The organism is Leptobacterium meishanense, from assembly GCF_037645805.1.
GTDB lineage: Bacteria > Bacteroidota > Bacteroidia > Flavobacteriales > Flavobacteriaceae > Leptobacterium_A > Leptobacterium_A meishanense.
In genome coordinates this window covers 1-115,343 of the sequence record NZ_JBBEXE010000005.1, presented here as the reverse complement: position 1 = coordinate 115,343, position 115,343 = coordinate 1, and the positions used below count along the sequence as shown (strand labels likewise).

The following is a 115,343-nucleotide window of genomic DNA, read 5'->3' as shown; positions in this document are numbered from 1 at the left end:
CACAAGAACTAAAAGATAAATATATATTTTGTGTAGGTGAAAAGACAAAATTGAAGTTAATTGAAAAAGGTTTAAAAATTATAGAAAACGCACAAAATTCGTTCGATTTAGCTCAAAAAATAATAAAAAAACATAAAAATAGGCCATTTTCATTTTTTTGTGGAAATTTAAAAAGGGAAGAATTACCACAAGTTTTAAAACAGAACAAAATAGCTTATAACGAAATAGAAGTATATAAAACCATACTGTCTCCAAAAAAAGTAAAAGGAGTTTTTGACGGGGTACTTTTTTTCAGCCCTTCTGGGGTAGAAAGTTATATGCAGGATAATGAAATAGGCATATCAATAGCTTTTTGTATCGGGGAAACCACGGCAAGTGAATTAAAAAAGTATACAAACAATATTGTCATTGCCAATACCCCTTCTATAGAAAATGTGATAGTACAAGCGATAAAACACTTTAGCTGACATGATAAAAAACGATTTATTTTTAAGAGCTCTCAAAGGTGAAACCGTAGAACGCCCTCCCGTTTGGATGATGCGACAAGCAGGGCGCTATTTACCGGAATTTAGAGCGATAAGAGAGAAATATGACTTCTTCACCCGTTGCCGGACACCTGAACTGGCTTCAGAAATTACCGTGCAACCCATCCGGATTGTAAAGCCAGATGCTGCCATCCTCTTTTCAGATATCTTAGTCATTCCACAGGCAATGAACATAGAGGTAGAAATGAAAGAAGGTGTAGGTCCTTGGTTGCCCAGTCCTGTACGTACCGAAAAAGATGTTGAACAGGTAATAGTCCCTGATATTGAAGAAACATTGGGCTATGTAATGGATGCTATAAAGCTCACTAAGGAAATGCTCAATGATGAGGTTCCTCTAATTGGTTTTGCAGGTTCTCCATGGACTATTTTATGTTATGCAGTACAGGGGCAAGGTTCAAAAAACTTTGATCTAGCAAAAGGATTTTGCTTTTCACAACCCGAAGTTGCTCACAGACTGCTCCAAAAAATTACCGATACTACCATTCTATACTTAAAAGAAAAAGTAAAAGCGGGTGTCAATGTTGTTCAACTATTCGATTCATGGGGAGGAATGCTTTCACCAAACGATTACCAAGAATTTTCGTGGAAATATAACAACCAGATTGTAGAAGCTCTAGCTGATGAAACAGAAGTCATTGTTTTCGGAAAAGGATGTTGGTTCGCATTGCAAGAGATGGCACATAGCAAAGCTGCTGCATTAGGGGTCGATTGGACATGCTCTCCGCGGAATGCCCGTTATTTAACGGGAGGGAATATTACCCTACAAGGCAATTTTGACCCTTCAAGATTATTATCGCCTATTCCAATGATAAAAAAAATGGTCCATGAAATGATTGACGAATTTGGGAAAGACAAATACATTGTAAATCTCGGTCATGGTATTTTGCCTAACATTCCGGTAGACCATGCCAAAGCATTTGTAGAAGCAGTGAAAGAATATAGAAGTTAGATAGTAGTATTGAGTATTGAGATTGTTTAAGTTCAACCCCCTTCTCATATCTCAACACTAACATCTCAATACTAATTATATGAAACAAAAATTCTATCAATACATACAAAACCTGCAAGGCCAAATCACATCAAAACTTGCTGAAATTGATGGAAAAGCACAATTTCAGCAAGACCTGTGGGAACGTCCTGAAGGTGGAGGCGGGAGAACACGAGTGATTGAGAATGGCAATGTCTTTGAAAAAGGAGGCGTTAATATTTCTGCTGTTTATGGAGCCTTGCCTAAAGCCATGCAAACCTATTTTAATGTTGGAGAAGTGGACTTTTATGCTTGTGGATTGAGTTTGGTCATTCATCCTAAAAACCCTTTTGTACCTACCGTGCATGCCAACTGGCGATATTTTGAGATGTATGATAAAGACGGCAATATCATTGATCAATGGTTTGGAGGCGGGCAAGATTTAACCCCTTATTACCTGTTTGAAGAAGACGCCAAACACTTTCATCAGGTATGCAAAACAGCTTGCGACAAACATGATCCGGATTTCTATCCGGAATACAAAAAAAAGTGTGACGATTATTTTTTCAATCATCATAGAGGGGAAGCCCGGGGCATCGGCGGGTTGTTTTTTGATTATTGTCGAGCAACGGATTCCATGAATATAGGGGATTGGTATAATTTTGTTACAGAAGTAGGAGATAGTTTTTTAGAAGCCTATGTGCCCATTGTGGAAAAAAGAAAAGCTACCGATTATAATGTACACCATCGCGATTGGCAAGAAATACGAAGGGGGCGCTACGTGGAATTCAATTTAATCCATGACAAAGGCACCTTGTTCGGGCTTAAAACCAACGGCCGTATAGAAAGTATTTTAATGAGCTTGCCCCCACACGTGCAATGGCGGTATGATTATCATCCTGAAAAAGGAAGTGAAGAAGAGAAATTATTGAAAGTATTAAAAGAACCTGTTGATTGGATTGGGGAGTTTGAAATTTACGGACTTTAATAATCAAAAAATCCGAAAACAAAAAACTAATCACTAACGACTAATAACTAAGAAATGTACCCACTAAAAAGAAACCGAAGACTCCGAACCAGTGAAGCAATCCGTTCCCTTGTTCGCGAAACAGTGATTACTCCCGATGATTTTATAGTTCCGCTATTTGTGGTAGAAGGCAAAAGTATAAAAGAAGAAATTCCTTCCATGCCCAATTACTTTCGATATAGCCTTGACAACTTGGAAAAAGAAGTGAAAGAATTGTGGAAACTGGGATTAAAATCTGTTTTATTATTCGTAAAAGTACCCGACAACCTCAAGGACAATAAAGGAACTGAGGCTTTGAACCCTAATGGGTTGATGCAGCGCGCCATCAAAACAGTTAAGAATGTCGTTCCGGAAATGTTGGTAATGACTGACGTTGCACTTGATCCCTATTCCTCTTATGGCCACGATGGCATTGTAGAAAACGGACAAGTTCTAAACGATGAAACCGTTTCCGTTTTAGCAGAAATGAGCGTATTACATGCACAAGCTGGAGCCAATTTTGTGGCGCCAAGCGATATGATGGATGGCCGTGTGTTAGAAATTAGGGAAGCATTGGAAGACGTAGGACACATAAATACTGGAATTATGAGTTATAGTGCCAAATATGCTTCTGCTTTTTACGGTCCATTCCGGGATGCGTTAGACTCTGCCCCTGGGTTCGGGGATAAGAAAACCTATCAAATGGATCCGGCCAACCGTATAGAAGCGCTTCGGGAAACTGAAATGGATATTGATGAAGGGGCTGATATTGTGATGGTAAAACCCGGGCTGTGCTATCTCGATATTGTCTGTGATATTAAAAATGAATTTGATGTGCCTGTTGCCGTATATCAAGTAAGCGGGGAATATGCTATGCTAAAAGCAGCGGCTGAAAAAGGGTGGTTAGATCATGATGCCGTTATGATGGAACAAGTAACCGCCATCAAAAGAGCCGGTGCCGATATCATTGCAAGTTATTTTGCCAAAGATGTTGTAAGATTATTACGATAAATTCAGTAAATTGGCAATCCTGTAAACAAAGATATTATGGAGATTGCCCATATAAAAACACCACTTGGTGTTGCTAAAATAGAGGGAGATGAAAATGGAGTTTCTGCCATTTCTATTTTAGATGCTGAAGAAAAAGTCTCAGATGTAATTCCTGAAGTTCTCGAGGATGCCGTATATCAGTTTCAAGAATATTTTGAAGGAAAAAGGACTTCATTTAGCCTTAAATTAAACCCTGAAGGGACTTCTTTCCAAAAAAGTGTTTGGGAAGAGCTGCTAAACATTCCCTATGGAAAAACAATGAGTTACCTAGACCTGTCTAAAAAACTAGGCGATGTAAAAGCCATTCGTGCAGTAGCCGCAGCCAATGGAAAAAACCCATTATGGATTGTTGTTCCCTGCCATAGGGTTATTGGTAGTGATGGCTCCCTGACCGGATATGCCGGAGGGATATGGCGAAAAAAATGGTTGCTAGAACACGAAAACCCCCCGGCACAGCAAAGTTTATTTTAAATAGTATAATTAGTACCTTTAAGATTAATTAGAAATTTTTTCTACTATGAAAATCATTAAAAGATTATTGAAATGGTTTCTGATAGGTTTCGTGCTTCTCATAATAGCACTCTATATCTTCGATTATGATTATCTTATTACAGCTGTTCGCACCATTTACGCCAAGGGCCATAATACAGCGTACCTTCATGATTATCAAGCTTTCAATAACAGGGTGATAGAAAAAAGCGATAATCCGGAACCATGGGCAGTACATAAAGAGTATAATAAGGTTGCTCCAACCGAAGCCTTAACACAATTGCACAAAGAATACGGCACAGTAGCATTCCTTATTATAAAAAATGACAGCATTTGGGACGAATCCTATTATGATAATTATGATGAGAATTCCAAGAGCAATTCTTTTTCCATGGCAAAGAGCATTATTTCTGCCATGTTGGGAAGTGCTATTATGAATGGCGATATCAAAAATATTGACCAGCCTGTAGGGGATTTCTTTGAAGAGTTTAAAGAGGGCTTGGCAGCCAAGCTGACGGTGGGCGATTTAGCCTCCATGGCTTCCGGATTAAATTGGGACGAAGCCTATTATAGTCCGTTTTCCATCACTACCAAAGCCTATTTTTATGACGACTTAAGAACAATGATGCGGGAGTTGGATATTATAGAAGAGCCTGGCAAAAAATTTAAGTACCTGAGCGGAAATACAGAATTGTTAGGGATGGTGATTGAAAAGGCTACGGGAACTACACTCTCCGAGTACCTCCATGAAAAATTCTGGAATCCTATGGGAGCAGAAAATGATGCTTTTTGGCAATTAGACACCGAAGAAGGCTTTGAAAAAGCCTATTGCTGCGTTGCCAGTAATGCCCGTGATTTTGCCCGGTTTGGAAAACTATACAAACAATATGGAAAATGGAATGGAAAGCAATTGTTAGATTCTAGCTATGTGGCCATGTCCATAAAACCAAGGTTCCCGGACAGTCCCCAATATGGCTATAGTTGGTGGTTGAGCAATCATTTAGGAAAACAAATTTATTATATGCGGGGACATTTGGGACAATATGTCATCGTAATTCCTGAAGATGACCTTATCATTGTTCGTTTGGGACACCGGACGGCTCCAAAAGATCTTAATGACCCTCATACTGCTGATTTTTATGGATATATTAACGAAACATATAAAATGTTTAACTAAACTTTGAAGAAGGCAAGCAATAATGTTACAAAAAATCGCACTCGAAAACATTCTGTTTCTTGATATAGAAACCGTTCCCGAAGAAAAAGACTATGAAGCTCTCGAAACCATAAAAAAAGAACTTTGGGAGCAAAAATCCCAATACCAGCGAAAAGAAGAGATTACTGCCGAAGACTTTTATGAACGTGCCGGCATTTGGGCCGAGTTCGGAAAAATTATCTGTATCTCCGTAGGTTATTTTGTTCTTAAAGGCATTACCCGAAACTTTAGGGTAACCTCTTTTCACGGTAAAGAAACAACCATCCTAAAAGATTTTAAATCGCTATTGGACACCCATTTCAACAGGCCGTCACATATTCTTTGTGCGCATAATGGAAAAGAGTTCGACTTTCCGTACATTGCTCGCAGGATGATCATCCATCAAATAGACATTCCTGAAAAACTGAATTTATTTGGTAAAAAACCTTGGGAAGTGCCACACTTAGACACTATGGAACTATGGAAATTTGGTGACTATAAACATTACACCTCATTAAAACTGCTGACCAATATTTTGGGTATTCCTTCCCCAAAAGAAGACATTGATGGCAGCCAGGTACGGGATGTGTATTATGAAGATGGGGATGTTGACCGTATTATCAAATATTGTGAACGCGATACCGTTGCAGTAGCACAAATATTTCTCCGTATGCGAAATGATGCTATACTCTCTAATGATGAAATATTACATGTCTAGCATCATAAAATCATTACTACCTTTGCACTTTAAATAGATTTATGTTAGAGAGACAGACATTAGACTACGAAAAAGCAATCCTCATTGGTGTCATCAATCAAGAGCAGGACAAGGCAAAATCCAAAGAGTATTTAGATGAATTGGAATTTTTAACGTACACGGCCGGGGGTGAAGTATTAAAAAGATTCACCCAGAAAATGGATGTGCCCAACCCTAAGACCTTTATTGGCACCGGAAAAATGCAGGAAGTAGAAGCATATGTAAAAGAACACGAAATTGATACCGTGATTTTTGATGATGAACTGACCCCGGCACAGCAAAAAAACATTGAAAAACTGCTTCGGTGCAAAGTGATGGACCGTACCAGCCTTATCCTCGATATTTTTGCACAACGCGCCCAAACCAGTTATGCCCGCACACAGGTAGAACTGGCACAATATCAATATTTACTCCCCCGTTTAGCAGGACTATGGACACACTTGGAACGGCAACGTGGAGGTATTGGAATGCGTGGACCCGGAGAAACCGAAATTGAAACCGACCGCCGTATTGTAAGGGACCGTATCGCACTCCTTAAAAAAAAGCTGGAAACGATTGACAGGCAAATGGCCACCCAACGGGGCAATCGTGGGGCATTGGTTCGGGTGGCGTTGGTAGGATATACCAATGTAGGAAAATCAACGCTCATGAATGTCATTAGCAAAAGTGATGTCTTTGCAGAAAACAAACTTTTTGCAACGTTGGACACCACCGTTAGGAAAGTGGTCATTGGCAATCTGCCATTTCTGTTGAGCGACACGGTTGGGTTTATACGAAAACTGCCCACCCAACTGGTGGAATCTTTTAAAAGCACGTTGGATGAGGTACGGGAAGCCGACCTATTGCTCCACGTAGTGGATATTTCCCATCCGAATTTTGAAGAACATATAGCATCGGTCAACCAGATTTTGGCAGAAATAAAGAGTGTTGAAAAGCCTACGATTATGGTCTTTAATAAGATTGACAACTATAGGTATGAGACCATTGCAGAAGATGATTTGGTAACAGAAAAAACAAAAGCCCATTTTACCCTGGAAGACTGGAAACAGACCTGGATGGGAAAAATAGGGGATAATGCCTTGTTTATTTCTGCCCTGAACAAAGAGAACCTCGAAGAGTTCCGGAAACGGGTCTATGAAGAAGTCCGGAAAATACATGTTACTCGTTTTCCGTATAATAAATTTCTCTACCCGGAGTACGTTGAAGGAATGGAGTAATTGATTAGGAATAGAAAGTTCATTTCGACAAAACAAATTGAATTTCTTTTTATTCCAAAACCTCAAATGTTCTTAGCATTTTCTTTTTTAAACTATTTGGCACTTCAGAAACAAAAGCATAATTGCCCGGCTCAAGGTTCACCTGAAAATAGCCGGTATTCCCTGCTGGCATGTCATTTACGCCCCCTAAAAAAGTAACTCCTTCCGGAGCAGGTGTTATAAGTCCTTTTGGGTCTGCCCAATTCATCCAGTTTTCAAGTGCCTCAAGATTAGCAGTATCATCAAGCCTGACCAAGTTTACGTCATGCCCTACAAAATTCTCATGCACAATTTGGTCTTTGAACTGAACGGCAAAAACCTGCATGCCTTTTTCTATGGGAGCATCATAAACAATCCCTTCAGTACTTGAGATGCTTATGTTTATTGTAGCTTCAGGGGGTAAATTACCACTATCTCCATTGGTTACAATGATGGGCTTTACCATTCCCATGGTGGAATGAAAAGTACCATCAGCCATTTTCACATAACATTCCATAATGTAATAGCCCGGTTCTAGTTTAACAGTTGTCAAACTGGAATTTTTAGGGGAAACCAATCCGGAACCGCCTAAAAAAACAACTTCAAAAAACCAAGAAGGAAGTTTGTTGAATTCTGCGAACCCTTCCTCGGTCTTTCCTTCATTTATTAAATCCATCCCATTTTGAAAAGGGGGTGCAATTTCTTTTTCGGCATTTTCAATGGTTTTCCCTTCCGGATATTTGTCGAGTAAAAAGAAATGGGTTTCTGTAGAATTGTTTATGTATTTAAAAGTGTTCCAGCCAGAAGGTATGGTATCTGCAGTTTGAAAATCCATAACTTCTGTTATAATTTCTATTGTACTGTCTTTTTTATTGGGGTTACAACTTTGTAATACTATAAATGCCATTGAAAGGGTTAAAAGAGCAAGAGAGTCAAACCCTTTTGAGAATTTGTTTATTATCTTCATAATAGTGGTGGTTGGTTAGGAAATTAATAATAAAATATGATAGGGGACATTGTTGCCCCGAAATCACATATAAATATACATAAAAATGTTTTTAGTATACTGATAATAAGGGAATTATAGGGGAATTTAAAAAATATAATTAACCCCCAATCCAAAAGATTCACGGGCTTGAAGCCGTGCAATAGCATTATCATCATAGATAGCCTGAAAAGCGATGTTTGCAGAAAGGAATTTATTAATGCTCATAACCACATTGAGCTGGTAATCCATATCTACATTTTTTGGTTCTTCCAAATAATCGGTATAGAGATTCAGGATATGTTCAAAGGTGACATTTTCTACAAGAGTGAATTTGTAATAAACAGAAAGGGATGTTCCAAATTCTACACGGGTACTTTTCCCTTCGTCCACACCAAAATAGGCACCATCGGGAAGCCCTAAAGTGAATTTCTTATCCACAAAAATTAAACGGGTAGTAGCAGGTGCAATATTTATTTTTAGGTTTTTGCTTTTTTTCCATAAAACACCCGGACCAAACTGAAGGTATGCCGGAGATAGGAAGTTGGTTTCTTCAATGCGGATTTCTTCTTCGGTTATAGGGTCTTTTTCAAACCGATATCCTTTTGCAAATTGGGTTTTAAAATTTAAAAATGCGGAATAGTACCAGTTCTTGGAGGCTTTTTTGCCCAAAACGGAGTTGTATTCAATACGGTCATCCGTCTTTTTTACAAAATCACTTCCTTCGGTCTTCGTAAGTCCATAGGCAGCGGTTATTTTGTTGTCCCAGCTCCAATTGCCTTTGGAATAATCGAATTCATAATTTCCTAAAATAGTCCCGGAAAAACTGTTTTCCCCACCGGCTACCCAATTGGAAAAGGCTGCTTGGTTGAATAAAAAAGATAGTTTTCCTTCGGTACACCAGCCTTCTTTTATACTGTCTTTTTGTTTTGTTTCTTGTGCATTTCCGATATTCAAAAAAATAAAAAAAGTGGCCGACAATAAGGTCAAGTTGTTTTTCATTTTCTAAAAATGTTGGTTATTGGTTGGTTTTTAATCGAAAGGTACAAAATACTATTATTTTTTCTTAATGAGTGGCACCGATGAGCAGGCTTCACCATATAAGATGCTTTTTGCAACAGGTTGCAATTTTTCAATCAGCATAATATAGGCATTCTGTGGGACAGGTTTTTTGGAGCAACCTTTTATGATTATAGGAAGGTTTTCGTATGGTGAGACATCTAATTTTTCAATAATTTCTTTGTAAAGAATTGTTTCGAGAAGGGCTAGATCACCTGTAATGTTTTTTTTAGCATAGGGGGTTAAATAGGTGGCTAAAAGCATGTAAGCCCAGGCGGGGACAATAGCCTCTGTAGAACAGGTAAGGGCTATATAACTATTTTTATACTGCTCCCAGTTATGTTCTTTGGCATGTTGCCTGAATTCTTTTTCTTTGAGTATAAGCCCTTCATATAACCAGTCTTTAATGTCAAATAGTACTCGTTTCCCTTCAGGATAGTACTCCTCAAGGTCAAAAGTAATCAGTTTGCTTTGCGCTACCCTGTTTTTGATTTCTTCTGCCATATGGTTATAACAATCCTAATTCCAATTTTGCTTCTTCACTCATTAAATCTTGGCTCCATGGGGGATCAAAGGTTATTTCCACCTCAGCACTTTTTACCTCGTTAATGGTTTTTACTTTTTCCTCTACTTCTACAGGAAGTGTTTCGGCTACAGGACAATTGGGCGTGGTCAACGTCATCAATATTTTAACATCATAATCTTCATTAACAAAAACGTCATAAATAAGCCCCAGTTCATAAATGTCCACAGGAATTTCGGGGTCGTAGATAGTTTTTAAAATCCGTACTATTTTTTCGCCCAGTTCTTGTGTATTTATTGTTATATCACTCATGTTTTTATCTGTGTCTGGTATGCTATAGCATACATTTTTAATTGTTTAATCATACTTACTAATCCGTTAGCGCGGGTAGGTGAAAGGTGCTCTTTTAATCCTATTTCATCAATGAAGGTTGTATCAGCCTCTATGATATCTTGAGGTTTTTGATTAGAAAACGCCCGGATTAAGATGGCAATGATGCCTTTGGTAATAATAGCATCACTATCTGCCGTAAAAACCAGTTTATCATCTTTTAATTCGGCATGTACCCAAACTTTACTTTGGCAGCCTTTGATGAGGTTATCATCTGTTTTATATTTTTCTTCAATTAACGGCAGTGACTTTCCGAGTTCTATCATGTATTCATAGCGTTGCATCCAATCATCGAACATGGAAAATTCATCTACTATTTCATTCTGTATGTCTTGTATCGTGGCCATATTAACTTAACATCATTTTAGCTTTTTTAACGGCAGCAGCCAGTGCATCTATCTCTTCTTTGGTATTGTAAAAGGAAAAGCTGGCCCTTACGGTCCCGGGGATTTTATAATAATCCATGATAGGTTGTGCGCAATGGTGCCCGGTACGAACGGCAATTCCAAGTTTATCTACAATAGTCCCTATATCGTATGGATGGATGCCTTCTATATTGAAAGAAATAACAGAAGTTTTGTTATGGCCGGTGCCATATATTTTTAAACCTTCTATTTCAAGTAATTTTTTAGTAGCATATTCCAATAGCCCATGCTCGTAAGCAGCAATGGTGTCAATCCCAATGCTGTTCATATAATCAATGGCTACACCAAAAGCAATACCCCCACAAATATTTGGGGTCCCTGCTTCAAATTTATGGGGCAATCCGGCATAGGTAGTTTTTTCAAAGGTAACTTCGGCAATCATTTCCCCTCCCCCTTGGTATGGGGGTAACTTGTGGAGCCATGCTTCTTTGCCATAAAGGATTCCTACTCCTGTTGGTCCACACATTTTGTGTGCAGAAGCCACATAAAAATCAACATTCAATGCTTGTACATCGGGTTTTATATGTGGGCATGCCTGTGCGCCATCTATTAACACGGCAGCACCAATAGCATGTGCTTTTTTAATAATTTCTTCAATAGGGTTTATTGTACCTAATGCATTGGAGACATGGTTACAAAAAACCAGTTTGGTTTTTTCGGAGAGGAGTTTGTCATATTCATCCATCACCAACTCGCCCACTTCATTCATAGGAATGACTTTCAAAATAGCTCCAGTGCGTTCGCATAACATTTGCCAAGGAACAATGTTGGAATGGTGTTCTAATGCAGAAACAATGATTTCATCACCTTTATTTATAAAGGAGGTAAATCCGGTGGCTACGAGATTGATTCCATGGGTGGTACCGGAGGTAAAAATGATTTCGTGTGGTTTTGCTGCATTGAAATGCTGTTGGATTTTCCCCCGTGCATTTTCATAGGCATCGGTAGCTTCCTGAGAGAGGGTATGTACACCTCTATGGATGTTTGCGTTGTAATTGCTATAATAATCTACAATGGTATCAATAACTATTTGAGGGGTCTGGGAGGTAGCAGCATTATCCAAATAAACCAACGGGTATCCGTTTACCTCTCTGTTGAGGATAGGGAAGTCTTTCCTTGTTTTCTGGACATTAAATGTTTTATCTTTTGCTGCTGCTGGCATGCTTTATAAATTGAATCCGATATTCACATTCAGTTTCATAGCGATGAGCTTGTTGATACGGCTTTTTACCTCAGGGATTTTTACACTTTGCAGGACATTGTTGGCAAAGGCATACATAAGCAATGCTCGGGCTTCTTTTTCAGGGATTCCACGGGAACGCATATAAAACAATGCATCGTCGTCCAATTGTCCTATGGTACATCCGTGTGAGCATTTTACATCATCTGCAAAAATTTCTAATTGGGGCTTGGTATTAATGGATGCTTTATCATCTATTAAAATGTTATTGTTTTGTTGGAAAGCATTGGTTTTTTGTGCTTCTTTTTCTACGATAATTTTTCCATTGAAAACGCCTGTACTTCTGTCTGCATAAATTCCTTTATAATCCTGATGGCTCTCACAGTTAGGATGTGCATGGTGAACCAATGTATGATGGTCTGTATGTTGTTTATCTCCTATGATTGTTATTCCTTTAAGCGTGGATGCTACCCGTTCATCTTTATGATAAAAGTTAAGATTATTACGAGTAAGACCCCCTCCAAAAGAGAATGTATGGACACTTGTATGGCTATCTCTTTGTTGAGAAATATAGGTGTTGTCTATTAGTGATGCGTTCAGGGTGTCATTTTGTATTTTGTAATAATCTACAATAGCTTTTTTGTTGGTAAATAGCTCTGTTACTGAGTTGGTAAGTGCCGGATTGTCATTTAAGCTTTGATGTCTTTCTATAATTTGTACATATGCATTTTCTCCCACAACAATAAGGTTGCGTGGTTGTAGCATTAGTGCGGCTTCATTTCCGGTAGCAAAATGGACAATCTGTATGGGCTTGTTCACCATTTTGTTTTTCGGGATGTTTATATAGGCACCTTCTCTGCTAAAAGCAGTATTGAGTGATGTTAGGCTTTCATCTTTATTGGCTGCTTTGTTAAAATAGTTATCTATGATGAGTTTGTATTTTGGTTTGTTTAATGCCGAACTCATAATACATACATCTATTCCTTCATGGGTTGTGTCTGAGAGATAAGAACTATAAACCCCGTCAATAAACACAATTTTATAGGAATCAATATCATGGATAAAATATTTTTTTACCTCTTTAAAATCGAGGGCAGTTTCCTTTTTCGGGAAGACACTGTAATCATTTTTTAGCAAGGAGTTTAAAGAAGTATATTTCCATGCTTCTTCTTTTTTAGAAGGAAATCCCTTTTGTTCGAATGTTTTGATAGCTTCAGAGCGAATATCATGAATCTCTGAATCAATATCTATGGTTTCTTCAAAAGCAATGAATGATGATATTAGTTTTTCTTTTAGATCCATTTATAATTAAACTTTAAGCAGTTTGAACTTCCTGTTTAATCCAATCATATCCCTTTTCTTCTAGTTCTAAGGCAAGTTCTTTTGTTCCGGACTTTACAATTTTACCATTATGGAGTACATGTACATAGTCTGGTACAATATACTCAAGCAGTCTTTGATAGTGCGTAATTACAATCACGGCATTGTCCTTGCTTCTTAATTTATTAACCCCATTTGCTACAACACGAAGTGCATCGATATCCAATCCCGAATCTGTCTCGTCTAAAATGGCCAATTTTGGTTCCAGCATGGCCAATTGAAATATTTCGTTACGTTTTTTCTCCCCTCCGGAAAACCCTTCATTAAGTGATCTGGACAAAAACTTTCTGTCTATTTCAAGCAATTCGGCTTTTTCCCGAATCTTTTTGAGCATTTCATTGGCCGGCATTTCTTCCTGTCCCCGTCCTTTTCGGGTTTCATTAATAGCAGTTTTTATAAAGTTTGTAACGGTTACCCCAGGAATTTCCACAGGATATTGAAAAGACAAGAAAATCCCTTTATGTGCCCGTTCTTCAGCACTTAATTCACTTATATCTTCTCCTTCTAAAAAGATTTTCCCCTCGGAGACTTCATATTCTTCTTTTCCGGCTATGACAGATGATAAAGTACTTTTCCCTGATCCGTTAGGTCCCATAATGGCATGTACTTCTCCTGCTTTAACTTCAAGGTTTACGCCTTTCAATATCTCTTTATCTTCTATAGTTGCGTGTAAGTTTTTTATTTTTAGCATTATTAAATTTGAGATTTAAAATTTGAGATTCAAAATTGCTTTTTCAATGTGAGGATTCCCTATTTTACAAATTTATTCCCTTTATATTCTGATTTCTGTAAATATTTTATGAATCCGGATAATGATTTGCTCAGCTCCATATTCTTTTCTTTTAATTCATCTAGTAATTCTTTCGTTAAATATGCCCTATCATAAGCTCTGTAAAGTTGTGACCTAACCTCTGCACATGAACCTTTTGATATGCTTAAAAAATGGATAAATTCTTTATTTCCTCCCCTTTCAAAGCCTTCAGCTATATTATCCATTACAGATCCTGACGCTCTTTGAAGTTGATTTATCAAATCAAAATCATTTTTAAAACGGGATGTGTTAGCTACCACAAAAATTTCTTTTGCAAACACTCGTGCCTTTTTCCAAACTTCTAAATCTTCAAAAGATGTAATTGTAGCCATAATTTTAAACTTCAAATTTTAAATCACTACCCAACAGATCCTTCTAAGGATATTTCTAATAATTTTTGTGCTTCTACAGCAAATTCCATGGGAAGTTTATTTAACACTTCTTTGCTAAACCCATTAACAATTAAGGCAATGGCTTTCTCAGTATCAATTCCTCGTTGGTTGCAATAGAATATTTGGTCTTCGCCAATTTTACTGGTAGTTGCTTCGTGTTCTATTTGAGCAGTTTTATTTTTAGCCTCAATGTACGGGAAGGTATGTGCTCCACAATTGTTTCCCATTAACAAAGAATCACACTGAGAAAAATTTCGGGCATTATCAGCCCTAGAATTTACTTGTACCAATCCTCTATAACTGTTCTGTGATTTTCCAGCAGAAATCCCTTTGGAGATAATAGTACTCCGAGTGTTTTTACCTAAATGGATCATTTTGGTGCCGGTGTCTGCCTGTTGATAGTTGTTGGTAACAGCAATAGAATAAAATTCCCCTACCGAATTATCTCCTTTCAATATACAGGAAGGATATTTCCAGGTAATAGCACTTCCTGTTTCTACTTGGGTCCAGGAAATTTTAGCATTGGTTTCGCACAACCCTCGTTTGGTAACAAAATTATACACGCCTCCTTTCCCGTCTTTTCCTCCGGGATACCAATTCTGTACAGTTGAATATTTTATTTCTGCATTATCCAATGCAATAAGTTCAACAACTGCTGCGTGCAATTGATTTTCATCACGCTGAGGTGCTGTACATCCTTCTAAATAACTTACATAACTACCTTCATCAGCAATAACTAGAGTTCGTTCAAACTGACCTGTTCCTGCTTGGTTGATCCTGAAATAAGTAGAAAGTTCCATGGGACATCGAACCCCTTTTGGAATATAGCAAAAAGACCCGTCTGAGAATACAGCTGAATTTAATGCTGCATAAAAATTATCTTTTTGAGGCACTACAGTTCCCAAATACTTTTTTACCAGTTCAGGATGTTCTTGAATAGCTTCGGAAATAGAGCAGAAAATAATCCCTTTTTCTGCCAATGTTTTTTTAAATGTGGTGGCTACGGAAACCGAATCCATCACAATATCAACAGCCACTCCAGCTAGTTTTTTTTGCTCATCAATAGAAATCCCCAACTTATTGAATGTTTCCAATAATTCGGGGTCAACCTCATCTAGGCTTTCATATTTGTCTTTCTTTTTTGGGGCAGAATAATAGGATATGTTTTGAAAATCAGGTTTTTTATATTTTACATTGGCCCATTCAGGCTCTGTCATTTCTGACCAAACTCTAAAAGCTTCTAAACGCCATTTGGTCATCCATTCTGGCTCATTTTTCTTTTTGGAAATAGCACGAACAATTTCTTCGTTTAAACCATTTGGAAATGTATCGGATTCTATATCTGTATAAAATCCATATTCATACTCTTTGGTTTCAAGTTCTTTCTTTAATTCTTCTTCTGTGTATGCCATGTGTTTTTAATCTTAAAGTGAAAAACTCTCCCCGCAGCCACAGGTACGTTGTGCATTTGGATTATTAAATACAAATCCTTTCCCATTAAGCCCTCCTGAGTATTCTAAAGTGGTTCCTATTAGATATAAAAAACTCTTTTTGTCAACTATTATTTTTATAGAATTGTCTTCAAACATCTTATCTTCTTCATCTTTTGTTCTGTCAAATTTTAGCTCATAGGACAATCCTGAGCATCCCCCACTTTTGACACCTACACGAACGTAATCGGTTGCAACATCAAAACCTTCTTCGGCCATGAGTTGGGATACCTTCTGTTTTGCTGATTCTGAAACTCGGATCATTTTAAATAGATTGATTCTAAATAATGCACAAAAATAGCATAAATCAAGGGATAAATTACTATTTCTGATATTAATATAACAAATTGAATAATAAGTTTTATTTATATGCTGAAGAGAAAGAATTAAAATTTTAAATGATCTTCAAACCCTGTGAAGAATTCACATGGCAAAATTTTGCAGAAATGTTTTTATTGTTACTTAATTTTAATAATCACCAAGTCTTTCAACCCTTTATTTTCATTTATATGATTATTATTACTTGCCGTTTCACCTACAATTATTATGGAGCCTTCATCAGTTTCAACAGCATCAAAACCAAGATCTATTCCAGAACCACCAAATGATTTTTCCCAAAGAATAGTGCCATCATCATCAGTTTTTATAGCCCAAATATCATTCTCTCCAAAGTTTTCAGAGAGATCAGAGTTATTACTCCTCGAGTTACCAGTTATGATATAATTGCCATCTGATGTATTGATAATGCTTTCGGCATCTTCAAAGTCAGCACCTCCATAGTTTCTTTCCCAAAGGAGTTTGCCTGAATCACTAACTTTTACAACCCATACGTCAGAATCCCCTTTATTGTTAGTAATATCTCCGTTTGTGCTATTTGCTTTGCCAACTACGAGATAATTGTTATCTGTAGTTTTAGTAATACTTTGTGCAATATCTATTCCTGATCCACCAAAAGTCTGTTCCCAGACCAGATCACCTCTACTGCTTACTTTTATAATCCAAAAATCATAACTGCCATTACTATTGGAAATATCAAAATCTTGACTTTCAGAAGCACCTACCATTACAAAGCTACCATCGTTGGCTTGAACTACTCCAAAAGCCCTGTCATTATTTGTTCCTCCAAAAAAACGACGCCATTCTAAGTTACCATTGACATCAAGTTTGTTTGCCCAAAATTCACCTACTCCATGAGCTGTAAGGGATGATTTTCCTGAATTTCCGGCTCCATTAGATCCGGTTACATCTATAAATCCGGAAACAAAATAACCACCATCAGCAGTTTGTAGAATTCCATAGGCATGGTCATGACCTGCAAAACCAAAGCTTTTCTCCCATTCAATATCGCCTGAAGCATTTAATTTGATCACCCAATTGTCATGAAAACCTTCATTGTTAGAGGCATCCCCATCAGCACTCATACTATATCCGGTAACGGCATATCCGCCATCAATAGTTTGTATAATGTCTTGCCCTATATCATCTCCACTTCCTCCATAAGTTTTATTCCATTGTATATTGCCATCATTATCAAGTTTTAAAACCCAGAAATCATTTTCCTGTAATGTTTTATCTACAATATCACCATCAATACTGTTAGTATAACCAATAATAGCATATCCTCCATCAGAGGTTTTTATAATACCTTGTGCGGTATCTTCATTAGTGCCTCCAAATGTTTTTATCCACTCGATTTCTCCTAAGAAACTAGGATCAATTATTGTATTTTTATCATCATCTGAAGAGGAACAGCTGTAAATAAGGAAAGAGAGTAGCGCTGCATACACATTCTTTTTCATAATCAATTACTTTTCCTAATAATAAAAAAGCCATTATTGGCATCGCTTATAATTATATTTCCACTTTGGAAATATGGATATACACTCCATACACCATTAAAAGTTGTGCCATCATTGTCCGGAAATGTATCAAAAAACCCTGATTCGATAATAGTTCCGCTGTCAATTCCTGAAATATCAAGAATGCGTACTCCAGCAGTATAGTTTGAAAGGAAAAATTCATTTCCTTTTGTGTATCCGTTGTGGTCTATAGCTTTCGTAAGACCTGAGTAAGTAGTATGTAATACAGGGTTATCCATATCTTGTACATCAAAGATTAATGTCCGGGTGTTAAACCCGAAACCACTTTCATCAAGCTCATCACCAATAATGAGATACCGATGATCTTCGGTAAACCATGCTTGGTGTGTGTACCGTAGATTGGAATAGGCCATGGTTGAGATGCCAATTGGATTATTTTTATCAGTAACATTTACAATAACTGCTTGTGATTCGTTACTTCCCACATAGATTTCCTTTCCAACATGTTCAGTATCTGGACCATTATAAATGACTACCTGGGCATCATGTGAATAGCCCCCACCCCCATAACCTCCTTCCAAAATGGGATTTGTTGGGTTTTGAATATTGATAAATAGCGGGCCGCCTCTATAGGTGCTATTTCTATCAGCACCTACTATATAGGCATAGCCTGTGGCTTCATTAATGGCTATGTTATGTGCCGACCCGAATCCTGAAAAAGTAGTGTCGGCTGAAAAATTTTGTGGTGGATTTTCTACATTTCGAAGCCTTGTTAAATCAAAAACCTGCATGCCATGTTGCCCTACATTGTCCCCCACAATAAAAGCATGATTATTATAAACTTTGATATCTCGCCATGTGCTAGAAGAAGTAGCCGTAGGAAGCGTTCCTAAAAAAACAGGGTTAACGGGATCAGAGATATCTATAAAGGCAACACCATTGCTTAATCCTATAATGGCATATTCTTTATTGGTTGTAGTATCAGTCCATCCCCAAATATCATTACCGCCACTAGCATTTAGATCAGAGAGCGGTATCCGGGCCACTAAATCATACCCATTGCAAGGATAAATATCGGCAAATCCATTTTCACAGAGTATTAAACCGTTAGATGGATTGCCAATGGGGTCAGGATTTGTTACAGGGGTGATGCTGTCATCTCCTGAAGAACAGGCTGTTAAATTAATGATAAGTAGTAGAAATAATTTTTTTCTAAGTTTCATTAATAATTAGTTAGCAGTTTATTTAAAGATACTTAATTATAATGATTTTATATTTATGAAAAAACCTCTTAGTATAATTTAAGAGGTTTTTTTCATTTCATAATTACTTACGTTTCTATTCCACTATCATTTTAAGTGTTGCTTTAGCATTACCTGATGTAAGTGTTACTAGATAGATCCCTGTAGGGATTGCTGCGTTTAATACTATGGTATTAGTAGCCTCGTAATGCTTTTCAAATACTCGCTGACCCAACAAATTACTAACGACAAGATTTATTGGGGCATTATTATTTGATAATGAAATTGTTGTTCGACCATTGCTAGGGTTTGGATAGAGTGCTATACTCTCTTTAAAACTTTCATCTGTAGTGCTTAGTGGAGTGTCTATAAGACTATACCAAGCTATTGTATTATTATCTCGGCTAGCTGATAATATATCCAGATCACCATCACCTCCTACATCTGCTACATAGACACTAAAAGCACGAGTTGCAGTATTGGTAATTACCTGTTTTGTAAATACTTCACTACCATCGTTCTCATACACAGCAATCGTGTTATCAGTTGCGGAAGCCGATAATACATCCATATTGCCATCCCCATTTACATCTGCAGCATAAACGCTTCGGGCATCAGGTGCCGTATTAGAGACTATTCGTTTTGTAAAGACCTCACTACCATTATTATCGTACCAAGCAATTGTATTATCGAGAGAAGAAGCTGATAACACATCCATATCTCCATCACTATCCACATCTGCTGCATAAACACTTCTGACAGCACTTGCTGTGTTAGTAATGGTTCGTTTAGTGAATACCTCGCTACCATCATTCTCAAACCAAGCAACGGTATCATTTCCAGAAGATGCTGTCAATATATCTATATCTCCATCACCGTCCACGTCAACAGCATAGATGTCAAATGCCCCTGATTCATTAGTGCTGATGGCGTGTTTAGTAAACGTTTCACTACCATCATTCTCAAACCAAAAAAAATCATTATCGATATTTGCTCCTGATAATATATCCATATCTCCATCACCGTCCACATCTATTGCATAGATACTAATGGCCCCATTTCCGGCACCAGGAATTACATGCTCAGTAAAGGCAGGAGTAATATTGCCATCACTTTCATACCAAGCAAGCGTATCATCACTAAAAGATGTTAGTACTATATCCAGATTACCATCTCCATTTATATCTGCAGCAAAAATACCTCCGGGATTATTAGTGGAGGGAATGATACGTTTGGTATAGTTTTCACTACCATCATTATCATACCAAGTAAGAGTGTTAGCACTTGTGGAGATTATATCCATATCCCCATCATTATCCATGTCTGCAGCAAAAACATCTCGAGCATCAGTAGCGTCAGTAGCAACGATATTTGTGTTAACCCCAGTAACATTACCAATAAGAGTAGAAGCCGTTCGAAATGTAAAACTATGCGAATCTGCTATTCCTAATCCTGTCGTTATAGTGACTTGTATCACTTCTCCAGGTTTAAAATCAACTGTAGGGTCAAAGGTAATTACAGGAGTATCTCCTCCAGAGAAACTACCAGCAACTAACCCTGTTTGTTCCCCTCTTACCTGAATATTCGCTGATGTTACCTGTGCAGCAGCTATCGCCGCATCAAATGTCATTACAATATTAGAAGTTCTTACTACTCCGTTTGCTCCCGCTGTTGGGTTAGAAGAAACAAAGTTTGTCTGAGACATCGCCCCGATGCTTACAAAAAGCATCATTACAGCAGTAATGATCGATGCATAGAAATTTTTATTTTTTTGTTCTCGCTTTTGTGGTTGACGAGCTGAAAGTAGAATTTTTCCCATAATATATTTTTTATTTGTTTTAACACAAAAAAAAACCATTATCATAAATAAAAAAAAAATAAGGGATGTTTGTCTTTTAGGAGGGATGTTTGTAGGTGCTATTGCTTCCTTATACTTTTCGTTTTATTAAATACCCCAATAACTAGTGATGCTAGGCTGATTAAAAATTGCCTTGCCATTATTTTCATAATAAAAACCCTAACAATGAGATACATTTATGATCTGTAAAATAGTTATCATATTAAAGTTATCAATGCTTTCTTATTTTTGCTTCATGATAGAAGACAAAAACCCATCGCATACGTCACTCTCTGAACTAGGAGAGTTTGGACTTATTGAGCACTTAACTAAAAACTTTGAGATACAACAATCCTCCACTTTAAAAGGAGTAGGGGACGATGCTGCTGTTTTGGATTTTAAAAAGAAAAAAGTAGTGGTTTCTACAGACATGCTCGTAGAAGGAGTACATTTTGATTTGAGTTATATGCCTTTAAAACATCTGGGCTATAAAGCAATAATGGCAAATCTTTCCGATATCTATGCCATGAATGCAATAGCGACACAAGTAACGGTATCTATAGCTATTTCCAATCGTTTTCCGTTGGAAGCTATTGAAGAACTGTACGAAGGGATTGCATTGGCAGCAAGATTATATGAGGTAGATATAGTAGGGGGTGACACCACTTCTTCTGTGACAGGGTTGATTATTTCAATTACAGTGTTAGGGAAAGCTGATGAAAAAGATATTATTTACAGAAGTGGTGCAAAACCAAATGATTTACTGGTAGTGAGTGGTGATTTGGGAGGGGCTTATATGGGATTACAAGTATTGGAACGGGAAAAAGAAGTATTCAAGGTAAATCCGAACAATCAACCGGATTTAGCTCCTTATAGCTATATTATAGAGCGACAATTAAAACCAGAAGCCCGAAAGGATATAGGGAAGCTTTTAAAGGAGTTGGATGTAAAACCTACTTCTATGATTGATATTAGTGATGGCCTTTCTTCGGAAATTATCCATTTATGCAAGCAAAGTGCAGTAGGGTGCAATTTGTATGAAGATAAAATACCATTAGACCCACAAGTGATATCGACTTGTGAAGAATTTAATTTAGACAGTACAACTGTAGCACTAAACGGAGGTGAAGATTATGAATTGCTCTTTACCATTAACCAAGACGATTATCCAAAGATAAAGGGGAACCCTAACCTTTCAATAATTGGTCATATGGTACAAGAAAGCGAAGGAATGTATTTAATAACAAGAGCTGCTACCAAAATTCCGTTAAAAGCGCAGGGCTGGAATGCCTTATCCGATAATGATTAAGCCGCTGTATGGTGTGCGTGATGATGTCGTTTTTGATGCATTACAGCAAGTGTCTCATTTATTTCTCTGAGTTGAGGTGTTAAAAAAGCTAAATTGCCTTTTACATCATTAGTAACTTGCATTTTACAGCAAGAACATTCATATTCTTTGATGTGAGCAGTGACTTTTCGGGTGATAATAAAACAATGTCCGAAAATTAGGCAACGAAGCTTGCCTAATGAGAAAAGTGATTTGTTTGTAGAAGTCATGGTTAAGTAGGTTTTAATAATTTGGGACACTAAAGATAACTATTTTTTTGTAATTATCAAGAAGTCAGCAAGTTATTTATTTATAAAATTCTGTAGATGCTGTAAAACAGCATTTTTATTCTCTACATGACTCATGTGTCCATTAGGAAGAATTATACACTCTAAATTGATTTTTTGTGCTTTTTCATATAAATCATCGAACTTTAATATAGGGTCATTTTTGCTGAGAATCATAGCTTTTTTATAAGGAAAGTTTTTAAGGACCCATGTTCTGTCACGGCGTACCTTCATCCCTTCCAGTGCAGCAATAATTCCTTGTAAAGGAGTTTTTAAAGCCTCTTTTTTTATCAATTTTATGCCTTCAGGGAATAGTTTTCTGTTTTTAGAGTAAAAAAGGTTTGTGATAGACATATTTACAAAAGATGTATGGTTTTGCCTGACGGCTGCAATTGCACGGTCTCTATTTTGTTTTCGTTCTTCAGAATCCGGTTCAAAAGTAGAATTCATTAATAATAGACCGATTATATTTTCTGGGAATAATTCGGCAAATGCCAACGAAACATACCCTCCCATGGAATGCCCTATAAAAGTAGCGTGCGTTATCTCAAGATGGTTTAATACTGCATGAACAACTTCAGCCATCATTTCCATTGTATGGACATGTCCTAAACACCCGGTATTACCATGTCCAAGAAGATCTATACTAATAACCCGGTTTTGTTTGGAAAGTTTTGGAGTAAAAGCATTCCACATGGTATTGTTTTCCAAGAACCCGTGAAGTAAAACAACAGTGTCTCCACTTCCGGTATCAGCATAAAAAACAGGAATCTCTTTGTATTGTAAAAACATTTTCTGTTATCTTTCGCAAAGATATGATGAAACCCATGAACCACACGAAGGAAACATTTGTTACCGGCTTTGCCTTATTTTCGATGTTCTTTGGTGCCGGAAATTTAATTTTACCTCCTTTTTTGGGTTTTAATGCCGGTACTGATTGGTTTTTGGTGGCCTTAGGTTTTTTTATTTCTGCAGTTGGGCTACCGTTGTTGGGGATCTTGGCGCATGCCAGATTACAAGGCACTATGCGTGATTTTGCAAACAAAGTATCTCCTGCTTTTAGCATTATTTATTGTTTTTGTGTATATGCTATATCTGTTTCATTACCCGCCCCAAGAACGGCATCCGTAACCCATGAAATGGCAATACAACCTTTTTTTGGAACAAGTTCATGGCTAACAAGCAGTATCTATTTTGTTTTAGTGCTCATATTTGTTTTAAACCGATCAAAAATACTTGATATTCTCGGAAAAATATTGACGCCACTTATTATAGGGATTCTGGTGGCGATTATTGGGATTGGGATATTCTCACCGCATCCGGGGATGAACCCATCGATGTATAAAACCCCTATTGTAGACGGTTTGTTAGAAGGATATCAAACATTTGATGCCATTGGAGCAGTACTCGTTGGAGGGGTCATTATTATATCACTTAATTTAAAGGGATACACTTCATTTAATACTAAAAAACGACTCATTTCCCGTGCGGGGCTCATAGCAGGGGCCGGATTGTTTTTAATGTATGTAGGGCTTATTGCTACGGGTGCATTGTTCAATACCGAATTTAATGAATCAGTAACACGAACTGAATTGTTGTCCGGATTAAGCATCAAAACATTGGGAAATATTGGCAATACGTTTTTAAGTGTATTGGTTTCTTTGGCATGTTTTACCACAGCAGTGGGGATTGTAACGGGAACTGCGGACTTTATGAAAGGTCTTTTTCATAATTCACAAATAGCTTATGTAAGTACAGCTGTAATAGCAGCTGTTTTAGGAGTTGTTATGGGGCAGTTTGATGTACACTATATCATAGATATAGCTATTCCAGCATTAATGTTTATATACCCAATAACGATTGTACTTATTTTATTAAATATCTTGCCCCAACAATATGCGACACCTTTTGTGTTTAAAGTGGTTGTGATAATAACATTAATCTTTAGTGTGCCAGATTTTCTTTCTAGCTTGGGAATGGCGGAAACTATGCAGCCTATTAAAGCATACATCCCATTGGCAAGTTATAGCATAGGATGGTTGCTGCCGGCAATTGTTAGCTTTGCCTTAGCAAATATAATGGGCAAAAATTCATTAACCAGATAACTTTTTCAATAAGAATATAATTTTACCTTTGCAACAAAATTACCTGAGTGAGTAAAGGTAGTATTTCGCAAGTATTTCAACAGTCTTTGCAACAGCAAAAACTAGAGAATGCTATTGCCATCTCCCAAAATAAAATTCAATTAAAAGGATTGGTAGGCTCCTCCCTTTCTTTTGTAATTGCCAATGCTTTCAAAGCAGCAGACAGTCCTTTTTTGGCAGTATTCAATGATAAGGAAGAAGCGGCCTATTACCTGAACGATTTAGAACAGCTAGTGGATGAAAAACAGGTTTTTTTCTATCCGGGAAGCTACCGCAGGCCTTATCAAATAGAGGAAACAGATAATGCTAATGTGCTGCTGAGGGCAGAAGTACTTAACAGGATCAGTTCCCGAAAAAAGCCAGCACTAATCATTACATATCCCGATGCACTTTTTGAAAAAGTAGTGACGCGTAGGGAGCTAGAAAAAAACACGCTTAAAATTCAGGTAGGAGACACCATTTCTTTGGATTTTGTAAATGAGGTGTTATTTGAATATCATTTTAAAAGGGTTGATTTTGTAAGCGAACCGGGAGCGTTCTCAGTTAGAGGGGGTATTATAGATGTATTCTCTTTTTCAAATGACAAACCGTACAGAATTGAGTTTTTTGGAGACGAGATAGACAGTATCCGGACATTTGATATTGAAACACAACTTTCTGTTGAAAAATTGAAAAAAATAGCCATCATCCCAAACGTAGAGAATAAATTAACTAATGAATCAAGAGAAAGCTTTTTAAATTATATCAGTTCCAAAACAATAGTTTTTACAAAGAATATTGATCTTTTAGCAGGCCGGATAGATCATTTATATCAAAAAGCAGAAGGAGCATTTACCCATCTTTCTAAAGAAATTAAACATTCCATTCCGGAAGAGCTCTTCTGTTCTTCAACATTATTGAAAGAACAATTAAAGAATTTTACAACAGTTGAACTGAGTTCACAGCCATTTTTCAGTTCAAAAACGATTATTGAATTTGAAACAAACCCCCAGCCGGCGTTCAATAAACAATTTGACTTATTAATTAAAAACCTGAATGACAACCATCAATCAGGGATCACCAATTATATATGCTGTTCTACTGATGAACAGGCTCGCCGGTTCCATGCCATTTTTGAAGATATGGAAATACCGGTTTATTATAAGACAGTAGTCTTTCCGCTTTTTCAGGGATTTATCTCTAAGGATTTAAAAATAGCCTGTTATACAGACCATCAGATATTTGAACGCTATCATAAATTCCACCTTAAAAATGGGTATGCTAAAAAACAAGCAATTACATTAAAAGAGCTTACTAATTTACAAGTAGGGGATTATGTAACTCATATAGACCATGGAATTGGGAAGTTTGGTGGACTTCAAAAAATAGAAGTTGAAGGAAAGACACAAGAAGCTATCAAGCTTGTTTATGGTGATCGGGATATTTTATATGTGAGTATACACTCGCTTCATAAAATAACCAAGTATAACGTAAAAGACGGAAAACCACCTAAGATCTATAAGCTTGGCAGTAACGCATGGAAAGCTTTAAAGCAAAAAACCAAAAAACGCGTTAAGGAGATAGCTTTTAACCTCATAGAACTCTATGCAAAACGACGTGCAAAAAAAGGATTTCAGTATGCGCCAGATAGTTATATGCAATTAGAGCTAGAGGCTTCTTTTTTATATGAAGACACTCCTGATCAAAGCAAGGCCACTGCCGATGTAAAAGCAGATATGGAAAGCCCCCGTCCGATGGACCGATTAGTGTGTGGTGATGTAGGTTTTGGTAAAACAGAAGTAGCCATACGTGCTGCATTTAAAGCCATAGATAATGGAAAACAAGTAGCAGTTTTAGTTCCCACCACTATCTTGGCGTTTCAACATTACAAGACATTTAGTGACCGGTTAAAAGATTTCCCGGTTCAGGTAGCATATTTAAACCGATTCCGCACTGCGAAAGAGCGTAGAGAAACCCTTGAAGGATTGATGAATGGTCAGGTAGATATAATCATTGGCACACATCAATTGGTCAACCCCAATATAAGATTTAAAGATTTAGGATTGTTAATCGTTGATGAAGAACAAAAATTTGGCGTAGCTGTTAAAGACAAATTAAAAACGCTTAAAGAGGATGTAGATGTGCTTACGCTAACCGCTACGCCTATTCCGCGTACACTTCAATTTAGTTTAATGGCTGCCAGGGACCTTTCAGTAATTACCACTCCGCCGCCTAACCGTTATCCGATAGAAAGCCATGTCATTCAATTTAATGAAGCAGCTGTTCGCGATGCCATTTCTTATGAAATTCAACGAGGGGGGCAGGTGTTTTTCATTCATAACCGTATAGAAAACATCAAAGAAGTTGCCGGGATGATCCAGCGATTGGTGCCGGATGCTAAGATAGGAATAGGTCATGGGCAAATGGAAGGGAAAAAGTTAGAACAGCTTATGTTGGCTTTTATGAACGGAGACTTTGATGTATTGGTGTCTACAACTATTGTGGAAAGTGGGTTGGATGTGCCCAATGCCAACACCATTTTTATTAATAATGCAAATAACTTTGGACTTTCTGACCTTCACCAAATGCGAGGACGTGTAGGCCGGAGTAACAAGAAAGCCTTTTGTTATTTTATTACACCGCCTTATGTCGCCATGACGGAAGATGCACGCAAGCGGATACAGGCAATAGAGCAGTTTACCGAATTGGGGAGTGGATTTAACATTGCTATGAAAGATTTGGAAATACGTGGAGCAGGAGACCTTTTGGGAGGAGAGCAAAGTGGGTTCATCAATGATATAGGCTTTGATACGTACCAAAAGATATTGGCAGAAGCCATAGAAGAACTTAAAGAAAATGAATTTAAAGAGCTGTATCAGTCTGGGAAAGAAACAAAAGATTTTGTGAAAGAAATACAAATAGATACAGACTTTGAGTTGCTCTTCCCGGATGACTATGTCAATAATATATCAGAACGGTTGAATTTGTATAATGAATTAAGTAACCTGAAAAGCGAAGAGGATCTTTTAGCTTTTGAAAATCATTTAGAAGACCGCTTTGGCCCTTTACCTCAAGAAGCAAAAGGGTTGTTGAACAGTGTTCGGATGAAATGGCATGCCATGCACATAGGGCTCGAAAAAGTGGTGCTTAAAAAAGGAAAAATGATAGGATATTTTGTGGCCGACCAACAAAGTGCTTTTTACCAAAGTAATGCATTCAATAGTGTGCTTCAATATATACAACAACACTCGGGAGCTTGTAAAATGAAAGAAAAAGAAACCCGTAACGGATTGCGTTTGCTCTTAACGTTTGAACATATTGATACTATAGAAAAAGCATTAAATGCATTGCAATCAATTGTGGTCAATGAGATAGAGGCTATTTAATTTATAACCCCTTTAAATCTTTAATAACTTTAAAGGCCTTGTCCACTTGGTCATCACCCACCAAAATAGTAAACTCATACGTGGTAGAGATTACCTCATAGATATTAACACCTTCCCAGGATAGCCGTTGGAAAATGAAGTAATAAATTCCCGGGATGCTTACATTCTCTTTTGGCAACTTAACAGTAATAGATGAAGCATTCTCCACTTTTTCAAGCAGCGTTTCGTTCTTAAAAACATCTTCCACTTCGTTGGTAATGTTATTGCTAGCGATAATAGTAGTTTCATTGACCCCTCGGGACGAGGTATAAAAAGCATTTTTATTGTCGCCAATTTTGGTAATCAGTAAAGCCATGTTTTGCAACAACGAATCGGAAACTTTAAAGGTATAGGCGTTCAATGAAGAACGCACCGTAATTTCACCAATATCTTTTAAAACTTTTACAATTTTATGGGTGGCTCTAAATTCCAAATCATCCGAAAGGCGCTTTAGTGCCATTACAATGGCACCATTACGGATATCTTTTCCCAACTCCTCCTCAATCTCCGGTTTAATAATTCTGGAAAGAGAGGTAAGGTTAATAATCCCTTGTGCCAAGGCTGTTTGGAGGAATGGTTTTGATTTGATATAGGTTTCTACAACAGAAGAAATAGTTTTCATTTCATATAACGGTTATCGATACGCAAAAATAAACAAAATGTTATAAATACAACAATAAGTTTGTTTTTGCACAGAAGGTAAATATGAAAGAAATAGAATTAAGATGCTTTTTTAGATCTTATAAGTGAGGCTTTTAATAATGATAAAAAGCATCTTCCAAATGTTCTATCATAAAATTAGTCCCATTTTTCACAATAGCTATCACATCAAAACGGACTTCTACCTCCAAATCGTTTTCAATTACATAATGATCAATGGCCTTTACCAATAATTGGATTTTTTTCTTAGTGATAAAATCCTGCGGATTTCCAAAATCAGTAGTACTTCGGGCTTTTACCTCTATAACACTAAGAATGTTGTTTGTTTGAGCAATGAGATCTACTTCTGCTTTTTCAAAACGGTAATTCCGTTCAAGGATCCTGTATCCTTTTTTTAGTAAATAATCACAAGCTATTTGCTCTGCCTTTTTTCCAAACTCATGCTGCTGTGCCATAACTTATTGTTGAAAAGTTAAAGAACTGTATTGAGAAGTTGCCTCCAATTTCACATTGCGCCCCAGTAATAAAGTCCGGTTATCATCAAGGTGTCCTGCAGGAAAATCAAAAATAACAGGGAAGTCATACCCTGAAACAATGTCCAGAACAATTTCTGTAGCATTTTTTCCGAAAGAGATGGAATTGTCATGCATATCCGTCATACTCCCTATAATTAATCCGGCAAGCCCATCAAAATAGCCATTCCGTTTTAGGTTCATTAACATCCGGTCTATATGGTATAGATATTCATCAACATCCTCTATAAAAAGAACCTTTCCCCAAGTATCAATACTGGACTTAGATCCTAGTAAACTGTATAAAATAGATAAATTACCTCCAATCAATACCCCTTTGGCAATGCCTAACCGGTTATTTTTAGAAGCGGGAAGCATATAAGAAATAGAGTTGCCGGAAAGCGCATTTTTTAAAGAGGTTAATGATTCTTTGGTATTTCTTTTTAAATCTATCGGCATGGTACTATGCAAAGTTTCTATGCCCAAATTATGGATATGTGAATGCAAAACCGTAACATCAGAATACCCTATAATCCATTTTGGGTTTTCCGAGAATCCGGTAAAGTCAATTTCATCAATGATCTTTACCGTTCCATAACCACCCCGTGCGCACCAGATAGCATCAATATCCGGATCATCTAAAGCATCTTGAAAACTTGCTATTCGTTCAGCTTCTGTTCCTGCAAATTGATGATTTTTTATACCAATGTTTTTTCCGATACGAACATGATAACCCCAAACTTCCAATGAATCAATAGCAAGTTGAATTTCCTCTATCGAAATTTTTCGTGCTGTAGAAGTTATGTAAATAGTAGCTCCTTTTTTTAGAGGCAGTGGCCGTTTCATTTTTCTAAAATACTATTTTTAACAAAGGTCAGTCTTCTTTTTCGGTTATTTTTATATCTTGGGCAAGCTTTTTGACAGAAGCAATGACAGTTATAACATAAAATTAAAAAGTACATCATATGACAATTTTACGATTAAAAAAAACACAAAAAAGTATACTTTTTCTATTTACATTATTATTGGGGGTCGCCAATGTGTATGGCCAAACATCGCCTGATAAAACCTATGGAAAAATAACACCACATGATCATATTTTATGGGGCGACCACCTTCGGCCATATTCCAATAAATGGAAAGTATATATAGTTGATAAAGATGGAAATGAAACATTCCAACGAGTTTGGACTGATTATATGCAGGCTATCGAATTGAATGGAAAAACCTATATGAGCAGGACACAAGAACTGTACAGCCCTGAGATGGAATTGCAGGAAATATGGACCAATCTTTTTGAACGGGAAGCTATGCACCCGCTAAAAAGTGCCCAACTGCGAATGAATGGGAGTCATACCTATATTTCGTTCAACGAAAATGAAGTAGCTACATCCATAAAACAACCCAATGAAGAAGCAGTAAGCAAAACACATACATTTGACCAAGCGTTGTATGATTGGTCGCTATATGGAATTTTATTATCAGGAGCCCCTATGAAAAAAGGATGGACAGCCGCAGTGCCTGTATATACTCCTCAAAGCCCTGAAGAGACCTATTGGTTAGAAATGGAGGTAGTAGATAGAGAGAAGGTGACTACTGATAATGGGAAGCAAATGAATACTTGGAAGGTGCTTACCAATACCGGACTTATCTTTTGGCTTTCTGAGAAAGCACCATATGTTATTCAATTAGAATTGCAATTACAAAATGACAGCAAAATGGTGTGGAGGATGTACTAAAAATTAAAAAAACATCTTTCTAACTAAGATAAACCTAAAAGCTGCAAAATTCTGTATTTTTGTGGCTTTTAACATTCACGACAATGTCAAAACCTCCTGAAAGATATACCATTACTGCAGCATTGCCTTATACCAATGGGCCCATTCATATTGGCCATTTGGCAGGCGTATATGTGCCTGCTGATATTTATGCACGTTATTTACGGCTTACAGGAAACGATGTCGCTTTTATTTGTGGAAGCGATGAGCATGGTGTGGCCATTCCGATGCGGGCCAAAAAAGAAGGCGTATCGCCACAGGAGATCATTGATAAATACCATACGATTATCAAAAAATCCTTTGAAGATTTTGGAATTACGTTTGATAATTATTCACGCACATCAGCAACGATACATCACGAAACGGCTTCGGGGTTTTTTAAAAAATTATATGAGGATGGCAAGTTTTTAGAAGAAATTACAGAGCAACTGTATGATGAACAAGCACAGCAATTTTTAGCCGATCGTTTTGTGACAGGAACCTGCCCGAAATGTGGCCATGAGGAAGCCTATGGCGATCAGTGTGAAAACTGTGGGAGCTCCTTAAATGCTACGGATCTTATTAATCCGAAATCTGTTATTACAGGGAGTAAACCTATCTTAAAACAAACCAAACATTGGTTTTTACCATTAGATCAATACGAAGGATTTTTGAAAGAGTGGATCCTTGAAGGACATAAAAATGACTGGAAACCCAATGTATATGGACAGGTAAAAAGTTGGATTGATGATGGATTGAAACCTCGTGCAGTAACGCGCGATTTAGACTGGGGGATTCCTGTGCCCATAAATGGTGCTGAGGGTAAAGTACTCTATGTATGGTTTGATGCACCTATTGGATATATCTCATCTACCAAAGAATGGGCTGTCCGTGAAAAAAAACAATGGGAGCCTTACTGGAAAGATAAGAACACCAAGCTAGTGCACTTTATCGGGAAAGATAATATTGTATTTCATTGCATCATCTTTCCCGTAATGTTAAAAGCTGAAGGGAGCTATATTTTGCCCGAAAATGTCCCGGCAAATGAGTTTTTAAACCTGGAAGGGAATAAATTATCTACCTCTAAGAATTGGGCGGTATGGCTGCATGAATATTTGGAAGATTTCCCCGGAAAACAAGATGTATTACGTTATGTATTAACAGCCAATGCACCTGAAAGCAAAGACAATGATTTTACCTGGAAAGATTTTCAGGCACGAAATAATAATGAATTGGTCGCCATCTTTGGAAATTTTATCAATAGAGTAGTGGTGCTTACTGATAAATATTATGATGGCGTAACACCTATACCAAACACATTTTTAGAGACGGATTCAGAAACCCTTACTGAGTTAAGAACATATCCGGAAAAGATAGCTTCTTCTATAGAACGGTACCGGTTTAGAGAAGCAAGCCAGGAATTAATGAATTTAGCACGATTAGGCAATAAATATTTGGCTGATGAAGAGCCCTGGAAACTCATAAAAACTGATGAGGGACGTGTAAAAACTATTATGTATGTAGCATTGCAAATCGCAACAGCATTGGCTGTACTAAGTGAGCCTTTTTTGCCGTTTACTTCCCAAAAGCTAAAAAAAATACTCCGTCTTACACCTAGCGAGGTAGAGATGCCTTGGGAAAAGATCACATCAAAAGAAACTTTACTGCCCTCTGGCCATCAAATAGGCAAACCTGAATTGCTTTTTGAAAAGATAGAGGATACCGAAATTCAGAAACAATTGGATAAACTAGAAGCGACAAAAAAGAACAATGAAGCTGAAAGCAAAGCAATAGTCTCACAAAAAGAAACCATTACTTTTGAAGATTTTTCAAAATTAGATGTGCGCGTGGGGACTATTTTGGAAGCTGAAAAAATGCCCAAGGCGAAAAAATTATTAGTGTTAAAAGTGGATACAGGAATCGATATTCGGACTATTGTTTCCGGGATAGCAGAAAGCTTTACCCCTGAAGAGGTTGTCGGTAAAAAAGTAACCGTATTAATCAACTTAGCCCCAAGGGTGTTACGGGGGGTAGAAAGCCAAGGAATGATTCTCATGACAGAAAATGCCGACGGCAAATTGGTTTTTGTAAACCCAGATGATACAACTGTAAAAAATGGTATCCCGATAAGCTAACGTTTAAAAATTTCTTTGAACTGGTAAAACAAGCGCTCTATCAACCGGAGGTCTTCAGTGATAATTTCTGCAGCCCCCCGCATTTCTTGTTTAAAAGCAATTTCTTTGTTGTAGGAAGTTATAAGCTTCTCAGGCAATGAAACATCAATTAAATAAAACCCTTCTTTGTCCGGGACTAGAGAAATGTTCTTTACCATACCTTTTAAAGTTCCAAATTCAGCATCCGGATAATTTTCCAATTTGATGTTGACTGTTTGCCCTATTTTTATTTTTCCTGAATTTTGAGAAGGGGAACGTAATTTAGCGATATAAGCAGCATTGGTTTCCGGAATAATGGTAAAAACCAGGTCCCCCTGAGAAACTCGCTGATTTTCATTCCAGATATTGAGAAAGGACACAGTCCCATCAATATCCGAAGAAAGCACATAGCGCAATTCCCAATCTCTAACGGCTCGCTTTAATTGGTTAAAAGATTGAATAACATTTTTTAACAGGCTGATCTCTTCCTTTGTTTTATTGATAGTGGTACTTGTAGAAGTTTTGTTGGCATTGTTAATGGCATCTCTCAACTGAGAAATAGAGGCATCAATGTTAGCAAAATTTCGCTCAGCTTGCAGGTATGAGAGTTGTTTAGCCTCGTACTCTTGCATAGAAATTACTCCTTTTTCATGGAGCTCTTTGTGACGTTCTAAATCATTTTTCTGGAATTTTAGTTCAGATTCATTGATGCGGCGTTGTGCCTGCAAGGTCTGCAATCGGGTATTTAATTCTGATAATGATATCCTGTTGGCCAGTGCTTCATTAGAGAAGGGCTGTAACTGTTTGTTCAGCTGATATTGCAAATAACTGTTCTCAAAAAGTGCATAATCCGACTCTATTTCCCCTAAAAATAACACCGGAAGTTTTTCCAAAGGAAACTCAAAAGCATCATTATTGATAACGATAGTATCTATAATAGATTTTAGTAAAAACACACTAGTATAGTTGGCAGTATTTTCTATAATTGCTAAAGGCGTACCTTCTTTTACTTTTTGACCATCGGTAACTAGTAGTGTGTCTATTTTTCCTGTTGTTTTTGCATATTCTTTTTGTGGTGGCTCCTGCGTGGTAATCATCGCCTCAGAAGGAATGATGTCCGGATATTTGATAAACCAGGATATGGCCAATACGATAAATATAAAAATGAATATAATGGTATTTCCCCATCGGATCATCCAACTAGGGACTGCGTTTAATATCTCTTGGACTTCTTCGCTGCGGATTTCTATATCGCTATTTGTTCTTGGCATATTTAATTTCCTAATTCCAATTGGTTTTTAACTAGATGATAATACTGTCCTTTTTGTTTTATTAGCTCATGGTGGTTTCCTTGCTCTACAATTTTTCCTTGGTCCAATACAATGATCTGATGTGCATTTTTAACAGTACTCAATCTGTGTGCAATGATAACTGCTGTTTTATCCTTGAAAAAAGTATTCAGGTTTTCCATGATCACTTTTTCATTATTGGCATCCAGTGAAGAAGTGGCTTCATCAAAAAACAAAAACTTTGGGTTTTTATAAACAGCACGAGCAATGAGCAACCGTTGTTTTTGTCCGGTGCTCAATCCGGAACCTTCGTTGCCTATCTTGGTATTATAACCTAATGGAAGGCCATCTATATAACTTGAAATATTGGCAACTTCAATAGCATGGTTTAACTTTTCTTTATCTATATAATCAACCCCTACAGCAATGTTGTTGGCAATAGTATCATTAAAAATATAGCCTTCTTGCATAACAACACCACAATAGTCTCGCCATACCTTTTGTGAAATGTTGTTGAGGTTAAAATTATTGATGAGGATCTCACCGCTTTCCACTTCATAAAAACGGAGCAATAATTTCATTAAAGTAGTTTTTCCGCTACCACTTACCCCTACAATAGCAATAGTTTTGTTAGCAGGGATAACAAGGGATAGGTTTTTAATGACCGGCTCTATACCCCCTACATAACGGAAAGAGACCTTTTTAAGTTGGATAGTGGCATCTTCGGGGATGCTTTTTATGTGTTCCTCTTTGTCGTCTTCTTCATCATCCTTATCATGGATTTCACCCAGCCTATCTAAAGATATTTTAGCATCCTGCACATCGCGCATAAAATTGATAAGCTGTACAATAGGGGCGTTTAATTGCCCAACAATATAGGTAACGGCCAACATCATCCCCAAGGTAATATCACCATCAATAACCAACTTAGCAGAGAGAATAGTGATGAACATATTTTTTAGTTCATTAATAAAATTAGATCCTACACTTTGTGTCTGTTCCAATGCAAGGCTTTTAGTGGCTATTTTGAACAACCGGGCTTGCAGGAACTCCCAGCCCCAACGCATGCGGCGCTCTGCATTGTGAAGTTTGATTTCCTGCATGCCGTTTATGAGCTCAATTACCTTACTTTGCTCATCACTTATTTGGGAAAATCGTTTATAATCTAGCTCTTTCCGTTTCTTAAAAAAGAACAATACCCAAATAAAGTACAAGAGGCTTCCAATGATAAAAACCCCAAATATTTGTAAGCTATAGTATGCAAGTACAATACTAAAAATGATAAGGTTGATAAAAGAGAACAAAATATTTAACGAGGACGTGGTCAAGATACGTTCCACACGCTTATGGTCGTTGATTCGCTGTAGTAGGTCACCGGTCATGCGTACATCAAAAAAAGAAATAGGAAGCTTCATCAGTTTGATAAAAAAGTCGGAAACCAATGAAATATTTATCCTTGAACTAAGATGCAGCAATATCCAGCTTCTAATAATGTCCAAAGACGCCTTTCCTATGAATAAAAAAAGTTGGGCAAAAAGAATAAGGTATATAAAGTTGAGATCCTGATTCTTAATCCCTACATCTACCACACTCTGTGTTAGAAAAGGAAGGATTAATTGCAACAAGCTCCCTGCTAAGAGGCCAATGGCCAACTGAACAACAAATTTTTTGTATTTATATAAATATTTTAAAATAAACCCAAACCCAAAAGGTTGGTCTTCTTCGAATTCTTCTTTATAAAAAAGAGGGGTGGGCTCAATTAAGAGTGCAATGCCCTCTTCAGTCTCCTCATGGGCATTATTCCCTATCCAATGGCTTATAAATTCGTTTTTACGATATGTGATAAGCCCATGTGCAGGGTCTGAAATATAAACTACATTTTTTTTAATCTTGTAGAGTACTACATAATGGTTTTTATTCCAGTGGACAATACAAGGAAGGGGTGCTTCTTTGAGTTTACTGTATGACAGTTTTACTCCCAGAGACCGAAGTCCTATTTTTTCTACAGCTTCGCTAAGGCCTAGCAGGCTACTCCCTTGCCGGGTGGTTTCGCTAAGCAGCCGTAGCTGTTGTGTATTAATAATTTTGCCATAATGCTTGGCAATGATCTTAATACAGGTAGGCCCACAGTCCTTAGATTCGGTTTGTCTGTAAAAAGGAAATTGTTTCAAAAATATAGTTGTTTTAAGCTTTATGATAAGAAGTTGCCCTCAAACCTATTCTTAGGATAACTTCTTTCAGTTAAAAATAAGGCTACATCAAGGGCAACTAGGGTCATTAGGGTTGTACTTCCCATCATTTTCTATATAGGAAAGAGAAGAAACCTTTCCGCCATAAATAAGCTTTTGTTCAGTATTGCTAAGCACTTGAACTTTTTTAAGGTTTAATAAATTTTTCATCATTAAAAAGTTTTAAAAATTATAACTACCGTGAACATTTTGAGACACTCAGGAGTATGTCTGAAAAAGGCATGTAAAGACCACCGCTCCATAAGAAAAATTGCGGGCTGTTGGGGGTAGGTATTCACCGGCTAGCTTTTAAACCAACTATAATGAATAATAACACCACAAAAGTATTAAAATACTATTAAAATATAAGAATTTTCGGATATTTTTAAATATATTGTTTATTTAGATAAAAGATGTTGATTATATAGTTATATATATTTCATATTTTTACATGTTCAAAAACCAAAATAATTATAACCCATGAAAAAAACTACTTCTTCAAAATTAACGAAACAACTCTCTGCCTACGGAGCTATGACCGTCGCCTTGGCAGGGATAACCGATGCTAATGGGCAAATAGTATATACGGATATTCCTGATGTCTCCAGAGGTACTGGGGGGTCACTTCTTATAGATATGAACCCTGCAGATACTGATGGGAGTGAATTTGAAATAGAAAATACAGGATTCCCTGGAACAAGTGAGAGGGTACGGATAAATATTTTAAAAGCTGGGGACGGTTTTGCAGCTGTTGGAGCCGATTACCCTACAGCATTTAGTGGTGCTTCTGTAATCTCTAGCGGATTAAGTTGGAGAGACACACAGCCCTTTGATTTATCTTATAGTGTTGGAATTGGAAATTTTGGTGGAGCAGGTGATAAATATTTGGGTGTCAGATTTAATATAGGAGGGTCTTTTCATTATGGTTGGATTCGGGCCAATGTAGTGAGCTTATCTGATTGGACGATTAAGGATTTTGCTTATAATGCTACTCCTGGGGCATCCATTAATGCCGGTCAGACCACTTTAGGAGTTGATACCAATTTAGCTACCAATGTACGTATAGCCTCTTTAAACAAGACGATCTCATTGCACAATTTACCGGGGAGCACTTCGTATCAACTCTATTCTATGACGGGGCAATCTTTGCTAGAAGGCAGTATAGAAGGCAGTACGTATGCTATAGAAGGCAGTAACCTTGCTTCGGGCATCTATATTCTTCAATTAACAGATTTAGATACCAATGCTACTTTACGCAAAAAGGTAGCGTTGTAGCACAACATGATTGCTAAAAAATATTTTAAATACCTATAAGAACAAACACCCTGAAATAATAATGGGTGTTTTTTTTATATTTGTCAATTAAACCAAAATAATTATAACCCATGAAAAAAACTACTTCTTCAAAATTGACGAAACAACTCTCTGCCTACGGAGCTATGACCGCTGCTCTGGCAGGGATTACCGATGCTAATGGACAAATAGTTTATAAAGATTTTTTTAGTGTTACTGGAGGGAAGAGCGATAATTTTTTAATTGATTTAAATACTGATGGCATAAATGATTTTCGATTGGATCATAATGGAAAATTCTATAGTTCAGCAGCTATGTACTTAAAGCCTTTAAATGCTAACAATGAAGTTTTAGGAGATTCTCAAGCAAGAGCATATGCACTTTCTGCAGGAAATCCTATTAGTTCTGCGGTGACATCATGGAAATATTCTGGTGCCCCATCCCGTGCTATTGCGGGAATTACAGAACCACTATTAACATATTCATCATTTAGAGGAAATTTTAATAATGTAGATGCCTATATAGGTGTCCGTTTTGATATTTCCGGGAGTATTCATTATGGATGGATACGAGTAATTATAGATGATGATATGCAGCCGGATTCATTTAGTACAAGCTGGACAGTTGTAGAAGGGGCTTATAATACTACCCCCGGGGCTGCCATTAATGCTGGCCAGCAGACGTTGGGCATAGAAGATAATTTAAGCAACACGATACGTATTGCGTCCTTAAACAAAACAATCTCATTGCACAATTTACCGGGGAGCACTTCGTATCAACTCTATTCTATGACGGGGCAATCTTTGCTAGAAGGCAGTATAGAAGGCAGTACGTATGCTATAGAAGCGGGGGGGTTAGCCTCGGGAGTGTACATACTACAATTAAACGACTTAGACACCAATGCCACCTTGCGGAAGAAAGTGGTGTTGTAAACTATAATCGATGCCTTATACTCGGTTTCGGTACAAAGAAGGGTCTATACATTGCTGCATAGCAGTAGTATCTAGATCCTTTCCTATAAATTGTGCTATCTTGCTCAGTACTTTAGAAGGATTGGAAAGTACTTCTTTGTAATCTACATAGAGCAACTCTACACTGGGTTCTTTTTCTTTCCATATATTTACCATGCTTAGCAGTTTGGTATATGATTCCAATAAGCGCATGGGCAATGCTTCCGGGTCTTTCCCTACCATTTTTTGCTGGGATTTAATGATCTCGTGAAGGTCACGCTTCATAAAGATTACTTTGTATCGGTATTGTGGGTCTATGTGCTGTAGCAGGGGAGCTACAATCTTTACCGCCTTGTCTTTTCCCAAGTGCAGCCAGCTATTGTCTTTATGTATACGCATTACCGGGTTGTATTCGTAATAGCCTTTCGGGTTAGATTCGTCAGCCTTTCGGTTTTCGTCGGTTAAGATATCCAATCCTCCGGCATCTAACATCTGCATCATTAAAGAAGTCCCAGACCTTGGCAGACCTGATACCACCACAATTTGCTCCTTTCGGTAGGCAAAAGTTGTTTTGTCCCGTAATTCGGCAGGCATGGCTATTTTTTCTTCAAGGTTTTCTAGGGCCTTTTCAGTCCGTGCATCTTTTCGTGGGCGTAGTTTGGCCACCATCTCATAGGCTTTTTTGGCATTCTCAAGGTCGCCCATTTTCGTAAGGGCCTCCCCTAAAATAGCATGTGCTTCGGGAAAATACTTAATCAGCTCAATACTGGTGAGGGCATGCTCAGCAGCTTCTTCATAATGACCTAAACGCACTAACGCTGTAGCAAGCAATTGGTGTACACGGGCATTGTCTATTTCAAAGTCCAATGCCCTTTGAAATGCTTCTTTAGCATCTTTAAAATCACCCGTTTGCAAATATATTTTCCCTACTTGGGTCCATACCTGGGCCCCCGGCTTGTTCTCTTTCGCTTTTTCCAATAATTTTAGCGCAGCATTTACACGGCCTTTCCCTAACAAAATCCTTGATTCTGAGAAATACGTTCTTTTTTCAAACTCTGGGTTCAAGCTTCTCAGTTTGTTTAAATAGGCTTCAGCTTCGTCGTATTCCTCGGTGTCCAGCGCAATAGAAAGTAGTTCCATATAGTAAGGGATAGTATCTATAGGTTCCGGTTCTTTGATGAGCTCTAAAAGAATGGGTTTTGCTTTGTCGTACTCTTTTTTGCCGCTATATACCCTTGCTAAGTTGAACTTAAGGTCACATTTGGTTTTTAAAATGGCAGTTTCTATTTTTTCATCAGGGCGTTCAATATAACCAAGTTCTATGAGTTGTTCCATAGCTTCCTGGTCGGATAGTTGATCAGTGTCATGAAGACTGTCATGCTGGCCAAAATCACCTGCTACTTTTTCCCAACTATCTATGTATGTTGGCTTTTTAGGGTCTTTAAAAAGATCAAGTGCTACATTTCCGTCCATATCTTTACCTACGGGTAAACCAAACATATGTAGAATGGTTGGGCCTATATCAATCAAACTTAAACCGTATACCTTTTCTTTTTGTTTTATTTCAGGCCCACTGGCCACAAAAATGCCAAAATTCCGATGTTCCAATGAAGGTGCTGCGGGGTATTTAGGCATTTTGAGGATACGTCTGTGCCCTGATTCATAGCCATGGTCAGACATAATGATGACAGTAGTATCATCATCGATCAGGTCAAGCATGCGGTCAAGCATCATATCTTGAAAACGGTATGCATTAGAAACAACATCTTTATAGATCTCAAAGTATTTTTCAGGGATTGCTTTTAGTCTTGGGGGATGAAATTTCATAAAAGTATGGCAAAAATGGTCAATAGCATTGTAATAAACTCCCATAAAATCCCATTCAGTAGTACGCATCAGGTTGGTGGCAGCACAGTGTACAGAAACGTTTTCTGAAAGTACTTTAGCAAAAGACACTAAGTGCCGGTCTTCGTTTTGGTTTATTTGGCTTGCCTTAGGGATAAAAGGTAAAATGTGTGCATCTGTCACTTCAAATGGCGACATCCGGAGGTCTTTGAGCACTTCAGTTAATGATTCAGGATATACAGCCCCTTTTATGACAGCATCCTCTTTTTTAGTGTCCCCGTCATTTACAATAGTATGGAATTTATCAGAAACAACCACACCGTTGATAGGTTCTGCCGGATGACTGGGCCACCAGCCTACCAAATTTGATTTATAACCTTTGTGGTGCAGAATATTCCAAATAGCTTTTGCTTTTCGTGAGTGAACAGTTACAGGCCGGATACCTTTCATGTTAGGCAAGAGCTCTATAAACCCTAAAACACCATGTTTTTCAGGGGTTTTTCCGGTAGCCACAGAAGACCATAGCATAGGTGAATAAGGAGGGTTCATAGTGCCCATATTACCATATACACCTCTTTCAATTACTCTTTTAAGCGCAGGCATTTGGCCTTTTGCCATAAGAGGGCCTATTATTTTCCAATCGGCACCATCCCATCCTAGCAGCAATACTTTTGGTTTTTTCTTCATGATTTTTTATTTCGATGTTGGTCACGGACTTTACGCCATTCGCGGAGGCCAATATCACCATAGGCCAATAAGCCTAATGCACCATTTACCGGAATTTTGAAGGGTTTTTTTTGAGAATTGTCGGCTTTCTGAGACTTCATAGTTATGAAAATAAAGGGCTCAAAAATATTGATAATTATTTTAAAATTTGTACAGAATCAAAGAAGACTTTAAAAATTAATGGTTTGGCTTATTATTTGAAAGGGTATTATATATTCGGATTATAGATGCTATATTTATAAACTGTAAATAATAATGGAAATGACTAGAAACTTATGTAACCTTTTATGTATGTTCATTTTTGTGTCAACTGTTTATGGGCAGGTGGAGGAAACACAAAAAAAAATAATAGAAGAATTGAGCAATGAAATATTTGCAGATCCCGGAACAGAATATTTGGATTCACCACCAAATGCGATTCTTTTGTATAAGAAATTGAAGATGAATGTAAATCATCAAGATATAATTTATATGCTAGACTATAATAATCCTATTGTAAACATGTATGGGTTTGTGTTGGCATTAAATACTTTTGATAACTACAAAACTGTTTTAAAAGCAGTTAAAAGTTACCGCAAAAGAAACTATATGCCAATATTACCCGTATTGGAAGGAGATGTTGTATTGGAACAGAAATTGCCAGATTACATGCTGACATATTTATCCCGGAAAAATGATCTACCCTCTTCAAAAAAGGAAAAACTAAAAGGTAAACTACAAGAATGGGCAGAGCATTATACGTATTAAATAAAATGATCTCTTTATGAAGCTGTTAAAAAAAACCACACTCGTAAATGCGCTATTAACAATAGTGCTATATCTTCTATTAGAATATTTTTTATACACAAACACCAAAGTGTTTTTACCGATGATTTCTCGTATTGCTGGATTGGTATTATTGTTTTTTTCAATCACCATAGCCTATTTCATTTTGAATGAAAAAATAAAGTATTTGACTGTTATATCCGGGATTTTGATAATCATGGGGGCTTATGCTTTGTTATCGATCTTCTTTGATGAGGGTGGGTTTACAATGGAAGTTTTATATCCTATATCTTTTATAGCATTGTTGTCTGTAGTCTTTTTTCTGAAAACCCCTGGTCAAAAAAAAATATGGGGTTTATTGGTGATATTTGTATTGAATATTATGCTTTTAGCGAATTGTATAGATGTATTTTATGATAAAGGGTTGCAAATAAATATTAATTTTTAGTTTATGGCTGTATGTTAAAGAAGCATAAAATTGTTGTTTTGTTTAATTTTATATGGGTTCCATTAATGTTATTATTAGAGCCAATTATAGTTTCTAATATGGGACCTTTGTCTTCTTCGGAGGCAATGCAAAGAATAAGTTATTATGTTGTTTTGCTTGTTTTCGGCATACCTGTTGTTTTGTATAGTTTGAGCAGTCAAAATAAAATAAAAAAAACTGCTCCTTCTTTCTCAAATGGTATGAGCATAGGAATGGTACTTTTGTTTGCTATTCCGGGCTTTATAGGATTTTCCAAGCTAAACCTAATTGCCGTATCATATTTAATGTTATTAATATTTTATGGGATTTTCATTTTTACAACAAGGGAGAATGTAATAAAGCATGTTGTCTCGACTGTATTTTTTGGCCTTGCAGGTTTTTCTTTAGTACTTATAATGCTCATATATAATCTAAAATCTTTTATCTGAATGAGAAGAATGAATGCGATAACTTTTTTTCTGCTTGTTTCTTATTGTATAATGGCGCAGCCATACCAACGTGAGAAGAAATTGATTTGGGAGGAAAACTTTGAAAACAATTCAAATGATTGGGATATAGGCGAACATGAAAAAATAGCTAACGGAAAATATTATTTAGAATATTTCCATGAAGATGATTCATACTTGCTTGGAACTAGGTTTAATATTAATCACACTTCTTTTGACCCTAATGAAGATTTTGAAATAGTAATTGAGTATAGAATGTTAAAAACAACGGATAAAACCATGTTGGCCTTAGGGTTAGAATATATAGAATATTATGATGGTTCATGGTCCCCAATGTATGATAAAATTATGTTTGATTATTCAGGCAATGTGAAGGCAAAGACCAGACATGTATATGATCCGGTTCATTTAGGAAAGCCTGAGAAATATTATATTGATGGGATTAATAAAATGGTATTGCATTACCAAAAAGGTAAAATTTTCATTTTTGTCAATCAAAAGTTATTTCGAATATTAGATAATGTGAAAGCATTAGACAGTGATTATGATAATTGGAATATACTATTCGAAGTGCAGAATGCTCGAGTATCTATCAACAATGTTAAAATATATGGTTGGTAAAACAATTATAAAGCCGTCTATACTTTCTGTTTAGTATGGACGGCTTTTCATGATAGGAATTATTTCCCGAGCATTAAAATACCTAAGCAATTGATTTCAGTAACGGATCTTTTAACACCTTCTTTATCTTCATAGCTTCTGGATTGTAATTTTCCTTCAATGGCCACTTCTTTTCCTTTAGAAAGGTATTTTTCAATAATCGAAGCAGTTTTACCCCAAGCAATTATACTATGCCATTGTGTATCCTTTACTATTTCGCCTTGTGCATTTTTATACGATTCATTAGTGGCAATAGAAAACTTGGCTAATTTTTTCCCACTGTCCAAGTTGATTATTTCAGGATCGTTTCCAAGGTTTCCAATCAGTTGTACGCTGTTTCTTAATGTGTTCATAATGAATAGATTTTAAAAGTTAATACTATTTTTTGAAGTGATTCCATTTTTGAATCGACAGGACAAAAGTGCGGTGTTCAACAAAAAGTATTCGGTAAAAAAATAGTTGCTTTTGCTTAAGATCGATTGTAGTTGATTACAAATAGTTAAAAATGTTTTATTTCGTACATTTGTAGAAGTCTTGACTTATAAATGATATAGTAAAATGACAAGAAAATGCTTAGAATGTGGCGAAAAAGTAATAGGAAGATCTGACAAAAAATTTTGTTCAGATTATTGTAGGAACACATATAACAATAGTATTAACAGGGATACTACAAATTTGGTTAGAAACATAAATAATCGATTGCGAAAGAATTATCGCATACTAACTGAATTGAATCCAGAAGGAAAATCAAAAACCACAAAAGCACAATTGATAGATAAAGGGTTTAATTTTGAATACCACACAAGCATTTATACTACCAAAACTGGGAACACCTACTATTTTGTGTACGACCTGGGATATTTGCCTTTAGAAAAAAACTTTTATATGCTTGTGAGAAAGAAGTAATCAGTCCTTCCAATTTTGACTGCTCAATTTAAGTGCAGCAACAACAATATCTTTTCGGCTTATCTGCCCAACAAGGGTTCCGGTGTCTAGTACAGGTAAACGCCGACGTTTATTTTTATAAAAAACAGAAGCGGCGTCAAAAATATTCATATCATGTGGAATAGTCTCTACATTTTTGGTCATAAACCGTTCTACACTTTTGTCCAAAATAGGCATATTAAAATAGCGGCTTTCCGAAATTTGCTTCATACAATCAGCCTCAGAGATAATTCCCACTAGTTCGCCCCTTTCATTTACTACCGGTCCCCCTGAGATATTATGTTTAATGAAAAGTTCCATAACTTCTAAGATAGATTGGTCAGGAGAAAAAACAACCAAATCCTTTGTCATATAATCTTCTACTAAAATAGGCGCATTGTATTCTTTTTTTACAGTCTCTCTGGCCCCTTGAAAACTCTTTATCCCCATATCACGATATATTTGATTGACTCATAAAGTTACTAATTTTTAATAGAATTAGAATAAAAGTTGAAAGGAAATAAGATAAAAGGATGTGATTTTATACTTTTATAGAGTAAAGCATTAGAAACATGAAGCAATACAACACCTTAATATCACTATTCTTATTAGGAACACTCATTTATTGGAGCTTTTATGCACTAATGCCACAAAACTATACTAAGGAAAATGTGGCACTTAGCGAATTTTCTACTGAGTGTGCCCTGACTCATGTAAAAGCAATAAGTCAAAAACCTCATTACGTAGGATCTCCAGCTCATAAGGAAGTGAGGGATTATATTGTTTCTGAGCTGGAAAAATTAGGATTGGAAGTTGAATTGCAAGAAGGATATACGGCCGGAGATTGGGGCAACCTGTCCAAGCCTGTAAATATCATAACACGAATAAAGGGAACCGAAAACAGCAAAGCCTTACTATTGCTTTCTCACTATGATAGTAATCCACATTCTTCATTGGGTGCGAGTGATGCAGGAAGTGGTGTGGCAACTATTCTAGAAGGTGTTCGTGCTTTCTTAGCATCAAAAAACAAACCTAAGAACGACATCATTATTTTGATTACAGATGCAGAAGAACTGGGCCTTAATGGAGCAGAACTTTTTGTAAATGAACACCCCTGGGCAAAAGAAGTAGGGCTAGTGCTCAATTTCGAATCACGTGGAAGTGGAGGGCCAAGCTATATGCTTATTGAAACAAATGGAGGAAATGCACAATTGGTAAAAGAATTCGCCGAAGCCAATCCAAAATATCCAGTAGCAAATTCGTTAGCTTACAGTATCTATAAAATGCTTCCGAATGACACAGACCTTACTGTTTTTAGAGAAGATGGCGATATTGACGGATTTAATTTTGCTTTTATTGATGATCATTTTGATTATCATACTTACCGTGACAACTATGAGCGCTTAGATAGAAACACATTAGAGCATCAAGGAAACTATTTAATGCCATTACTCTCTTATTTTAGTGATAGTGATATTTCTGATGTAAAAGCAAAAAAAGAATATATTTATTTTAATGTTCCGGTTTTTAAATTGGTTTACTATCCTTTTTCTTGGATTATGCCAATGCTTATTATCACCATTGTACTGTTCTTTGTAATCATTGGTATGGGGGTCAAACGAAAGACATTACAAGTAAAAGCATTTCTTAAAGGCTTTACGCCATTTGTAATATCACTGGTTATTTGTGGGGTTATAGGTTACTATAGTTGGGGATTGTTAAAAAAAATGTATCCACAATACAATGACATATTACATGGGTTTACCTATAATGGCCATTTTTATATAGCTGCATTTGTGGCATTAAGTATTTCCATTTGTTTATGGGGATATAGTAAGTTCAAAAATATCAGTACTGCAAACCTTGTTGTAGCCCCACTGTTTTTTTGGTTATTAATATGTGCCTTAGTAGCAGTATACTTAAAAGGAGCTAGCTTTTTCATTATTCCGGGAATAGCAACATTAATTGCTTTGTATATACTGGTAAATCAGGAGAAGCCCAATATACTTCTTATAGTACTTTTAATGATACCTACTGTATGGATATTAAGCCCTTTTGTACAAATGTTCCCTGTAGGATTAGGGCTCAAAATGTTGATGGCAGCTACTATATTTACAGTATTGATTTTTGGGTTACTTCTTCCCGTTTTTGGATTTTATAAACAGAAAAAGACGTTGGCATGGGTAGGATTTGTGGTATTTATATTCTTTTTTGCAGGAGCACACCTGAAATCAGGCTTCAATGAAGACGCCCCTAAGCCGAACAGCTTGGTTTATGTATTGGACACGGATAACAATACAGCCCATTGGGCTACCTATGATTTTTATCTTGATAACTGGGTATCACAGTATATTGGAAACAACAAGCAAGATGTAAAGAATGATACTGCATTTAGCAGTAAATACAACACAAGTTTTTCTTATATCGCAGATGCACCTTTAAAACCTATACAATCTCCCAAAACTGAAATTACAAAAGATACGATCATCGAAAATAACCGTTATGTTGAAATTTGTATTACTCCGAATAGAGATGTAAACCGTTTGGAAATTTTTGCAGAGGAAACATTACAAATCGAATCATGCAGTGTAAATGGCGTACAGTTACAAAAAACCTATTTAGAGACACCCAGGCGAAATGGACGTTTAATAACACATTTCATTAGTGGGAACGCATACACAGAACTTAGAATGAAGATTCCCGTGGAGGGTATGGGAAAATTGACTTTATATGAATCATCTAACGACTTATTGACCAATGAGTTATTTTCTGTTCCGGAACGTCCTGAAAGTCAAATCCCAATGCCCTTTGTTCTAAATGATGCTATAACAGTGAAAAAGACACTCATTATTAACTAGAAAGAAATAAAAAAGAATGTAATTATTGAATTTAGTTAATGTAATTATAAAAAACACTTCTTTTAGTATCTCATTAGTAGTCAGATACAATATATTTTAATAGTTTTGCCCGAATAAAAGTAAAAGACCATGAAAAAAATAATTTTTGCCCTAACAATGATTCTTACAATTGGCATGCAGGCACAAACAAAAAGCGAACTTGTAAAACACTATGAAGCATATTATGCCAAGATGAAATTACAAGGAGATGTACGTGGGTTGATTAATGCATTGACACATCTGGATGTACTAAACCCATCACAAGCAACAAAGGATACATTGGCTTATTTTTATGCTAATGGAGGACAATATGTTCAAGCATTAAATACTATTGGGGTTGACAAAAACGATTCAGATTCGGATTTAGCTGTTGAAATAAAAGCCGTTTCTTTAAAATCAATTAACCAGCCAAAGCGGGCCTTAGAACAGTACGAAGTATTGTTTAAACGGAACCCTAACTCATATATCGCCTACGAACTTTCTGATTTAAAAATACAAACGAATGATATTATAGGTGCTGCCCAAAACATTGAATATGGATTGGCAAATGCTAAAGATGATATGAAGTATGCATTTTATGAAACCCAAAATCCTTATGAAGTACCTATTAAAGCAGCATTTTTGCACTTAAAAGCATTGATAGAGTTTAATAAAGACAATAAGAATGTCCAAAATATGGACACTGCTATTGCAATAATAGACCAAGCTCTAGAGATAGCCCCTAACTTTAACCTTGCAAATTTGAGTAAACAGGCATTGGTAAAACTAAAAGAAGAGGCAGGGAAACCTAAAGAGTAGGAATTTAAACAGTAAAAAATTTAAAACTAGTTGCCTTTATCAGGAGGCAGCTAGTTTTTTTTATCTTGGAGTTTATCAATGAGTGCATCATCAAAAGCTTTTTTAATAGTAATGACTTCAGAAACGTTCTCGTTAGGAATGGTTATAGAAAGCACATAGTGGGCAATCTTCCATTTTCCATTCTCTTTTTTAAGCACCCCAGAACCCCGGCATATTTTCATTTGTGTGTCCAATAACTCATCAAACCAAGCAATAGAAGTTGAGTTATCTACATAAATATTTCTTTCAACAGGAATAAAACTCCATGCTTTTCCATTATCAAAGTAAGGTTTTGCAAAAGCCCTGAATGCATCATTTTGCCAATTTTCGGTAGCATCTGTGCCAATAAAAACCACGTCAGCAGTCATGTTTTCAAAATAAGTTTTATAATCGGCCTCTGCCGCTGCTTTATGCCATGTATTCAATATTTCACTAATTTGTTTTTTATCTCCAGAAGGAGCTTGTCCAAAAATTAGAACAGGGACAGTCACAAAAAGGAATAAAGAGATGTATTTTTTCATAGGATTAGTTTTCATTCAATAGTTTTTCTGCGATGTTTTCTTCATAAAGTTCCATAAACTGGGAGTTTAACGCATTATACGCATTAATTATTTTTGTTTTTTGTTTTTCAATGGCAATAGGATCTGCTTGTAATTGCATGTCTTTGGCTTCAAGTAAATATGTTTTTATGACGATGATTCTACTTTTTACGGAAGGGACATTTAATTTTTCAGGAAATTCAGATTCAGAAAGCTCTTTTTCTTTTTTTATAAGCTCATCAATTTGGAAAAATATATTGGAACTATTACTGGTATAAAACTTTCTCATTTCAAGGTCAAAATCTTTTAATGCAACCCATGAAGAAACATTCTTTTCAACATTGTTGTTTAACGATATTAATTTGGGAATTGCACTAACAGGGGTGTTTTCTTGCTTTTCTTCAGGAGTAACATCAGGGTTCTTCTGTTGCTGTTTGCACGAAGAAATGCCTAAAATCAAAAACAAGAATAAATAGTAAAAAATATTTTTCATTGATAAATTCAATAAGCGATACTAAAGAATACAACTAATATAATGCATTTCTTCATATATAGGATACAACTATCGCAGCTTCTTTTTTTAAAATGAAGTTTTTGAAATAGACTATATTTGAGCACTTTAATTTTTATATAATGGATACCAAGGTATTGATCATTGGGGCAAATGGGCAAATAGGTTCTGAATTGACTGTAGCACTCCAAAAAATTCATGGTAAAGAAAATGTAATTACCAGTGATATTCGTGAAAACAACACAAATGTTTTTTTTGAGAAGTTAGATGCCACAGATAAGGAAGCGATAGAAAAAATTGTAAAAAAACATGCTATTACGGATGTGTACCTTATGGCTGCTATGTTATCTGCTGTTGCAGAAAAGAACCCCGAAAAAGCATGGGAGCTAAATATGCGGTCCTTATTATATATTTTAGATTTAGCCAAAGATGGATTAATAAAAAGAATTTTCTGGCCAAGTTCTATTGCCGTTTTTGGCCCTACTACCCCTAAGATAAAGACACCACAACATACTATTGCAGAACCTTCTACCGTATATGGTATAAGCAAATTGGCAGGGGAGCGTTGGTGCGAATATTATTTTAAGAATTATGGAGTTGATGTAAGGAGTGTCCGGTATCCCGGATTAATTAGCTGGAAAACAAAACCTGGAGGAGGTACAACGGATTATGCTGTTGATATTTATCACCATGCTGTAAAAGGAGGCTCATACGAATGCTTTTTAAATGAAGAGACGATACTTCCTATGATGTATATGGATGATGCAATAGCAGCTACTATTAATATTATGCAGGCAGCACCTGAAAAGATTAAAATACGCTCTTCATATAACATAGCAGCGATTAGTTTTAATCCTGCTGAAATTTTCGATAGCATTAAAAAACATATCCCTGAATTTGAAATTCATTATAATCCTGATTTTCGACAAAAGATTGCGGATACCTGGCCTCAAAGTATAGATGATTCAGAAGCCAGAGCAGATTGGGGATGGAAACATTCGTTTGATTTAGATGCGATGACAGAAATCATGTTATTAAACTTGAAAAAAGAATATTCTAATCAGAATTGAAAATAAATAAACTGCTCTCCGCTTCCTTGCGCTAAAAATATGAGGACAATCATAATTCCCCAACCAATTCCCAATGCCCAAGGAGCTGTTTTCTCCGCCACATCCTTTACAGAGGTGTTTCTCATCCACCAATGACAGAGGAATAAAAGTGTAATTACAATAAAAACTTTTAAAAGGTCAAAAGTATCTACTATTTTGTTGCCTTCAACATTTATGAGAAACATGGAACTGAGCATATTGGCAGCTGTTTTAAATTCAGTTGCCCTAAAAAACACCCAACTGATATTTACTAAAAAGTAAGTTCCTAAAGCTAAAAAGATAGCATACCATGCATTTATATTTAAGCGAATTTTTTCTTTTAACAATCGCTCTATAACAAGATAAAGCCCATGTAAAAAGCCCCAAAAAACAAAAGTCCAGGCAGCACCATGCCATAACCCTCCGAGCAACATAGTAATCATAAGATTGGCATAGGTTCTGGGAGCAGTCAATTTATTTCCTCCTAATGGAATGTAAAGGTAATCCTTTAACCATGATGATAAAGAGATGTGCCAACGCTTCCATAAATCAGAAAACCCGATAGCAGCATAGGGGTACCGAAAGTTATCCGGAAGGATAATCCCTAACATAAGTGCAATTCCAATAGCACATGTAGAGTATCCGGCAAAATCAAAAAATATCTGGCCACTAAAAGCCAATGTCCCTGCCCAAGCATCTAAAGAATGTATGATGTTTTTTGCCCCAAAAACTTTGTCGGCAGTATCTGCCAACAGTGTGTCTGCCAATACAATTTTTTGAAAGAGCCCAAGCGTGAGTAAAAATAATCCCCAAATGAATTGATTTATAGTTGCTTTTTTGGGGGTATAAAATTGTGTAATGAGTTCTTTGGCGCGCACTATAGGTCCTGCAACCAGTTGTGGAAAAAAAGTAACATACAGTGCAAAATCCAAAAACGTTTTTGCAGGCTTTATTTTTCTGTTATATACATCAATGGTATATGACATGGTTTGAAAAGTATAGAAAGAAATTCCCATAGGGAGAATAATGTCCATTTCCTTGGCATGAAACGTTAGCCCAACCAACCCGATCAATGCATTAAAATTTTCCAGTAAAAAATCCCCATACTTAAAAAAACTCAAAAATCCTAAGTTTACGATAAGGCTTATAAGTAACCAATATTTGCGCTTTTTTTGATCCTCTATAACAAAAAGCTTCTTTGCTACCGTCCAATCGACAATGGTTGATATCCAGAGAAGAATGACTAACGGAGGATTCCACAAGCCATAAAAAATATAACTTGCTAAAAGGAGCATACGCTTTTTTGAAGTCCAGTTTAGAAAAGAGCTATAATATAGGATCAGTACAAGAACTAAAAAAACAACAAAACTTAAAGAATTAAAGAGCATATGCTATGATTTTTGGTTGGTTGAAGAATTATTTTAGGAATCCATCATTTTGAAGAATTTTCACAAATTCCCTAGTGTAAATTTTAGCATCAGGTGTGGCAAGATGCGACCACTCAGGAGTATAAAACTGATTTAATACATCATAATCTTCAAAATGATACCCGGGTACTCCAGTTTCTTTCAGCAATAGATCCCAGTATTCATTTCTGGGCAAACCTATGCGTTCGCCTTCCCTAAAACCACCACTGGAGGGAAACCTTGAGAAAATAACAGTGCCTCCGCGATCTTCAAATTTTTTAATAAGTGGCGTGTAATAATCGAGTACTTCTTTTTTAACAGGAGGAGGCGCATTTTTACCAAAGAACATCCATACTTTTTTAATAGTTCCGGCAAAAGCAGTATCGGTAACTACTTTTTCAAACATGGTAACATTACGGTCTAAATCAACAGATTGAAAATTGTAGAAAGGAGGCGGTTTAGGCCCTGTCCTGTTTCCTATCTGTACTCTTTTTAAAAGGCTTTTTAGATCAATATCATCTGCCCATTCTTCTTCGGAGGCATTTAAAAAAGCAAACGTGTGTTGTAATGGAACAGAAAAGACATGGTTCAATCGTTGCGCATATGTTCTTTTATGGAAAAAATCGTTGCGTACTTGTGCTCTGCGCCAAACAAAGATAGAATCGTGCGGAGGAGAAAAAAACAGACCGGGAGTAACTCCTATTAGTAATGTTCCTTTATAGCCAGTGTTTTCAACAATATCTTTTAATACAGGGGCAGGAACCGTACCATCGGAAGCTAGCATAATAGGCCGCACTCCTGCGGCTTTTTCCCATTCATCCAGCTGGATGTCAAAATGTGCCCGGGAAGAACCAATTATGACAACATCGTTAGCTGTTGCATGGTCTACTTTAGCCCTGTTGACAGCCCATAGAGCCTTGTCGTCATTTACAACAGCAATGTAGCCATTAGCCCTTGAATAAATTTCCCAGAAAGTGATGAAAATAATAACAAATAAACTTGCTACTATTAAAGAATTCTTTAATTGCATACTATTAGTTGGTTAGGGTGTGTTGCCTATAGTATAATTAAGGTTAAAAAGATAGATGGGAAAAGTAAATTTATAAAATAAATAAACACAAAAAGGGTTTGCATAATAAAAAAAGAAATTCTGTAACTAATAGCATAAGCTCCTTCTGCTATAACCAACAAGAATCGAACTTGCCCCGATGGCTATTGTAGTATAAAAGTATTACTGTATTTATATAGAAAAATAAAGACAGCCACTTAATTTTATTGAATGGCTGCCTATTTGTAGTAGCCCCGCCAAGAATCGAACTTGGATCTAAAGTTTAGGAAACTTCTATTCTATCCGTTGAACTACAGGGCCAAATGTTTTGCGAATTTATGAATAGTTTTTAAGTCTATCAAAGTCATAAATATGCTAAAATTATCATAATAGGAATGTGATAATGAGGAGAAGATATTAAATTGAATGCTTTAAAACTTGAAATTATGAAAAATAAACGAACATTTTCTATCATTGCATTAGTTGCTCTCTTAAGTATAAGTTTTGCAACACTTAAAGATCAATATATACTAGATAAAGGCCATACCTATATCGGTTTTGATGTAGAGCGGTTTATGGTAGGTGAAGTTACCGGACGGTTCAATGAATTTTCAGGGACGATAAATATGGAAGGGGATGATATTTCTACATTAAACATGGAAATTAAGATAGCTACGAGTAGTTTGGATACCAATAATGAAGTAAGAGATGGCCATTTAAAAGGGGAAAATTGGCTGGACACGGAGAGTTATCCAGAGATAATATTTAAATCGAAAGAAGTTTTAAAAAAAGATAATGAAAACTATATCATAAAAGGTGATATGACGATTCATGGAGTTACCAATGAAATTGAATTTCCAGTAGAAATATTGGGGCCTTTTAAAGACCCAACTCAAAAACTAACTATTGGGATAAAAGCTGATTTTGAAATTGACCGATTTGATTATGGGATACAATTCAACCGTAAAATGGACAATGGGGTTTTATTTATTGATAACAAAGTCAAAATAAAAATCCGGGCTTTAGCACAGAAAGCATAAAAATTGTTGTAGATATAACAGGAAAGCTAATTTAAGACTGCCTAGGGAGCTATGATTTTAATAAACAGAGTCACTTATGAAATTAGATGGGCAATGATGATAATCATAAATTAATGATAGTCAACAAATTAAAAAGATTAATTAAAAATTTTGATTACACCTACTAAAGTATACTACTAAAGTTTTACAAAATGTACCGGAAGTGTATATTATAACAGAAGATTTTTTAGTTATTTTTGCATGAAACTCTTTCATATTTTCAAAGAACAGCTCTTTTTTCAATAAAAAATAAAATTAAAAGCTTTTAAAGCTCTAAATTTTGAGAATATTTAAAAATTGTTATATGGATAACTATATAAAACCATTGCACTTATTATCGTTAAAAGACATTGCTTTTGTGGGTGGTAAGAATGCTTCTTTAGGAGAAATGCTCCAAAATTTATCCAATCAGGAAATTAAAGTTCCTAATGGTTTTGCTGTTACAACAGAAGCATATGACGTTTTCATAGAAGATAATCACTTAAAAGAACAAATTTCTTCTATTTTAAAAGAGATTGATGTTAAAGATATAATTCAATTAAGAAAAGGAGGGGCGCAAATCCGAAAGTTAATTTCTAATGGCAAGTTCCCAATTGATTTAGAAAAGAAAATTTTACAATCTTATTATGTCCTTTCAGAAGAATATGATCAAGAAGCTACAGATGTTGCAGTAAGATCTTCTGCAACTGCTGAAGATCTTCCAGATGCTTCATTCGCAGGTCAGCAATCAACCTATCTTAACATTAGAGGTGGTGAGATGTTATTAACAGCAATTCGTAGTTGTTTCGCTTCTTTATATACAGATCGTGCCATATCGTATAGGTCTTCTAGAGGATTTGATCATTTTGCAGTTAAAATATCTGTTTGTGTACAAAAAATGGTTAGATCTGATATAGGATCTTCAGGGGTAGCGTTTTCTCTTGATACAGAGAGTGGTTTCAAGGATGTGGTACTCATAAATGGAGCTTTTGGTCTTGGAGAGCTTGTCGTTGGGGGAGAAATATCTCCTGATGAGTATTTGGTTTTTAAGCCTTTAATAGATGGAAAACATAAACCGATCATTCATAAAAAACTGGGCAAAAAAACACATAAAATGATTTATGGAAATAAACCATTTGAAACAGTAAAAAAAGTTCCTCTTGAAAGTAAACTTCAGAATAAATTTAGTTTATCAGATTCACAGATATTACAATTGGCAGAATGGGTTATTAAGATTGAAAATTATTATAGTGAAAGAAAAGGAAAATGGTGCCCGATGGATATTGAATGGGCAATAGACGGATTAACAAATGAGTTATATATTGTACAAGCTCGCCCAGAGACGATACACTCTCAAGAGGATGGGCTTACTATGAAAGAGTACCAAATAGAGGATAATGATTTAGAAAATAAACTATTAGCTGAAGGGGTTGCTGTTGGAGATAAAATAGGGAGCGGGAAAGTTCATAAGATTTTTTCTTTGGATGGTAGAGATGGAAGCTCTGATGAAGTTGATTTTAAACAAGGAGATGTTTTAGTTACTGAAATGACAGATCCTGATTGGGAGCCTTTAATGAAGAAAGCTTCAGCTATTATAACTGAAAAAGGAGGAAGGACATGCCATGCCGCAATTGTTGCAAGAGAAATCGGAGTTCCGGCTATTGTCGGAGCAAGTAATGCAAGTTCAATTCTACAAGATAAACAATTAATCACGGTTTCATGCGCAGAAGGATCTATTGGGAAAATATATGAAGGAGAAATTAACTATAGCTTAATAGAAACATCATATGATGCGTTTCCAAAAACAAAAACTCCAATAATGCTAAACATTGGTTCTCCAGAATTAGCTTTTAATTATAGTAAAATACCTAATAATGGAGTTGGGTTAGCAAGGGTTGAGTTTATAATAAACAACTATATAAAAGTACATCCATTGGCATTACTTAATCATAAAAAATTAAATGATGTTAAACTATCAGAAACGATTTCTAAGCTAACTGTTGGATATGAATCGGAGGTAGATTTTTTTGTAAATGAATTAGCTTCAGGTATAGCTAAAATAGCTGCTGCGTTTTATCCAAATAGGGTGATTACAAGATTGTCAGATTTTAAATCTAATGAGTATTATAATCTCTTAGGGGGCAATTATTATGAACCAAAAGAGGAGAATCCAATGATAGGTTGGAGAGGAGCTTCTCGTTATTATTCTGAAGAATTTAAGGAGGCATTTATTCTTGAATGCAAAGCCTTAAAAAAGGTCAGAGATGAATATGGGTTACAGAATGTGACAATCATGATTCCTTTTTGTAGGACTCCAGAGGAGCTTAAGAAAGTATTGAAGATAATGGAAGATCAAGGATTGAAAAGAGGAGAAAAAGGACTCGAAATATATTTAATGGCAGAGGTTCCTTCGAATATTTTATTAGCTCAAGAGTTTGCCCCTTTAATAGATGGATTTTCTATAGGGTCTAATGATTTAACACAGTTAACATTAGGATTAGACAGGGATTCTAGTTTAGTTGCACACTTGTATGACGAGCGTAATTTAGCTGTAAAAATAATGATTAAGCAATTAATTAGTGTGTCTAAAAAAACAAATACTAAAGTAGGCATATGCGGTCAAGGACCATCAGATTTTCCAGATTTTTCTGAATTTTTGGTTAAAGAAGGAATAGATACCATTTCGGTTACCCCTGACTCTGTATTAAAAACACTTAAGATCATAAATAAGCTTGAAACACAGGCATAAAATATAAAAACCGGCAAAGCCGGCTTTTATTAATTAAGAGGCTAGACTTAATCTTTTTTAATTCCGGGAAGATTATTGCCTGGAGCATCTTGTGTCCATTCACTATAACTTTGTACTTTATTTGAAGGATATATTTCATTTAATGTATCCCCTTCATAGATAAAACCGTTTTTCATTACAAGGTTAATACTGTTTGTGTTTCGGATATTTTCTAGTGGGTTTTTATCCAAAATCACCATGTCAGCAATTTTTCCTTCTTTAATACTTCCTATGTCATTTGATAATCCTAATGCCTCAGCACCAATAATGGTGGCTACTTTCAACATATTATGTTCTGAGATTCCACCAGACTGCATGCTCCACATTTCCCAATGATAACCTAACCCTTCCAATTGTCCATGTGAACCAACCCCTGCCAATCCTCCAGCATTAACAAGGTCTTTTACAAATACAGCATGATCTTGAAATACATGTTCTTCATCCATAAACCATCCTGCGTTTCGTCTCCTCGACTTAATATCCAATTCGGATTTCGGGGTAAAACGGTTTAATTTTTTATCACCTTGCACATTTTCTGTCGCATAATAATAATTTTCTGCCCATGGACCACCATATGAAACAAGTAGTGTAGGGGTATAGGCTGTTTGTGATTTTGCAACAAAATCTATAAAATCTTTATACAGTGGATAAATAGGGAAGGAGTGCTCATGTCCGGGATATCCATCCAATATTTGAGTGACATTTAACTTAAAATTTAAGCCACCTTCAGTAGTGGGCATGAGTTCTTGTTCTTTTGCTGCTTGAATGATCCATTGACGATGTTTACGGTTACCCGTCAAATACATTTTAATAGTTTTGGTATTGTAATATTTGGAATATTGTTTCAATACATTTCGGGCATGCTCCAAACTTTTAATGTTGTAACCCCAATACCCTACTCCCGGACCGGTAGAATACACCCGGGGGCCTACCATCATCCCAGCTTCCACCATATCACTATACGTCAGTACATCAGTAGTGGCAGTTTGTGGGTCTCTTGTGGTAGTTACCCCATAAGCTAGGTTAGCTGCATAATTCCAGATTTGGTTTTTATGGATCCCCCAGGAAGGCCACATATGTGCATGTGTATCTACAAAACCGGGGATCAGATATTTTCCTTTTAAATCGATTACTTTAGCGTCTTTAGGAGCATTAACCTCATCGGGTTTGCCAACTGCTTTAATCCGGTTATTTTCCACCCACACACTTCCATTTTCAATAATTTCATCACCTTCCATAGTAATGATAGTGGCATTTGTAAAAAGAACATTCCCCTTGGCAATAGCACGTTTTGCCTTTACAATGATATCCAATTCTTTGGCATGATAGGCTTCTATACTATCTTTTTCTTCTTCATTCTCCTGCGTTTCTTTTTGGGCGATTTTTTGCTGCTCTATTTGTGATTTAGCAGCAGTTATATCATATTTGAATAAGGTGTTTCCTAATGACCAGAATACTACATTGCCCGAACTGTCCCAGCTTGGAAATTGTCCTCCAAATTGAGTTAATTTCATGGCAGGGAAACGCGCTTTATCAGGATCTTTAACATTGACTTTTACCCCATCAGCCCCTACATAAGGAATGGTAACAATGTAAATGTCATTATTAATTTGTGCTAGCGCATAATTTCCTTTAGGAGCACGCAAAATAACACTTGACTTACTGGCTTTTTCATTAGCAGCTCCGGGAGCATCCGATAATAGATGATTCTCATCATATAAAGACCCATATACCGTGATACCATTTATTTGAATATGTTTTTTCTTATCTGTTCCATCCCAACGTACAGAAATAAGTCCATCTTCGGAAGAGTTTAGATAGATTCGATTGTCATTTTGTGCAAAATGTGGATTTGAAATTCCTGCAGCTTTGGTAATAAAATGACTTTCTCCCCCATCTTTCCCATCAATCCAAACAAGCGCTCTTTTCTGCTGAAAAGATATTGGGTTGATATCATCTTGGAATTGTTGGGAAGAGCCTTTAAAAACTACAATTCGATTATTCTTGCTCCATACAGGATACGTATATAGTGCTGATTGCGCACTTAATTTTACAGGTTTGGCTTTCTTGTCTGTACTGATTTTGTATAAGTGCCCTTCTTCACCATCCCAGGTAACAAAAGCAACCTCTTTTCTACTAGGGTTCCATGTAGGCATTGCTTCTGTATATGAGAAATCAGTTAATCTTCGGGGCTTTCCCTCATTAAGGTTCATCCAATACAATTTGTTCAGAGCAGTAAAAACGATTTCCGTACCATCGGGAGAAACTTGTGGGTCTCGAATTTGATTTACCTCAAACTCAGGGGTATCTTCGATAGGGTAATTGAATTTCAATTGTGGCCCCAGAACAATTTCTTCATCAATCTCGAAAGGGATATTTTGTGCAGCACTTCCATCAATGGGGATACGGTATATTTTTCCACCATAAGATGCGATAACGGCTTTACTGTCGGGCGTAAAAGACATAGCAGGCAACACTCCCAAAGGAGCTATGGATTCTTGTTCGTCGCGCTGTACCGGATATGCCAGCCAGGCTTCCACTCCAGTATCCAAATTACGCTTTATCAATCCCGTTTGATCGTTATAACGGCTACCATACACTAACCATTTCCCGTCAGGGGAAAGCGTTGGAGAAAATGCCGAACCGTAACGGGAAGTCATTACTTCGGTAGTTCCATCTTCCCTGTCATACGTAGCTATTTGATATTGTGGGAGCCTGGCATTGTATTGCCAAGCGCGTGTACGTTGCGAAAACCAAATATAACGTCCATCAGGACTGAACACAGGCTCTACGGTTTTTAGATCTTCAGGTTTATTAATTAGTTGTACGCCCCCACCGCCTTCTTTGTGATATAAGTGAAGCTTTAAGTTTCTTTTTCCTTTACTTACTACAATATAATCACCATCTGGTGACCATTCGGCAGATTGCATATTGGGAGTATCTCCCTTGGTAATTTGAGTAGTGTCCTTTTTCTCACGGTTTATGACCCATGCATTATTTTCGCCACTTCGGTCTGATAAGAACAATATGGAATTTCCATCAGGAGCATATTTGGGCTGTGAATCAAAAGCAAGTCCTTCTGTTAGCCGGGTAGCTTTACCTCCTGTGATGGGAATTTCATATAAATCCCCTAATAAATCAAAAACAATTTTATTCCCATCAGGATGCACATCTAATGAAATCCATGTACCCTGGTCTGTTTTAATAGATATTGTTCTTTCTGCTTTAAGGGGAAGCCCTTCTTTTTTTTCTTTCTTTTTCTCTTCTTGGGCATTGATGCTTGATATACTAAGAAGAAGAATACTGTAAATAAATAATCGTTTCATATTTTCTAAAATAATTGCTAGAGATAAATCTATTTTTTTAACAAAAGACTAAGATATAAAATCTGGGACGTAAGGTATTAGAATTTTTTAAATAAGGGAAATACATATATTCATTAACACTAATTAACATTAACAAATCGTATTAACCAGAGGAGGAAAGGTAGTAAGGTTTCATGAAAATATAGGCCCTTTTAAAGGATTGATAATCAAAAAATTACTATATTTGAGATAATAAACCCTTCTTCGAACATAGGAAAAGTTTACATTAGTATTCCCTATGCCTCCATTGCTGACTACTTAAGCAACATTTTTAAAACTAACCAAAAACAATTAACCAATGAAACGATTTATCATTTTACTCTTTGGAGGAGTATCGTATGCACTATTCTTAGCGGTTTTTCTTTATGCCGTTGGCTTTATTGGGAACCTTTGGGTGCCAAAATCCATTGATTCGGGAGTTGAATCAGACCTTACCACCTCAATTATTGTAAATGTAGCTTTGCTAAGTGTATTTGCTTTACAGCACAGTATTATGGCAAGGCCCGGGTTTAAAAAGTGGTGGACAAAAATTATAGACCCTGCTGCTGAGCGGAGTATGTATGTGTTCTTGACCAATTTAGCGTTCATCCTTATTTTTTGGCAATGGCAACCCATGAAATCTGTAATGTGGAACGTTGAAAATGAAACCTATGCCATGATCATACACGGAATATTTTGGCTAGGATGGTTTATTGTATTTATCTCGACATTTTTAATCAATCACTTTCATTTATTCGGGTTGCTGCAAGTTTTCGAGAATTTTAAAAAGAGAAGCTTAAGTGATCCTAATTTCAAGATGTCGTTCTTATATGGTCTTGTGAGACACCCTATTATGCTTGGGTTTATTATTGCCTTTTGGGCAACGCCCGTGATGACTGCAGGGCATTTATTGTTTTCTGTAGTATCAACAGCATATATTTATGTGGCGGTGAAATATTTAGAGGAACGGGATTTAATGAAACTGCATGGAGATACATATGCCGAGTACAAGAAAAAAGTGCCGATGCTAATTCCGTTTATAAAATTTAGAAAATAACGTATGGAATAAAAAGAAAAAGTTCACAGGAGTAATTACTGTGAACTTTTTTGCTCCCCCTCTTGGGCTCGAACCAAGGACCCTCTGATTAACAGTCAGATGCTCTAACCAACTGAGCTAAGGAGTGTTACGGTATTCGATTAAAAATGTATACCTAATTATAAATTTAGGTGTGCCTATTTATATGCCTATTTACAAAACTACTATCATAATAGAGTATTCAAATAGTCTTTATCATGTAATATCAAAGTTATTACATTAAGCTTTAAGTGTTGTTGCAATATCAAACACTTTTTAGAGTCTTTCAAGTCTTTTCTATAAAAGTTAGGCTTGTTTATTCCCTAACTCTGAAGCTATTGTGGAGGCATACTTAATCTTCTTCCTTGTCTTTATTTTTTCTATTGATTACTTTATAATAAATATACCAAGCAACTGTAAATAGGATTCCTCCTAAAATACCTTATATAATTGAATCTCTCATAATTTTTGTTTTTAGTAATCTTCATACTCTTTTGAGTAATAATTTGTTGTAAAAATTTCTTTGAACTCCCATAGATTGGGATAGTTTTTTTGGTCTATCTTGATTTGTAATGTTTGGTATGGCTCTACTTGTATTACAATTTTTATAAGTGGCTCAATACCCAATAACAAATTGCCCAATTCTTCATAGTACTTTACCCATTCAAATACAGCATTTTGGTTATCCCGAATAGGATAGTAGAACTTTACAGCTTCTTTAAATTCATTCTCTCGCTGAGCAATATTTGAAAATTTTAATAGCTCATAGTAGGTTTCAATAAATATGCAATCTTCTTGCCTCACAGGACATACACATGGAAAGGGTTTTTCATTAAACTTGACCCATTTATTCCATTTTCCGCAACTCAATACTATTGAGTCATAAAAAACACTTTCATACCTACAAAGCCATTTTTGTATTTGCGTAAATGCAATTTCACCATTAACCTCTATACTTATTTCCTCAATAAACTTTAAAAAAAGCTTCTCTGTACTCATTTCTTATTCCATCCTTCCTTATCTGAAATGTACATTAGGGCTAATAAACCTATGGCTCCACCAACTATAAAGGTTATAAATCCACCTATTTGATACCATAAGAAGAGATATAGTAATATGCCTCCTATTATTAATTCCCAACGAGGTTTCTTCTCATTTTCTTCTTGTGTTTTAAGTATTTTTTCTTCCTTAGAACACTTATCACACAACCCATCCCAACCATAAAAAGACTTATTACACTTATAGCAGTAACATAACTCCTTTTCTGGAAGATAATCTGAATCCTCGTACATTGTATCTGTTTTATAGGGATGCTCTGTTATACTTTCAATTATAGCATCATTATGTGCAATTACTCCATCTTCTGATGGCATGCTTTTAAAACTATTAGCTAATTCAAAGTATATTTCATCAGCATTTTCTATACTTCTGCCTGTTGTACTCCAAGCATATTTATAAACATTAAACTTTTCTTCAACATTGGTGTAATCTGTTAGTTCAATTCTTGAGTATATTAAATCTCTAAAAGTGGCTGCTCTTCCAAGTTCTTTATCCAGCTTGTGAGCCACTTTAGAGTAAGTAGACTTTATATTTTCAAAAGCTTCAGGTGTAACTTTTTCTATATCAAATATCTTAGGCATAATTTTGAAATTCACTAATCATACATAGATACAAAAAAATATACAAAATGTAGCGTATACGTTCCGTAAAAATTCAATCCAAAAGTCATTATTTGATTAATGGATAGAAAAGAAGAACTCAAAAAATTTGGTGACAAAATCAAAGAAGTTAGAGAATCAAAAGGATTGACTCAATCTCAATTGGCTCATAAGATTAACAAGGACAGAGAATCCATAGCAAGGCTAGAAAGAGGTGGAATAAATCCCACTTTCCTGTATTTAAAAGAAGTTTGTGAAGGTCTAGAAATGACCTTAGCTGAATTATTTAATCAAATAGAAAGTCAAGATGAAAGTTAAGATTTGGCTATTAGTTAGTTTTGGCTGTAAACCCCTCAAGGACATTAGCGTAAGTAAGATACCTAATGTACTACCTCTAAAATTACCCTAATTTTGACAAAATTTGGCTATAGTATAATATCTGCAAAATCTGGTGAGACTAAAAAAATAGCTGATTTTAGGGTATTTTACACTCTCGTACACATTCAATTTTTGAAAAACTACTACCATAATAGAGTAAATAAAACTAGTTACAACTCTTCTTTATCCTTAAAGCTATAAAATCCTTCTTTGGATATTATCAAATGGTCTAGCATCACAATATCTACATATCCACAAGCCTTTTTCAATCTCTTTGTTAGGCTAATATCATTGCTGCTAGGTTTTAAATTTCCAGAGGGATGATTATGAACCAAAATTATATTTGAAGCATGGCACTTTAAGGCTACACTCAATACAATTTTAATATCTACCACAGTACCAGATACTCCACCTTTTGAAAGGTCATAAATTCCTAGCACTCTGTTAGCTCTATTGAGCAATAGTACTTTTACCTCCTCTTGAAATTCAATAGTATTATTATTCCAATCTGCTAATACTAAATTATAGGCATCATCACTATTTTTAATGGATATATTGTCATTACTGCCAGCAGAGTATGATACATTTATTTCTGAAACTTTTTGCATAATAAACTGAATTTTAGTTTTTCGCTATTTGGTATAACACCTATATACAGGAAACACCAAATCACGAAAAAACCTTACAACATGGTAATATCTTATATAGGAGTAAAACCAAATTGTAAGGTCTATTAAACTTAAATCTAAACAGCCAATTCATCCTCTAATTGATGAACTCCATTTTGAGAAAATGCCTTTACATTAGGAATAAAAGCCTGTGCAGGGCTGTGAGACTCTTTAGATGTAGTAGGTGAAGTCTCCTCAGGAACATAAACCCATCTGTGGGCAAGTACCAGTTCTTCTCCTGTTTCCTTTACTACATAAGTATAAGGTTCTACCTCTTGCTTGATAATTGAGCCTTGCATTTCTGTACCAATTAGGGCTTGGCAAGTAGCCTCATCAAATGTTGAAGTAATGTAGGCTTTCTTGGCTGTAGCATAATATTGACCTGTTTCTTTAGACAATACCATTTCTACACCTCCTTGTAGTTCTAGAAGATTAAAAGTTGTGCCATCTTCTCTTTCTCTTTGCTTGTAATTAATGATTCTAACCATTGTAATAAAATTTTGAGTTGATAAAATCATTTCAGTAGTTCTACTAAACCAATGTAATTACAACTTTCACCTTGAATTAGTTAGCATAATAGAATTGAAATGAACAAGCCTTTCGTAGACTTGCCCGAATAAGTGGGGGTATTCAGTGCGTGGAGGGTTAGAAAGAAAAATAAAGTGTAAAATCTGTATAGTTTCATACAATTATCTGGTGAAAGTTTAAGAAATAGCTACAAAGTGCATAGGACTTTAGAAATACAAAGCTGATACTATAAACTGTCATCTGACAAAAAGTACATAAACCAAAAAAAAATATTCTGTCCTCAAAAAAAACCTTTCCATATATAAAAAGGCGGGGGAATGTTCTTCCCAAAATAAGTGGGGGTGGTTTGTATAGGGTACCTTGTATGTGCGAAAAATCAACTCTAAAAATTATTTTTTCAAAATTTTATTTTTAGATTTGAATATAACTCATCTTGTGATATGGCAAAAAATCATTTTGAAAAACCTTTTGATGATGGCACTAAAGCTAAATTAGAAATTTTTAGAAATTATTTAATCGAATGGCTTCCTGTTTTTATCTCAGCATATGAAAAAACACATTGGGATAATATTTTTATTTATGATTTTTTTGCTGGTAAAGGAAAAGATATTGAGGGAACTATGGGTAGTCCTTTAATTATTTTAGACGTATTAAATGAATTTGAACGCCTTATTTCAGACACTAAAGTTAAGATTAATGTTATATATAATGAGAAGGATGAAAAAACATACAAGTGCCTGATAAATAACATCAATGAGTTTACATATAATAAAGAGAAAGTCAACATAAGTTTATACAATAAACCCTTTCAAGAGCTATTTGCAAATTTATATCCCGAAATGATGACATATAATAAACTTCCAAAACTCATGTTTTTAGACCAGTTTGGAATAAAAGAAATAACAACTGAAATTTTTAAAAAACTAATCACCTTTGATAGAACAGATTTCATTTTTTTTATCTCCTCATCATTTGTAAGAAGATTTAATGAACTACCTGAGTTCAAAAATTACCTCTCTATTACTAAAGATCAGTTTGTTGATACAAGACCGTTTCATTCACATAAAGTAGTATTTGAATATTATAAATCAATGGTTAATACTAACTATATGTTAGCCCCTTTTTCAATAAAAAAGGGAATTAACATTTTTGGCTTAATTTTTGGTTCAAAGCATACTTTAGGTATTGAGAAATTTTTAAAAGTAGCATGGAAGATTAATCCGCATACTGGAGATGCAAACTTTAATATAGATGAAGAAAAAATAATAGATGGTCAATTGTCAATCTTTGAAGAGAATAATTCTATTAAAAAATTGGGATTATTGGAAACTATGTTAAAAGAACTCATTCTACATAAAAAAGAAAAATCCCTTTATAATATATACCTTTCTACTTTATACTTTGGTTGTCTACCTAAACATTGTAATGAAGTATTGCGAAAACTAGAAAAGGAAAATAAAATAGCCAAGGTAAAAACAAAAACTGAAAAAATCCATAATTTAGCCCCACCGAAGGACATTAAATTAGAATTAAAATGAAATACTCTAAAATAGAATGGACTGAGGCTACTTGGAATCCATCAACAGGATGCAATAAGGTGTCCTCAGGATGCAAGAATTGTTATGCTGAAACAATGGCAAAAAGACTTCAGGCTATGGGAACTCCGGGATATGAAAATGGCTTTGAGTTTACTTTGATGCCTGAAAGATTAGATGCTCCTAAAAAAGTAAAAAAACCTACTAAATTTTTTGTAAACTCAATGAGTGATTTATTTCATGAAAAAATGCCATTTGAGTATCTAGATAAAGTATTTAAAATAATTGAAGAGACCCCTAGACATCAATATCAAATTTTAACAAAAAGAGAGGAAATCCTAAAAAAATATTTTGACACAAGAGATGTTCCTGATAATGTATGGTTAGGAGTTACAGTAGAATCAGCTAAAACTAAACACCGTATAGATATTTTAAGAAATATTAATGCCAAAATAAGGTTTCTATCTGTAGAACCATTGATAGAAGCTACAGGGTCTTTAGATTTAAATAAAATCCATTGGGTAATAGTTGGTGGAGAAAGTGGACCTAAGGCTAGACCTATGAAAAAAGAGTGGGCTATAGATGTACAAAAACAATGTGATGAACAAGAGGTTGCTTTTTTCTTTAAACAATGGGGTACATGGGGAGCTGATGGTGTTAAGAGAAGTAAAAAAGCTAATGGAAGAATACTATTGGGAAAAGAATGGAATGAAGAGCCTGAACTAGAATTAATATAAATTATAAATAAAATATGAGTTTTATTGATTTTAAAAAAGTACTGAAAAACAAATTTTCAGAACACAAAAATCCTAGATGCTCTATATACTCTAGTTCTAATGTAGTTTATAAAAGTCCTATTCTTGAAGAGGATATTGACTCTATTTATGAACCTAAAAAAGATGTATCTCTTTTTGTAAAGATTTATAATGATGTTTCGGAAATAGAATATAAATATTTAAATGGAGAGTTTGAAATTTTGAGCAATGATTAGCCCCACCTCACAAAAGTAAGGTAGGGCATCCATCAACTCAAAAACCATGAATAGCCAGAATCACCATTCAGGGTACTCTTGAGACCGTTTGTAAAATCAAATACATTAGCATTCCTGTCCAAAAAAGTATCTATATAGCTGCTCTTATTAGCTGAGGTAAAAAGATTATACACATTCCAAAGATTGATATTGCCTTCCTCATTTCTGCAAAAAGATTCATCCTGGCAATAATCTTTAGCAATAGTACTAATTTGCCCATCATTTAATAGCAATTCGGGTAATGCCTGTTTCTCCTTTTTAGGTAAATAATGGTATAGGCGTGATCTGCCAATTAACTGGGCAAATTGTCTTTCTGATAAGTTGTAATTGGGTAACTCTTGCATTTGTTGTAAATGCTTCTTCATCTGATAAGATTTGAGCAATTCAACTATTTGCTGCTTTAGTTCACCGTAACTTGATACTCGCATTTCAGAAGAAAAACCATCAGTAGAAATACACAGATTACAGCACACCATGTTTTGAAAACCAATAAAGAATTTGAACTTTTCAATACTCTTTTTAGAGTACAGATTCTCATGGTTGTATGCTCTCACACCACCTGCAATTAAAGAAAGTATATTGCCATTTATATCTTCTGTAATACTTGGAATCCTTATTATAAAAGTCATCCTTTCAAAATATTGTGTCCTTTCATGGCCTAACAAGTCTTTGGCAGATTTATGAATGGCAGAAGGCACTCTACCTTTAATTTGATGGCTTACACGGATTTCAGGCATATCAATAGTATGATGCTGATATACAGAGGAAATACAATTTTGTGCTATCTCTATAAATTCTTGGTGAGCAATAGTCTTCTCATTGTCTTTTGAAAATACTGGTATAATACAATCTTGCTTCAATTCCCTTAATGAAACTTCTTTTGTGTTAGCTTCAATAAATGGCTTTTGTTTATACTCAGATATACTACTAGCACTATTATTCTCTATTATGCTAGTAGTTTTTACAGAATTAAGCTGTAATTCATTTTTAGGAATGAGTTGTAGTTCCATTGCTTGAGAAGTTTTGAGGGTTAGACAGTTGTTCTAATTGTTGCTTTTTACTTCTAAATTGAGGCTGTAAAGCTTGTTGAAATGTTGGGTTTTCATTGTATAGCCTTGTTAGTTCTGATATAGATAAAGAGGAATTTATTTTATCTACCATATCTTTTACAGTAACAGGTTTGGCATTACACCATTTCAATAGTTTCTCTCCTGTTTTAGAAGTTATTTGAAACTCAGGTTTATTCATAAATAAGCCAGTCCTATCTTTTGAAGCTCTACATACGTGGTTATCATTAACTAATTCAAAATTTACCGCTAGCTCATATTCCCACCCCTCTGAAGTTACTTCTTTAGTACCATGTTTTACTACTCTCGATTTTCCATTAGAACCTATATCTAATGAATAATCTATCTTTCTTCTTGTAGTAGTAATGAGATGGCATCTTGACTGTAAAATCCTGTCTACAAAAGCCTGATGCCTTTTTTTTACAGGACCCCAATCCTGAAATCTGCCACCTAGCTGCTCGTGTATTTGTAAACACCCTCCTGTACTGTTCCACTCATGAGTAATACTATCTATGATTATAACTTCAATTTTTTCTGAACTTTCACATACTTGTATAGCTTCTATATAGCGTTCTGGGCTATAAGGAACTTGTAAATCCAACACATTAAAGTTGCCTAAATCTGAATATAAGGATGCAGAACTATTTTCTGTATCTATCAAGGCTATTTTAGTCCAGTCTTGGGTCATTCCATAGGCTAGTAGTAAAGCACTATAGGTTTTACCAAAACCACTTGCTCCAGATATTCCTAATCTGAGCTTTACATTTTGTCTTTTACTTGGTTGTAATTGCATAATTTCTATGTTTAAAATGATTAATATTCATATTTATAATGATTAAGACTGTTCTTAACTCAGAATTATTCATTAACTTTGTGGCATTCGTACCATTTATATGGTTACTTCAAAAATTTTAATGGAGTAGTTTCCTCTCCAATTTTTCCTAATAAGAATACTTTTTGTTTCTGTGGAATTAAGTCTTAGAAGACTATTTTTCTGCGTGTGTAGTATTTCTCATTCGCAATTAATTATTGTTAATTTTTAATTATGAGAGATTACTCAAAAACAAAAATCAATTGGTCTGACTTTACATGGAACCCATGGTGGGGATGTAACCATGTATCGGATGAATGTTTCTTCTGTTATATAGATGAAATAATGAAAAAGTTGGGATATGACCCAAAAAAAGTTAATAGAACTAAACCTCATACATTTAACAAGCCTCTAAAACTTAAAGAGCCTTCAATAATTTTTACTTGTTCTATGTCTGATTTTTTCCATAAACAAGCAGACCAATGGAGAAGCGAGGCGTGGGATATTATAAAAAAGACACCACACCACACGTATTTAATCCTTACCAAAAGACCCGAAAGAATATTAGAAAGCCTTCCTGAAGATTGGGGCGATGGTTATCCAAATGTTTGGTTAGGTGTTAGTGTAGGGTCTAATGAGCCAAAATCTATTAAGAGGATTGATATTATAAAACTGATTCCTGCCAAAATCAGGTTCATCTCTTTTGAACCTTTGATTGAGGATATTAAAATATCTCCTAAAAAGCTTGAAGGAATCCATTGGGCAATAATTGGAGGTGAATCAGGAAAAGTCAAAGATGGAAAACCTCAATATAGAGAAGCTAAGCCTGAATGGTTTAGAAATCTGAGGGATATTTGTAAAGAAGCAGGAGTTTTGGTTTGGTTTAAACAGGCTGGCACATTTTTAGCTAGAAAGCATAAAATGTATGGAAAAGGTGAAGCCTTGCATCAAATCCCAAAAGATTTGCAATTAAGGGAAAGACCTGATTTAATTGGTGTATAATAATACCACTTGCTTTAAAGGAAAGCACCTGATAGAATAATTCTAGAGGAAAGCCCCCTCAGTAGAGGGGGTAATGGTAATAACCAATAAAGTGGGTTCTGCTTCAAATGCCCACTATAACAGAAATAATAGCCCAAGTGAAGAAGTAGCACTTGTTAGTAGCGATGGCTATAAAAAAATAGATTCTTTAACCCTTTTTATCCCATCTAATTTGGATATGGATAAGATGTTGGAATTATATCCTCCAAATTTTAGATATCAAAGGGACTGTTTTATATATGTTATCCATGAGGTAATTGCAGTAGCAGTAAGAAATAGGGATAAAGTGGAAGATATGAGTGGTTTTACCCCTATAAAAAGAGAATACCTTCAAAGGAGAATACACGGCTATAAAAAGTATGTCAATTATCTCGTTGAAAGAAAGGTGCTTGAACAAAATAACATCTATGTGCCTGGTAAGCAATCTATGGGATTAAGATTATCTTCAAAGTATAGGGGTGGAATTGTAAGACCTATTCAAATAACCAAATGGACTTTAATTAAAAACATAGTCTATTTGAACATAAATTATAACGAAGGACTTACTAATGAATTAATTATTCTGAAGAAATGGTTCAATCCAAATTTGACTATTGATGCTAAAAATGGATTAAGGTTTCTAAAAAAAGAATATAGAAAGGATGTTAGGAATCCAGAGGTTAAATTTCCTCATCTAAGATTAACTTCAAGATCACAGGCTTTACAAAAGCTTCATCAAGGAGAAATCACTTTCATTGTAGATAATTCAGGTCAAAGGCTGCACACTAATTTAACTCCACTTATGTCAGGGCTAAGAAAATTTGTCAAATATGATAGTGAAAATTTATGTGCTATAGACATCAAAAATTCACAACCTTATTTAAGTACGTCTTTATTAAGTAGAGAGTCATTTCTTAAGAATAATATGACAGATAAGATTATTAATCCATATTACATCAACCAAGATAACTACCCTATTATGATAGTAGATTTTATTGATGAAATTGAAAACAAACCTGATGTCCTTCAATTCAAGGAAATGGTTTCTAGTGGCTTATTTTATGAGAAATTTGGTAGTGCTTTGATTAAAAAAGAGTTAATAAATAAAGATTCTTTGGATATTAGGAAACAGGCTAAGGATATTACATTTAGGTCTATTTTTAGTCCAAACACTTCAGTAAGCTATTCCGAATCAATTAAGCTTTTTAAAGAGGCTTTTCCCAATGTGTATAAAATATTCAAGATGATTAAAAAAGGAAGAGGCAACCATAATACTTTAGCTATTGCTTTACAGAGATTAGAAGCTAACTTGGTATTAAAAAAGACTTGCATGATAGTCTCAAAAGAGAAACCAGAAGCTCCTTTATTTACTATTCATGACTCAATAGTTACTACCCCAGGCAATGTTGAATATGTAGAAAAAATACTTTATAATATTTTAAATGATAATATTGGACTACCTCCGAATTTAAAAAGGGAATATTGGGTTTAAAAGATAACAAGCTGGAGATTCATTTTTCCAGCTTGCTTTTTAATAGTTCAATATGCTCACTCACTTTTTTCTGTACCACTTTGGCATAATGGTCTTGTGTAATGCTAATTTTAGAATGCCCTAAAAGTTCACTCACAATCTCCATAGGTACATCATTATAAAGCAATACAGTAGTTGCAAAGGTCTTTCTAGCTATGTGATGGGTCAAATTCTTTTCAATCCCTACAATAGCTGCAATTTCCTTGATATAAGAATTAAACTTCTGATTGGATATTTTAGGAAATATGTATCTATCATTCTCATGGTATTGGGCAAGTATTGATAAAGCCTTTGATAGTAGGGGAATAGCAATTTGCTTTTGTGTTTTCTCCCTTATCATTTGAATCCACCTATTGCCATCAAACCCAACTATAATATGCTTGGACTGTAAATTTACCATCTCATGGTATGCCAAGCCTGTATAACAACAGAACACAAACATATCTCTAACTCTTTGTAATCTAGGTTGTGAAAAATTATAGTTTTCTAATACTTTCAATTCTTCAGTAGTTAAATACACCACATTGGTTTTTACTTGTTTTGGTCTGTGTTCTGTAAAAGGGAATTGTTCTAAATGTTTATTGGTAACAGCAGATTTGACTACTTTTTTAAACCTCTGTAGGTTTTTGTTAATGGTAACTTGCTTTTTGCTCTTTTCAGTTTTCAAGTAGTATTCAAAATCTAATAGAAATGCCATATCCAAGTTTTTCAATAGCACATCATTTCTTTGGTATTTCCATTTGATAAAAGCAACTGCATCAGACTTGATATAGCTAAACTTATTCCAAGTGGCTTGCTTAATTTCAACACCTACCAATTTTTGAAATTTCTTTAAAAACTGCTCAAAATACTCTACAGTTCCAAGTTCCCTTTTTAAAGTCTTGCCCTTGTATTGAAAATATACATCTTCAACTGTGAAAGGTTCACCTTTTACCTGTAAAACTAAAAAAGCCTGATTCAACTTTTGTCTAATCAGGCTTATTTGTGTGTTTGTAAAATCATTGTCAGCATTAGGTGGATGAGCTTTTTGTTTCTTACTGTTCCAATAATCTGGGTTAATGAATAGCCCTGTAGAGAATTCCTTTCTCTTTTTTCTGAAGGTGATTCTACATCTAATAGGACACCTTCCTTGCTTATTTAACTTTACCTTTTGCAATAGGAAAAGTATTGATAATTTATTGTGATTCATAGCATTAATATTTTAGTTAATGGTGTACCCAAGCAGAAGAATGGTGTACCTAATTGTATGCCTTTTTTAGGCAGAATTTGATAAGTGAAAGTGAATTTTGAAAAAGTAGTTCTAAAGCAGTAAATCCCCCACCCCCTTTATACAACAGCATTAAACCAAAAAAACCACCTGTATTACTACAAGTGGTTTTCTCTATTTGCTCCCCCTCTTGGGCTCGAACCAAGGACCCTCTGATTAACAGTCAGATGCTCTAACCAACTGAGCTAAGGAGGAATTTCGCTGTTTTGCGGATGCAAATATAGCTGTTTTTTGATATACGCCAAATAAAAAATTTCGTTTTTTATTTGCTAAATAACCAGCGGTAAATATCATTTCCATTTGCAAAAAGCAATAACGCTATGAGCAAGAAGAATCCAAGCATTTGGGCATATTCCATGAATTTGTCACCCGGTTTCCGTCCTGTGATCATCTCATATAAAAGAAACGTAACATGGCCTCCATCTAAAGCGGGAATAGGCAAAATATTCATAAATGCTAAAATGACAGAAATAAGTGCAGTAGTTTCCCAAAATTGGATCCAGTTCCATTGATCAGGAAACAAGTTGCCAATTGCAGCAAACCCACCTACACCCTTATAGGCTCCAGTTTCAGGATTTATAATCTTTTTAAGCTGTTTTACATAGCTTGATAAAATACTGTTTGCTTTATGAAATCCGGCTGGGATGGACTGTAGAAAGGTATATTTTTTAGTCTCCATTTTTAAAATGCCCAATCGGTTCATATCATTAATGGATAAGCCTGCAGTTATTACCCCTAATGTACCCTCATTGCTTATAATGATAGGAAAAGTATTTTTATCCCCATTTGTCCTTTTTACTGTTGCAGTTAAAGTTTGCCCTTTATTTTCCTCTAATATAGCAGCTACGTGATCATAATATGCAGTTGAATACGATCCAATGCTTAATATTTGGTCTCCCTTTTTCAAACCTGAATCGATATTGGGAGAGTTTTTATCGACATCAGCAATAATAAATGGAACTCGAGGATATAGAAAAAAACCACTGTCTTGATTGTCAATTATTTTAGATATAAAATCGACCGGAATAGCTTTGTCAAAAATAGTCCCATCCCGTTTAATAGTGATTACATTACCATTTATAATTTTTTCCGGAAGCTCGTTGTACGTTGCTATCTTTTCACCGTCAATAGCCACTATATAATCTCCGGTTTGAACGCCCAAAGCGTCACCCATTTCAGTTTGTGTCACCCATAACCCATCTTTAATATTTTCTATAGGAAGGTATTGCTCTCCATAACTATAAGACATGCCAATATAGATAAGGATCGCTACGATAAAATTAACTGTAACACCACCTATCATAATGATCAAACGTTGCCATGCAGGTTTAGAACGAAATTCCCACGGTTTTGGTGGCTCCTTCATCTGTTCTTTGTCCATACTCTCATCAATCATCCCTGAAATTTTTACATAGCCTCCAAGTGGAAGCCAGCCAATTCCATAAACCGTTTCCCCAATTTTCTTTTTAAATAATGCAAATTTGACATCAAAAAACAGAAAAAACTTTTCCACCCGTGTTTTAAATATTTTGGCAGGAATAAAATGGCCAAGCTCGTGAAGAACAATCAATATAGATAAGCTTAGTAATAGCTGAATGGTTTTAATTAAAATAGGACTCATATATAAAATCAATTATTTATGCCCCGCAAAAGTAAGGTTTTCCAAATGATTAATCGAGAATGTAAAACTTCAGAGTAATCTTTTTATGAATGTTTTATGATTTTTCAAGGAATTTGTTGGTGCCGGGGCAACAGAAATGGTTAATTTTGTAGACGAAATACCATCCTTTCTAATGGGCTCTTTTTTCAAGAAATTTAAATACCTGTTTATTACGTTATTAATTCTTTCGGCGATTATTATCATGCTCTTTTATGATGCTTTAAAACCCAAAGAACGACTGCCTATATACCAACCAGCTATGGTAAACAGTGAATTAGTAGCTGATAGCATTCAACATATAAAAAGGTACCATACGATAGCCGATTTTAAATTGGTCAATCAGAATGGTGATACGATCACTCAAGAAGATTATCATGACAAAATATACGTAGCTGATTTCTTTTTTACCACATGTCCCTCCATTTGTCCTATAATGACCGCAAACATGGCTGATATCCAAAAAGAGATTTTAAATGATGACGAGGTATTGCTACTTTCTCACTCAGTGACCCCTAAAATTGATTCTGTTCCACAACTTAAAAAATATGCTGTGGAAAAAGGGGTGATGGATAACAAATGGAATTTAGTAACGGGCGATAAAAAACAGCTGTACAATTTAGCGCGAAAATCATATTTAGTAGCCAAGACAACCGGAGATGCTGGCCCCCATGATATGATACATACCGAAAACTTTGTTTTGGTAGATAAACAAAAGCGCATACGTGGGTTCTATGATGGTACTGATGAAGAAGCTATGAAAAAGCTAATGAAAGATCTTGCCTTGTTAAAAAAAGAGTACCAGGAATAAGTATTACAGCCTAATTTTTGTAAACAGCTTTTTTATGTTACTTTTGCTTAATTAAAATCAATCTAAATAAGCATTGAAGATCACAATAGCGGATTTAAAGCGTGGAGAAAAAGGGATTATCAAAGATATTTCATCCAATGTAATACCCATTAAGCTATTTGAAATGGGATGCTTGCCAGGGAATGAAGTAGAGCTTATTCAATACGCCCCTTTCCAAGACCCAATGTATATCAATATCAATGGATCATACCTAGCCATTAGAAAAGAAACAGCACTTTTAATAGAGATTGATAAGTTGGAAAATAACCCTAACCTATGAGTAAACAAATCAACGTAGCACTCATAGGAAACCCCAACACCGGAAAAACATCTGTTTTTAACCAGCTCACTGGGCTTAACCAAAAAGTAGGGAACTATCCAGGAATTACAGTTGAGAAAAAGGAAGGCATCTGCAAACTCCCCCGAGGGGTAAAAGCACATATTCTTGACCTTCCCGGCACATACAGTCTCAATGCCACCTCTCTTGACGAGAATGTGGTTATAGAATTGTTACTCAACAAAAACGATAAAAACTTTCCGGATGTTACTGTTGTGGTAACGGATGTAGAGAACTTAAAACGGAACTTACTCTTATTTACTCAAGTAAAAGATTTGGAGATCCCCACCATTCTGGTTATCAATATGGCTGACCGGATGACGCGAAAAGGCATCACAATAGACGTAAATATATTAGAACAAGAGTTTAAAACCAAAATAGCACTGGTAAGCACACGTAAGGGGAATGGGATTGATAAAGTAAAAGAGCTTATAGCAGATTATAAAAATCTGTCTACAGAACCCTGTGTAAATGCGTCTGTTATTGATACGGATTATTTTAATGATTTACGAAAAACATTTCCCAAACAATCCATTTATAAATTATGGTTGGTCATTACACAAGATGTAAATTTTGTAAACTTAGACCGAAAACAGATTCCAGATACTGCATCTTTTTCTACAAAGAGCAAATCAGAATTAAAGAGGTTACAACAAAAAGAAACCATCGTTCGCTATAAATTCATAAATGATGTACTAAAAAAGGGATATAAGGTAGACATTAACGCAGCAAAAGACCTAAGAAGTGTACTAGACCGTATCCTTACGCATAAAATTTATGGATATGTGATTTTCTTTATCATCCTGCTTACTATTTTTCAAGCGATATACGATTGGAGTAACTATCCAATGGATATGATCGACGGATTATTTGCAGGGTTGAGTGATTGGGTAAAAAACACTTTTCCAGAAGGAGCCTTTACCAATCTTGTTGCAGAAGGAATTGTTCCCGGATTAGGGGGCATTGTTATTTTTATTCCACAGATAGCTTTTTTATTCCTGTTCATTTCTGTCTTAGAGGAAACCGGTTATATGAGCAGGGTTGTATTTTTGACAGACCGTACAATGCGCCGATTTGGATTGAGCGGAAAAAGTGTAGTGCCGCTTATCTCCGGAGCGGCATGTGCCATACCTGCAGTAATGGCTACTCGCAATATCGAAAACTGGAAAGAACGGCTCATTACTATTTTGGTAACGCCTTTTACAACCTGCTCAGCAAGGTTGCCGGTGTATCTCATCATTATTGCACTGGTAATTCCTGATAAAACCTTTTTAGGTCTCAACATGCAAGGGATCACCTTAATGCTTTTATATCTTTTGGGGTTCGCAATGGCTGTTTTTTCAGCTTGGATACTTCACAAAGTTCTCAAGATAAAACACCGGACATTTTTTGTGGTAGAAATGCCCAATTATAAGCTTCCATTAGTTAAAAATGTTGCTATAACGGTTGTTGAAAAAACTAAGAGTTTTGTGCTTGGAGCCGGAAAAATTATTATGGCTATTGCCATCATTTTATGGTTTCTGGCTTCTAATGGGCCCAATGAGAATTTTACCAACGCCGCAGAAATGGTAAAAGCCAATCCAGAGAACAGTGCACTTACCCAAGATGCATTAGCTCAGAAGATAACCTCTTACAAATTGCAGAATTCCTATATTGGAATTGTTGGTAAAGCCATAGAGCCGGCAATTCAACCCTTAGGATATGATTGGAAAATAGGGATTGCTATTGTGAGTTCATTTGCAGCGCGAGAGGTTTTTGTAGGTACGCTTGCTACTATTTATAGTGTTGGAAGTGATGAAGAGGAAACAATAAAAAATCGGATGACAGCAGAGATAAATCCTGTCACAGGAGGGAAATTGTTTAACTTAGCTTCTGGAATATCACTGCTTCTTTTTTATGCATTTGCAATGCAGTGTATGAGTACTTTGGCAATTGTAAAACGGGAGACCAATAGTTGGAAATGGCCTTTATTGCAATTGACTATTATGAGTAGCTTTGCATATATTGTAGCGCTAATAGCTTACCAATTATTAAAATGAGCTATGAATTTATAAGAAAAAATAATCAATAACGATTAATTTCATAATGTTTGAAGTTCAAAATATACTAGTATATATAACGGTTCTTGTAGCAGTTGGTTTCTTGGTTAAAAAATTTCTGCTTCCTAAACCTATTTTCTCGGGACAAAAAAAGAAACCGACAAATGTTTGTAATGATAATAATTGTGGGTGTCATTAGTAATTAAGTTAATTATTTAATGGAGGGTTATTAGACGATAAGAATCTTGTTATATAAAAATGAGATGATTTAATAGGTGAAATACCCCAAAAAAGAACAGATTTTGATTTTAAAACCTTTGTGGATTAATTATCTTTGCCGCAAAATAAAATATAAATAAATGTCTATATCAGAATTATATTCTAGTGGTTTTAGGGAGCGAAACCGTGATCATTTTGCTGCTATTGTAAGAGTTGCGTTATCCGATAATGTTATAACAGAAGATGAAAAAGCATTTTTAGACCGGTTAGCTAAAAACCTTGATATTTCTGATGAAGACTATGAAAAAATATTGGAAGATCCTTCACAATATCCTATTAACCCACCTTCATTTTACGATCTCCGGTTGGAGCGCTTGTATGATATTGCCCGCATGGTATATGCAGACCATATAGAAGATGAACATCAATTAAATATCATGGCCCGGTTAGGAGTAGGGCTAGGTTTTACTCCTACCAATGTAAGGTATATTGTAAAAAAGGCAATGGATTTAATCCATCAAGATGTGGATATAGAAACATTTAAGGAAGAAATACGCCATATGAATAGGTAACTATGCTTGCTTTTGCATAAATTCCTCTGCCTTACCAACCATTTTTTTGCTTCCACAAAAGAAAGGGACGCGTTGATGCAATTCTGTAGGTTGAATATCCAGAATTCGTTGAAAGCCATTACTTGCTTTCCCATTTGCTTGTTCTGCCAGAAACGCCATCGGGTTGCACTCGTATAAGAGGCGTAGTTTACCATCAGAAGCAGTACTGCTTTTAGGGTACATATAAATACCTCCCTTTATCATGTTCCGATGAAAATCAGAAACTAAGGAGCCAATATACCTTGAAGTATAAGGACGGTCGCCCTCTTCCATTTGGCAGTATTTTATATAATCTTTTACCCCTTGTGGAAAATGAATGTAGTTCCCTTCATTCACAGAATAAATTTTTCCTGTCTCAGGAAATTGCATATTAGGGTGTGATAAATAAAAGGTTCCGATAGCAGGGTTCAATGTAAATCCATTTACACCATGCCCTGTAGTATAGACCAGCATAGTAGAAGTCCCATAAATAACATACCCGGCGGCTACTTGATTTTTTCCGGGCTGTAAAAAATCTTCAAGCGTGACAGGTGTTCCAACAGGCGTAATTCTCCTGTAAATAGAAAAAATAGTGCCAACAGAAACGTTTACGTCAATATTTGAAGAACCATCCAATGGGTCAATAAGTACTACATACTTATTTTGGTGGTTTTCATCTAAACTATTAATACTTATAAAATCATCTTCCTCTTCGGAAGCAATTCCACAAACAATTTCCCGGTTTGTAAGCGTTTGGATAAATTTTTCATTGGCCAGGACATCTAGCTTTTGTTGATCTTCCCCTTGAACATTAGTGTCGCCCGCAGCACCAATAATATCTACCAAGCCTGCTTTATTGACCTCATGGTTTACTACTTTTGCAGCAAGGCGTATAGCATTGATAAGTTTGGATAGTTCGCCCGAAGAATATTTGAATTCAGATTGATTTTCAATAATAAATTCGCCGAGTGTTTGATTTTTTTTGTACATGGAACAGGTTGTGAATCTGCACACAAATATCGTTAAAAATGTGAAACTACAACGTTTTCGTACAATTAATAATTTTTACATGTATAACTTTGTGTTTTATTTAAAACAAAATGAACTATATCATTCGTGATGCAAAGCCTGAGGATATGCCTCAGGTACTGAACTTGATCAAAGAATTAGCCATTTTTGAAAGAGAACCGGAAGCTGTCGTAGTAACTGTTGAAGATCTGCAACGTGATGGCTATGGTGACCAACCATTGTTCCATTGTTTTGTGGCAGAAAAAGAGGGTGTTATTGTAGGGATGGCTCTAATCTATCCACGTTATTCCACCTGGAAAGGGAAAACGATTCATTTAGAAGATCTTATTGTTACAGAAAAAATGCGCGGAACCGGATTGGGTACTGCTTTATTCTCAGAAGTAATTAAATATGGGCATAAGCAGGGAGTAAGGCGTATAGAATGGGTTGTTTTAGACTGGAACGAACCGGCAATTACATTTTATGAGAATAATGGTGCTCAGATATTGCGAGATTGGGACGCCGCACAATTAGATGAAGAAGGCATAAAAAAATATATTTCAAAATTATAACATGAGGATTTTTAAGTTTGGAGGTGCTTCTGTAAAAGATGCAGAAGGCGTAAAAAATATAGTTAATGTACTACAAACAGTAGGCTATACAAACACATTGGTTATTGTTTCTGCAATGGGAAAAACAACTAATGCATTGGAAGAAGTCGTAAAAAATTATTTTGAAGACAAACCGGCGTTACAAAGCAGTTTACAGGAAGTGAAAAAATATCATAACGGTATTTTACTTGATTTGTTTGATGCTGATAATCAAAAAGAAAATGGACATCCAGTGTTTTGGAAAGTGGATGGTCTTTTTGCAGAATTAAGCTCTTTTTTAGAACGTAACAAATCACCTAATTATAGTTTTGTGTACGACCAAGTGGTTAGTTTTGGAGAACTGGTATCTACAACCATTATAAGTCATTATTTACAGGAAGCCGGAATCAAAAACACCTGGTTAGATGTGCGTACCTTGATAAAGACGGATGCTAATTATCGAGACGGGAATGTAGATTGGCCGGCCACTCAACAAAACATACAAGCAGGAGTTAATACATCTTTATTGAATATAACACAAGGATTTTTAGGGAGTGACTCGAATAATTTTACGGTTACTTTAGGACGGGAAGGATCCGATTATACAGCGGCTATTTTTGCGTACTGTTTGAATGCTGAAAGTGTAACTATATGGAAAGATGTATCCGGTGTTTTAAATGCGGACCCGCGTTATTTTGAACATGCCCAATTGCTTCATCAAATATCTTATACGGAGGCTATTGAGCTGGCTTTTTACGGAGCATCGGTTATTCACCCAAAAACGTTACAGCCACTACAAAGGAAGGAGATACCATTGTATGTAAAATCCTTTGTTGATCCGGAGGCAAAAGGAACAAGTGTGAGTAAGGGGAAAAAATTAGACCCAATGGTTCCATGTTTCATTGTAAAAAAGAACCAAGTACTCTTATCATTGTCTGCTCTTGACTTTTCATTCATTGTAGAAGACAAAATCAGTGAAATTTTTAAGTTATTGCATGATTACAAGATGAAAGTAGATGTTATTCAAAATTCGGCGATCAGTTTTTCTGTTTGTGCAGACAATAAATATAACAATCTTGAGAGTTTGATTGCTGAACTCAAAGCTAAGTTTAAAGTAGAATATTATAGCAATGTTTCACTATATACAATAAGGCATGCTACTAATGAAGCAATTGAAACAATTGAAGCAGATAAGAAAATATTGTTGAAGCAACGGTTGCAGGATACCGTTCAATTGATAGTAAGCGAATCATGACAATAGTATTACTTTTTAATAAAATTGTGTAAATACAAAAACATGTACATTTGTATGAACTGAATGAACCGATATGGGATTAGTTACAGCCAAAGAAGTTGCTAGAGTTATCAAGTTAGACAAGTATAGTTTTTTAGGCACATTTATAGGCTGGCTGTTGATGAAAGTCCTGAAAATTTCTACACTTAATAGAGTATACAATAAATATAAGCATTTAAACACTCCGGCATTTCTTGATGCGATCCTTGACGAATTTGAAATTAAATTTGAAATACCGGAAGAAGACCTCAAACGGCTGCCTAAAGAAGGGGCCTATATTACTATTTCTAACCACCCACTAGGGGGCATTGACGGAATATTGTTGCTTAAATTACTTTTAGAGAAAAGACCTGATTATAAAATTATTGCCAATTTTTTATTGCACCGCATAGAGCCCTTAGAGCCATACATTATGCCTGTAAACCCTTTTGAGGAACATAAAGAAACTAAGAATAGCATTACTGGTTTTATGCAGTCCATTCGGCATATCAAAGAAGGGCATCCGCTCGGTATATTTCCTGCAGGTGAAGTCTCTACCTATAAAGATGATAAATTAATTGTAGATAAACCTTGGGAACCGGCAGCTATTAAATTAATCAAAAAAGCAGAAGTCCCGGTGGTGCCTATTTATTTTCACGCAAAGAACAGTCGACTTTTTTATCGGCTTTCAAAGATCAGTGATACCTTCCGAACGGCAAAACTCCCTTCAGAATTATTAACTCAAAAAAACAGAAAGATAATTGTTCGGGTTGGCAACCCTATCTCGATAGAGGCTCAACGAGAACATATTGACCTTGAATCATTTGCAGCATTTCTCAGAAAGAAAACGTACATGCTTGCCAATGTATATGAAAAAGAGAGTATTTTGAAAAAAGTACCAACCACGTTAAAAATTCCAAAGCTTCCCAAAAAAATCATTACCCCTGTTGAAAGTACGTTGATGGATATCGAAGTTGTTAAATTAAGGGAGGCCGATCGAAGATTACTTCAAAGTAAAAATTATGAAGTATTTCTGGCACCGGCAGAAATGATCCCTAATATTTTACAGGAAATTGGCAGGTTACGTGAGATCACCTTTAGGGAAATAGGAGAAGGTACTAACCAAGCAATTGATTTAGACACGTTTGATACGTATTATTACCATATGTTTTTATGGGATAATGACACTAAAAAAGTAGTAGGGGCGTATCGAATGGGTCTTGGCTCGAAGATCTATGAAAAGTATGGTATTGACGGGTTTTATTTGCAGGATCTCTTCCGGTTTGAGCCTGAATTGCATAAAATGATGAGTGAATCCATAGAAATGGGGAGGGCATTTATTGTCCAGGAATATCAGCAAAGGCCCATGCCATTATTTTTGTTATGGAAGGGGATAGTGCATACCACGTTACGTTATCCGGAGCATAAATATCTGATAGGAGGGGTAAGTATTAGCAACCGGTTTTCAAACTTCTCCAAATCATTGATGATTGAATTTATGAAATCTAACTATTACGATCCTTATATAGCACAATACGTAAAGCCTAAAAAAGAGTTTAAAGTAAAATTGAAAGATGCGGACAAGGATTTTATTTTTGATGAAACGGAAGCAGATTTAAATAAGTTTGATAAGCTTATTGATGAAGTAGAACCCGGAAGCTTACGTTTGCCGGTACTTATAAAAAAATATATCAAACAAAATGCAAAAGTAATCGCATTTAATGTAGATCCATTGTTTAATAATTCGGTAGATGGATTAATGTACATCCGTATTGCGGATCTGCCTGAAAGTACAGTTAAACCGGTTATGGAAGAGTTTCAGGAAGAACTGGAGCGCAAATTCATGAACAATAGTGAATAATGATTACTGCGTATTCTTAAAAAACAAATTTGCTGTTTGGTGTGTCCTATACCAGTTATCTATGTTAATCGAATAATATACTTTTTTCCCTGAAGATTTTCCTTTGATAAATTGAGCAGCCCGTAATTCACTCAAGTGTTGAGAGATGGTGGCTTGTGCTAAATCAATAGCATTTACCATATCATTGCATGTGCTGTTCGGGTTTTTACTGATATATTCTAGAATAGCAATTCTTGCCGGATGTGCCAAGGCCTTAAAAATCTTAGCAGTTCGGTTTTGTTCAATGGTATGTGTATAGAATTTGGAGTGTCCCATAATGAGGTGCTGTATAATGAAACGAGGCTATCGGTACAGACAGCCTCATTGTTTTTTAATGTATGTTAAAACCATGGCTTTCTGCCTACTTGATAAGTATTATAGAATTCTTCATCAGACTTGGTAAGGTAAATGATTCCTTCAATAAGCCCAATGATACTCATTACCCATCCGGCAGTACCGCAAGTCACTATCCCCAATATAAGGGTTATTGCCAGTATAATAATACCTTCTTTGTTATACCCTAATATAAATTTATGGATACCGAGCGCTCCAAACAGGATAGCAAGCACTCCGGCCAATATTTTTTTATTTCCCTGCGGGTTGATAGCTTCTTTAGCTCCTTCCGCAAATTCCTTAGCGGATTCTTTTAATTCATCGCCTAAATCTTTTTGTTCTTCTGACATAGTAATTACAATTTAGTTGGTTAATAAGGCTTATAAAAGTAATAAAAAAAGAGATAATTTATAGCAGTTCACTATCTATCGGCTCCCAAAGTTCAATTTTATTACCTTCAAGGTCTATGACCCATCCAAACTTTCCATAGCTGTATTCTTCTATTTCCCCAACAACAGTAACCCCTTCCTCTTTTAATTCATTCAATAATTCAACAAGGTTTTCTACCCGGAAATTCATCATGAATTGTTTTTCACTGGGTTGAAAATACGTAGTTTCTTCTTCGAAAGGACTCCATTGGGTAAGGGCTTGTTGATCGGGGTTTTCATCATCTCGCCATTTAAAAGACCATCCGTATTGATCTACCGGTAAACCTAAGTGCTTGGCATACCAGTTTTTTAGTTTCTTGGGATCTTTCGATTTAAAGAAAAACCCACCAATTCCGGTCACTCGTTTTTTCATAAAGAAACTATTTTAGTAGCTCCTATAAAGTTAACAAAATTTAGCTTTGATTTTATCTACGATGACTTGTGCTATCCGTTTTTTGCTTTCTATGGTCCATCCAGCTATGTGTGGCGATAGTAATACATTTTCTGATTTAATGAGGTATTGAAATGCTTCCGGCATTTGGTTGTCTGTAAAAAGTGTTTCAAAAGAAGCTTTTTCGTATTCCAGAACATCCAATCCGGCACCTAATATTTTTCCGGTTTTTAAAGCTTTTACCAAGTCGGCTGTAACCACATTTTTTCCCCGGGCGGTATTAATAAACCAGAAAGAGTTAGAAAAAGCGTCTATAAAAGCACTGTTTATCATTCCGACAGTTTGTGGAGTTTGCGGAGTGTGTAAACTGAGGACATTGGCTTCTTTCTGGATTGTTGCTAATGGCACTTGTTTGGCATTTTCATCTCCAACACCTTCTATGATATCGTAACATAATGTGGTAACCTCAAACCCTCTGAGTTTTTTAGCAAAAGCTTTTCCCATATTCCCATAGCCAATAATACCAATCGTTTTTCCATCCAACTCAACTCCTCTGTTAGCTTCTCGTATCCATTTTCCTTCCCGGACTTCTTTGTCAACTTTATTAAGCTTATTAAATAAAGAAAGGAGCATGGCCAACGCATGTTCTGCAACGGGATCTCTATTCCCTTCGGGTGCTGCAATTAACTCAATTCCTTTGTCTTTGGCATATTGAGTGTCAATATTTTCTAATCCAGCACCTACCCTGGCGATAAACTTTAAATTGATGGCTTTATCTATGAATTGCTTATCTATAGGGAAACGACTTCTGATAATGATGCCGTCATAGTCATGAATTTTAGCCTCTATAGTTTTTTTTGGCGAGGTATAGTCTTCGTCATTTATAAATTTTAATTCATCAAGCTGTTCCATCATAATAGAATGGTTACTATCCAGATGCAGTATTTTCATAATAATGATTTAATAAATCAAAGTTAGTTAAAAACCAAGTATCAGTTTCGCAATGTAGAAGAACAGAAAAATTCCAAAGATGTCATTACTGGTAGTGATGAATGGGCCTGTAGCAATGGCAGGATCAATACCTCGTTTATGGAGAATGATTGGAACAAAGGTGCCTATAAGTGCTGCTACAATAATAACAGAGAGCATAGATATGGCGATGGTAAGGCTTACATCAAAAGGTTGTGACACAAGATAACCAAATAGTATTACGAGAATAGCCAAGGCCCCTCCATTGATTAAGCTAAGGCTTACTTCTTTTAACAATCTGTTGAATGGACTTCCTTTGACAACATCGTTCGCCAACCCTTGAACAATGATTGCTGAAGATTGCACGCCTACGTTTCCAGCCATAGCGGCTATTAACGGAGTATAGAAGAAAAGGCTTCTATATTCCGGACTGGACATTACATTCTCGAAGCTCTCTAAAATGAAAACACTCCCTAGACCTCCTAAAAGCCCTAAAACAAGCCATGGAAGACGAGCACGGGTGAGTTCCCATACACTATCGTCTGCTTCTACCTCTTGGGTAATCCCCGCAGCTAATTGATAATCTTTTTCTGCTTCTTCTTTTATAACGTCTACAATGTCATCAATGGTAATACGCCCAACGAGTTTTCCCATTTCATCTACTACTGGGATAGCTTCCAAATCATACTTGGACATTACTTTTGCTACATCTTCAGCTTTGTCGTGCACAGTAACAAAATCGACTTTTGGAATGTATACTTCACTAATTTGTGTTTTAGTGGAAGTGGTGAGAAGATCCTTAAGGGAGAGCCGGCCTTTTAATTTTCCTGCATCGTCTACGACATAAATGGAATGGACACGGGTAACATTTTCAGCTTGTGCCCGCATTTCTTTCACACAGGTAAGGACATTCCAGTTTTCATTCACTTTTACGAGTTCTTTTGCCATCAACCCTCCGGCAGAATTTTCATCATAGCGGAGAAGTTCTACAATGTCTTTAGCATGCTCTTTGTCTTCAATTTGAGCAATGACCTGTTGTATGCGCTCTTTGGGTAATTCAGCAATAATATCTGCTGCATCATCGGTATCTAATTCCAGAATTTCTTCTGCAATTTCTTTTGCAGATAGGTTTCCTAAAATCTGCTCCCTTACATCTTCATCAATTTCAGCAAGGATATCAGAGGTTTTTTCACTGTCTAATAATTTAATCAGGTACGTAGCTTCATCAAGGTTAAGCTCATGAATAATCTCAGCAATATCGGCAAAGTGGATATCTTCCATGAGTGATAATAGTTCAGAATCACTATGGTTTGCGATGAGCATTTCTATTTGCTCGATGAGTTCGTTACTGAGCTTAAAAGGTGTCACGGATAACCTTGTTTTTATAAATTAGGATTATTTACTGTCTTCTTCAATTATGGAAGCGAGTTCAATAAACTCTTGAACGCTTAATTGTTCAGGGCGAAGCCCAAAGATAGCATGTTCTTTTAAATTATCAGATACGTTAAATGTTTTTAAACTGTTACGAAGTGTTTTTCTGCGTTGTTGGAATGCTCTTTTGACAATTTTAAAAAATAACTGTTCATTGCATGGCAGGGAATATTTTTTCTTTCTGATCAATTGAAGTACTCCTGATTTTACCTTGGGAGGAGGCAAAAAGACATGTTCTGGAACAGTGAATAAGTATTCGGCTTCATAAAAAGCCTGTACAAGTACAGATAATATCCCATAGGTTTTATTCCCTTCTTTTGCACAGATACGTTCAGCAACTTCCTTTTGGAACATACCGCAAAGTTCAGGGACTTGATTTCGCATTTCCAGTGTTTTAAAAACAATTTGTGATGAGATGTTATAAGGAAAATTTCCAATGATTGCAAAAGGTTTATCTCCCATATTATTGCGAACATCATAGGTTAAAAAATCTTTATAAATGATAGTACTAACTAGTTGAGGGAAATGGGATTTTAGATAATTAACGGATTCACTATCAATTTCTATAACATATGTTGTAATCGGTCTTTGCAATAGATATTTAGTAAGCACACCCATGCCGGGGCCAATTTCCAATAATTGATCATACCCTTTTAATGTTAAGGCATCAGCTATTTTTTTCGCGATGTTCTCATCTTTTAAAAAATGTTGTCCAAGATGTTTTTTAGCACGTACCTTATTCATTTTTATTGGTAGTTGTTATTTTAAACCTCATAGGGATTTTTGTTTTTCTGTTTTGACTTGAAGGATTGTTTCAATCTCTATACGATCTGATTTCTTAAGCCATGAAAGTTCAAGATCTATCCGTTTGTCTTTTTTAGTAATCAGATAAGGTTCACTTCCCCCTTTTCCGGGTTGAAAAAAAACAATTTCTTTAAAAAATATTTTTTGATTTCTATATGTGAGCGCACTTTCTTCTATTACTACAGTAGGTTTGTTAGAACGGATGACGAAAAAAATCATCACTAATGCTATAACAGTAAACAAGCCTATTAAAAAAAAGGCAATATTTCTTGCCCAATAAGTATTGAAAAAAGATAGCAGGGCATATACAAAAAGGTCGTAGAAGAAATAAACTAACCCTATAACTATGATTAACAAGAGAACTTTATAGTAGTATAAATTTGTAGCTTTATATGTTTTGGGCATAATGTTATAATTCACTAATGATTTCCAGTTCCGTTCGGAATGCGACAAATTTATCAGCAAACTTTTTCATTCCTTCTTGTCTCATTTGTGTGGCATTTTCTTTATAGTACCGTTCTAATGTTTCTTTACTATCTGTAATATATTGAATGGCATAGGTAATACCTCCCATTTCTTCATCAACTAGTACTTTTAGTAGCCTAGCATTGGTAAACTTTCCGGTAGCCAACATGTCGGGAATGTGATTTTCCTTTATCCATGTAAGCCATTCATTGTGGACTGATTCATCTATGTTTATGGTTACATTATAGATATACATATTTTAAATAATTAATTGATAGCGTCACCTCGTATTTTCCGGAATTTTTTTCGGGATTCTACAAAATAGATACTGTCAGGATGTTCAAATACAATTCGTTCATAGTATTTCTTGGCTTCTTCAGGGTTGTTGAAATGAACGCTATAAAGCTCGGCAAGGGCATAGAGTGCATCATCTGAGAGAATATCATCGCTGTAAAACTCTATAATTTTGATATAATTAAGCCGTGCTTTATCATATTTTTTTTGCTTCTCTAATAGTGCCCCTTGTTTTAATAAAGCCTCATCTTCAATGCGTTCACCTCTATGGTCATTTAGTATTTTATCTAGTAACGTAATAGCTTCGGGTTCTTTATTTTGATAAGCTAAAAGATCGGCTTTCGCATAGATTTTTAAGGCTGTTTGTGTAGAATCCTCTAATGAGTTGTCAGAAATAAGCAAGCTTAGCTGCATCGCATCATTAGCTATAAGTTGAGTTGTAGACGACCGCAATACCTTCAGTTGTGTCAATGCCCAGTCAAAATCACCTTTGTAGAAACTGGTTTTTGCTACTTTAAAACGTGCTTTTTGGGCAATAACATCGTTTTTTAATGATTTTTGTATTTGTGAATAGTAAATAAGTGCCTGGTTAAATTTTTCGTCATAGACCAGAATATCTGCCAGTGCCATTTTTACCTCAGCTTCTTCAAATCGATTCAATGGAAGATTCAGCGTTTCTTTTAACGTACGTTCACCTTCAGAAGGGGTGTTTTTATAAAAAGCCAAGAAGTTAGCATACTCTTTTTGAAGGTTGATCGTTTCCGGGCTAATACCAAATTCTTTTATAAGTTTTTGAAAATCAGCTTCAATAGCAGCATAGTTTTTCTGATCAGAATTTTTTAATGCAAAATCTACGATAAAAAGATGCGCTTGTAATTGTAACGCTCTATTATTAGCGTTTCTAATTACATATTCAAAAATAGCCTCAGCAGTTTCTTCATCAGCATTTTCCATACTCAATATCCCTAGGTCCATGATACGCTCAATAGTAGTTGTTTCAGATCTTTTTAGAATAGCTTTTTCTTGTATAAATGCACTATTATACTGTTTCTGCTGGACAAATAACCAACTGAGCAATTCGTTCCATAGAATGTTGGGATTGGATTGTGCTTTTTTAAGTAATATTTTTTTAAAATGGAGATTGTTCTCGTTATTGGGGTCTTCAGAAATAAACTGATTGATGCCTCTCAAAACATTAGGAAGGTACGCATTGTTTTGATTGATTAATGAAAGATAACTATCAAACATTTTCTCAATATTGCCTTGCTCTCCATAGATTTTAGCAATTTCTATACGGATATTTGGACTGGATTTCACCTGTAGGGCTTTTTCATATGCCCTTAAAGCTTCATTCAGAAGTGCTTTTTTCTTAAAACTATCTCCAACTAAAAAAGCATAACTGGGGTTTTTCTCTATTTTGGTTATAGCTTGTTGATAGTACTTTTGTGCTTCTGTAATATTACCCTGTAACATGTAGTTATATCCAAGCTCCACAATGAAAATCGGAGAAATAAACGGATTTTCAATTTTTGGGAGCAGCATGCTTGAAACTGTGTCATATTTTTCGAGCTGCTGAAATGCTGTTATCAAATACTTTAAATAATCTTCTCGATTGGGATTTTGCTCATATAGCTTTTCATAGTAAAAGGCGGCTTTTTCAAAGTTGCCATCTTCAAAATATTGCTTTGCCAATAGGTCATTTTGAGCAACAACATTCTGAAAAACAAAAAAAAACAGAAAAGAAATAAGATATCTCATATCCTTGTGCCTACTTTATTCAAAGATACTATAACTAAGAGGAAAAAGACGTTAAGATTATCAAAAAGAAAACCCGGATCTTTGATCCGGGTCAAATAACCAAAATAATTTATTATTAACCAAATAAGTACCTTTTTACTGTATGTGTGAAGTACTGATTATGGATAGTTAGACGTAAAAAGAGAAATAGGATTACAAATTTTTCTAAAAAAAATGAAGAAAAATAGTAACTGGTAGATTCTCAAAGGATTAACACTGTAATTATTTATGAAATAATATCAAATCCGGTATAAGGGACAAGCACTTTAGGGATTTTAACACCTTCAGGTGTTTGGTAATTTTCCAATATACCAGCAAGCACTCTTGGCAGTGCCAATGCACTTCCATTCAATGTATGAGCGAGTTGCTTCTTGCCATTGCTGTCTTTAAACCGAAGCTTTAAGCGGTTGGCTTGAAATGTTTCAAAATTGGAAACAGAACTGATTTCTAACCAGCGGTCTTGTGCTGTGGAAAACACTTCAAAATCATAGGTTAAGGCAGCGGTAAACCCAAGATCTCCTCCGCAGAGCCGAAGAATGCGATAAGGCAGGTTTAATTCTTTTAAGATAGACTTTACATGATTTACCATACCTTCTAATGCCTCATAAGAACGATCAGGATGCTCTACACGGACTATTTCTACCTTGTCAAATTGATGTAATCTATTTAAGCCCCGAACATGTGCCCCGTAACTTCCCGCTTCTCGCCTGAAGCATGGCGTATATGCAGTGCAACAGATAGGAAGTGTTTCTTCCTTAAGGATCTCATCCCTAAAAAAATTCGTAATAGGGACTTCTGCAGTTGGAATAAGGTAGAGATCGTCTTCTTTTATGTGATACATTTGCCCTTCTTTGTCAGGCAATTGTCCGGTACCATATCCTGATGTTTCATTGATAAGGTGAGGAGGTTGAAACTCTGTGTAGCCAGCAGCAGTATTTTTATCCAAGAAATAAGCAATTAAAGCTCTTTGTAGACGGGCGCCTTTTCCTTTGTATACAGGGAATCCGGCACCAGCAATTTTAGCACCTAATTCGAAATCAATGATATCATATTTTTTTGCGAGCTCCCAATGAGGCAGGGCATCTTTTTGTAACTCTGGAACCTCTCCATCTCTAAAAATTTCTTCATTATCATTTTCTGAATTTCCAGCTGGGACAGAATGATGGGGAACATTGGGAATTTTATACAATAACTCAGTAAGTGCAGTTGTCTTACTATGTAATTGTTCTCCCAACACTTTCGCTTTTGCTTTTAGCGCAACCGTTTTTTCTTTTAGCAGTGTTGCTTTTTGATGTTCTCCACTTTTAAATAATTGCCCAATTTCTTTTGAAAACGCATTAGATTGTGAGAGGAAATTGTCCAATTCAGCCTGGGTATTTCGGCGTTCTTCATCTAAATGGATTACATCATCAATAAGCTGTTCTGCCTCAAAATTTCGTTTAGCCAATGCTTTAATAACATTTTCTTTATGTTCTCTTATATAAGGTACTTGCAACATGGATCAGTTTTTTAAGCAAATGGAACGACAAATTTAAGTTAATTGAAGAAATAAAATTAAACTTATTTAAATTAGATTATTGGCCTTTGTAGGGGAGTATCCAATCATGATGTTTGAAGTGAGACCATTTTTCGGAAGCCAAATCTGTCTCTGGGTCTATTAAAGTTTTAAAGGAGTGATTGTTTACGCTTAATTTTCCGATTGCATAAATGGCGACATTTTCTCCTTGGAATGCATTTTTTTCTTTGAGATATTGTGCAAACTGCCAGATGACATCAGGTTTGGTAGCTACAATTCGTTGCTGCTTTTTAGTTAAATAGTCTTTTGGTTTTACAATAGAGCTTTTTCCGGTTTTTTTATCAACTACTTTAAAATGAATATAGCCACTTTTTGACCGGAGCATCATGCGCCAACTCATTCGATGGCCTTCTTCTGTCCATAAAACATCATCTTTAATAAGCCAATGTCGTAATGGCAGTCCTATTTGAATACTAAAATAAAGAGCTCCAAGAACAATTAAGGGCTTTTTTATGGGTGACTTTGGAATGTGCACATCACTTCCTTTATAAACGGGTTTCTTTTTTAGAAAGATATTCCGAATGGTTTTGGGGTCAAAAAAGAAAAGGATAAAAGCGAGTGACAAATAAGGGAATATGCCTATCTGAAATACAAGAGAATTAAAAAGATGGAAGAAAATAGCTGCTAAAAAAGCTACTTTTCGTGTGGGTTTCCAAAGCAATAGCGGAATAATAAGAAAGTCAAATAAAATCCCTGAATAAGCAATAAAACCTTGCACAAAAGAATTTTGTAAAAGCTCTCCTACGAGAGGATATTCTTTTTTGCCCGACATTAAGATTTTTACAACGGTCAAGTCAAGCCAATCAGGATATAATTTTGCGATGGCTGCATAAGTATATACAATCCACATTTGAAAAATCAGTATCCAAGAGCTCCATTGTGGCATGGAAAGTGCTTTTATGGAAGGATTTTTTTTAGCATCAAAAGACAAATAACGATGCGCAGGAAGCATTAGCATCAATAAGCAAATCAGAATAAGCAGATAGTAATGGTTGTTATAAGAAGCTTTTTGCATCAAGTAGGTAGCTGTCCACATGAGTGTAAACATTCCTAAGCTATAGCGGTATTTATAGCCAATCATTACTAACAGTCCAAAAACTCCCATAACAGCATAATAGGCATACATCCAATAACTAGGGAGTGGTTGCAACCATTCAAAACCGATAAAGCTAAAGGTAAATTCGGGTTCGATAAAAGTTCTTTTTACCCATCCGGTGAAAATAGCTCCAACAGATTCTAAAAAAAGCAATAACCCAAAAATAATTCGGAAAACAATTAGTGCACTATTGTCAATGTGTTTAAATAAGAAATTATTAAGCATTGGAGTTCTTTATGTATGCCAGCGCATTTTCTTTATCTTTTTTAAGTTGCTCTTTCAAAACAGCTACAGAATCAAATTTTTGCTCATTCCGGAGACGCTCTAGTAAATGTACCTGTATTTTTTGGCCGTATAAATCTTCATCAAAATCAAAAAAATGTACTTCAATGGTCTTTTTTGTTCCGTTTACAGTTGGGTTATAACCAATATTCATCATGCCATAAACCTCCCGTTCCTTCAAAAGGCTTTTCACAATATAGGCACCATTTTTAGGGATCAGCTTATAAGTTTCCTCAATGTATAAGTTTGCTGTAGGAAATGTTAATTGTTTTCCCAACCCTTTGCCTTGTGTAATAATTCCTGTCAGCATAAAAGGATATCCCAAATAAAGGTTAGCAGTTGCTATATCGCCTTCATGAAGTGCCTTTCTGATTTTTGTAGAACTAATAGAGACTTCATTGATTTCCTCGGCAGAGATTTCTTCCACCTCAAAATGATAAGAATCACCATATTCTACAAGGTCTTTTATCGTAGCAGTCCGGTTTCTTCCAAAACGATGGTCGTACCCGACAATCATTTTTTTTACGTGCAGTTGGTTAACTAATAACTCTGTTACAAATTCATGTGCCGAAAGTCTTGAAAAATCTTTTGTGAAAGGATGTATAATCAATTGATCGAGCCCCATTTTTTTTAAAAGTGCTATTTTTTCCTCTAAGGTTGTAATTAGTTTCAATTCCTCATTCTGTTGCAAAACCATTCTTGGATGAGGGAAAAAAGTGAGTATGGTAGCATTTAGCTCATTTGCTCGAGAAGTAGCAATCAAACGTTTTATTATTTTTTGGTGACCTAAATGTACACCATCAAAGGTTCCGATAGTAATTGCCGTATGAACAGGGTTGTTAAACTCTTTTATGTTCTTGTATGTAACCACTTATAGATGAAGCAAAATAAAAATAAAAAACATATATTCGTTATCCAAAAACCTGCATAACCAATGAATACAAACTTACGGTATGTTTTTTCAATTGCCATGCTTTTTTTGTCGTTTTATGGTTACGGGCAATTGAATTATTGGAGGGAAACCACGAATGTTAGCACTCCTGAATACAAACATCTCCGTAACTTAAAACAAGAAAAACATAAAACGTTCTCTCTAGATGAAAAGATGCTTAGGAACATGTTGCAAGGTATTCCTATGCGGAATAGTCGACAAGCCTCCTCTACAATCTTGAAATTTCCGGATGAAACAGGAAAGTATATTGATTTTGTGATTTATGAAGCTCCGGTATTGGCCCAGGGACTAACTGGAAAATACCCCAATATTCGTTCTTATATAGGATATAGTAGAGAACATTCAAATAGTACTATACGATTTAGTCTATCTCCCTCAGGATTTCAGAGTATGATGCGACAAGCTGATGGAAATACTGTCTTTATAGAAAAGCGACAAAAAGGAATTAACAATTATATAGCCTATACCCGTTCGGCCCGTACTACTAAAGAAAATACATTGGTTTGTACTACAAAAGGAGAAAAACAGAAAAAACAACAGGGGAATATAGCTCGGGATAATAACGACAAGACATTACGAAGATATCGATTAGCAGTATCTACTACCGGAGAATATACTATTTTTCATGGAGGTACCGTAGCAGATGCTTTAGCGGCTATTAATGCAACTATGACAAGGGTAAATGCAGTTTTTGAGGCGGATCTGGGAGTTACACTGGAAGTAATAGCAAATACCGATCAGGTAATATTTACAGATGCTGCGACAGACCCTTATACGAGCAGCCTGAACTCAGAAGTTCAAAGTGAATTAACGGCGGTTATAGGAGAGGCTAATTATGATATTGGCCATTTGTTCCATCAAGATGCTAATAATGGAAATGCCGGATGTATAGGATGTGTTTGTACCAATGGACAAAAAGGAAGTGGTTTTTCAGCAACTACTAGCCCAATAGGAGATATTTTTGATATTGACTATGTTGCTCACGAAGTAGGCCATCAATTTGGAGCGAACCATACTTGGTCATTTCAGTCTGAAGGGACAAATGTACAAGTAGAACCCGGAAGTGGAAGCACAATTATGGCATATGCCGGTATTACAGGCCAGAATGATGTACAATCCAATAGCGACCCATATTTCCATTATTTTAGTATTTTTCAAGTAACTGATTTTATTGCCACAACAGCCTGTGATATAGAAATTCCGCTGGGCAATAACCCTCCGGTAGCCAACGCAGGGAATGATTATGTAATCCCCGCCTCAACCGCATTTATTTTGGAAGGAAGTGGCTTCGATCTGGATGGAGGTGTACTGACTTATACATGGGAACAAATAGATAACGGGATTGTGCCTTATGATGTTTTTGGCTCAACAAACAATCAAGGGGCTAATTTCAGGTCTTTGCCTCCGACTACTTCACCAATACGCTACATGCCAAGATTGAGTAGGGTTTTAACAGGTGCTTTAACGCAAACAAACCCAACGAATGGAGATGTTTGGGAAACAGTTTCTGATGTGTCAAGAGAAATGAATTTCGCTTTTGTGGTACGAGACAATGTAGCTGGAGGAGGACAAACACATTCCGACACTATGAAGGTAACTGTAGAAGGCTCTGCAGGGCCTTTTGTAGTGACTTCCCACAATACGGGGAATCCGGTAGAAGCAGGCACTGTAGAAATTATTACTTGGGATGTTGCTAATACAGATGTAGCACCCATAAGTGCATTAACTGTTGATATACTGTTGTCAAGTGATGGAGGTTTGACATTTCCCATCACCTTGGCACAAGGTGTAGCCAATGATGGCAGTCATGGTGTAGTCATTCCTGGAGGATTAAACACCAATAATGCCCGGATACTAATACGGGGAGGGAATAACATATTTTTTGCATTGAATAGCAATGTTTTTGCAATTCAGGAGGCCGATTTCGTTATGCAATTTCCAATCGTGGAAGCAATTGCATGTCAACCGAATGATCTTATTTTAAATTTTGACTACAATACTTTTTCAGGATTTTCAGAAACAACGGTTTTTTCCATACCAGACCTTCCTGCTGGTTTATCTGTAGCGTTTAACCCTGCTTCAACAAGTGTAGATGGAACAAGCGTACAAATGACGATTAGTGGAACAAACAATGTGCCGGCAGGCATCTATCCTATTACGATAATTGCAACAGCGCCATCATTAACCAAAGAGATTAATTTTAGTTTGATTATTTCTAGTGCATTGAGTGACGTTGTGCTCAACACACCGTTAGATGGGGCTATGGATGTATCTTTATCCGAAACTTTAACATGGATAGACGATCCACAAGCGGCCACCTACAATATTGAAATTGCAACAGATGCAGGATTTAACAATATTATTGATGCTGCAACAGTAATCAGCAATGCATATGTACCTGTTGGACTTCAGGGAGGAACTACTTATTATTGGCATGTAAGGCCAGAAAATGAATGCGGAATGGGAGCATACAATACCCCATTTAGTTTTACAACGATTGCAGTCAATTGTAATACATTTACTGCTAACGATACACCGGTTGCGATATCCCCTTCGGGGACGCCCACAGTTAACTCCGTTCTTACAGTAACAGACAACCTGGCCATTACAGATGTGAATGTAACATTGGACATCTCCCATACGTATGTTTCTGACCTTACCATCCGTTTAGTTTCACCTTCGGGAACTTCTGTTACACTAGTTTCACAGCGATGTGGTGGCAGTGAAAACATTCAAGGTGTTTTTGATGATGATGGAAATGCGATTGTATGTGGTTTTAATCCGGCCATTTCCGGAACCGTTCTTCCTTTACAAACATTAGCTGTATTTAATGGCGAAGCTACAATGGGTGATTGGACACTAATTGTAGAAGATGCATTTGATTTAGATGGTGGGGCTATCAATACATTTAGCATAGAGCTTTGCGCAGAAGGGGAGTTTATATTAGATGCTGATGGGGATGGTATTGCTGATGCGGATGATAATTGTCCTTTTGCAGCAAATATAGATCAAGCAGACAATGATAATGATGGAGAAGGGGATGTGTGCGATACAGATGATGACAACGACGGCATATTAGATGTTGACGATAACTGTCCTTTTATAGCAAATGCAAATCAGTTAGATACAGATAATGACGGGGAAGGCGATGTATGTGATGCTGATGATGATAATGATGGAATTTTAGATGTGAATGATAATTGCCCATTAGTAGCCAATACAGACCAATTAGATACAGATAATGATGGCGAAGGTGATGTCTGTGATGTCGATGATGATAACGACGGTATAGACGATACATTAGACAATTGTCCATTAGCCTTTAACCCGAATCAACTAGATATTGATAACGACGGGGAAGGTGATGTATGTGATGAAGACATACTGGTATCGGAGGCCTTAACACCCAATGGAGATGGCATAAATGACACATGGAACATTATTAATATAGAGGATCATCCTAATGCAATAGTTACCGTATATAACCGATATGGGAATGAAGTCTTTAAAGCAAAAGGCTATTTCAATAATTGGGATGGATTTTATAAAAATAGAAGCGAACGGCTTCCGGCAGGATCTTATTATTATCAAATAGACCTGTCAGGAAACGGCAATATAGATCTGGACGGATGGCTCTATATCACATATTAAACATAACCAATTCCAAAGAATGAAGGGAATTTACAAAATACCAATAATTATCTTATTCTTTAGCACTATAGTTGCTTATGGACAGCAAGAGCCGGAGAATGCCTTTTATAGGTATACTATGAATACCTTAAATCCGGCATATGCAGGAGAAGGTACCCACTTCATTTTTAATTTACGGAGCCAATGGCAAGGTGTGGAAGATGCTCCACAAACCCAAACATTTATTGGAAGTACCCCAATAAATGATAGAATAGGATTAGGAATATCAGTTGTAAATGACCAAACATTTATAGAAAAGGAAACCGCCGTTTTTATCGATTTTTCATATAAGCTCCCTATTTCAAGATCTACCAATCTTTTCTTCGGATTGAAGGGAGGAGGGAATTTTTTTAGTGTAAATACATCCGGGCTACAGGCATTTAATTATACTGTAGACCCATTACTTCAAGATCAAAGTAGGTTCAATCCTAATATAGGAATTGGGGCACTTCTAAAAGGGGAGGTTTTTTTTGTGTCGTTATCATCTCCGGGAGTTCTCAATACAAAACGGTTTGAAGAAAATGATGCCACTGTTACACAGGCGGTAGAAAGTATACATGTAGCATTTGCTGCAGGGTATGATTTTGAGCTTTCGTACGAATGGGTCTTTAAACCTTCGTTTTTAGCAAGAGTTGTAGAAGGAGGGCCAGTTTCTCTGATAGGGACAGCAGCAGTTGCATACGATGAAAGGTTTGAGGTAGGGGTATCTTATCGAACAGATAAGGCAGTTACCGCAATGGTATTGGTAGGCATTATTGATTGGTTAGATATAGGCTACGCATATGATAACTCTCTTCGTTCCGGTATCAATGAGATAGGAGGCGGCACTCATGAAATACTATTGAAAGTGGACTTATTCCCAAATTAAGTATTATTGAATAAGTTCATAGTACGATCCATTCCACTTAGTACAAAAGATTTGATAATTTCACACGATTTCTCAAGTCGCTCAGGTAACTTTTCAATTTCACTATCATTCCATTCACCTAACACATAATCCACTTGTTTTCCTTTAGAAAATTCTGCTCCGATACCAAAACGATATCGGTTGTATTGTGTAGTACCTAATTGATTTTGAACATCCTTCAATCCGTTATGTCCACCGTCACTACCTTTTTTCTTTAGACGGATGCTCCCAAAAGGAAGACTGATGTCATCTGTAATCACCAATAAATGTTCAATAGGGACCTTCTCTTTTTCCATCCAGTAACGGACAGCTTTTCCACTTAAATTCATATATGTGCTAGGCTTTAAAAAAATAAAGGAACGTCCTTTTAATTTGTAGAGAGCAAGATCCCCTAACTTATTGCTCTCAAAGGACAAACCTTCTTTTTTAATAAAAAAATCAAGGATTTTAAAACCGATGTTATGTCGGGTATTTTCATATTCCCTCCCAATATTTCCTAATCCGACAATTAAAAATTTTTTCATAGTAACTGTTTCTTGGTCTAATAGAACAGGTTTTTGGAAAAGTTTTTTTATAAGATTAAACATCCCATAATATTTCTGTAAAAATAAAAAAAGCATCCTTACGGGATGCTTTATATTATTTATAAAAAAACAACTATTCTTGTGCAGGAGTTTCTGCTTCAGAAGTAGTTTCTGTTGTAGCCCCTTCTGCTGCTTCTGTTGTTTCTTCATCTTCAAGTTCTTCCTCAACAATAGAAGCGCGTGCTCTTCTCACTTGGCAAACTACCGTATTGTCCGGATGAAGAAATTGATATGCATCATTTTCCAATGCAGTAATGTATAACTTTCCTCCTATTCGAAGGTTAGTGATATCAGCTTCGATAAAATCAGGTAAATCAGCAGGCAATGCCCTTACTTTTAATTTTCGTTTGTTTCGTCGTAACACTCCCCCGTTCATAACCCCTCTGGAGCTTCCAATAGTACGTACTGGAATCTCCATGGTAATAGGCTTACCATCAAATAGCTGATAAAAATCAATATGAAGAATTTTATCAGTTACCGGGTGAAACTGAATATCTTGCAATACAGCATTTATTTTTTCACCATTATCAAGGTCAATCACTACCGTATGCGCATCGGGAGTGTAAACCAATTTAGAAAAACTTAATTCATCTGCTGAAAAATGCAATGGTTTATCTCCTCCGTATAACACGCAAGGAACCTTTCCAGCATTACGTAAGGCTTTCGTTGACGATTTGCCTACGCTTTCTCTTTGAGATCCTTTGATTGTAATTGACTTCATTATGTATATATAAAATTAAAATTAGTTACATTAAAAATTTAGAACTTATGGATGTGTTATGATGTACCCTGTGCATCACATCCGCAAAAAGATTGGCACAGCTTAACACTTTTATTTTTTCACTTTCTTTTTTCAGAGGAATAGAATCAGTAACAACCAATTCTGTCAACTTTGAATTTTCAATACGCTCATATGCACTTCCTGAAAGGATAGGGTGTGTAGCAATAGCCCGAACACTTATGGCACCTCTTTCCATCATTAAATCGGCAGCTTTGGTAAGTGTACCGGCAGTATCTACCATGTCATCCACCAATACCACATTTTTATCAGTAACATCACCTATCAATTCCATATGGCCAATAACATTCGCTTTTTTCCGTTGCTTATAACATATTACAACATCACTCTCTAAGTATTTGGAATAGGCATAAGCTCGCTTAGACCCTCCCATATCCGGAGAAGCAACTGTCAGTTTTTCAAGGCTAAGTTCTTTTAAATAAGGCAAAAAGATGGTAGATGCAAACAGGTGATCTACAGGTTTTTCAAAGAAGCCTTGAATTTGATCTGCATGTAAGTCCATTGTGATAATTCGGGTAGCTCCTGCAGCCTCCAGTAATTTAGCAACCAACTTTGCCCCTATGGGAACCCTAGGTTTGTCTTTCCGGTCTTGACGTGCCCAACCAAAATAAGGCATTACAGCAGTAATATGTCGTGCCGAAGCCCTTTTAGCGGCATCCAACATCAACAGCATTTCCATTAAATTATCAGTACTTGGATGTGTAGATCCGATTAAGAACACCCGTGAACCTCGTACGGATTCTTCGAAAGAAGGCTGAAACTCTCCATCACTATATTTAGAGAAAGCCACTTCACCTAAATCCGTACCATAAGCTTTGGCAATCTTTTCAGCCAATACAGCACTTTGCGAGCAAGCAAATATTTTTGGTTCCGGAACAGAATATGGCATGCCTTTGTTGTATTTAGTCACTGATTTCTAATAGGTTTCAGTAAACGAGGTGCAAATTTAGAAATTTATTTGAACACCCGAAGGAAATAATGGCTAATTTTGGAAAGATTAAAATATATTTTTTAGATTTGCCCCCTTATTGAGTCTGATCTTAGCTGACCTGATGGGCATCAGATATGGAAAAGAAAAATTGAGAACAGTTAGAGATTCATTAAAATAATGCTTCGGTGGCGGAACTGGTAGACGCGCTGGATTCAAAATCCAGTTCTTTCGGGAGTGTGGGTTCGATTCCCACCCGAAGTACTTTTTAAACTAAAAACCCTTTGTAAAAATAGCACAAAGGGTTTTTTGGGTTTCGTTACCTTAACAGTTAAAAAGTATATAAAATCCCTGTAGAGACATAATGAAACAACGCAAAATTAAACACTTCATCATTATCGGCGCCACCTTCAAGAATCCGGTACCCTAAACGAACAGTCAGGTCCTCTGAAAGTTGATATGTTCCGGCAAGCAATACATCTTCTGCTCTTCCTTGTGGGGCTGCCAAGGCATCTCCATAAAGCAGTAGTCCGGTTTTTTCATCTATTTTCCAATATAGCCTGAAGTTTATAATAGGCACAAACCCTATATTTGTTTTTGAGGCTGCCAACCCCGGGCTTTTAAGGGCAATTTCCGCATCCCTTATTTTTGCGGTAAATCCAAAACCAAATTCAAATAGCGGTTTTTTATAATATCATACCGATAAGTAAGCCTATAGGAATTGAATCGGTAACTTGCAGCTATAGTAGTGTTTGAGGAGAAAGTGACTCCTTCAAAATCAATGGGAGTGTTTATAAGTCCGTTCGATTTCACAGTTAAAGGAGCATATAGAAGCGAAATGGTATGTCTTGAACGGAAGGTGTAGCCTGCGCTTACGCGGATAAAAGCAGTAGAAGAGGTGTCCAAATTCTTTTTTAAGGAAAATAAAGTGCCGGTATCACCGGGAATACGCACGTTGTTAGAACCCGTAAAAACAGCTCCCGATTCCAAATCTATAAAAGCTTGTGCGTTTGTATATAATGGCAAGGCAAACAAACAGCTTGCCATTAAAGTTGTTAATGAGAGAAATTTTTTTTTCATGGAGTTGACCAAAGATTTAAACATATTCTGTTTGTCAAGCTGTTTATTTTTCACAAATGATAGAGAACAAGCAATTACTTATAGCCATTGTTGGGCATAGTTTTTATATTCGTTTTAATTGTTCTATCATAATTTTCATTCTTCTTAAGAGGTCATCATAAGTAAAAATATCAATTATATTTTTGTATTTCCGTTTGATAATTTCAAAATCCGCTAACTGTTGTTTATCAAGATTTTTGTCACGTCCCATTATTATCATTCCATTCGGATTCGTTATTTTGATTTCTAAATCTGCTGGTAATTTGTCTTTATACTTTTTTGTCAAACTCTTTTCTCCGTTTATGCCAGTTTTGTTTAAATAATAAATGTACTTCTCGATTTGCATAATTGCACCAGATAAATCACGATTTGGGATATGATTTTCTCTGTATTGCCTAACTGACACAATACTTTTCTCGAAAGGAATTTTTATCTCTATCAAATCCAAATTCCCCATAAAATCTATAAGTCCATAGTCAAGACGTCGGATTTTATTGTTGTAAATATCTTTAAATCTTACTTCGCCAAAAACTGCAATATACTTTGGGAAAAGTAGTAGTATTATTTGAATAATTTCTTCTTGCCATTGTGGTTCACTATATTTTACTTCATTATTAAGCATTGTTTGTAACCGTTCAAGTAACGTTTCATATTTTATGATTTCTGCCTCTTGAAATGTTTTTCTTAAGTTACTTTTATAAACTGGTGTTTTCTTGCCAACATATGAGTGAAAACTCAATTCCTTATCTTGAATATTGTCAAAATATTCCTTTAATATTGATGTAACTTTAGCTTGTCTATAAAGATTGATTTCGTGAGTTGTTGGGAAAATTTTAGTTAATTCTACAAAAGATTTGTAGGGTAAAATATCTTCTTTTTCTCCACCGATAAAAATGTCTTGAGAAATATTTCGGTCAATTTGGTATAAGAGAGAAATTTTTGATTTAGCAATAAAATACTTCTCACTTAAATGAACATCTTTATGAAAGTAAAAATTGTTCTTAAGGCCTAAAACAGATTTATCTATTTTGTAATAATCTTCTTCGAGAGAACCAATTTTGAAGTAGTATTCGGGTTCTTCAAAGTCTTCTTCTCTTCGTTCAATTAGAATATCTTTCCTTACGTTAAATACCTTTTTAATTAGAAAAGATTTTTTTGAAAGAAGTTTATCATCAACCCAATAGTTTTGACCATAATCTGAATAATAGTATTTAAGAATGAGGTCTTTATCTATCTTTTCAATTTCTATCAATGGCGTTCTTTTAAATTATGCCCAACTAGTAGTTATAAGGAACATTCCGTATAACCTCCTTATACTGGCATAAAAATAGTACTTTTTGTGGTAAAAATACTTAATTTATGATTATTCCTGCTATGCCTATTTTGGAGATAGTAGTGGAGGTTAAAAGAAGTTGCATAAGATGGAAGGCATATTTGTTTTTTTAGTATTTAAAAATTTATTTAGATATTTGTCTAAATATTTAAATATAGTGACACCTTTTTTTAAGGCATTGAACGATACTACGCGCAGAAAAATTTTAGAATTACTAAAAGAAAAAGATTTAACGGCAGGAGAAATAGCCGAAGAATTTGCGATGACCAAACCGAGCATTTCGCATCATTTAGAAATTTTAAAGAATGCAAGTTTAGTAAGTTTTGAAAAAAAAGGACAGTTTATTATCTATAGTTTAAACACAAGTATTCTTGATGAAATCCTTCAGTGGGTAATTAATTTAAAATCAGACACATGAATTATAAAAAAGAACTTCCACTTATTGGAATTGCCATAATTCCATTGGGTTATTTAGCCATTATGTGGAAACACTTGCCTGAACGGGTTCCGTTACATTGGAATATAAAGGGTGAAATCGATCGATGGGGAGATAAGAGTGAGCTGATCATGGTAGTGTGTCTTATCACTGCGCTAATTTACCTGCTGTTATATTTTGTGCCCAAAATAGACCCCAAAAAGAAATTAGGACAAATGGGGTCTAAATTTTATCACCTTCGTTTTATATTTCAGTTAATAATGTCTGCATTGGCTATTTTTATTATTTATAGTTCTCATAACCAACAAGTTTCTGCACCTTATTGGCTATTTTTAGGAGTTGGTTTGCTATATGTAATATTGGGTAATTTCTTTCAATCCATCAAAGCAAATTACTTTGTAGGCATACGTACTCCGTGGACACTTGAAAATGAAACCGTTTGGAAAGCGACACACCGTATGGCAGGGAAGCTATGGGTTGGCGGAGGACTATTTTCTATTCTTACTACATTGGTTTTGCCTACAAAAACAGCTTCCCATGTGTTTATTGGGATAACCAGTGTACTAGTAATTGTTCCCATACTATACTCTTATAGAAAGTTTCAACAGGTAAAAGAAGAGTAATTATTTAAATGCTGAATGTCCGGTAATATCCATGCCCGTAATCAGTAAGTGGATATCATGCGTGCCTTCATAGGTAATAACACTTTCCAAGTTCATCATATGGCGCATAATACTGTATTCGCCGGTAATACCCATTGCACCCAATACTTGTCGAGCTTCCCGGGCAATGGTAATGGCCATTTCCACATTGTTGCGCTTTGCCATGGAAATTTGTGCGGAGGTTGCCCTGCCTTCTTCCCGTAACACGCCCAAACGCCAGGCAAGGAGCTGAGCTTTGGTAATTTCTGTGACCATTTCTGCCAGCTTTTTTTGCTGTAGCTGGGTAGCGGCAATAGGCTTATCAAATTGTATACGTTCTTTTGCGTAGCGCAATGCTGTGTCGTAGCAGTCCATCGCAGCTCCTATGGCACCCCAGGCAATACCGTATCGTGCAGAATCGAGGCAGCTAAGTGGTGCCCCCAATCCACTTTTTCCGGAGAGCAGATTTTCTTTAGGGACTTTTACATTGTCAAAAATAAGTTCACCAGTAGCAGAGGCTCTGAGTGACCATTTGTTGTGTGTTTCTGGGGTAGAGAACCCTTCCATGCCCCGTTCAACTACTAATCCGTGAATGCGCCCTTCTTCATTTTTTGCCCATACTACGGCAATATCAGCAAAAGGTGCGTTGGAGATCCATAATTTGGCACCATTCAGTAAAAGGTGATCACCTTTGTCTTTAAAATGAGTGGTCATTCCACCAGGATTGGAACCATGATCGGGCTCTGTCAATCCAAAGCAGCCCATAAATTCCCCTGATACCAGTTTGGGTAAGTATTTTTTTCGTTGTGCTTCCGTACCGTATTTCCAGATAGGGTACATTACCAGAGAAGATTGTACGGATGCTGTAGAACGTACTCCACTATCACCCCGTTCAATTTCTTGCATGATCAACCCATAACTGATCTGATCCAGCCCGGCACCACCATATTCCGTAGGGATGTAGGGACCAAAGGCTCCGATCTCTGCCAATCCGTTAATGATCTGTTTAGGGAATGTTGCTCGCTGTGCATAGTCTTCAATTATAGGAGAAACCTCTCGTTTCACCCACTGTCGCGCAGCATCACGAACAAGTTTGTGTTCTTCCGTTAATAAATCATCCAATTGGTAGTAGTCAGGTGCTTCAAAAAGGTCCGGTTTCATACAAGAGAAATTAGACATCAAAGGTAGTTACGAAATGTAACAAAACAAAGTGTGACAGTTACATTTTTAGATAAAAACTGTTGGTAAGGGCGCTATATTCTTGTGTATAGCGATGGCGCTCTATTTCAATCGCCATTTCAGAAATGGAGGCTTCTTTCTCTATAAAGGAAAAGGCCATTAAACTTCTTTTAATCGGGGATGAAGGAGAACCTTTTACATGCAGTATTTTGTTGGGGAACAATCCAAAATTGAATGCAGTTTTTATGAAAGAGGGTTCCGCTTTATAAGGAACGATGACATTAAAAAAACCATTATCAGTAAGCAATAAGGAAACATTTTTCAAGAGTGCTTCAAAAGAGAGTGAAGTAGTGGAGCGCGCCATGTCCCTTTGTAGATTTCCGGAAGGAACATTTTCGGTATAGAAAGGAGGGTTGGAAATGATAAGATCGTATTTTTCATCCATTTCAGTAGCAAACTCGCTCAGGGAAGCATGGTAACAAAACAACCGGTCGTTCCAAGGGGAGTTCTCAAAATTAGTCACACACTCTTCATAAGCAGCAACGTCTATTTCAACAGCATCTATAATTGATGTTTTGGGGCTTCTTTGTGCTAACATCAAGGCAATCAACCCCGTCCCTGCCCCAATGTCTAAGATCGTTTCAGGAGAATGCTCTAAACCAGTCCAGGCTCCGAGCAATACACCATCGGTGCCTACTTTCATGGCGCAGTTATCTTGCCGGACTTGAAATTGTTTAAAAGAAAAGATATCAGCCATATTGTGACTAATTCAAGTAGAGATCAATCAACCCTTCCGGAGCTTCTACAATTATTTTTTTGTTTGTCCGGTCTACTTTTTTGATAATGTCATCATTCATGGGAAGCAAGAGCGCTTTACCACCATTATCAATCTCAAAAAGGGTTTGTGCAGTGCTGTCGTTGATTGCTGTTATGCTGCCCACTTTCCCGAAATGAATATCTTCTATTTCAAAACCGATAACTTCATGAAAATAGAATTTATTGCCGGACAGCTTGGGTAAAAATTCAAGGGGGAGGTACAGTTCGGACTTCATTAAATGATCCGCTTCTTCTTCATTGGTTACACCTTCAAACTTGATTCGTAATAAATTAGATTTATGCAGTGAGGCAGCTTCAATAAAAAATGGAACCAGGTTATTGCCTAATGCAACAAATACTGATTCCATGCTTTCATATTGTTGAGGTTCGTCAGTATCTAATTTCACTAAAACCTCTCCTTTATAGCTGTACTTTTTAACAATTTTACCGAGATAGAAGCAATCTTCCTTCTTCACCTCAATAGAAATTATTCTGCAGCTTCTTCTTTGTTTTCTTCCGCTTTTACTTCTCCTTCAGCAGGAGCAGCCTCTTCAACAGGGGCTTCTGCTTCAGGGGCAGCAACTTCAACGGCTTCTTCTGTAGTAGCCTCTGCGGTTTTTTCTTCCGCTACCTCTTCAACAGCTTCAGGAGTTTCTTCAGCTGGAGCTTCTGCTTCAACAGCAGTGGCTTTGCGCTTCTCGCTCACTTCTTTTTCTGCTTCAAGCGTTTTTGCTTTGGCATCTGCTTTTGCTTTAGCAAGGGTATCTTCTTTAGAAGCAACGCTTTTTGCTTTTTCTTCTAGCCAAGCGGTAAATTTTTCTTCTGCTTGCACTTCAGTTAGCGCTCCTTTAGCAACACCACCCAATAAATGGTGTTTTAAAAGAACCCCTTTGTAAGATAAAATCCTTCGGGCAGTATCTGTAGGTTGTGCACCATTTTGTAGCCACTTTACAGATCCATCTACATTAAGGTCAATTTGTGCTGGATTGGTATTTGGATTATACGTTCCTAGTTTTTCTAGAAATTTACCATCTCTTTTAGAGCGCGCATCCGCAGCTACAATCCAATAAAAAGGTTTTCCTTTTTTACCGTGTCTTTGTAATCTTATTTTTACCGGCATAGTGTATTAATTTGTGGGGTTCCCGACCCCGGTTATTAATTGTTTTTAGTTTGCCAATGGGCAAAGCGGGTGCAAATATAGAACTTTTCCTGATAAAAAAACGGAAAGTGATCATATTTTATAAGGCCCTAATGGGCTTGTTGATCCGTTGAAGCTAGAAACATTTATAAATGAGGGAAAACAAAGAAAAGAAAGTAGGTTGATAACTCTTTATAAAACCATTTTTCATGCCTTAAAAATATATGTATTTTTATCCCTGATGATGAAGTAATTAAGAAAACAAAGAAAGAAATGTATTTAATCTTCGATACAGAAACAACAGGGCTTCCAAAGCGATGGGACGCACCTGTTAGTGATGTGGACAACTGGCCACGGGCAGTACAAATAGCATGGCAGCTACATGATGAAATGGGTCATATAATTGAGCATCAAGATTACTTGATTCGACCTAATGGGTTCAATGTGCCCTTTGATGCAGAAAAAATACATGGGATCTCGACCGAATTGGCTACAAGTGAAGGAGAAGGACTGAGTATAGTTATAGAAAAATTTAAAGAAGTGCTCTCTAGAACAAAATTTATAGTAGGCCAGAATGTTGGTTTTGACTTAAATGTTATGGGCGCTGAATTTTACAGGGAAGGAGTCGAAAACAAACTAGCTGAATTGCCAGTATTGGATACATGTACAGAAGCCACTGCTGAGCTTTGCCAGATTCCGGGAGGAAGAGGGGGAAAATTCAAATTGCCCACATTGGCAGAGCTCCACAACCATCTTTTTGGAGATGGTTTTGAAGAAGCACACAATGCAACTGCCGATGTAGAAGCAACAGCCCGTTGTTTTTTTGAGCTTATCCGAAATAAGCATTACACCATAGAAGCATTGGATGTGCCTGCTGACTATTTCCAGAAATTCTCACAAGCCAACCCTCAACCTATTGCATTAATAGGGTTGAAGCATATCAACTTAAAAGAAGCCTCTAAAAAATTACGAAAGCAGGCTGAAAAACATCAAGAGAGAAACGAATTATCTCAAAAAGAGATAAATCAGAATGTGGAAGAACTCAAAGAAGTTGATTTTGCACACTTGCACAATCACTCACAGTTCTCCGTACTACAATCTACGTCTAGTATTTCCGATCTTGTTGCAGCGGCAGCAAAGGGAAAAATGCCTGCCGTTGCATTGACAGATGTGGCAAACATGATGGGAGCTTTTCATTTCGTAAAAGCGGTACATACGCACAATAAAACGGCAAAGGCAAAAAATGAAAATGCCATAGCAGAAGGGGCAAGCCCTTCCGAGACAATTATTAAACCCATTATAGGGTGCGAACTCTATGTGTGCGAAGACCATAAAGACCGAACCCGAAAGGACAATGGATATATGGTTGTGTTTTTGGCAAAAAACAAACAAGGCTATCATAATTTGGCTAAAATGTCATCAATAGGCTATACAGAAGGCTTTTATTATGTGCCTCGCATTGATAAAGAGATTATTGAAAAGTATAAAGAGGGTTTGATGGTACTTACAGGAAACTTGTATGGAGAAGTGCCAGGAAAAATATTAAATGTAGGTGAAGCACAGGCCGAAGAAGCCCTATTGTGGTGGAAAGAACAATTTAAAGACGATCTGTACATTGAATTAATGAGGCATGGACAGGAAGATGAAGACCGAGTGAATGAAGTATTGGTGCAGTTTGCCGAAAAACATCAAGTTAAAATAGTTGCGACCAACAATACCTATTACATTAATAAAGAAGATGCCAATGCCCATGATATTTTGTTATGTGTAAAGGATGGTGAAAAACAAACGACCCCCATAGGCCGCGGCCGTGGCTATCGTTATGGACTGCCCAACCAAGAGTATTATTTTAAAGACGGAAGGGCTATGAAGGAACTCTTTAATGATTTACCGGAAGCCATTTCCAATATTCAGGAAATAGTAGCTAAAGTAGCGTCGTTTGACCTAGCTAGAGAAGTATTACTGCCTAAGTTTGCTATTCCTGAAGAATTTCAAGTGCCGGAGGATAAAAATGATGGAGGGAAACGGGGTGAAAACAATTACCTGAAGCACCTCACTTATGAAGGTGCTAAAAAGCGGTATAATGAATTAACAGGAGAGGTTAAAGAACGGTTAGACTTTGAGCTTCAGGTAATTGAAAACACAGGCTATCCGGGATATTTTTTAATTGTGCAAGATTTTATCGCTGCCGCTAGGGCTATGGGCGTTTCTGTAGGCCCGGGGAGAGGTTCCGCAGCAGGTTCTGCTGTGGCATATTGTTTAGGAATTACGAATATAGACCCTATTGCATATGAATTGCTTTTTGAGCGGTTTTTGAATCCGGACCGTATCAGCTTACCAGATATTGACATCGATTTTGACGATGAGGGAAGAAGTAAGGTGATGGATTACGTAATTAATAAATACGGATCGAATCAAGTAGCACAGATTATTACTTATGGAACCATGGCGGCAAAATCTTCCATCCGAGATACTGCGAGGGTACTCGACCTTCCGCTAGGCGATGCCGATAGAATAGCAAAGCTAATCCCAAACCTAAAGCTGGATAAAATTTTTAATTCTGATGCGCAAAAGTTAAAAGAGATCCTTCGTTCTGAAGAGCTGTTAAAAGTAAACGAGCTTAAAAACTTGGCAGAAGGTGATGATTTAGAAGCGCAGACCATCAATCAAGCAAAAGTTTTGGAAGGGTCACTCAGAAATACAGGAATCCATGCATGTGGAGTTATCATAACACCTGATGACATTACCAATTTTGTGCCTGTCGCTACTGCTAAAGACTCCGAATTGTATGTGACACAATTTGACAACGCTGTAGTAGAAAGCGCAGGCTTATTAAAGATGGACTTTTTAGGATTAAAAACACTAACGCTTATAAAAGACACCATTAAAATTATCAAATACAATCATGGCATTGAGCTCAATGCAGATGAATTTCCACTGGATGATGAGAAAACATATGAACTTTTCCAAAGAGGGGAAACGGTAGGAATATTCCAATACGAATCTGCTGGAATGCAAAAATACATGAAGGAGCTCAAGCCAACAGCATTTGCAGATCTCATTGCTATGAATGCACTCTACAGGCCTGGGCCTTTAGAATACATCCCCAGTTTCATCCGTAGAAAACATGGAGAGGAAGAAATTACCTATGACCTTCCTGCAATGGAAGAATACCTCAAAGAAACGTATGGTATTACGGTATATCAGGAGCAGGTGATGTTACTCTCGCAAAAATTAGCCGGATTTACCAAGGGCGAAGCAGATGTATTGCGTAAAGCGATGGGGAAAAAGCAACGTGAAGTCCTTGATAAGATGAAGCCGGCATTTATAAAAGGAGGTACTGAAAATGGACATAATCCCGAGAAATTAGAAAAAATATGGAAAGACTGGGAGGCTTTTGCATCATATGCATTTAATAAATCACACTCTACCTGCTACGCATGGATAGGATATCAAACAGCGTATTTAAAAGCTAATTATCCGGCAGAGTTCATGGCGGCTGTGCTTTCCAATAATATGAATGACATAAAGCAAGTGTCTTTTTTCTTAGAAGAATGCAAGCGAATGGGGATCAAAGTACTAGGGCCCGATGTAAATGAATCTTTTTACAAATTTGCAGTCAATAAAGAAGGGGCTGTGCGTTTTGGAATGGGGGCCATTAAGGGTGTAGGAAGAGGTGCTGTGGAAACCATTGTAGCAGAACGTAAAGAAGGGAAATACAAATCTGTTTTTGATTTAGCGAAACGGATAGATTTGCGGGCAGCAAATAAAAAAGCCTTCGAGAATTTGGCCTTGGCAGGTGGGTTTGATTCATTTACAGAGACACACAGGGCACAATACTTTCATGATGATGGTGATGGAATCTCATTTCTTGAAAAAGCCATTCGGTATGGGGCAAAATATCAAGAAAATGAGAATTCAGCGCAGGTAAGCCTTTTTGGAGATGCCAGTGAGGTACAGATTCCAGAGCCACAAGTTCCACCTTGTGAAGAATGGGGGACTATGGAGAAACTACGTCGTGAGAAAGAAGTAGTTGGCATTTATATATCAGGACATCCACTAGATGATTTTAAAACAGAGCTGAATGCATTTTGTAATGGAGGCGTTTCATTATTTAAGAATTTGGAAAACTATATTAATCATGAAATTTCTTTTGGAGGTGTTGTAACAGATGTTCAGCATAGGGTAGCTAAAAATGGAAAAGGTTGGGCAACTTTTATCATAGAAGATTATACTGACTCACATGAGTTTAGGATATTCGGAGAAGAATACCTCAAATTCCGTCATTTTTTGATGATCAATTCATTTGTCCATATAAAAGCATATATTCGTGAAGGGTGGGAAAATAGGGAGACAGGTAGAAAAGGAGATCCAAGGATACAATACAATAATATACAAATACTACAAGATGTGATGGACTCTTATGCCAAAAAACTTACAATACAACTAGAAGTAAGTAAGCTACAAGAGAAACGGATAGATTCCCTTAAATCACTTTTCAGATTGCATAAAGGCGGACATCCGTTAAGTTTTGTAGTATATGATACAGCAAATGAATTAAAACTTCATATGCCCAGCAGGAAACAGAAAGTGAAAATATCAAATGAATTGTTGAGTGAGCTTGAAAAGCAAGAGGTGTATTATAAGTTGAATTAATCAAGATTCTATAAAGTATCAAAAAACCTAATTGAAGTATAACCAAAAGCAATGTAAGCCTTGTAAGGTTTGGTGAAATATTTGACTAATTTTGTGTAAAGATTCGATAAATTAAAAAAATAAAAAATGGCATTAGAAATAACAGACGCTACATTTGAGGATGTAGTATTAAAAAGTGATAAACCGGTAATGGTTGATTTCTGGGCAGCTTGGTGTGGCCCATGTCGAATGGTTGGTCCCATCATAGAAGAATTAAGCAAAGAATACGAAAGCAAAGCTATTGTAGGGAAAGTAGATGTAGACGCTAACCAGGAGTATGCTGCAAAATATGGAGTTAGGAACATACCGACAGTTTTAGTATTTCAAAATGGAGAAATTGTTGGACGACAAGTTGGTGTGGCCCCTAAAAATACGTATGCAGAAGCATTAAATTCGTTATTATAAAGAAGGCATAACTTAACAAAAGTTAAAGGTTTGGTCATTGACCAAACCTTTTCTATTTTTACTAAGAACCATTAAAAAAGCTTCCTTTATAAATGAAAATACAAGAAGAGCTTCATAAAATTCAATTATATAATAACCTTGAGCTCCTTGCAAATCAGGTAGTGGAAGGCTTTGTTAGCGGGATGCATAAAAGCCCTTTTCATGGGTTTTCTTCAGAGTTTGCTGAGCATAAAATATACAATCAAGGAGAAAGTACTCGCCATATTGACTGGAAACTCTTTGCTAAAACGGACCGGTTGTATGTGAAACGTTATGAAGAAGAAACCAATTTGAGATGTCATCTTATTGTAGATAACTCTTCTTCGATGCACTACCCCAAATTAAAAGAACAATATATAAACCAACTAAACAAAATAGGGTTTGCTGTATTAGCAGCGGCGGCTATGATGAATTTACTGAAGCGACAGCGCGATGCTGTTGGATTGAGTATTTATTCTGACACGTATGATTTCTATGCTCCGGAGAAAGGGAGTGAACGTCATCATCAATTACTGTTGAACGCACTAGAACAGCTTTTATATAATAAAATAAGCCATAAAAAGACGAAGACATATACGTACCTTCATCAAATAGCTGAAAAAATACATAGACGGAGTTTAATTTTTTTGTTTACAGATATGTTTCAAACGGAAACCAATGAAAATGAATTATTTGATGCGCTTCGTCATTTAAAATACAATAAGCACGAGGTTATCCTTTTTCATGTTATGGATAGACAGCACGAACTGTATTTCGACTTTGATAATGATCCAAAACAATTTATTGATGTTGAAACGGGTGAACACATAGATCTTTATGCTGATAATATTAAGGAGCGCTATGAAAAGACGACTGCTGCTTTTTTTGAACGATTAAAATTAAAATGCGCCCAATATCGTATTAAGTATGTAGAGGTAGCCATTGCAAATGATATGAATAAAATACTCAATACATATTTAATAGAGCGTCAAAAATTTGTTTAGAGTTCATTCAATATTTTAAATAAAAATATTTGTGAAGTTAAAATAGCAGTGTATATTTGCACCTGCTTAATGGTAAGCACGTTCTTTATTAGAATGGTCTGGTAGTTCAGTTGGTTAGAATACGTGCCTGTCACGCACGGGGTCGCGGGTTCGAGTCCCGTCCAGACCGCATTTAAGACGTTGTGTTGTTACGAGTAAAGATTTTTACTCGGGTTTATTGTTAAACCAATGGAGAGCTTTTCCAAATCCTATTTTTATTAGGTTGAGGAGGGGCTTTTTTTATTTTTAATAATTTTATAATAACTATTATATCCGATATAAGTGAATGAAGATAAAGAAAATAGTAATCTGAGCTTTTTTAAATCCAATGAATACAGTTGGAGTATTATTCTTATTTCTAGTGTATTCTTAGCCCTTTTTTTATTATTCTATCAGCCTTTTGGGGTTAACAATTATAAACCTGAGAATGATATAGATTTTAATTGGATTATTGGGATGTTTTCTTTCGGTGGTGTACTTTTTATATCATTGTTAATAAATGAAAGAATTATCAAGCCATTTATTAATGTAAAAAGGTTAAATCTTTTTATACCATTATGGATATTGTGGACATTGATTTTTTCAGGGACGATAAATTATTTGTATTACAATTATAGAGGAGGATGGCATGATATAAGCTTAGTAAGTTATCTTTTATACCTGTTTAATTTTTCTTCGATTGTCTTATTTCCAATTATAGGGACTACGTTTTATTTTCGCCACCGTTCATTACGGTTAAATTATAGGGAAATTTTGTATTTGAATAAAGATTCATCAAAAAAGGATCAATTACTGTTTTTGTCAGGAGAATACAGAAACAGTAAGATAGCTGTAGTACCTAAGAATATCTTATATATAGAATCAGAAGACAATTATGCGGCAATACATTATATGGATAACCATAGAATAAAAAAGTACCTGATAAGGTCAACTCTTCATAACCTAAATTCAAATGTTTCTATGGACTTCATTTTTAGATGTCATCGATCATATATTGTAAACATTTTTAACATAGAAGCACTGTTTACAAAGTCAAACAAATACTATCTGTCATTATCTGGTGTAGAAAAAAGAATTCCAGTTTCAGAAACATATTATCATAAGCTCATAAGTGTTATGAAAAAATATAAAAGGAATATTTCTTATTTTCGTGACGAATAATTATATCTTCTAAAAAAAATATAGGATACTTTATTTTGTCTTTTTAGCCTTCTCAAAACTTTTTTCATAAAAAAAGCAAGTAAAACAAACCTGTATTTTGTCGAACATCCCTTTTTCTGTTTTTTCTATGTAAGCACTATCTACAATAGATTATTTTTGAATATAGACTGGAGTAAACTTGAATAGCTTACTATTAACAACAAACCATATGTATGAAATAATCTTGTCAAATTTCTACAATACCAATAAATATAAACATCATTCATGCGCCGCCTTGTATCCTTATATTATTGATGTTGTGAAACATATTGACTAAATAACAATTTAATCATAAAAACATGTTTAAGTTGTGAGTAATTGTCCGAACATGATAAAATGATAGAAGAAAATAAAATCTGAATTAACGGAGAGTCGAATAAAGATCAGGGAATTAGAAGGAGCGATAGAAGAGA

At 35.9% G+C, this 115,343-nt stretch carries 109 protein-coding genes and 5 tRNA genes (1 of these 114 running past the window's edge); 49 read left to right on the top strand and 65 right to left on the bottom strand.

What is annotated here, in order from left to right; genetic code table 11:
- From WBG21_RS06370 to hflX, 8 genes are all read left to right on the top strand, one after another.
- On the top strand, nucleotides 1-467 hold the 3' portion of the coding sequence (locus tag WBG21_RS06370; protein WP_340075969.1) for a uroporphyrinogen-III synthase. It extends 196 nt beyond the left edge of the window; the window shows 467 of its 663 coding nt (coding positions 197-663); its start codon lies off the left edge, out of view; its stop codon occupies nucleotides 465-467.
- Between the two features lies 1 nt (nucleotide 468).
- Complete coding sequence (hemE, locus tag WBG21_RS06365) at nucleotides 469-1,494, top strand: uroporphyrinogen decarboxylase (RefSeq protein ID WP_340075967.1); 1,026 nt, start codon at nucleotides 469-471, stop codon at nucleotides 1,492-1,494.
- A gap of 79 nt (nucleotides 1,495-1,573) precedes the next feature.
- Complete coding sequence (gene hemF, locus WBG21_RS06360) at nucleotides 1,574-2,500, top strand: oxygen-dependent coproporphyrinogen oxidase (protein WP_340075964.1); 927 nt, start codon at nucleotides 1,574-1,576, stop codon at nucleotides 2,498-2,500.
- Between the two features lie 54 nt (nucleotides 2,501-2,554).
- Entirely contained in the window at nucleotides 2,555-3,529 is a 975-nt protein-coding gene (hemB, locus tag WBG21_RS06355; protein ID WP_340075962.1) for a porphobilinogen synthase, read from the top strand.
- 36 nt (nucleotides 3,530-3,565) lie between these two features.
- Nucleotides 3,566-4,039 carry a methylated-DNA--[protein]-cysteine S-methyltransferase gene (locus tag WBG21_RS06350; protein ID WP_340075960.1) on the top strand — a complete coding sequence of 158 codons (474 nt, stop codon included), beginning with the start codon at nucleotides 3,566-3,568 and terminating at the stop codon, nucleotides 4,037-4,039.
- A gap of 46 nt (nucleotides 4,040-4,085) precedes the next feature.
- Nucleotides 4,086-5,234, top strand: a complete 1,149-nt coding sequence (locus tag WBG21_RS06345) for a serine hydrolase domain-containing protein (protein ID WP_340075958.1) — start codon at nucleotides 4,086-4,088, stop codon at nucleotides 5,232-5,234.
- A gap of 22 nt (nucleotides 5,235-5,256) precedes the next feature.
- Nucleotides 5,257-5,970, top strand: coding sequence for a 3'-5' exonuclease (locus tag WBG21_RS06340; RefSeq protein WP_340075956.1), 714 nt, complete (start codon nucleotides 5,257-5,259; stop codon nucleotides 5,968-5,970).
- Nucleotides 5,971-6,011: 41 nt separating this feature from the next.
- Complete coding sequence (gene hflX, locus WBG21_RS06335; protein ID WP_340075954.1) at nucleotides 6,012-7,226, top strand: GTPase HflX; 1,215 nt, start codon at nucleotides 6,012-6,014, stop codon at nucleotides 7,224-7,226.
- Nucleotides 7,227-7,275: 49 nt separating this feature from the next.
- Here hflX and WBG21_RS06330 read toward each other — a convergent pair whose 3' ends face one another.
- From WBG21_RS06330 to WBG21_RS06265, 14 genes are all read right to left on the bottom strand, one after another.
- Complete coding sequence (locus tag WBG21_RS06330; protein WP_340075952.1) at nucleotides 7,276-8,211, bottom strand: hypothetical protein; 936 nt, start codon at nucleotides 8,209-8,211, stop codon at nucleotides 7,276-7,278.
- A gap of 126 nt (nucleotides 8,212-8,337) precedes the next feature.
- A complete protein-coding gene (locus WBG21_RS06325; protein ID WP_340075951.1) occupies nucleotides 8,338-9,231 on the bottom strand; it encodes a DUF3078 domain-containing protein in 894 nt (297 codons plus the stop codon).
- Nucleotides 9,232-9,285: 54 nt separating this feature from the next.
- Nucleotides 9,286-9,792, bottom strand: a complete 507-nt coding sequence (locus WBG21_RS06320) for a DUF2480 family protein (protein ID WP_340075949.1) — start codon at nucleotides 9,790-9,792, stop codon at nucleotides 9,286-9,288.
- 4 nt (nucleotides 9,793-9,796) lie between these two features.
- Nucleotides 9,797-10,123: a DUF59 domain-containing protein gene (locus WBG21_RS06315; protein WP_340075947.1), complete on the bottom strand. Its 327-nt coding sequence runs from the start codon at nucleotides 10,121-10,123 to the stop codon at nucleotides 9,797-9,799.
- A complete protein-coding gene (locus tag WBG21_RS06310) occupies nucleotides 10,120-10,548 on the bottom strand; it encodes a SufE family protein (protein ID WP_340075945.1) in 429 nt (142 codons plus the stop codon). Before WBG21_RS06310 ends, WBG21_RS06315 begins: the two co-directional genes overlap by 4 nt.
- 1 nt (nucleotide 10,549) lies before the next feature.
- Nucleotides 10,550-11,788 carry an aminotransferase class V-fold PLP-dependent enzyme gene (locus tag WBG21_RS06305; RefSeq protein ID WP_340075942.1) on the bottom strand — a complete coding sequence of 413 codons (1,239 nt, stop codon included), beginning with the start codon at nucleotides 11,786-11,788 and terminating at the stop codon, nucleotides 10,550-10,552.
- A 3-nt stretch (nucleotides 11,789-11,791) separates the two neighbouring features.
- Nucleotides 11,792-13,108: a Fe-S cluster assembly protein SufD gene (gene sufD, locus WBG21_RS06300; protein WP_340075939.1), complete on the bottom strand. Its 1,317-nt coding sequence runs from the start codon at nucleotides 13,106-13,108 to the stop codon at nucleotides 11,792-11,794.
- A gap of 13 nt (nucleotides 13,109-13,121) precedes the next feature.
- Nucleotides 13,122-13,877, bottom strand: coding sequence for a Fe-S cluster assembly ATPase SufC (gene sufC / locus WBG21_RS06295; protein ID WP_340075937.1), 756 nt, complete (start codon nucleotides 13,875-13,877; stop codon nucleotides 13,122-13,124).
- 59 nt (nucleotides 13,878-13,936) lie between these two features.
- Nucleotides 13,937-14,329: a four helix bundle protein gene (locus WBG21_RS06290; protein WP_340075935.1), complete on the bottom strand. Its 393-nt coding sequence runs from the start codon at nucleotides 14,327-14,329 to the stop codon at nucleotides 13,937-13,939.
- 26 nt (nucleotides 14,330-14,355) lie between these two features.
- The gene (gene sufB, locus WBG21_RS06285) at nucleotides 14,356-15,801 is read right to left on the bottom strand and encodes a Fe-S cluster assembly protein SufB (protein ID WP_340075933.1); all 1,446 of its coding nucleotides are present in this window, start codon (nucleotides 15,799-15,801) and stop codon (nucleotides 14,356-14,358) included.
- 12 nt (nucleotides 15,802-15,813) lie between these two features.
- The gene (locus WBG21_RS06280; RefSeq protein WP_340075931.1) at nucleotides 15,814-16,143 is read right to left on the bottom strand and encodes a HesB/IscA family protein; all 330 of its coding nucleotides are present in this window, start codon (nucleotides 16,141-16,143) and stop codon (nucleotides 15,814-15,816) included.
- 194 nt (nucleotides 16,144-16,337) lie between these two features.
- Entirely contained in the window at nucleotides 16,338-17,678 is a 1,341-nt protein-coding gene (locus tag WBG21_RS06275; protein WP_340075928.1) for a hypothetical protein, read from the bottom strand.
- A 2-nt stretch (nucleotides 17,679-17,680) separates the two neighbouring features.
- Complete coding sequence (locus WBG21_RS06270) at nucleotides 17,681-18,922, bottom strand: choice-of-anchor B family protein (protein ID WP_340075925.1); 1,242 nt, start codon at nucleotides 18,920-18,922, stop codon at nucleotides 17,681-17,683.
- 115 nt (nucleotides 18,923-19,037) lie between these two features.
- Nucleotides 19,038-20,759 (bottom strand): FG-GAP-like repeat-containing protein, encoded by a 1,722-nt coding sequence (locus WBG21_RS06265; RefSeq protein ID WP_340075923.1) that lies wholly within the window; start codon nucleotides 20,757-20,759, stop codon nucleotides 19,038-19,040.
- Nucleotides 20,760-21,033: 274 nt separating this feature from the next.
- Between WBG21_RS06265 and thiL the strand changes: the two genes are divergently transcribed.
- The gene (gene thiL / locus WBG21_RS06260) at nucleotides 21,034-22,086 is read left to right on the top strand and encodes a thiamine-phosphate kinase (RefSeq protein ID WP_340075921.1); all 1,053 of its coding nucleotides are present in this window, start codon (nucleotides 21,034-21,036) and stop codon (nucleotides 22,084-22,086) included.
- Here thiL and WBG21_RS06255 read toward each other — a convergent pair.
- Both WBG21_RS06255 and WBG21_RS06250 read right to left on the bottom strand, forming a co-directional pair.
- Complete coding sequence (locus WBG21_RS06255; protein WP_340075919.1) at nucleotides 22,083-22,334, bottom strand: hypothetical protein; 252 nt, start codon at nucleotides 22,332-22,334, stop codon at nucleotides 22,083-22,085. The genes thiL and WBG21_RS06255 overlap by 4 nt on opposite strands.
- 72 nt (nucleotides 22,335-22,406) lie before the next feature.
- Complete coding sequence (locus WBG21_RS06250) at nucleotides 22,407-23,183, bottom strand: alpha/beta fold hydrolase (RefSeq protein WP_340075916.1); 777 nt, start codon at nucleotides 23,181-23,183, stop codon at nucleotides 22,407-22,409.
- A gap of 35 nt (nucleotides 23,184-23,218) precedes the next feature.
- Between WBG21_RS06250 and brnQ the strand changes: the two genes are divergently transcribed.
- Both brnQ and mfd read left to right on the top strand, forming a co-directional pair.
- A complete protein-coding gene (gene brnQ / locus WBG21_RS06245; protein ID WP_340075914.1) occupies nucleotides 23,219-24,496 on the top strand; it encodes a branched-chain amino acid transport system II carrier protein in 1,278 nt (425 codons plus the stop codon).
- Nucleotides 24,497-24,543: 47 nt separating this feature from the next.
- Nucleotides 24,544-27,900 (top strand): transcription-repair coupling factor, encoded by a 3,357-nt coding sequence (gene mfd, locus WBG21_RS06240; protein WP_340075912.1) that lies wholly within the window; start codon nucleotides 24,544-24,546, stop codon nucleotides 27,898-27,900.
- 1 nt (nucleotide 27,901) lies between these two features.
- Here the strand turns inward: mfd and WBG21_RS06235 are convergent, their stop codons facing one another.
- The 3 genes from WBG21_RS06235 to WBG21_RS06225 all read right to left on the bottom strand — a co-directional run bounded on the left by WBG21_RS06235 (nucleotide 27,902) and on the right by WBG21_RS06225 (nucleotide 29,957).
- Entirely contained in the window at nucleotides 27,902-28,561 is a 660-nt protein-coding gene (locus WBG21_RS06235; protein WP_340075910.1) for an aspartate kinase, read from the bottom strand.
- A 133-nt stretch (nucleotides 28,562-28,694) separates the two neighbouring features.
- Nucleotides 28,695-29,054 carry a YraN family protein gene (locus WBG21_RS06230; protein ID WP_340075908.1) on the bottom strand — a complete coding sequence of 120 codons (360 nt, stop codon included), beginning with the start codon at nucleotides 29,052-29,054 and terminating at the stop codon, nucleotides 28,695-28,697.
- A 3-nt stretch (nucleotides 29,055-29,057) separates the two neighbouring features.
- Nucleotides 29,058-29,957: a S66 peptidase family protein gene (locus tag WBG21_RS06225; RefSeq protein ID WP_340075906.1), complete on the bottom strand. Its 900-nt coding sequence runs from the start codon at nucleotides 29,955-29,957 to the stop codon at nucleotides 29,058-29,060.
- Between the two features lie 119 nt (nucleotides 29,958-30,076).
- Here WBG21_RS06225 and WBG21_RS06220 point away from each other — a divergent pair, with 119 nt between their 5' ends.
- Nucleotides 30,077-30,850 (top strand): DUF3108 domain-containing protein, encoded by a 774-nt coding sequence (locus WBG21_RS06220; RefSeq protein ID WP_340075904.1) that lies wholly within the window; start codon nucleotides 30,077-30,079, stop codon nucleotides 30,848-30,850.
- An 83-nt stretch (nucleotides 30,851-30,933) separates the two neighbouring features.
- Nucleotides 30,934-33,003, top strand: coding sequence for a methionine--tRNA ligase (gene metG / locus WBG21_RS06215; RefSeq protein ID WP_340075901.1), 2,070 nt, complete (start codon nucleotides 30,934-30,936; stop codon nucleotides 33,001-33,003).
- On the opposite strand, the gene WBG21_RS06210 is transcribed toward metG, so the two are convergent.
- From WBG21_RS06210 to WBG21_RS06200, 3 genes are all read right to left on the bottom strand, one after another.
- Nucleotides 33,000-34,292 carry an HlyD family secretion protein gene (locus WBG21_RS06210; RefSeq protein WP_340075899.1) on the bottom strand — a complete coding sequence of 431 codons (1,293 nt, stop codon included), beginning with the start codon at nucleotides 34,290-34,292 and terminating at the stop codon, nucleotides 33,000-33,002. The genes metG and WBG21_RS06210 overlap by 4 nt on opposite strands.
- Nucleotides 34,293-34,294: 2 nt before the next feature.
- On the bottom strand, nucleotides 34,295-36,481 hold the full coding sequence (locus tag WBG21_RS06205) for a peptidase domain-containing ABC transporter (RefSeq protein WP_340075897.1): 2,187 nt from the start codon (nucleotides 36,479-36,481) through the stop codon (nucleotides 34,295-34,297).
- Nucleotides 36,482-36,568: 87 nt separating this feature from the next.
- The gene (locus WBG21_RS06200; protein WP_340075895.1) at nucleotides 36,569-36,712 is read right to left on the bottom strand and encodes a hypothetical protein; all 144 of its coding nucleotides are present in this window, start codon (nucleotides 36,710-36,712) and stop codon (nucleotides 36,569-36,571) included.
- A 306-nt stretch (nucleotides 36,713-37,018) separates the two neighbouring features.
- Between WBG21_RS06200 and WBG21_RS06195 the strand changes: the two genes are divergently transcribed.
- Together WBG21_RS06195 and WBG21_RS06190 are read left to right on the top strand one after the other, a co-directional pair.
- Complete coding sequence (locus WBG21_RS06195; RefSeq protein ID WP_340075893.1) at nucleotides 37,019-37,813, top strand: T9SS type A sorting domain-containing protein; 795 nt, start codon at nucleotides 37,019-37,021, stop codon at nucleotides 37,811-37,813.
- 110 nt (nucleotides 37,814-37,923) lie between these two features.
- Complete coding sequence (locus WBG21_RS06190) at nucleotides 37,924-38,763, top strand: T9SS type A sorting domain-containing protein (RefSeq protein ID WP_340075891.1); 840 nt, start codon at nucleotides 37,924-37,926, stop codon at nucleotides 38,761-38,763.
- A 15-nt stretch (nucleotides 38,764-38,778) separates the two neighbouring features.
- Here WBG21_RS06190 and WBG21_RS06185 read toward each other — a convergent pair whose 3' ends face one another.
- The gene (locus tag WBG21_RS06185; protein WP_340075889.1) at nucleotides 38,779-41,313 is read right to left on the bottom strand and encodes an alkaline phosphatase family protein; all 2,535 of its coding nucleotides are present in this window, start codon (nucleotides 41,311-41,313) and stop codon (nucleotides 38,779-38,781) included.
- A complete protein-coding gene (locus WBG21_RS06180; protein WP_340075887.1) occupies nucleotides 41,310-41,453 on the bottom strand; it encodes a hypothetical protein in 144 nt (47 codons plus the stop codon). The genes WBG21_RS06185 and WBG21_RS06180 overlap by 4 nt, the downstream gene beginning before the upstream one ends.
- 160 nt (nucleotides 41,454-41,613) lie before the next feature.
- On the opposite strand from WBG21_RS06180, the gene WBG21_RS06175 reads away from it, so the two are divergent.
- The 4 genes from WBG21_RS06175 (at nucleotide 41,614) to WBG21_RS06160 (ending at nucleotide 43,671) form a co-directional block, all read left to right on the top strand.
- A complete protein-coding gene (locus WBG21_RS06175; RefSeq protein WP_340075885.1) occupies nucleotides 41,614-42,099 on the top strand; it encodes a hypothetical protein in 486 nt (161 codons plus the stop codon).
- 16 nt (nucleotides 42,100-42,115) lie between these two features.
- Nucleotides 42,116-42,565 carry a hypothetical protein gene (locus WBG21_RS06170; protein WP_340075883.1) on the top strand — a complete coding sequence of 150 codons (450 nt, stop codon included), beginning with the start codon at nucleotides 42,116-42,118 and terminating at the stop codon, nucleotides 42,563-42,565.
- A 65-nt stretch (nucleotides 42,566-42,630) separates the two neighbouring features.
- The gene (locus tag WBG21_RS06165; protein WP_340075881.1) at nucleotides 42,631-43,032 is read left to right on the top strand and encodes a hypothetical protein; all 402 of its coding nucleotides are present in this window, start codon (nucleotides 42,631-42,633) and stop codon (nucleotides 43,030-43,032) included.
- 51 nt (nucleotides 43,033-43,083) lie between these two features.
- The gene (locus WBG21_RS06160; protein WP_340075879.1) at nucleotides 43,084-43,671 is read left to right on the top strand and encodes a hypothetical protein; all 588 of its coding nucleotides are present in this window, start codon (nucleotides 43,084-43,086) and stop codon (nucleotides 43,669-43,671) included.
- Between the two features lie 59 nt (nucleotides 43,672-43,730).
- Here WBG21_RS06160 and WBG21_RS06155 read toward each other — a convergent pair whose 3' ends face one another.
- Nucleotides 43,731-44,063, bottom strand: a complete 333-nt coding sequence (locus tag WBG21_RS06155; RefSeq protein ID WP_340075877.1) for a single-stranded DNA-binding protein — start codon at nucleotides 44,061-44,063, stop codon at nucleotides 43,731-43,733.
- Between the two features lie 205 nt (nucleotides 44,064-44,268).
- Here WBG21_RS06155 and WBG21_RS06150 point away from each other — a divergent pair, with 205 nt between their 5' ends.
- Nucleotides 44,269-44,616 (top strand): hypothetical protein, encoded by a 348-nt coding sequence (locus WBG21_RS06150; protein ID WP_340075875.1) that lies wholly within the window; start codon nucleotides 44,269-44,271, stop codon nucleotides 44,614-44,616.
- On the opposite strand, the gene WBG21_RS06145 is transcribed toward WBG21_RS06150, so the two are convergent.
- Complete coding sequence (locus tag WBG21_RS06145) at nucleotides 44,617-45,084, bottom strand: CBS domain-containing protein (RefSeq protein ID WP_340075873.1); 468 nt, start codon at nucleotides 45,082-45,084, stop codon at nucleotides 44,617-44,619.
- Nucleotides 45,085-45,206: 122 nt separating this feature from the next.
- Here WBG21_RS06145 and WBG21_RS06140 point away from each other — a divergent pair, with 122 nt between their 5' ends.
- Nucleotides 45,207-47,492, top strand: a complete 2,286-nt coding sequence (locus tag WBG21_RS06140; protein ID WP_340075871.1) for a M28 family peptidase — start codon at nucleotides 45,207-45,209, stop codon at nucleotides 47,490-47,492.
- 129 nt (nucleotides 47,493-47,621) lie between these two features.
- Nucleotides 47,622-48,329, top strand: a complete 708-nt coding sequence (locus WBG21_RS06135; protein WP_340075869.1) for a tetratricopeptide repeat protein — start codon at nucleotides 47,622-47,624, stop codon at nucleotides 48,327-48,329.
- A 50-nt stretch (nucleotides 48,330-48,379) separates the two neighbouring features.
- Here the strand turns inward: WBG21_RS06135 and WBG21_RS06130 are convergent, their stop codons facing one another.
- Complete coding sequence (locus WBG21_RS06130; RefSeq protein ID WP_340075867.1) at nucleotides 48,380-48,889, bottom strand: nuclear transport factor 2 family protein; 510 nt, start codon at nucleotides 48,887-48,889, stop codon at nucleotides 48,380-48,382.
- A 4-nt stretch (nucleotides 48,890-48,893) separates the two neighbouring features.
- On the bottom strand, nucleotides 48,894-49,400 hold the full coding sequence (locus tag WBG21_RS06125; RefSeq protein WP_340075865.1) for a hypothetical protein: 507 nt from the start codon (nucleotides 49,398-49,400) through the stop codon (nucleotides 48,894-48,896).
- A gap of 140 nt (nucleotides 49,401-49,540) precedes the next feature.
- Here WBG21_RS06125 and WBG21_RS06120 point away from each other — a divergent pair, with 140 nt between their 5' ends.
- Complete coding sequence (locus WBG21_RS06120) at nucleotides 49,541-50,488, top strand: NAD-dependent epimerase/dehydratase family protein (RefSeq protein ID WP_340075863.1); 948 nt, start codon at nucleotides 49,541-49,543, stop codon at nucleotides 50,486-50,488.
- Here WBG21_RS06120 and WBG21_RS06115 read toward each other — a convergent pair.
- The 3 genes from WBG21_RS06115 to WBG21_RS06105 all read right to left on the bottom strand — a co-directional run bounded on the left by WBG21_RS06115 (nucleotide 50,479) and on the right by WBG21_RS06105 (nucleotide 53,281).
- Nucleotides 50,479-51,801, bottom strand: coding sequence for an MBOAT family O-acyltransferase (locus tag WBG21_RS06115; protein ID WP_340075861.1), 1,323 nt, complete (start codon nucleotides 51,799-51,801; stop codon nucleotides 50,479-50,481). The genes WBG21_RS06120 and WBG21_RS06115 overlap by 10 nt on opposite strands.
- A gap of 121 nt (nucleotides 51,802-51,922) precedes the next feature.
- On the bottom strand, nucleotides 51,923-52,942 hold the full coding sequence (locus WBG21_RS06110; protein ID WP_340075859.1) for a hypothetical protein: 1,020 nt from the start codon (nucleotides 52,940-52,942) through the stop codon (nucleotides 51,923-51,925).
- 267 nt (nucleotides 52,943-53,209) lie between these two features.
- A tRNA-Arg gene (locus WBG21_RS06105) sits at nucleotides 53,210-53,281 on the bottom strand.
- A gap of 125 nt (nucleotides 53,282-53,406) precedes the next feature.
- On the opposite strand from WBG21_RS06105, the gene WBG21_RS06100 reads away from it, so the two are divergent.
- Nucleotides 53,407-54,000, top strand: a complete 594-nt coding sequence (locus WBG21_RS06100; RefSeq protein WP_340075857.1) for a YceI family protein — start codon at nucleotides 53,407-53,409, stop codon at nucleotides 53,998-54,000.
- A gap of 343 nt (nucleotides 54,001-54,343) precedes the next feature.
- Nucleotides 54,344-56,767 (top strand): phosphoenolpyruvate synthase, encoded by a 2,424-nt coding sequence (gene ppsA, locus WBG21_RS06095; RefSeq protein WP_340075855.1) that lies wholly within the window; start codon nucleotides 54,344-54,346, stop codon nucleotides 56,765-56,767.
- A 47-nt stretch (nucleotides 56,768-56,814) separates the two neighbouring features.
- On the opposite strand, the gene WBG21_RS06090 is transcribed toward ppsA, so the two are convergent.
- Nucleotides 56,815-60,132 (bottom strand): amidohydrolase family protein, encoded by a 3,318-nt coding sequence (locus WBG21_RS06090; protein WP_340075853.1) that lies wholly within the window; start codon nucleotides 60,130-60,132, stop codon nucleotides 56,815-56,817.
- Between the two features lie 337 nt (nucleotides 60,133-60,469).
- Between WBG21_RS06090 and mddA the strand changes: the two genes are divergently transcribed.
- On the top strand, nucleotides 60,470-61,207 hold the full coding sequence (mddA, locus tag WBG21_RS06085) for a methanethiol S-methyltransferase (protein WP_340075851.1): 738 nt from the start codon (nucleotides 60,470-60,472) through the stop codon (nucleotides 61,205-61,207).
- A 53-nt stretch (nucleotides 61,208-61,260) separates the two neighbouring features.
- Here mddA and WBG21_RS06080 read toward each other — a convergent pair.
- The 3 genes from WBG21_RS06080 to WBG21_RS06070 all read right to left on the bottom strand — a co-directional run bounded on the left by WBG21_RS06080 (nucleotide 61,261) and on the right by WBG21_RS06070 (nucleotide 62,865).
- Nucleotides 61,261-61,331 (bottom strand) — tRNA-Asn (locus WBG21_RS06080).
- A gap of 368 nt (nucleotides 61,332-61,699) precedes the next feature.
- Nucleotides 61,700-62,224 carry a hypothetical protein gene (locus WBG21_RS06075; RefSeq protein ID WP_340075849.1) on the bottom strand — a complete coding sequence of 175 codons (525 nt, stop codon included), beginning with the start codon at nucleotides 62,222-62,224 and terminating at the stop codon, nucleotides 61,700-61,702.
- Entirely contained in the window at nucleotides 62,221-62,865 is a 645-nt protein-coding gene (locus tag WBG21_RS06070; RefSeq protein ID WP_340075847.1) for a hypothetical protein, read from the bottom strand. The genes WBG21_RS06075 and WBG21_RS06070 overlap by 4 nt, the downstream gene beginning before the upstream one ends.
- A 99-nt stretch (nucleotides 62,866-62,964) precedes the next feature.
- Here WBG21_RS06070 and WBG21_RS06065 point away from each other — a divergent pair, with 99 nt between their 5' ends.
- Complete coding sequence (locus WBG21_RS06065; RefSeq protein WP_340075845.1) at nucleotides 62,965-63,201, top strand: helix-turn-helix domain-containing protein; 237 nt, start codon at nucleotides 62,965-62,967, stop codon at nucleotides 63,199-63,201.
- Between the two features lie 230 nt (nucleotides 63,202-63,431).
- Here WBG21_RS06065 and WBG21_RS06060 read toward each other — a convergent pair whose 3' ends face one another.
- Together WBG21_RS06060 and WBG21_RS06055 are read right to left on the bottom strand one after the other, a co-directional pair.
- Nucleotides 63,432-63,869: a JAB domain-containing protein gene (locus WBG21_RS06060; protein WP_340075843.1), complete on the bottom strand. Its 438-nt coding sequence runs from the start codon at nucleotides 63,867-63,869 to the stop codon at nucleotides 63,432-63,434.
- Nucleotides 63,870-64,006: 137 nt separating this feature from the next.
- Complete coding sequence (locus WBG21_RS06055; RefSeq protein ID WP_340075841.1) at nucleotides 64,007-64,417, bottom strand: hypothetical protein; 411 nt, start codon at nucleotides 64,415-64,417, stop codon at nucleotides 64,007-64,009.
- 480 nt (nucleotides 64,418-64,897) lie between these two features.
- On the opposite strand from WBG21_RS06055, the gene tcmP reads away from it, so the two are divergent.
- From tcmP to WBG21_RS06040, 3 genes are read left to right on the top strand one after another with little or no spacing between them, the layout of a single operon-like run.
- A complete protein-coding gene (gene tcmP, locus WBG21_RS06050; protein WP_340075839.1) occupies nucleotides 64,898-65,995 on the top strand; it encodes a three-Cys-motif partner protein TcmP in 1,098 nt (365 codons plus the stop codon).
- The gene (locus WBG21_RS06045; protein ID WP_340075837.1) at nucleotides 65,992-66,729 is read left to right on the top strand and encodes a DUF5131 family protein; all 738 of its coding nucleotides are present in this window, start codon (nucleotides 65,992-65,994) and stop codon (nucleotides 66,727-66,729) included. The genes tcmP and WBG21_RS06045 overlap by 4 nt, the downstream gene beginning before the upstream one ends.
- A gap of 14 nt (nucleotides 66,730-66,743) precedes the next feature.
- Complete coding sequence (locus tag WBG21_RS06040) at nucleotides 66,744-66,983, top strand: hypothetical protein (protein ID WP_340075835.1); 240 nt, start codon at nucleotides 66,744-66,746, stop codon at nucleotides 66,981-66,983.
- A gap of 32 nt (nucleotides 66,984-67,015) precedes the next feature.
- Here the strand turns inward: WBG21_RS06040 and WBG21_RS06035 are convergent, their stop codons facing one another.
- On the bottom strand, nucleotides 67,016-68,032 hold the full coding sequence (locus WBG21_RS06035; protein WP_340075833.1) for a DUF3871 family protein: 1,017 nt from the start codon (nucleotides 68,030-68,032) through the stop codon (nucleotides 67,016-67,018).
- On the bottom strand, nucleotides 68,010-68,882 hold the full coding sequence (locus WBG21_RS06030; RefSeq protein WP_340075831.1) for an AAA family ATPase: 873 nt from the start codon (nucleotides 68,880-68,882) through the stop codon (nucleotides 68,010-68,012). Before WBG21_RS06030 ends, WBG21_RS06035 begins: the two co-directional genes overlap by 23 nt.
- Nucleotides 68,883-69,134: 252 nt before the next feature.
- On the opposite strand from WBG21_RS06030, the gene WBG21_RS06025 reads away from it, so the two are divergent.
- Both WBG21_RS06025 and WBG21_RS06020 read left to right on the top strand, forming a co-directional pair.
- Nucleotides 69,135-69,902 carry a DUF5131 family protein gene (locus WBG21_RS06025; protein ID WP_340075829.1) on the top strand — a complete coding sequence of 256 codons (768 nt, stop codon included), beginning with the start codon at nucleotides 69,135-69,137 and terminating at the stop codon, nucleotides 69,900-69,902.
- Between the two features lie 91 nt (nucleotides 69,903-69,993).
- Nucleotides 69,994-71,412 (top strand): hypothetical protein, encoded by a 1,419-nt coding sequence (locus WBG21_RS06020; RefSeq protein ID WP_340075827.1) that lies wholly within the window; start codon nucleotides 69,994-69,996, stop codon nucleotides 71,410-71,412.
- Between the two features lie 19 nt (nucleotides 71,413-71,431).
- On the opposite strand, the gene WBG21_RS06015 is transcribed toward WBG21_RS06020, so the two are convergent.
- From WBG21_RS06015 to rseP, 3 genes are all read right to left on the bottom strand, one after another.
- Nucleotides 71,432-72,640, bottom strand: a complete 1,209-nt coding sequence (locus WBG21_RS06015) for a site-specific integrase (RefSeq protein WP_340075825.1) — start codon at nucleotides 72,638-72,640, stop codon at nucleotides 71,432-71,434.
- 199 nt (nucleotides 72,641-72,839) lie between these two features.
- A tRNA-Asn gene (locus tag WBG21_RS06010) sits at nucleotides 72,840-72,913 on the bottom strand.
- A 67-nt stretch (nucleotides 72,914-72,980) separates the two neighbouring features.
- Entirely contained in the window at nucleotides 72,981-74,339 is a 1,359-nt protein-coding gene (gene rseP, locus WBG21_RS06005) for an RIP metalloprotease RseP (RefSeq protein ID WP_340075823.1), read from the bottom strand.
- Nucleotides 74,340-74,511: 172 nt separating this feature from the next.
- Between rseP and WBG21_RS06000 the strand changes: the two genes are divergently transcribed.
- The 4 genes from WBG21_RS06000 to WBG21_RS05985 all read left to right on the top strand — a co-directional run bounded on the left by WBG21_RS06000 (nucleotide 74,512) and on the right by WBG21_RS05985 (nucleotide 78,392).
- Nucleotides 74,512-75,186 carry an SCO family protein gene (locus WBG21_RS06000; RefSeq protein ID WP_340076379.1) on the top strand — a complete coding sequence of 225 codons (675 nt, stop codon included), beginning with the start codon at nucleotides 74,512-74,514 and terminating at the stop codon, nucleotides 75,184-75,186.
- 73 nt (nucleotides 75,187-75,259) lie between these two features.
- On the top strand, nucleotides 75,260-75,505 hold the full coding sequence (locus tag WBG21_RS05995; protein ID WP_340075821.1) for a FeoA family protein: 246 nt from the start codon (nucleotides 75,260-75,262) through the stop codon (nucleotides 75,503-75,505).
- Nucleotides 75,502-77,601, top strand: a complete 2,100-nt coding sequence (gene feoB, locus WBG21_RS05990; RefSeq protein WP_340075819.1) for a ferrous iron transport protein B — start codon at nucleotides 75,502-75,504, stop codon at nucleotides 77,599-77,601. Before WBG21_RS05995 ends, feoB begins: the two co-directional genes overlap by 4 nt.
- A 359-nt stretch (nucleotides 77,602-77,960) precedes the next feature.
- Nucleotides 77,961-78,392 carry a tellurite resistance TerB family protein gene (locus tag WBG21_RS05985; RefSeq protein WP_340075817.1) on the top strand — a complete coding sequence of 144 codons (432 nt, stop codon included), beginning with the start codon at nucleotides 77,961-77,963 and terminating at the stop codon, nucleotides 78,390-78,392.
- On the opposite strand, the gene fbp is transcribed toward WBG21_RS05985, so the two are convergent.
- Nucleotides 78,393-79,400, bottom strand: coding sequence for a class 1 fructose-bisphosphatase (gene fbp, locus WBG21_RS05980; protein ID WP_340075815.1), 1,008 nt, complete (start codon nucleotides 79,398-79,400; stop codon nucleotides 78,393-78,395).
- Between the two features lie 110 nt (nucleotides 79,401-79,510).
- Here fbp and WBG21_RS05975 point away from each other — a divergent pair, with 110 nt between their 5' ends.
- From WBG21_RS05975 to WBG21_RS05965, 3 genes are all read left to right on the top strand, one after another.
- The gene (locus tag WBG21_RS05975) at nucleotides 79,511-79,990 is read left to right on the top strand and encodes a GNAT family N-acetyltransferase (protein ID WP_340075813.1); all 480 of its coding nucleotides are present in this window, start codon (nucleotides 79,511-79,513) and stop codon (nucleotides 79,988-79,990) included.
- Between the two features lies 1 nt (nucleotide 79,991).
- Nucleotides 79,992-81,263 (top strand): aspartate kinase, encoded by a 1,272-nt coding sequence (locus WBG21_RS05970; RefSeq protein ID WP_340075811.1) that lies wholly within the window; start codon nucleotides 79,992-79,994, stop codon nucleotides 81,261-81,263.
- Nucleotides 81,264-81,336: 73 nt separating this feature from the next.
- On the top strand, nucleotides 81,337-83,142 hold the full coding sequence (locus WBG21_RS05965; protein WP_340075809.1) for a lysophospholipid acyltransferase family protein: 1,806 nt from the start codon (nucleotides 81,337-81,339) through the stop codon (nucleotides 83,140-83,142).
- Between the two features lie 3 nt (nucleotides 83,143-83,145).
- Here the strand turns inward: WBG21_RS05965 and WBG21_RS05960 are convergent, their stop codons facing one another.
- The 12 genes from WBG21_RS05960 to WBG21_RS05905 all read right to left on the bottom strand — a co-directional run bounded on the left by WBG21_RS05960 (nucleotide 83,146) and on the right by WBG21_RS05905 (nucleotide 93,918).
- Nucleotides 83,146-83,457, bottom strand: a complete 312-nt coding sequence (locus tag WBG21_RS05960; RefSeq protein WP_340075807.1) for an ArsR/SmtB family transcription factor — start codon at nucleotides 83,455-83,457, stop codon at nucleotides 83,146-83,148.
- Between the two features lie 65 nt (nucleotides 83,458-83,522).
- Nucleotides 83,523-83,864 carry a TM2 domain-containing protein gene (locus tag WBG21_RS05955; RefSeq protein WP_340075805.1) on the bottom strand — a complete coding sequence of 114 codons (342 nt, stop codon included), beginning with the start codon at nucleotides 83,862-83,864 and terminating at the stop codon, nucleotides 83,523-83,525.
- A 58-nt stretch (nucleotides 83,865-83,922) separates the two neighbouring features.
- Nucleotides 83,923-84,315, bottom strand: coding sequence for a VOC family protein (locus WBG21_RS05950; protein WP_340075803.1), 393 nt, complete (start codon nucleotides 84,313-84,315; stop codon nucleotides 83,923-83,925).
- Between the two features lie 30 nt (nucleotides 84,316-84,345).
- Complete coding sequence (locus WBG21_RS05945) at nucleotides 84,346-85,284, bottom strand: 2-hydroxyacid dehydrogenase (protein WP_340075801.1); 939 nt, start codon at nucleotides 85,282-85,284, stop codon at nucleotides 84,346-84,348.
- Between the two features lie 27 nt (nucleotides 85,285-85,311).
- Entirely contained in the window at nucleotides 85,312-86,670 is a 1,359-nt protein-coding gene (gene mgtE, locus WBG21_RS05940) for a magnesium transporter (RefSeq protein WP_340075799.1), read from the bottom strand.
- Between the two features lie 27 nt (nucleotides 86,671-86,697).
- Entirely contained in the window at nucleotides 86,698-87,477 is a 780-nt protein-coding gene (rsmA, locus tag WBG21_RS05935; protein WP_340075797.1) for a 16S rRNA (adenine(1518)-N(6)/adenine(1519)-N(6))-dimethyltransferase RsmA, read from the bottom strand.
- Nucleotides 87,478-87,504: 27 nt separating this feature from the next.
- Complete coding sequence (locus tag WBG21_RS05930) at nucleotides 87,505-87,942, bottom strand: hypothetical protein (RefSeq protein WP_340075795.1); 438 nt, start codon at nucleotides 87,940-87,942, stop codon at nucleotides 87,505-87,507.
- A 4-nt stretch (nucleotides 87,943-87,946) separates the two neighbouring features.
- A complete protein-coding gene (locus WBG21_RS05925) occupies nucleotides 87,947-88,258 on the bottom strand; it encodes a DUF4286 family protein (protein WP_340075793.1) in 312 nt (103 codons plus the stop codon).
- An 11-nt stretch (nucleotides 88,259-88,269) separates the two neighbouring features.
- Entirely contained in the window at nucleotides 88,270-90,054 is a 1,785-nt protein-coding gene (locus tag WBG21_RS05920; RefSeq protein WP_340075791.1) for a tetratricopeptide repeat protein, read from the bottom strand.
- A gap of 265 nt (nucleotides 90,055-90,319) precedes the next feature.
- Nucleotides 90,320-91,591: a serine--tRNA ligase gene (serS, locus tag WBG21_RS05915; protein ID WP_340075789.1), complete on the bottom strand. Its 1,272-nt coding sequence runs from the start codon at nucleotides 91,589-91,591 to the stop codon at nucleotides 90,320-90,322.
- A gap of 76 nt (nucleotides 91,592-91,667) precedes the next feature.
- Nucleotides 91,668-92,990 (bottom strand): HTTM domain-containing protein, encoded by a 1,323-nt coding sequence (locus WBG21_RS05910; protein ID WP_340075787.1) that lies wholly within the window; start codon nucleotides 92,988-92,990, stop codon nucleotides 91,668-91,670.
- Complete coding sequence (locus WBG21_RS05905) at nucleotides 92,983-93,918, bottom strand: bifunctional riboflavin kinase/FAD synthetase (RefSeq protein WP_340075785.1); 936 nt, start codon at nucleotides 93,916-93,918, stop codon at nucleotides 92,983-92,985. Before WBG21_RS05905 ends, WBG21_RS05910 begins: the two co-directional genes overlap by 8 nt.
- Before the next feature lie 63 nt (nucleotides 93,919-93,981).
- Between WBG21_RS05905 and WBG21_RS05900 the strand changes: the two genes are divergently transcribed.
- Entirely contained in the window at nucleotides 93,982-97,650 is a 3,669-nt protein-coding gene (locus WBG21_RS05900) for a reprolysin-like metallopeptidase (protein ID WP_340075783.1), read from the top strand.
- A gap of 19 nt (nucleotides 97,651-97,669) precedes the next feature.
- Nucleotides 97,670-98,557, top strand: coding sequence for a PorP/SprF family type IX secretion system membrane protein (locus tag WBG21_RS05895; RefSeq protein WP_340075781.1), 888 nt, complete (start codon nucleotides 97,670-97,672; stop codon nucleotides 98,555-98,557).
- On the opposite strand, the gene pth is transcribed toward WBG21_RS05895, so the two are convergent.
- The 3 genes from pth to WBG21_RS05880 all read right to left on the bottom strand — a co-directional run bounded on the left by pth (nucleotide 98,554) and on the right by WBG21_RS05880 (nucleotide 100,868).
- Complete coding sequence (gene pth, locus WBG21_RS05890) at nucleotides 98,554-99,183, bottom strand: aminoacyl-tRNA hydrolase (RefSeq protein WP_340076377.1); 630 nt, start codon at nucleotides 99,181-99,183, stop codon at nucleotides 98,554-98,556. The genes WBG21_RS05895 and pth overlap by 4 nt on opposite strands.
- 70 nt (nucleotides 99,184-99,253) lie before the next feature.
- Nucleotides 99,254-99,901, bottom strand: a complete 648-nt coding sequence (locus WBG21_RS05885; protein ID WP_340075779.1) for a 50S ribosomal protein L25/general stress protein Ctc — start codon at nucleotides 99,899-99,901, stop codon at nucleotides 99,254-99,256.
- Between the two features lie 25 nt (nucleotides 99,902-99,926).
- Nucleotides 99,927-100,868, bottom strand: coding sequence for a ribose-phosphate pyrophosphokinase (locus tag WBG21_RS05880; protein WP_340075777.1), 942 nt, complete (start codon nucleotides 100,866-100,868; stop codon nucleotides 99,927-99,929).
- A 221-nt stretch (nucleotides 100,869-101,089) separates the two neighbouring features.
- On the opposite strand from WBG21_RS05880, the gene WBG21_RS05875 reads away from it, so the two are divergent.
- Nucleotides 101,090-101,171 (top strand) — tRNA-Leu (locus WBG21_RS05875).
- A 67-nt stretch (nucleotides 101,172-101,238) separates the two neighbouring features.
- Here the strand turns inward: WBG21_RS05875 and WBG21_RS05870 are convergent.
- The 3 genes from WBG21_RS05870 to WBG21_RS05860 all read right to left on the bottom strand — a co-directional run bounded on the left by WBG21_RS05870 (nucleotide 101,239) and on the right by WBG21_RS05860 (nucleotide 103,278).
- On the bottom strand, nucleotides 101,239-101,517 hold the full coding sequence (locus tag WBG21_RS05870; protein ID WP_340075775.1) for a hypothetical protein: 279 nt from the start codon (nucleotides 101,515-101,517) through the stop codon (nucleotides 101,239-101,241).
- A gap of 32 nt (nucleotides 101,518-101,549) precedes the next feature.
- The gene (locus WBG21_RS05865; RefSeq protein WP_340075773.1) at nucleotides 101,550-101,987 is read right to left on the bottom strand and encodes a hypothetical protein; all 438 of its coding nucleotides are present in this window, start codon (nucleotides 101,985-101,987) and stop codon (nucleotides 101,550-101,552) included.
- A 103-nt stretch (nucleotides 101,988-102,090) separates the two neighbouring features.
- Entirely contained in the window at nucleotides 102,091-103,278 is a 1,188-nt protein-coding gene (locus tag WBG21_RS05860; RefSeq protein WP_340075771.1) for a Shedu immune nuclease family protein, read from the bottom strand.
- 169 nt (nucleotides 103,279-103,447) lie between these two features.
- Here WBG21_RS05860 and WBG21_RS05855 point away from each other — a divergent pair, with 169 nt between their 5' ends.
- Together WBG21_RS05855 and WBG21_RS05850 are read left to right on the top strand one after the other, a co-directional pair.
- Nucleotides 103,448-103,777 carry an autorepressor SdpR family transcription factor gene (locus WBG21_RS05855; protein WP_340075769.1) on the top strand — a complete coding sequence of 110 codons (330 nt, stop codon included), beginning with the start codon at nucleotides 103,448-103,450 and terminating at the stop codon, nucleotides 103,775-103,777.
- Nucleotides 103,774-104,418 carry an SdpI family protein gene (locus WBG21_RS05850; protein WP_340075767.1) on the top strand — a complete coding sequence of 215 codons (645 nt, stop codon included), beginning with the start codon at nucleotides 103,774-103,776 and terminating at the stop codon, nucleotides 104,416-104,418. The genes WBG21_RS05855 and WBG21_RS05850 overlap by 4 nt, the downstream gene beginning before the upstream one ends.
- Here the strand turns inward: WBG21_RS05850 and WBG21_RS05845 are convergent, their stop codons facing one another.
- From WBG21_RS05845 to WBG21_RS05830, 4 genes are read right to left on the bottom strand one after another with little or no spacing between them, the layout of a single operon-like run.
- Nucleotides 104,419-105,597 (bottom strand): acyl-CoA dehydrogenase family protein, encoded by a 1,179-nt coding sequence (locus WBG21_RS05845; RefSeq protein WP_340075765.1) that lies wholly within the window; start codon nucleotides 105,595-105,597, stop codon nucleotides 104,419-104,421.
- Nucleotides 105,598-105,655: 58 nt separating this feature from the next.
- On the bottom strand, nucleotides 105,656-106,372 hold the full coding sequence (locus WBG21_RS05840) for a tRNA1(Val) (adenine(37)-N6)-methyltransferase (protein ID WP_340075763.1): 717 nt from the start codon (nucleotides 106,370-106,372) through the stop codon (nucleotides 105,656-105,658).
- Between the two features lie 7 nt (nucleotides 106,373-106,379).
- Complete coding sequence (gene rimM, locus WBG21_RS05835; RefSeq protein WP_340075761.1) at nucleotides 106,380-106,907, bottom strand: ribosome maturation factor RimM; 528 nt, start codon at nucleotides 106,905-106,907, stop codon at nucleotides 106,380-106,382.
- An 11-nt stretch (nucleotides 106,908-106,918) separates the two neighbouring features.
- The gene (locus WBG21_RS05830; RefSeq protein ID WP_340075759.1) at nucleotides 106,919-107,551 is read right to left on the bottom strand and encodes a 30S ribosomal protein S16; all 633 of its coding nucleotides are present in this window, start codon (nucleotides 107,549-107,551) and stop codon (nucleotides 106,919-106,921) included.
- 291 nt (nucleotides 107,552-107,842) lie between these two features.
- On the opposite strand from WBG21_RS05830, the gene dnaE reads away from it, so the two are divergent.
- The 5 genes from dnaE to WBG21_RS05805 all read left to right on the top strand — a co-directional run bounded on the left by dnaE (nucleotide 107,843) and on the right by WBG21_RS05805 (nucleotide 114,891).
- Nucleotides 107,843-112,225, top strand: coding sequence for a DNA polymerase III subunit alpha (dnaE, locus tag WBG21_RS05825; protein ID WP_340075757.1), 4,383 nt, complete (start codon nucleotides 107,843-107,845; stop codon nucleotides 112,223-112,225).
- 126 nt (nucleotides 112,226-112,351) lie between these two features.
- Entirely contained in the window at nucleotides 112,352-112,669 is a 318-nt protein-coding gene (gene trxA, locus WBG21_RS05820) for a thioredoxin (protein ID WP_340075755.1), read from the top strand.
- Between the two features lie 92 nt (nucleotides 112,670-112,761).
- Nucleotides 112,762-113,691 carry a DUF58 domain-containing protein gene (locus tag WBG21_RS05815; RefSeq protein WP_340075753.1) on the top strand — a complete coding sequence of 310 codons (930 nt, stop codon included), beginning with the start codon at nucleotides 112,762-112,764 and terminating at the stop codon, nucleotides 113,689-113,691.
- Nucleotides 113,692-113,786: 95 nt separating this feature from the next.
- Nucleotides 113,787-113,860, top strand: a tRNA-Asp gene (locus WBG21_RS05810).
- A gap of 152 nt (nucleotides 113,861-114,012) precedes the next feature.
- Nucleotides 114,013-114,891: a LytR/AlgR family response regulator transcription factor gene (locus WBG21_RS05805; RefSeq protein ID WP_340075751.1), complete on the top strand. Its 879-nt coding sequence runs from the start codon at nucleotides 114,013-114,015 to the stop codon at nucleotides 114,889-114,891.
- Nucleotides 114,892-115,343 lie beyond the last annotated feature (452 nt).

Bases quoted from the DNA above. Each gene is read 5' to 3' on its own strand.
- WBG21_RS05830 (WP_340075759.1), bottom strand. From the start codon at position 107,551: ATGCCGGTAAAAATAAGATTACAAAGACACGGTAAAAAAGGAAAACCT.
- WBG21_RS05965 (WP_340075809.1), top strand. From the start codon at position 81,337: ATGGGATTAGTTACAGCCAAAGAAGTTGCTAGAGTTATCAAGTTAGAC.
- WBG21_RS06015 (WP_340075825.1), bottom strand. From the start codon at position 72,640: ATGAATCACAATAAATTATCAATACTTTTCCTATTGCAAAAGGTAAAG.
- WBG21_RS06035 (WP_340075833.1), bottom strand. From the start codon at position 68,032: ATGGAACTACAACTCATTCCTAAAAATGAATTACAGCTTAATTCTGTA.
- sufD (WP_340075939.1), bottom strand. From the start codon at position 13,108: ATGGATCTAAAAGAAAAACTAATATCATCATTCATTGCTTTTGAAGAA.
- WBG21_RS06290 (WP_340075935.1), bottom strand. From the start codon at position 14,329: ATGGCTACAATTACATCTTTTGAAGATTTAGAAGTTTGGAAAAAGGCA.
- WBG21_RS06065 (WP_340075845.1), top strand. From the start codon at position 62,965: ATGGATAGAAAAGAAGAACTCAAAAAATTTGGTGACAAAATCAAAGAA.
- WBG21_RS06170 (WP_340075883.1), top strand. From the start codon at position 42,116: ATGAAGCTGTTAAAAAAAACCACACTCGTAAATGCGCTATTAACAATA.
- WBG21_RS06330 (WP_340075952.1), bottom strand. From the start codon at position 8,211: ATGAAGATAATAAACAAATTCTCAAAAGGGTTTGACTCTCTTGCTCTT.
- WBG21_RS06275 (WP_340075928.1), bottom strand. From the start codon at position 17,678: ATGAAAAAGAATGTGTATGCAGCGCTACTCTCTTTCCTTATTTACAGC.
- WBG21_RS05970 (WP_340075811.1), top strand. From the start codon at position 79,992: ATGAGGATTTTTAAGTTTGGAGGTGCTTCTGTAAAAGATGCAGAAGGC.
- feoB (WP_340075819.1), top strand. From the start codon at position 75,502: ATGAGTAAACAAATCAACGTAGCACTCATAGGAAACCCCAACACCGGA.
- tcmP (WP_340075839.1), top strand. From the start codon at position 64,898: ATGGCAAAAAATCATTTTGAAAAACCTTTTGATGATGGCACTAAAGCT.
- WBG21_RS05885 (WP_340075779.1), bottom strand. From the start codon at position 99,901: ATGAAGTCAATTACAATCAAAGGATCTCAAAGAGAAAGCGTAGGCAAA.
- WBG21_RS06160 (WP_340075879.1), top strand. From the start codon at position 43,084: ATGGCGCAGCCATACCAACGTGAGAAGAAATTGATTTGGGAGGAAAAC.
- WBG21_RS06210 (WP_340075899.1), bottom strand. From the start codon at position 34,292: ATGCCAAGAACAAATAGCGATATAGAAATCCGCAGCGAAGAAGTCCAA.
- WBG21_RS05945 (WP_340075801.1), bottom strand. From the start codon at position 85,284: ATGAAAATACTGCATCTGGATAGTAACCATTCTATTATGATGGAACAG.
- sufC (WP_340075937.1), bottom strand. From the start codon at position 13,877: ATGCTAAAAATAAAAAACTTACACGCAACTATAGAAGATAAAGAGATA.
- sufB (WP_340075933.1), bottom strand. From the start codon at position 15,801: ATGGCATACACAGAAGAAGAATTAAAGAAAGAACTTGAAACCAAAGAG.
- WBG21_RS06100 (WP_340075857.1), top strand. From the start codon at position 53,407: ATGAAAAATAAACGAACATTTTCTATCATTGCATTAGTTGCTCTCTTA.
- WBG21_RS06220 (WP_340075904.1), top strand. From the start codon at position 30,077: ATGACAATTTTACGATTAAAAAAAACACAAAAAAGTATACTTTTTCTA.
- mddA (WP_340075851.1), top strand. From the start codon at position 60,470: ATGAAACGATTTATCATTTTACTCTTTGGAGGAGTATCGTATGCACTA.
- WBG21_RS06185 (WP_340075889.1), bottom strand. From the start codon at position 41,313: ATGAAGAAAAAACCAAAAGTATTGCTGCTAGGATGGGATGGTGCCGAT.
- WBG21_RS06090 (WP_340075853.1), bottom strand. From the start codon at position 60,132: ATGAAACGATTATTTATTTACAGTATTCTTCTTCTTAGTATATCAAGC.
- hemF (WP_340075964.1), top strand. From the start codon at position 1,574: ATGAAACAAAAATTCTATCAATACATACAAAACCTGCAAGGCCAAATC.
- WBG21_RS06120 (WP_340075863.1), top strand. From the start codon at position 49,541: ATGGATACCAAGGTATTGATCATTGGGGCAAATGGGCAAATAGGTTCT.
- WBG21_RS05975 (WP_340075813.1), top strand. From the start codon at position 79,511: ATGAACTATATCATTCGTGATGCAAAGCCTGAGGATATGCCTCAGGTA.
- WBG21_RS06115 (WP_340075861.1), bottom strand. From the start codon at position 51,801: ATGCTCCTTTTAGCAAGTTATATTTTTTATGGCTTGTGGAATCCTCCG.
- WBG21_RS06055 (WP_340075841.1), bottom strand. From the start codon at position 64,417: ATGGTTAGAATCATTAATTACAAGCAAAGAGAAAGAGAAGATGGCACA.
- metG (WP_340075901.1), top strand. From the start codon at position 30,934: ATGTCAAAACCTCCTGAAAGATATACCATTACTGCAGCATTGCCTTAT.
- WBG21_RS06110 (WP_340075859.1), bottom strand. From the start codon at position 52,942: ATGCAATTAAAGAATTCTTTAATAGTAGCAAGTTTATTTGTTATTATT.
- WBG21_RS06270 (WP_340075925.1), bottom strand. From the start codon at position 18,922: ATGAAACTTAGAAAAAAATTATTTCTACTACTTATCATTAATTTAACA.
- rseP (WP_340075823.1), bottom strand. From the start codon at position 74,339: ATGAGTCCTATTTTAATTAAAACCATTCAGCTATTACTAAGCTTATCT.
- WBG21_RS06135 (WP_340075869.1), top strand. From the start codon at position 47,622: ATGAAAAAAATAATTTTTGCCCTAACAATGATTCTTACAATTGGCATG.
- WBG21_RS05920 (WP_340075791.1), bottom strand. From the start codon at position 90,054: ATGAGATATCTTATTTCTTTTCTGTTTTTTTTTGTTTTTCAGAATGTT.
- WBG21_RS06310 (WP_340075945.1), bottom strand. From the start codon at position 10,548: ATGGCCACGATACAAGACATACAGAATGAAATAGTAGATGAATTTTCC.
- WBG21_RS05925 (WP_340075793.1), bottom strand. From the start codon at position 88,258: ATGTATATCTATAATGTAACCATAAACATAGATGAATCAGTCCACAAT.
- ppsA (WP_340075855.1), top strand. From the start codon at position 54,344: ATGGATAACTATATAAAACCATTGCACTTATTATCGTTAAAAGACATT.
- WBG21_RS06325 (WP_340075951.1), bottom strand. From the start codon at position 9,231: ATGAAAAACAACTTGACCTTATTGTCGGCCACTTTTTTTATTTTTTTG.
- hemE (WP_340075967.1), top strand. From the start codon at position 469: ATGATAAAAAACGATTTATTTTTAAGAGCTCTCAAAGGTGAAACCGTA.
- WBG21_RS05850 (WP_340075767.1), top strand. From the start codon at position 103,774: ATGAATTATAAAAAAGAACTTCCACTTATTGGAATTGCCATAATTCCA.
- WBG21_RS06255 (WP_340075919.1), bottom strand. From the start codon at position 22,334: ATGACTTCTACAAACAAATCACTTTTCTCATTAGGCAAGCTTCGTTGC.
- trxA (WP_340075755.1), top strand. From the start codon at position 112,352: ATGGCATTAGAAATAACAGACGCTACATTTGAGGATGTAGTATTAAAA.
- WBG21_RS06350 (WP_340075960.1), top strand. From the start codon at position 3,566: ATGGAGATTGCCCATATAAAAACACCACTTGGTGTTGCTAAAATAGAG.
- WBG21_RS06165 (WP_340075881.1), top strand. From the start codon at position 42,631: ATGTTATTATTAGAGCCAATTATAGTTTCTAATATGGGACCTTTGTCT.
- WBG21_RS05840 (WP_340075763.1), bottom strand. From the start codon at position 106,372: ATGGCTGATATCTTTTCTTTTAAACAATTTCAAGTCCGGCAAGATAAC.
- WBG21_RS06155 (WP_340075877.1), bottom strand. From the start codon at position 44,063: ATGAACACATTAAGAAACAGCGTACAACTGATTGGAAACCTTGGAAAC.
- WBG21_RS06070 (WP_340075847.1), bottom strand. From the start codon at position 62,865: ATGCCTAAGATATTTGATATAGAAAAAGTTACACCTGAAGCTTTTGAA.
- WBG21_RS06195 (WP_340075893.1), top strand. From the start codon at position 37,019: ATGAAAAAAACTACTTCTTCAAAATTAACGAAACAACTCTCTGCCTAC.
- WBG21_RS06045 (WP_340075837.1), top strand. From the start codon at position 65,992: ATGAAATACTCTAAAATAGAATGGACTGAGGCTACTTGGAATCCATCA.
- WBG21_RS06140 (WP_340075871.1), top strand. From the start codon at position 45,207: ATGAAGCAATACAACACCTTAATATCACTATTCTTATTAGGAACACTC.
- WBG21_RS05865 (WP_340075773.1), bottom strand. From the start codon at position 101,987: ATGAAAAAAAAATTTCTCTCATTAACAACTTTAATGGCAAGCTGTTTG.
- fbp (WP_340075815.1), bottom strand. From the start codon at position 79,400: ATGTACAAAAAAAATCAAACACTCGGCGAATTTATTATTGAAAATCAA.
- WBG21_RS05855 (WP_340075769.1), top strand. From the start codon at position 103,448: ATGGAAGGCATATTTGTTTTTTTAGTATTTAAAAATTTATTTAGATAT.
- WBG21_RS05985 (WP_340075817.1), top strand. From the start codon at position 77,961: ATGTCTATATCAGAATTATATTCTAGTGGTTTTAGGGAGCGAAACCGT.
- WBG21_RS06315 (WP_340075947.1), bottom strand. From the start codon at position 10,123: ATGAGTGATATAACAATAAATACACAAGAACTGGGCGAAAAAATAGTA.
- WBG21_RS06225 (WP_340075906.1), bottom strand. From the start codon at position 29,957: ATGAAACGGCCACTGCCTCTAAAAAAAGGAGCTACTATTTACATAACT.
- WBG21_RS06150 (WP_340075875.1), top strand. From the start codon at position 44,269: ATGACAAGAAAATGCTTAGAATGTGGCGAAAAAGTAATAGGAAGATCT.
- WBG21_RS06230 (WP_340075908.1), bottom strand. From the start codon at position 29,054: ATGGCACAGCAGCATGAGTTTGGAAAAAAGGCAGAGCAAATAGCTTGT.
- rsmA (WP_340075797.1), bottom strand. From the start codon at position 87,477: ATGAATAAGGTACGTGCTAAAAAACATCTTGGACAACATTTTTTAAAA.
- WBG21_RS06040 (WP_340075835.1), top strand. From the start codon at position 66,744: ATGAGTTTTATTGATTTTAAAAAAGTACTGAAAAACAAATTTTCAGAA.
- WBG21_RS06145 (WP_340075873.1), bottom strand. From the start codon at position 45,084: ATGGGGATAAAGAGTTTTCAAGGGGCCAGAGAGACTGTAAAAAAAGAA.
- WBG21_RS06000 (WP_340076379.1), top strand. From the start codon at position 74,512: ATGGGCTCTTTTTTCAAGAAATTTAAATACCTGTTTATTACGTTATTA.
- WBG21_RS06340 (WP_340075956.1), top strand. From the start codon at position 5,257: ATGTTACAAAAAATCGCACTCGAAAACATTCTGTTTCTTGATATAGAA.
- WBG21_RS06130 (WP_340075867.1), bottom strand. From the start codon at position 48,889: ATGAAAAAATACATCTCTTTATTCCTTTTTGTGACTGTCCCTGTTCTA.
- WBG21_RS06190 (WP_340075891.1), top strand. From the start codon at position 37,924: ATGAAAAAAACTACTTCTTCAAAATTGACGAAACAACTCTCTGCCTAC.
- WBG21_RS05815 (WP_340075753.1), top strand. From the start codon at position 112,762: ATGAAAATACAAGAAGAGCTTCATAAAATTCAATTATATAATAACCTT.
- WBG21_RS05930 (WP_340075795.1), bottom strand. From the start codon at position 87,942: ATGCCCAAAACATATAAAGCTACAAATTTATACTACTATAAAGTTCTC.
- WBG21_RS05910 (WP_340075787.1), bottom strand. From the start codon at position 92,990: ATGCTTAATAATTTCTTATTTAAACACATTGACAATAGTGCACTAATT.
- WBG21_RS06125 (WP_340075865.1), bottom strand. From the start codon at position 49,400: ATGAAAAATATTTTTTACTATTTATTCTTGTTTTTGATTTTAGGCATT.
- brnQ (WP_340075914.1), top strand. From the start codon at position 23,219: ATGAACCACACGAAGGAAACATTTGTTACCGGCTTTGCCTTATTTTCG.
- WBG21_RS06200 (WP_340075895.1), bottom strand. From the start codon at position 36,712: ATGATGAAAAATTTATTAAACCTTAAAAAAGTTCAAGTGCTTAGCAAT.
- WBG21_RS05955 (WP_340075805.1), bottom strand. From the start codon at position 83,864: ATGTCAGAAGAACAAAAAGATTTAGGCGATGAATTAAAAGAATCCGCT.
- thiL (WP_340075921.1), top strand. From the start codon at position 21,034: ATGATAGAAGACAAAAACCCATCGCATACGTCACTCTCTGAACTAGGA.
- WBG21_RS05895 (WP_340075781.1), top strand. From the start codon at position 97,670: ATGAAGGGAATTTACAAAATACCAATAATTATCTTATTCTTTAGCACT.
- WBG21_RS06305 (WP_340075942.1), bottom strand. From the start codon at position 11,788: ATGCCAGCAGCAGCAAAAGATAAAACATTTAATGTCCAGAAAACAAGG.
- WBG21_RS06175 (WP_340075885.1), top strand. From the start codon at position 41,614: ATGACTAGAAACTTATGTAACCTTTTATGTATGTTCATTTTTGTGTCA.
- WBG21_RS05880 (WP_340075777.1), bottom strand. From the start codon at position 100,868: ATGCCATATTCTGTTCCGGAACCAAAAATATTTGCTTGCTCGCAAAGT.
- dnaE (WP_340075757.1), top strand. From the start codon at position 107,843: ATGTATTTAATCTTCGATACAGAAACAACAGGGCTTCCAAAGCGATGG.
- WBG21_RS06280 (WP_340075931.1), bottom strand. From the start codon at position 16,143: ATGATCCGAGTTTCAGAATCAGCAAAACAGAAGGTATCCCAACTCATG.
- WBG21_RS05960 (WP_340075807.1), bottom strand. From the start codon at position 83,457: ATGGGACACTCCAAATTCTATACACATACCATTGAACAAAACCGAACT.
- WBG21_RS06075 (WP_340075849.1), bottom strand. From the start codon at position 62,224: ATGAGTACAGAGAAGCTTTTTTTAAAGTTTATTGAGGAAATAAGTATA.
- WBG21_RS06320 (WP_340075949.1), bottom strand. From the start codon at position 9,792: ATGGCAGAAGAAATCAAAAACAGGGTAGCGCAAAGCAAACTGATTACT.
- hflX (WP_340075954.1), top strand. From the start codon at position 6,012: ATGTTAGAGAGACAGACATTAGACTACGAAAAAGCAATCCTCATTGGT.
- WBG21_RS06180 (WP_340075887.1), bottom strand. From the start codon at position 41,453: ATGAAGTCTCAGAAAGCCGACAATTCTCAAAAAAAACCCTTCAAAATT.
- serS (WP_340075789.1), bottom strand. From the start codon at position 91,591: ATGTTGCAAGTACCTTATATAAGAGAACATAAAGAAAATGTTATTAAA.
- WBG21_RS06060 (WP_340075843.1), bottom strand. From the start codon at position 63,869: ATGCAAAAAGTTTCAGAAATAAATGTATCATACTCTGCTGGCAGTAAT.
- WBG21_RS06030 (WP_340075831.1), bottom strand. From the start codon at position 68,882: ATGCAATTACAACCAAGTAAAAGACAAAATGTAAAGCTCAGATTAGGA.
- WBG21_RS06235 (WP_340075910.1), bottom strand. From the start codon at position 28,561: ATGAAAACTATTTCTTCTGTTGTAGAAACCTATATCAAATCAAAACCA.
- WBG21_RS06265 (WP_340075923.1), bottom strand. From the start codon at position 20,759: ATGGGAAAAATTCTACTTTCAGCTCGTCAACCACAAAAGCGAGAACAA.
- WBG21_RS06345 (WP_340075958.1), top strand. From the start codon at position 4,086: ATGAAAATCATTAAAAGATTATTGAAATGGTTTCTGATAGGTTTCGTG.
- WBG21_RS06250 (WP_340075916.1), bottom strand. From the start codon at position 23,183: ATGTTTTTACAATACAAAGAGATTCCTGTTTTTTATGCTGATACCGGA.
- WBG21_RS05950 (WP_340075803.1), bottom strand. From the start codon at position 84,315: ATGAAAAAACGAGTGACCGGAATTGGTGGGTTTTTCTTTAAATCGAAA.
- hemB (WP_340075962.1), top strand. From the start codon at position 2,555: ATGTACCCACTAAAAAGAAACCGAAGACTCCGAACCAGTGAAGCAATC.
- WBG21_RS05900 (WP_340075783.1), top strand. From the start codon at position 93,982: ATGAATACAAACTTACGGTATGTTTTTTCAATTGCCATGCTTTTTTTG.
- WBG21_RS05845 (WP_340075765.1), bottom strand. From the start codon at position 105,597: ATGAAACCGGACCTTTTTGAAGCACCTGACTACTACCAATTGGATGAT.
- WBG21_RS06025 (WP_340075829.1), top strand. From the start codon at position 69,135: ATGAGAGATTACTCAAAAACAAAAATCAATTGGTCTGACTTTACATGG.
- pth (WP_340076377.1), bottom strand. From the start codon at position 99,183: ATGTTTAATCTTATAAAAAAACTTTTCCAAAAACCTGTTCTATTAGAC.